This is a genomic window from Actinoplanes sp. TBRC 11911, from assembly GCF_012933445.1.
Lineage (GTDB): Bacteria > Actinomycetota > Actinomycetes > Mycobacteriales > Micromonosporaceae > Actinoplanes.
Window position 1 is genome coordinate 57,265 of the sequence record NZ_JABBNC010000004.1, and the last position, 115,343, is coordinate 172,607.

General features: G+C 69.9%; 99 protein-coding genes and 1 tRNA gene (2 of these 100 only partly in view). 53 read left to right on the forward strand and 47 right to left on the reverse strand.

The features are described from left to right. The 9 genes from HH310_RS08005 to HH310_RS08045 all read right to left on the reverse strand — a co-directional run. Positions 1 to 1,129: the 5' portion of a phosphatase PAP2 family protein gene (locus HH310_RS08005; RefSeq protein WP_169174794.1), read on the reverse strand. 902 nt of this gene lie to the left of the window's left edge; 1,129 of the gene's 2,031 nt are visible here — the first part of the coding sequence; it begins with the start codon at positions 1,127 to 1,129; its stop codon lies off the left edge, out of view. A 75-nt stretch (positions 1,130 to 1,204) separates the two neighbouring features. Then, positions 1,205 to 1,888, reverse strand: a complete 684-nt coding sequence (locus HH310_RS08010) for a hypothetical protein (RefSeq protein ID WP_211191905.1) — start codon at positions 1,886 to 1,888, stop codon at positions 1,205 to 1,207. Beyond that, entirely contained in the window at positions 1,885 to 2,877 is a 993-nt protein-coding gene (locus tag HH310_RS08015) for a DMT family transporter (protein WP_169174795.1), read from the reverse strand. The genes HH310_RS08010 and HH310_RS08015 overlap by 4 nt, the downstream gene beginning before the upstream one ends. A gap of 22 nt (positions 2,878 to 2,899) precedes the next feature. After that, positions 2,900 to 3,649, reverse strand: coding sequence for an SDR family oxidoreductase (locus HH310_RS08020; protein ID WP_169174796.1), 750 nt, complete (start codon positions 3,647 to 3,649; stop codon positions 2,900 to 2,902). Positions 3,650 to 3,658: 9 nt separating this feature from the next. Further along, a complete protein-coding gene (locus HH310_RS08025; RefSeq protein ID WP_169174797.1) occupies positions 3,659 to 4,447 on the reverse strand; it encodes an SDR family oxidoreductase in 789 nt (262 codons plus the stop codon). Further along, positions 4,444 to 5,562 carry an acyl-CoA dehydrogenase family protein gene (locus HH310_RS08030; protein WP_169174798.1) on the reverse strand — a complete coding sequence of 373 codons (1,119 nt, stop codon included), beginning with the start codon at positions 5,560 to 5,562 and terminating at the stop codon, positions 4,444 to 4,446. The genes HH310_RS08025 and HH310_RS08030 overlap by 4 nt, the downstream gene beginning before the upstream one ends. After that, positions 5,559 to 8,507, reverse strand: coding sequence for a 3-phosphoshikimate 1-carboxyvinyltransferase (gene aroA / locus HH310_RS08035; protein WP_169174799.1), 2,949 nt, complete (start codon positions 8,505 to 8,507; stop codon positions 5,559 to 5,561). Before aroA ends, HH310_RS08030 begins: the two co-directional genes overlap by 4 nt. Before the next feature lie 1,534 nt (positions 8,508 to 10,041). Continuing rightward, a tRNA-Val gene (locus HH310_RS08040) sits at positions 10,042 to 10,113 on the reverse strand. A 137-nt stretch (positions 10,114 to 10,250) separates the two neighbouring features. Next, on the reverse strand, positions 10,251 to 10,652 hold the full coding sequence (locus HH310_RS08045) for a TIGR02611 family protein (protein WP_169174800.1): 402 nt from the start codon (positions 10,650 to 10,652) through the stop codon (positions 10,251 to 10,253). A 282-nt stretch (positions 10,653 to 10,934) separates the two neighbouring features. On the opposite strand from HH310_RS08045, the gene HH310_RS08050 reads away from it, so the two are divergent. The 4 genes from HH310_RS08050 to HH310_RS08065 all read left to right on the forward strand — a co-directional run bounded on the left by HH310_RS08050 (position 10,935) and on the right by HH310_RS08065 (position 13,272). Continuing rightward, positions 10,935 to 11,366 (forward strand): SsgA family sporulation/cell division regulator, encoded by a 432-nt coding sequence (locus HH310_RS08050; protein ID WP_020514863.1) that lies wholly within the window; start codon positions 10,935 to 10,937, stop codon positions 11,364 to 11,366. Between the two features lie 206 nt (positions 11,367 to 11,572). Then, a complete protein-coding gene (locus tag HH310_RS08055) occupies positions 11,573 to 12,505 on the forward strand; it encodes an AraC family transcriptional regulator (RefSeq protein ID WP_169174801.1) in 933 nt (310 codons plus the stop codon). A gap of 65 nt (positions 12,506 to 12,570) precedes the next feature. Next, complete coding sequence (locus HH310_RS08060) at positions 12,571 to 13,026, forward strand: Rrf2 family transcriptional regulator (RefSeq protein ID WP_169174802.1); 456 nt, start codon at positions 12,571 to 12,573, stop codon at positions 13,024 to 13,026. A 66-nt stretch (positions 13,027 to 13,092) separates the two neighbouring features. Next, positions 13,093 to 13,272, forward strand: a complete 180-nt coding sequence (locus HH310_RS08065; RefSeq protein ID WP_169174803.1) for a DUF4236 domain-containing protein — start codon at positions 13,093 to 13,095, stop codon at positions 13,270 to 13,272. Here the strand turns inward: HH310_RS08065 and HH310_RS08070 are convergent. Further along, positions 13,262 to 14,146, reverse strand: coding sequence for a hypothetical protein (locus HH310_RS08070; protein WP_169174804.1), 885 nt, complete (start codon positions 14,144 to 14,146; stop codon positions 13,262 to 13,264). The genes HH310_RS08065 and HH310_RS08070 overlap by 11 nt on opposite strands. 87 nt (positions 14,147 to 14,233) lie before the next feature. Between HH310_RS08070 and HH310_RS08075 the strand changes: the two genes are divergently transcribed. Continuing rightward, positions 14,234 to 15,751, forward strand: a complete 1,518-nt coding sequence (locus HH310_RS08075; RefSeq protein ID WP_169174805.1) for a tetratricopeptide repeat protein — start codon at positions 14,234 to 14,236, stop codon at positions 15,749 to 15,751. Between the two features lie 3 nt (positions 15,752 to 15,754). Here HH310_RS08075 and HH310_RS08080 read toward each other — a convergent pair whose 3' ends face one another. Further along, a complete protein-coding gene (locus HH310_RS08080; RefSeq protein WP_169174806.1) occupies positions 15,755 to 16,783 on the reverse strand; it encodes an acyl-CoA desaturase in 1,029 nt (342 codons plus the stop codon). 112 nt (positions 16,784 to 16,895) lie between these two features. Here HH310_RS08080 and HH310_RS08085 point away from each other — a divergent pair, with 112 nt between their 5' ends. Both HH310_RS08085 and HH310_RS08090 read left to right on the forward strand, forming a co-directional pair. Beyond that, positions 16,896 to 18,161 (forward strand): sensor domain-containing protein, encoded by a 1,266-nt coding sequence (locus HH310_RS08085; protein WP_312033905.1) that lies wholly within the window; start codon positions 16,896 to 16,898, stop codon positions 18,159 to 18,161. After that, the gene (locus HH310_RS08090) at positions 18,134 to 18,769 is read left to right on the forward strand and encodes a response regulator transcription factor (RefSeq protein WP_169174807.1); all 636 of its coding nucleotides are present in this window, start codon (positions 18,134 to 18,136) and stop codon (positions 18,767 to 18,769) included. Before HH310_RS08085 ends, HH310_RS08090 begins: the two co-directional genes overlap by 28 nt. 8 nt (positions 18,770 to 18,777) lie before the next feature. Here HH310_RS08090 and HH310_RS08095 read toward each other — a convergent pair whose 3' ends face one another. Genes HH310_RS08095 through HH310_RS08110 form a run of 4 tightly spaced genes read right to left on the reverse strand, consistent with a single transcriptional unit; the run spans position 18,778 to position 21,337 of the window. Beyond that, positions 18,778 to 19,461 (reverse strand): DivIVA domain-containing protein, encoded by a 684-nt coding sequence (locus tag HH310_RS08095; RefSeq protein WP_169174808.1) that lies wholly within the window; start codon positions 19,459 to 19,461, stop codon positions 18,778 to 18,780. A gap of 9 nt (positions 19,462 to 19,470) precedes the next feature. Beyond that, positions 19,471 to 20,076: a VTT domain-containing protein gene (locus tag HH310_RS08100; protein WP_169174809.1), complete on the reverse strand. Its 606-nt coding sequence runs from the start codon at positions 20,074 to 20,076 to the stop codon at positions 19,471 to 19,473. Further along, positions 20,073 to 20,849 (reverse strand): MBL fold metallo-hydrolase, encoded by a 777-nt coding sequence (locus HH310_RS08105; RefSeq protein WP_169174810.1) that lies wholly within the window; start codon positions 20,847 to 20,849, stop codon positions 20,073 to 20,075. Before HH310_RS08105 ends, HH310_RS08100 begins: the two co-directional genes overlap by 4 nt. Then, positions 20,846 to 21,337: a DUF1990 family protein gene (locus HH310_RS08110; RefSeq protein WP_169174811.1), complete on the reverse strand. Its 492-nt coding sequence runs from the start codon at positions 21,335 to 21,337 to the stop codon at positions 20,846 to 20,848. Before HH310_RS08110 ends, HH310_RS08105 begins: the two co-directional genes overlap by 4 nt. A gap of 104 nt (positions 21,338 to 21,441) precedes the next feature. Here HH310_RS08110 and HH310_RS08115 point away from each other — a divergent pair, with 104 nt between their 5' ends. The 3 genes from HH310_RS08115 to HH310_RS08125 all read left to right on the forward strand — a co-directional run bounded on the left by HH310_RS08115 (position 21,442) and on the right by HH310_RS08125 (position 24,703). Then, a complete protein-coding gene (locus HH310_RS08115; RefSeq protein ID WP_248293802.1) occupies positions 21,442 to 22,362 on the forward strand; it encodes a diacylglycerol kinase family protein in 921 nt (306 codons plus the stop codon). Between the two features lie 102 nt (positions 22,363 to 22,464). Next, positions 22,465 to 24,042 carry a phosphatase PAP2 family protein gene (locus HH310_RS08120; protein ID WP_169175075.1) on the forward strand — a complete coding sequence of 526 codons (1,578 nt, stop codon included), beginning with the start codon at positions 22,465 to 22,467 and terminating at the stop codon, positions 24,040 to 24,042. Beyond that, entirely contained in the window at positions 23,927 to 24,703 is a 777-nt protein-coding gene (locus tag HH310_RS08125) for an endonuclease/exonuclease/phosphatase family protein (RefSeq protein ID WP_169174813.1), read from the forward strand. Before HH310_RS08120 ends, HH310_RS08125 begins: the two co-directional genes overlap by 116 nt. Before the next feature lie 50 nt (positions 24,704 to 24,753). Here HH310_RS08125 and tnpB read toward each other — a convergent pair whose 3' ends face one another. Beyond that, a complete protein-coding gene (gene tnpB / locus HH310_RS08130; RefSeq protein ID WP_312033906.1) occupies positions 24,754 to 26,355 on the reverse strand; it encodes an IS607 family element RNA-guided endonuclease TnpB in 1,602 nt (533 codons plus the stop codon). Between the two features lie 133 nt (positions 26,356 to 26,488). On the opposite strand from tnpB, the gene HH310_RS08135 reads away from it, so the two are divergent. Then, complete coding sequence (locus tag HH310_RS08135) at positions 26,489 to 27,121, forward strand: hypothetical protein (protein ID WP_169174814.1); 633 nt, start codon at positions 26,489 to 26,491, stop codon at positions 27,119 to 27,121. Between the two features lie 6 nt (positions 27,122 to 27,127). On the opposite strand, the gene HH310_RS08140 is transcribed toward HH310_RS08135, so the two are convergent. Both HH310_RS08140 and HH310_RS08145 read right to left on the reverse strand, forming a co-directional pair. Beyond that, entirely contained in the window at positions 27,128 to 28,414 is a 1,287-nt protein-coding gene (locus tag HH310_RS08140) for a DUF2207 family protein (protein WP_169174815.1), read from the reverse strand. Between the two features lie 95 nt (positions 28,415 to 28,509). Further along, positions 28,510 to 31,437: a M36 family metallopeptidase gene (locus HH310_RS08145; protein ID WP_169174816.1), complete on the reverse strand. Its 2,928-nt coding sequence runs from the start codon at positions 31,435 to 31,437 to the stop codon at positions 28,510 to 28,512. A gap of 150 nt (positions 31,438 to 31,587) precedes the next feature. Here HH310_RS08145 and HH310_RS08150 point away from each other — a divergent pair, with 150 nt between their 5' ends. Next, on the forward strand, positions 31,588 to 32,166 hold the full coding sequence (locus HH310_RS08150; protein ID WP_169174817.1) for a hypothetical protein: 579 nt from the start codon (positions 31,588 to 31,590) through the stop codon (positions 32,164 to 32,166). A gap of 740 nt (positions 32,167 to 32,906) precedes the next feature. On the opposite strand, the gene HH310_RS08160 is transcribed toward HH310_RS08150, so the two are convergent. From HH310_RS08160 to HH310_RS08190, 7 genes are all read right to left on the reverse strand, one after another. Then, positions 32,907 to 35,690, reverse strand: a complete 2,784-nt coding sequence (locus HH310_RS08160; RefSeq protein ID WP_169174818.1) for a DUF5682 family protein — start codon at positions 35,688 to 35,690, stop codon at positions 32,907 to 32,909. Then, a complete protein-coding gene (locus tag HH310_RS08165) occupies positions 35,687 to 36,799 on the reverse strand; it encodes an AAA family ATPase (RefSeq protein ID WP_169174819.1) in 1,113 nt (370 codons plus the stop codon). The genes HH310_RS08160 and HH310_RS08165 overlap by 4 nt, the downstream gene beginning before the upstream one ends. A 16-nt stretch (positions 36,800 to 36,815) precedes the next feature. Beyond that, positions 36,816 to 38,105: a VWA domain-containing protein gene (locus HH310_RS08170; protein ID WP_169174820.1), complete on the reverse strand. Its 1,290-nt coding sequence runs from the start codon at positions 38,103 to 38,105 to the stop codon at positions 36,816 to 36,818. Beyond that, entirely contained in the window at positions 38,102 to 39,469 is a 1,368-nt protein-coding gene (locus tag HH310_RS08175) for a hypothetical protein (protein WP_169174821.1), read from the reverse strand. The genes HH310_RS08170 and HH310_RS08175 overlap by 4 nt, the downstream gene beginning before the upstream one ends. Further along, positions 39,469 to 39,966, reverse strand: a complete 498-nt coding sequence (locus HH310_RS08180; RefSeq protein WP_169174822.1) for a hypothetical protein — start codon at positions 39,964 to 39,966, stop codon at positions 39,469 to 39,471. Before HH310_RS08180 ends, HH310_RS08175 begins: the two co-directional genes overlap by 1 nt. Positions 39,967 to 40,035: 69 nt before the next feature. Then, positions 40,036 to 40,212, reverse strand: coding sequence for a hypothetical protein (locus HH310_RS08185; protein WP_169174823.1), 177 nt, complete (start codon positions 40,210 to 40,212; stop codon positions 40,036 to 40,038). Further along, the gene (locus HH310_RS08190; RefSeq protein ID WP_169174824.1) at positions 40,209 to 40,652 is read right to left on the reverse strand and encodes an RNA polymerase sigma factor; all 444 of its coding nucleotides are present in this window, start codon (positions 40,650 to 40,652) and stop codon (positions 40,209 to 40,211) included. The genes HH310_RS08185 and HH310_RS08190 overlap by 4 nt, the downstream gene beginning before the upstream one ends. A gap of 116 nt (positions 40,653 to 40,768) precedes the next feature. Between HH310_RS08190 and HH310_RS08195 the strand changes: the two genes are divergently transcribed. Next, the gene (locus HH310_RS08195) at positions 40,769 to 41,521 is read left to right on the forward strand and encodes an SUMF1/EgtB/PvdO family nonheme iron enzyme (RefSeq protein ID WP_169174825.1); all 753 of its coding nucleotides are present in this window, start codon (positions 40,769 to 40,771) and stop codon (positions 41,519 to 41,521) included. On the opposite strand, the gene HH310_RS08200 is transcribed toward HH310_RS08195, so the two are convergent. The 3 genes from HH310_RS08200 to HH310_RS08210 all read right to left on the reverse strand — a co-directional run bounded on the left by HH310_RS08200 (position 41,518) and on the right by HH310_RS08210 (position 45,364). Beyond that, positions 41,518 to 42,960 (reverse strand): MFS transporter, encoded by a 1,443-nt coding sequence (locus HH310_RS08200; protein ID WP_169174826.1) that lies wholly within the window; start codon positions 42,958 to 42,960, stop codon positions 41,518 to 41,520. The genes HH310_RS08195 and HH310_RS08200 overlap by 4 nt on opposite strands. 78 nt (positions 42,961 to 43,038) lie before the next feature. Then, positions 43,039 to 44,472: an MFS transporter gene (locus HH310_RS08205; protein ID WP_211191908.1), complete on the reverse strand. Its 1,434-nt coding sequence runs from the start codon at positions 44,470 to 44,472 to the stop codon at positions 43,039 to 43,041. 61 nt (positions 44,473 to 44,533) lie between these two features. Further along, positions 44,534 to 45,364, reverse strand: coding sequence for a helix-turn-helix transcriptional regulator (locus HH310_RS08210; protein WP_169174827.1), 831 nt, complete (start codon positions 45,362 to 45,364; stop codon positions 44,534 to 44,536). A gap of 105 nt (positions 45,365 to 45,469) precedes the next feature. Between HH310_RS08210 and HH310_RS08215 the strand changes: the two genes are divergently transcribed. From HH310_RS08215 to HH310_RS08235, 5 genes are all read left to right on the forward strand, one after another. Further along, a complete protein-coding gene (locus HH310_RS08215; RefSeq protein ID WP_169174828.1) occupies positions 45,470 to 46,180 on the forward strand; it encodes an SDR family NAD(P)-dependent oxidoreductase in 711 nt (236 codons plus the stop codon). A gap of 1 nt (position 46,181) precedes the next feature. After that, on the forward strand, positions 46,182 to 46,550 hold the full coding sequence (locus HH310_RS08220) for a nuclear transport factor 2 family protein (protein WP_169174829.1): 369 nt from the start codon (positions 46,182 to 46,184) through the stop codon (positions 46,548 to 46,550). Positions 46,551 to 46,576: 26 nt separating this feature from the next. Then, positions 46,577 to 47,179, forward strand: a complete 603-nt coding sequence (locus HH310_RS08225; protein ID WP_169174830.1) for a TetR/AcrR family transcriptional regulator — start codon at positions 46,577 to 46,579, stop codon at positions 47,177 to 47,179. Between the two features lie 21 nt (positions 47,180 to 47,200). Next, complete coding sequence (locus HH310_RS08230) at positions 47,201 to 48,634, forward strand: gamma-glutamyltransferase (protein ID WP_169174831.1); 1,434 nt, start codon at positions 47,201 to 47,203, stop codon at positions 48,632 to 48,634. A 108-nt stretch (positions 48,635 to 48,742) separates the two neighbouring features. Continuing rightward, positions 48,743 to 49,489: a DUF554 family protein gene (locus tag HH310_RS08235; RefSeq protein WP_312033934.1), complete on the forward strand. Its 747-nt coding sequence runs from the start codon at positions 48,743 to 48,745 to the stop codon at positions 49,487 to 49,489. 4 nt (positions 49,490 to 49,493) lie between these two features. Here the strand turns inward: HH310_RS08235 and HH310_RS08240 are convergent, their stop codons facing one another. Continuing rightward, complete coding sequence (locus tag HH310_RS08240) at positions 49,494 to 50,909, reverse strand: EAL domain-containing protein (protein ID WP_169174833.1); 1,416 nt, start codon at positions 50,907 to 50,909, stop codon at positions 49,494 to 49,496. Between the two features lie 328 nt (positions 50,910 to 51,237). Between HH310_RS08240 and HH310_RS08245 the strand changes: the two genes are divergently transcribed. The 4 genes from HH310_RS08245 to HH310_RS08260 all read left to right on the forward strand — a co-directional run bounded on the left by HH310_RS08245 (position 51,238) and on the right by HH310_RS08260 (position 56,127). Continuing rightward, a complete protein-coding gene (locus HH310_RS08245; RefSeq protein ID WP_312033907.1) occupies positions 51,238 to 52,215 on the forward strand; it encodes a TerC/Alx family metal homeostasis membrane protein in 978 nt (325 codons plus the stop codon). Positions 52,216 to 52,283: 68 nt separating this feature from the next. Then, a complete protein-coding gene (locus HH310_RS08250; RefSeq protein ID WP_169174834.1) occupies positions 52,284 to 52,508 on the forward strand; it encodes a heavy-metal-associated domain-containing protein in 225 nt (74 codons plus the stop codon). Beyond that, a complete protein-coding gene (locus tag HH310_RS08255; RefSeq protein WP_169174835.1) occupies positions 52,505 to 53,350 on the forward strand; it encodes a DUF748 domain-containing protein in 846 nt (281 codons plus the stop codon). The genes HH310_RS08250 and HH310_RS08255 overlap by 4 nt, the downstream gene beginning before the upstream one ends. Before the next feature lie 38 nt (positions 53,351 to 53,388). Then, entirely contained in the window at positions 53,389 to 56,127 is a 2,739-nt protein-coding gene (locus HH310_RS08260) for a cation-translocating P-type ATPase (RefSeq protein ID WP_211191935.1), read from the forward strand. A gap of 811 nt (positions 56,128 to 56,938) precedes the next feature. On the opposite strand, the gene HH310_RS08265 is transcribed toward HH310_RS08260, so the two are convergent. Continuing rightward, positions 56,939 to 57,556: a TetR/AcrR family transcriptional regulator gene (locus HH310_RS08265; protein WP_169174837.1), complete on the reverse strand. Its 618-nt coding sequence runs from the start codon at positions 57,554 to 57,556 to the stop codon at positions 56,939 to 56,941. A 70-nt stretch (positions 57,557 to 57,626) separates the two neighbouring features. On the opposite strand from HH310_RS08265, the gene HH310_RS08270 reads away from it, so the two are divergent. Next, positions 57,627 to 58,907 (forward strand): FAD-binding oxidoreductase, encoded by a 1,281-nt coding sequence (locus HH310_RS08270; protein WP_169174838.1) that lies wholly within the window; start codon positions 57,627 to 57,629, stop codon positions 58,905 to 58,907. Positions 58,908 to 58,961: 54 nt separating this feature from the next. On the opposite strand, the gene thrS is transcribed toward HH310_RS08270, so the two are convergent. Next, positions 58,962 to 60,962 carry a threonine--tRNA ligase gene (gene thrS / locus HH310_RS08275; RefSeq protein WP_312033908.1) on the reverse strand — a complete coding sequence of 667 codons (2,001 nt, stop codon included), beginning with the start codon at positions 60,960 to 60,962 and terminating at the stop codon, positions 58,962 to 58,964. 192 nt (positions 60,963 to 61,154) lie between these two features. On the opposite strand from thrS, the gene HH310_RS08280 reads away from it, so the two are divergent. From HH310_RS08280 to HH310_RS08295, 4 genes are all read left to right on the forward strand, one after another. Further along, complete coding sequence (locus tag HH310_RS08280; RefSeq protein ID WP_312033910.1) at positions 61,155 to 62,153, forward strand: magnesium transporter CorA family protein; 999 nt, start codon at positions 61,155 to 61,157, stop codon at positions 62,151 to 62,153. Positions 62,154 to 62,240: 87 nt separating this feature from the next. Beyond that, on the forward strand, positions 62,241 to 65,240 hold the full coding sequence (locus HH310_RS08285; RefSeq protein WP_169174840.1) for an FtsX-like permease family protein: 3,000 nt from the start codon (positions 62,241 to 62,243) through the stop codon (positions 65,238 to 65,240). Next, complete coding sequence (locus HH310_RS08290) at positions 65,237 to 68,248, forward strand: FtsX-like permease family protein (RefSeq protein ID WP_169174841.1); 3,012 nt, start codon at positions 65,237 to 65,239, stop codon at positions 68,246 to 68,248. The genes HH310_RS08285 and HH310_RS08290 overlap by 4 nt, the downstream gene beginning before the upstream one ends. Positions 68,249 to 68,297: 49 nt before the next feature. Beyond that, the gene (locus tag HH310_RS08295) at positions 68,298 to 68,951 is read left to right on the forward strand and encodes an ABC transporter ATP-binding protein (protein WP_169174842.1); all 654 of its coding nucleotides are present in this window, start codon (positions 68,298 to 68,300) and stop codon (positions 68,949 to 68,951) included. Positions 68,952 to 68,957: 6 nt separating this feature from the next. Here HH310_RS08295 and HH310_RS08300 read toward each other — a convergent pair whose 3' ends face one another. Then, positions 68,958 to 69,803, reverse strand: coding sequence for an ABC transporter ATP-binding protein (locus HH310_RS08300; protein WP_169174843.1), 846 nt, complete (start codon positions 69,801 to 69,803; stop codon positions 68,958 to 68,960). Between the two features lie 80 nt (positions 69,804 to 69,883). Between HH310_RS08300 and HH310_RS08305 the strand changes: the two genes are divergently transcribed. Continuing rightward, on the forward strand, positions 69,884 to 70,822 hold the full coding sequence (locus tag HH310_RS08305) for a ribose-phosphate pyrophosphokinase (protein ID WP_169174844.1): 939 nt from the start codon (positions 69,884 to 69,886) through the stop codon (positions 70,820 to 70,822). A 6-nt stretch (positions 70,823 to 70,828) separates the two neighbouring features. Here HH310_RS08305 and HH310_RS08310 read toward each other — a convergent pair whose 3' ends face one another. After that, positions 70,829 to 71,413 carry a PadR family transcriptional regulator gene (locus tag HH310_RS08310; RefSeq protein WP_169174845.1) on the reverse strand — a complete coding sequence of 195 codons (585 nt, stop codon included), beginning with the start codon at positions 71,411 to 71,413 and terminating at the stop codon, positions 70,829 to 70,831. A 71-nt stretch (positions 71,414 to 71,484) separates the two neighbouring features. Here HH310_RS08310 and HH310_RS08315 point away from each other — a divergent pair, with 71 nt between their 5' ends. The 13 genes from HH310_RS08315 (at position 71,485) to HH310_RS08375 (ending at position 86,870) form a co-directional block, all read left to right on the forward strand. Then, positions 71,485 to 72,264, forward strand: a complete 780-nt coding sequence (locus HH310_RS08315; protein WP_169174846.1) for an ABC transporter ATP-binding protein — start codon at positions 71,485 to 71,487, stop codon at positions 72,262 to 72,264. Positions 72,265 to 72,479: 215 nt separating this feature from the next. Next, a complete protein-coding gene (locus HH310_RS08320; protein ID WP_169174847.1) occupies positions 72,480 to 73,208 on the forward strand; it encodes a hypothetical protein in 729 nt (242 codons plus the stop codon). 78 nt (positions 73,209 to 73,286) lie between these two features. Then, positions 73,287 to 73,757 (forward strand): hypothetical protein, encoded by a 471-nt coding sequence (locus tag HH310_RS08325; protein WP_169174848.1) that lies wholly within the window; start codon positions 73,287 to 73,289, stop codon positions 73,755 to 73,757. After that, positions 73,754 to 74,770: a phosphate ABC transporter permease subunit PstC gene (pstC, locus tag HH310_RS08330; protein ID WP_169174849.1), complete on the forward strand. Its 1,017-nt coding sequence runs from the start codon at positions 73,754 to 73,756 to the stop codon at positions 74,768 to 74,770. Before HH310_RS08325 ends, pstC begins: the two co-directional genes overlap by 4 nt. Positions 74,771 to 74,774: 4 nt before the next feature. Continuing rightward, positions 74,775 to 75,989: a phosphate ABC transporter permease PstA gene (pstA, locus tag HH310_RS08335; RefSeq protein WP_169174850.1), complete on the forward strand. Its 1,215-nt coding sequence runs from the start codon at positions 74,775 to 74,777 to the stop codon at positions 75,987 to 75,989. After that, complete coding sequence (locus HH310_RS08340) at positions 75,986 to 77,716, forward strand: phosphate ABC transporter substrate-binding protein PstS (protein WP_211191909.1); 1,731 nt, start codon at positions 75,986 to 75,988, stop codon at positions 77,714 to 77,716. Before pstA ends, HH310_RS08340 begins: the two co-directional genes overlap by 4 nt. Further along, positions 77,713 to 80,358: a hypothetical protein gene (locus tag HH310_RS08345; RefSeq protein ID WP_169174851.1), complete on the forward strand. Its 2,646-nt coding sequence runs from the start codon at positions 77,713 to 77,715 to the stop codon at positions 80,356 to 80,358. Before HH310_RS08340 ends, HH310_RS08345 begins: the two co-directional genes overlap by 4 nt. A 186-nt stretch (positions 80,359 to 80,544) precedes the next feature. Beyond that, positions 80,545 to 81,744 (forward strand): substrate-binding domain-containing protein, encoded by a 1,200-nt coding sequence (locus tag HH310_RS08350; RefSeq protein ID WP_169174852.1) that lies wholly within the window; start codon positions 80,545 to 80,547, stop codon positions 81,742 to 81,744. A gap of 107 nt (positions 81,745 to 81,851) precedes the next feature. Beyond that, the gene (locus tag HH310_RS08355; RefSeq protein ID WP_169174853.1) at positions 81,852 to 83,123 is read left to right on the forward strand and encodes an Ig-like domain-containing protein; all 1,272 of its coding nucleotides are present in this window, start codon (positions 81,852 to 81,854) and stop codon (positions 83,121 to 83,123) included. A gap of 89 nt (positions 83,124 to 83,212) precedes the next feature. Next, on the forward strand, positions 83,213 to 84,424 hold the full coding sequence (locus tag HH310_RS08360) for a WxL protein peptidoglycan domain-containing protein (protein WP_169174854.1): 1,212 nt from the start codon (positions 83,213 to 83,215) through the stop codon (positions 84,422 to 84,424). A gap of 6 nt (positions 84,425 to 84,430) precedes the next feature. Further along, positions 84,431 to 85,072, forward strand: a complete 642-nt coding sequence (locus tag HH310_RS08365) for a hypothetical protein (protein ID WP_169174855.1) — start codon at positions 84,431 to 84,433, stop codon at positions 85,070 to 85,072. Next, positions 85,069 to 86,028 (forward strand): sortase, encoded by a 960-nt coding sequence (locus HH310_RS08370; protein WP_169174856.1) that lies wholly within the window; start codon positions 85,069 to 85,071, stop codon positions 86,026 to 86,028. Before HH310_RS08365 ends, HH310_RS08370 begins: the two co-directional genes overlap by 4 nt. Before the next feature lie 68 nt (positions 86,029 to 86,096). Then, entirely contained in the window at positions 86,097 to 86,870 is a 774-nt protein-coding gene (locus HH310_RS08375; RefSeq protein WP_248293834.1) for a phosphate ABC transporter ATP-binding protein, read from the forward strand. On the opposite strand, the gene HH310_RS08380 is transcribed toward HH310_RS08375, so the two are convergent. Continuing rightward, complete coding sequence (locus tag HH310_RS08380; protein ID WP_169174857.1) at positions 86,851 to 87,237, reverse strand: hypothetical protein; 387 nt, start codon at positions 87,235 to 87,237, stop codon at positions 86,851 to 86,853. The two genes, HH310_RS08375 and HH310_RS08380, sit on opposite strands and share 20 nt — an antisense overlap. Positions 87,238 to 88,048: 811 nt before the next feature. Continuing rightward, on the reverse strand, positions 88,049 to 88,798 hold the full coding sequence (locus HH310_RS08385; protein ID WP_312033911.1) for a cellulose binding domain-containing protein: 750 nt from the start codon (positions 88,796 to 88,798) through the stop codon (positions 88,049 to 88,051). Between HH310_RS08385 and HH310_RS08390 the strand changes: the two genes are divergently transcribed. From HH310_RS08390 to HH310_RS43635, 7 genes are all read left to right on the forward strand, one after another. Next, on the forward strand, positions 88,764 to 89,525 hold the full coding sequence (locus tag HH310_RS08390) for a phosphodiesterase (RefSeq protein WP_169174858.1): 762 nt from the start codon (positions 88,764 to 88,766) through the stop codon (positions 89,523 to 89,525). The two genes, HH310_RS08385 and HH310_RS08390, sit on opposite strands and share 35 nt — an antisense overlap. Positions 89,526 to 89,596: 71 nt before the next feature. Then, positions 89,597 to 91,609, forward strand: a complete 2,013-nt coding sequence (locus HH310_RS08395) for a PAS domain-containing sensor histidine kinase (RefSeq protein ID WP_248293804.1) — start codon at positions 89,597 to 89,599, stop codon at positions 91,607 to 91,609. Positions 91,610 to 92,819: 1,210 nt separating this feature from the next. Beyond that, entirely contained in the window at positions 92,820 to 94,760 is a 1,941-nt protein-coding gene (locus HH310_RS08400; RefSeq protein WP_312033912.1) for a protein kinase domain-containing protein, read from the forward strand. A 233-nt stretch (positions 94,761 to 94,993) separates the two neighbouring features. Continuing rightward, on the forward strand, positions 94,994 to 96,187 hold the full coding sequence (gene tuf / locus HH310_RS08405; protein WP_169174860.1) for an elongation factor Tu: 1,194 nt from the start codon (positions 94,994 to 94,996) through the stop codon (positions 96,185 to 96,187). A 72-nt stretch (positions 96,188 to 96,259) separates the two neighbouring features. Then, a complete protein-coding gene (locus HH310_RS08410) occupies positions 96,260 to 96,445 on the forward strand; it encodes a DUF397 domain-containing protein (protein WP_169174861.1) in 186 nt (61 codons plus the stop codon). Between the two features lie 11 nt (positions 96,446 to 96,456). Further along, entirely contained in the window at positions 96,457 to 97,254 is a 798-nt protein-coding gene (locus tag HH310_RS08415; RefSeq protein WP_169174862.1) for an SAM-dependent methyltransferase, read from the forward strand. A 203-nt stretch (positions 97,255 to 97,457) separates the two neighbouring features. Continuing rightward, positions 97,458 to 98,009, forward strand: coding sequence for a DUF6232 family protein (locus tag HH310_RS43635; protein ID WP_248293805.1), 552 nt, complete (start codon positions 97,458 to 97,460; stop codon positions 98,007 to 98,009). A 50-nt stretch (positions 98,010 to 98,059) separates the two neighbouring features. On the opposite strand, the gene HH310_RS45750 is transcribed toward HH310_RS43635, so the two are convergent. From HH310_RS45750 to HH310_RS08435, 3 genes are all read right to left on the reverse strand, one after another. Next, positions 98,060 to 98,263: a DUF397 domain-containing protein gene (locus tag HH310_RS45750; protein WP_169174864.1), complete on the reverse strand. Its 204-nt coding sequence runs from the start codon at positions 98,261 to 98,263 to the stop codon at positions 98,060 to 98,062. Positions 98,264 to 98,305: 42 nt separating this feature from the next. Then, positions 98,306 to 99,247: a helix-turn-helix transcriptional regulator gene (locus HH310_RS08430; RefSeq protein WP_169174865.1), complete on the reverse strand. Its 942-nt coding sequence runs from the start codon at positions 99,245 to 99,247 to the stop codon at positions 98,306 to 98,308. A gap of 292 nt (positions 99,248 to 99,539) precedes the next feature. Continuing rightward, positions 99,540 to 100,178 carry a 4a-hydroxytetrahydrobiopterin dehydratase gene (locus HH310_RS08435; RefSeq protein ID WP_169174866.1) on the reverse strand — a complete coding sequence of 213 codons (639 nt, stop codon included), beginning with the start codon at positions 100,176 to 100,178 and terminating at the stop codon, positions 99,540 to 99,542. Positions 100,179 to 100,234: 56 nt separating this feature from the next. Here HH310_RS08435 and HH310_RS08440 point away from each other — a divergent pair, with 56 nt between their 5' ends. Continuing rightward, the gene (locus HH310_RS08440; protein ID WP_211191940.1) at positions 100,235 to 100,816 is read left to right on the forward strand and encodes an HAD family phosphatase; all 582 of its coding nucleotides are present in this window, start codon (positions 100,235 to 100,237) and stop codon (positions 100,814 to 100,816) included. A gap of 20 nt (positions 100,817 to 100,836) precedes the next feature. On the opposite strand, the gene HH310_RS08445 is transcribed toward HH310_RS08440, so the two are convergent. Next, entirely contained in the window at positions 100,837 to 101,775 is a 939-nt protein-coding gene (locus tag HH310_RS08445; RefSeq protein WP_169174868.1) for a glycoside hydrolase family 11 protein, read from the reverse strand. Between the two features lie 288 nt (positions 101,776 to 102,063). Between HH310_RS08445 and HH310_RS08450 the strand changes: the two genes are divergently transcribed. After that, a complete protein-coding gene (locus HH310_RS08450; protein WP_169174869.1) occupies positions 102,064 to 102,468 on the forward strand; it encodes a PLD nuclease N-terminal domain-containing protein in 405 nt (134 codons plus the stop codon). Positions 102,469 to 102,518: 50 nt separating this feature from the next. Beyond that, positions 102,519 to 103,433 (forward strand): 50S ribosomal protein L11 methyltransferase, encoded by a 915-nt coding sequence (locus HH310_RS08455; RefSeq protein WP_169174870.1) that lies wholly within the window; start codon positions 102,519 to 102,521, stop codon positions 103,431 to 103,433. Here HH310_RS08455 and HH310_RS08460 read toward each other — a convergent pair. After that, complete coding sequence (locus HH310_RS08460) at positions 103,430 to 104,059, reverse strand: HD domain-containing protein (RefSeq protein ID WP_169174871.1); 630 nt, start codon at positions 104,057 to 104,059, stop codon at positions 103,430 to 103,432. The two genes, HH310_RS08455 and HH310_RS08460, sit on opposite strands and share 4 nt — an antisense overlap. A gap of 224 nt (positions 104,060 to 104,283) precedes the next feature. On the opposite strand from HH310_RS08460, the gene HH310_RS08465 reads away from it, so the two are divergent. Then, the gene (locus HH310_RS08465; RefSeq protein ID WP_312033913.1) at positions 104,284 to 106,509 is read left to right on the forward strand and encodes a carbohydrate-binding protein; all 2,226 of its coding nucleotides are present in this window, start codon (positions 104,284 to 104,286) and stop codon (positions 106,507 to 106,509) included. Positions 106,510 to 106,689: 180 nt separating this feature from the next. Here the strand turns inward: HH310_RS08465 and HH310_RS08470 are convergent, their stop codons facing one another. After that, positions 106,690 to 107,496 carry an SGNH/GDSL hydrolase family protein gene (locus HH310_RS08470; protein ID WP_169174872.1) on the reverse strand — a complete coding sequence of 269 codons (807 nt, stop codon included), beginning with the start codon at positions 107,494 to 107,496 and terminating at the stop codon, positions 106,690 to 106,692. 240 nt (positions 107,497 to 107,736) lie between these two features. Here HH310_RS08470 and HH310_RS08475 point away from each other — a divergent pair, with 240 nt between their 5' ends. After that, the gene (locus tag HH310_RS08475; RefSeq protein ID WP_169174873.1) at positions 107,737 to 108,126 is read left to right on the forward strand and encodes a hypothetical protein; all 390 of its coding nucleotides are present in this window, start codon (positions 107,737 to 107,739) and stop codon (positions 108,124 to 108,126) included. 1,172 nt (positions 108,127 to 109,298) lie between these two features. Here HH310_RS08475 and HH310_RS08480 read toward each other — a convergent pair. The 6 genes in view from HH310_RS08480 to HH310_RS08505 are tightly spaced (at most 35 nt apart) and all read right to left on the reverse strand, a layout consistent with a single transcriptional unit that may run on beyond the window. Continuing rightward, the gene (locus HH310_RS08480; protein ID WP_169174874.1) at positions 109,299 to 112,613 is read right to left on the reverse strand and encodes an ATP-binding domain-containing protein; all 3,315 of its coding nucleotides are present in this window, start codon (positions 112,611 to 112,613) and stop codon (positions 109,299 to 109,301) included. Then, a complete protein-coding gene (locus tag HH310_RS08485) occupies positions 112,610 to 112,873 on the reverse strand; it encodes a DUF6510 family protein (RefSeq protein WP_169174875.1) in 264 nt (87 codons plus the stop codon). Before HH310_RS08485 ends, HH310_RS08480 begins: the two co-directional genes overlap by 4 nt. Continuing rightward, a complete protein-coding gene (locus HH310_RS08490) occupies positions 112,873 to 113,622 on the reverse strand; it encodes a ferredoxin reductase (RefSeq protein ID WP_169174876.1) in 750 nt (249 codons plus the stop codon). The genes HH310_RS08485 and HH310_RS08490 overlap by 1 nt, the downstream gene beginning before the upstream one ends. Continuing rightward, entirely contained in the window at positions 113,592 to 114,191 is a 600-nt protein-coding gene (locus HH310_RS08495; protein WP_169174877.1) for a sulfite oxidase-like oxidoreductase, read from the reverse strand. Before HH310_RS08495 ends, HH310_RS08490 begins: the two co-directional genes overlap by 31 nt. A gap of 22 nt (positions 114,192 to 114,213) precedes the next feature. Beyond that, positions 114,214 to 115,032, reverse strand: coding sequence for a patatin-like phospholipase family protein (locus HH310_RS08500; RefSeq protein ID WP_169174878.1), 819 nt, complete (start codon positions 115,030 to 115,032; stop codon positions 114,214 to 114,216). Positions 115,033 to 115,067: 35 nt separating this feature from the next. After that, positions 115,068 to 115,343, reverse strand: partial view of a S8 family peptidase gene (locus tag HH310_RS08505; RefSeq protein ID WP_169174879.1) — the 3' end only. Its footprint extends 1,227 nt past the window's final position; 276 of the gene's 1,503 nt are visible here — the last part of the coding sequence; its start codon lies beyond the right edge, outside the window — the gene reads right to left on this strand; it ends in the stop codon at positions 115,068 to 115,070.

The following is a 115,343-nucleotide window of genomic DNA, read 5'->3' on the forward strand; positions in this document are numbered from 1 at the left end:
CGGCCGCCCGGTTGCTCTCCACGCCGTGCGCGACCACGAAGCGCCACATCGGACGATCTCGCGGGAACGGCTCGCCGGCGATCTCGGCCACCAGCTCGTGCAGCGCGCGGAAGCCGCCGGGGGTGCCGTCCGGGCGGGTCAGGTCGTAGAGCGGAACGTGCCAGTCCCAGTCGATCTCGTCCCGGTTGACCTCGACCCAGCGCGGCCGGCGCCAGCGGCCGCGGAACTCGAGCCGCTGATGGAATCGGGGCAAATTGTCCAGTTGGTCCCGGATGGTGGTGACCACGTCCTCGTGCGCGTAGTCGCTCTTCGAGGTGTCCAGGATGATCAGGCCACCCACGTGCTGCGCGGCCACCGGCGACTCGACGTACAGGAAGAACGCGTCCGGGGCGGGCACCTCGTCCGGATCTCGGGTGATCAGCTTGGCGACCAGCGCGCCGACCAGCACCACGACCACGGCACCGACCGCGTCGAGCAGGTAGTGGTTCGCGGTCGCCATGATCACGAACAGGGTCACCGCCACGTGCACCAGAGAGATTCCCTGCACCGTACGCGTGTGCTTGATCTGGGCCAGCGCCACGCTCACCCAGAGCGCCCACGCGATGTGCAGCGACGGCATGGCGGCCAGCTGATTGGCGTGCGTGACCAGCGGCGAACCCCACGACCCCCAGGTGCGCCCGTCGGCGACCGTGTCGACGAAGCCCGCCTCGGCGAGGAAGCGGGGCGGCGCCATCGGGTAGAGCCAGAAGGTCGCGATGGCGAGCACGTTCATCACGACGAACGAGTTACGCATCTCGCGATATCGGTCGGGCCGCCGCAAATACAGCCACACCAGGGCAAGGGCGGCGGACAGGAGATACGTCGTGGCGTACTCGTAATTGGCCAGCGTGCGCAGGAGATCATGCGGCGCCAGCCATCGGTTGAGCGCCGGCTCGATGTCGATGTGCAGCCAGCGTTCGAGTTCGAAGATGTCCCTGCTGTGGCGGTCTGCGGCGCTCTCTCGGGCCGGGCTGTGCAGCGCTTCGACGAGGCTGTACAACGCGAAGATCGCGAGGCCGATCAGTAGCTCACGCCAGGGGGAGAGACGCGCCCAGTGGGCGGCACGAGTGTCGGACTTCCCCAAGGTCACTTACGACTTTTAACATTTATCGTCGTAAAGAGCGAGGGTTAGACCGGTCACTGCCCGTCGTCGCATGGGCACAATTCAGGCGGCGGTGGGCCGCAGGCGCAACGTGATGCCCTCCATGCGGCGCAGCGCGCGGATGCCCCACGCGGCGCAGACGAAGATCGTCAGGGCGGTCAGCAGCCCGCTGAACACGCCGCGCGACAGCAGCCCGAAGTCGAGGCTGAAATGCAGCAGGCCCAGGGTCATCGCGGCGTCGATCACGCGGGAGACGCCCCAGACGATGGCCACCTGCGTGAACAGCCGGCGCACGCCCTTGTGGTGGAACAACTGCTGCGGCAGCGTCACGAAATCGCGCGCCAGGCGGATGGTGACCGGCCGGCCGATCGCCGCGCTGCCCAGGAACAGCAACGCCATGAAGATCGAGCCGACGACGGGTTGCAGCACGTAGACCAGGGCGCTGGACATCACCAACGCGAGCACCGCCCGGCCGCACAGCATGCCGGCACAGAGCAGCAGGGTGCCGGGCATGTGCTGGCCGAGCAGCCGGCGGACACCGAGCGTGAGACCGCACCACCCGATCACCGACACCATGCCCCAGAACAGCCCGGCCGTGTGCAGCAGCACGAACAGCAGCAGGGTGGGCACGGCAACCGTCTCGACGAACATGCGAGCGCCGCGGATGAGCTGCGGACGTAGCTTACCGAGCTCGATCACGATCTCGTGTACGTGCGCGAGGTGCATGTCTTTCACGTCAGTAGTCATCCAGAGTCCGGTGTCGAAGTCGGGTTCGTACTTACCTGTTCCCCAGTACGTTGCGTAGGTAACTGCGGTTCAGATTCTCGTGCGAAAACTTCTTCGGCAACATCAGTCTTGCGTACCGTTGGCGACCGCGACAAAGCTGCGACGCCAACAATGAGCAGCGCGCCCGAGACGGCCAGTGCCGCCAAGGCTCCGGCGCTGGTCGGCGGCTTGACGCGGAAGGCTAGCACCCCCAGCAGGTAACTTGCCAAAGGGTTCGTGATCGTCATGGCGGCCACCGCGGCCGACAATGATCCAGTAGCGAATGCGCCCTGCTCCAATATCAACCCGGTCATCGTCGACAGTGCGAGACAGTAACCGGGCCAATCGATAGCGGTCGCCAGGACGCCGCGATGCAAAAGATCATCAGTAGTGAGCAAGATGAGTACGGCACTGATCGCGAAACAAATACCCGCGGCTATCGACACGAGCGTGGCGTGCCACAGCGACCGGCGACCGGCGGCCGCCGTCACCAGCAGGAAGACCAGGCCCGCGGCGATCACCATGGCCAGCAGGATCCGGTAGCGATGCGGCTCGCCACCGACCGGCGCCACCTCGCGAACCGCGACGAAGACCGCCACCCCGGCGCTGATCGTGATGACACCGAACCACTCGATGAAGACCGGCCAGCGCCGGGCCCACGCGGTGGACAACGGCATCGCGAACAGCAACTGGGTGACCAGCAGCGGCTGTACCAGCGCGACCGAGCCGAAGTGCAGTGCCACCGCCTGCACCAGGAAGCCGAGCAGGTTGGTGACCCAGCCGAGCAGCCACAACGGACGCCGGACGAGCCGGCGGACCAGGTCGTATAACGGGCGAACGAGGGATTTGCTGAACAACTCGTCCGCGATGTTGTCAGCCTTCGCCGTCCTCTGCGCGACGTGCTGCTGCAACGCCGCGGAGGCCGCGAACAGGAATCCGGCGAACAGGCCGAATGCCACGGCTAGGTACAAAGCGAGACACCCCGTCTATTGGTCAGCCCGGGCCGTTACCGAACCTTGCTCCGAGCCGACGGTACATACCCGGCAGCGTTCCGCGCACGGCGACGGGCAAGCGCAACCATCCCGGCAAATACGCCTCCGCGCCGCCTCGCCGGATCATCGCGACGATCCGGTCGGCCACTCGTTCTGGCTGGATGGGACGCGGGCTTTTTCGATCGTACGGCGCTCCCCGTCGATCGAAGTACGAGGTGTTGACCACACCGGGGATGACCACGCCGACCCGTAACGGGCTGCCGTGCAGTTCGAAACGCAGGCTCTCGGCGAACGCGTCCAGCCCCGACTTGGTGGCCGAGTAGACCGCTTCGCCGGCCACGCCCATCTTGCCGGCGATCGACGACACGTAGATCAGGTAGCCGGGGCGGTCCGTCATGGCCGGCACCAGCACACGGGTCAGCTCGATGGGCGCGGCCAGGTTGACCGCGAGGAGAGTTTCCGCAGCGTGCGGCGGCATTTCGGCGAACGGGCCGGCCCAGCCGAGGCCGGCGTTGGCGACCACGATGTCGACCCGGCCGGCGGCGGCCAGCGCGGCCTCGGCGAGGCGCGCGCCGGCCCCCGGCTCGGCCAGATCGGCGATCAGCGGCGTGGCGTCGAGCTCGGCCAGGGCCGCGGCGTCCCGTCCGTGGGCCAGCACTTTCGCGCCGCCCGCGGCGAGCCGCCGGGCCACTTCCCGGCCGATTCCGGAGGACGCTCCGGTGACCAGCGCCACGCTCCCATCGATCCGCACGCGATCACTCTAGGCGAGTGGGGGACGCAGATCCTCCGTGAACGGTGGCGAGACGATCGACAGGCCACCGTCGACGACGAGGGTCTGGCCGGTGATGTACTCCGCGCCCGGGGACAAAAGGAACGCGACCGTCGCGGCCACCTCGTCCACGGTTCCGGGCCGCCGCTTCGGGATCTTCGACAACACGGTCTCCATCGGCGCCATGCCCGGGATCTTGTTGTAGAAGTAGTCCAGCGAATCCGAGTCGATCAGGCCGCCGCTCACCCCGTTGACGTTGATGCCCAGCGGCGCGAACTCCACGGCCATATAGCGCACGTACGCCTCGAGGGCCGCCTTCGACGCGCCCAGCGCCGCGTAGGTCGGGTACGCCCGGTCGCTGCCGTAGCTGGACAGCGCCACCACCCGGCCGCCGTCGTCCATCAGCTTGACCGCGCGCTGCGTGCCCAGCACGAACGGGCGCACGTTCATCGCGTACGACCGGTCGAGGTGGTGCAGCTTGAGGTCGGCGACCGGCTTGAAGACGCTGGCCGCGGCGTTGGAGATGAAGAAATCCAATCTCCCGTACGCCTCCCCGGCCGCATCGAAGAGCCGGTCGATGTCCTCCGGGCTCTCCATGTCCGCTTGCACCGTGACGGCCTGCCCGCCGGCTGCCTCGACCAGCTTGCGGGTCTCCTCGGCGAGGTCGGCGTTCTTCTTGTAGTTGACCACGACGGAGTGGCCCAGGCCGCCCAGTAAGACCGCCAGTGTCCGGCCGATCCCTCGGGACGCGCCCGTGATCAACGCGACCTTCGCGCTCACGCGAGGACCTCCCGCGCAATCACGGTCTTCTGGATCTCGTTGGTGCCTTCCTCGAAGCGCTGCGCACGGGCGTCGCGGTAGACCCGCTCGATCGGGCTGGACTCCCAGTACCCGATGCCGCCGTGCACCTGCAGCGCCTTGTCGGTCACCCGGGTCAGCATGTCCACCGCGTTGAGCTTGGACATCGAGGAGAGCGTCGCGGCCCGCGGGTCGCCCGCCTCCCACTGCCGCGCCGCGTACAGCACGAGCTGGCGGGCGGCCTCGATGTCGGTGGCGTTCTCGGCGAGCTGGAACGCGATCGCCTGCCGGGCCGCCAGCGGCTTGCCGAACGTGACCCGCTTCTGGGCGTGCTCGACGGCGAGCTCCTGCGCCCGCCGCGCCAGCCCGACGCAGGTCATCGCCACCGAGATCCGGCTGGGGGTGAGGAAGCCGCCGAGCGCGACCTCCAGGCCCTGGCCGACCTCGCCGAGCCGGTTCGCCACCGGCACCGGGGCGCGGTCGAAGAACATGTGCGCGTGGTCGGTGCCGCGCACGCCCATGGTCTCGGCCATCTCCTCGACCCGGACGCCCGGCGTGTTCCGGTCGACCATCAGCGCGACCGTGCCGTCCTTGCCGGTGGTGCCGGCGAGGCGAGCGAACAGCAGCCAGTAGTCGCAGTTCACGCCGAAGGTGATCAGGTGCTTCTCGCCGGACAGGTAATAGGTGTCGCCCTCCTGCTCCACACTGCAGCGGAGGTCGGCGCCGGTGCCCGCGGTCGGCTCGGTGAGCGTGAACGCCACTGTCTTGTCCGCGGCGACCTGCGGCAGCACGAACTGCTTGCGCTGCTCGTCGGTCGCGAACTGGTCGATCGCCCGCCAGATGCCGTTGTGCACGTGCACGATCATGCGGATCGACGCGTGCGACATCGAGAACAGCTCCATCAGCTCGAGGTAGCGCGCGAACGGTATGCCCCGCCCGCCGTACTCCTCGGGGGCGGCGAGCCGAAGGTAGCCGCGGTCACGAAGCTCGGCCTTGAGACCGGACGGCACCTGATGGGTGCGCTCGATCTCCTCGGCATAAGCCTCGCCGGGTCCGCGGACCCACTCCTCGATCTCCGCCGAAAGCTGTTCCATCATCCGCGGTCCTCGCTCTCCATGGTCTGGACGATCTGCTGCCTCAGCACGAACTTCTGAATCTTGCCGACGGTGTTGCGGGGCAGGTCGTTCACGACTTCCAGCCGTTCCGGCCAGTACTGCTTGGCTACCTTTCGCTCATCGAGGAAGGCTTGCAAGCCAGCGAGATCAAGATCCCCGTTGAGGACGACAAAGGCGCAGGCGCGCTCGCCCAGACGCGGGTCCGGCATGGCCACGATGGCCACGTCGCGGACCGCCGGGTGGGTGTGCATGAGCTGCTCGATCTCGGCCACCGGGACCTTCTCGCCACCGCGGTTGACGACGTCCTTGACCCGGCCGTTGATGTGCACGTACCCGGCCTCGTCGATGACCGCGAGGTCGCCGGTGCGGAAGTAGCCGTCCGGGGTCAGCGCCTCGGCGGTCCACTCCGGGTGGTCCAGGTACCCGATGAACATGGTCGGGTTGTGGACCTCGTAGTTGCCCTCCTGGCCGGGCGCGAGCACGTTGCCGTCGTCGTCGGTGATGCGCAGCTTGATGCCGGCCAGCGCGCGGCCGTCGGTGCCCCACATCTTGGCCGGGTCGTCGCCCGGCGCGGATAGCGAACCCAGGCAGGACTCGGTGGAACCCCAGGCGCCGCAGACCGAGGCGCCGAGCGTGCGGGTGGCGCGCTCGGCCAGCCCGCGCGGGACGACGGTGCCGGTGGCTACGAAGATGCGCAGGGCGTCCGGCCGCTCGCCGGTCTCGTCCACCGCCTCCACCAGGTCGTTCAGGAACGGCGTGGCGGCCTGTACGAAGGTGCCACCGTGCCGGCGCAGGGCGGACAACGCTGTCCGGCCGTCCCAGACCGGCTGCACGATCGACGGCACGCCACGCACGATGGCGACCCACATCCCGTACAGGAATCCGGTCTGGTGGGCCAAGGGTGAGGGGATGAAGACCCGGTCGGACTCGGTGAGGCCGAGGTGGCGGATCTCCATGGCGGCGGCGCGGGTGAGCGCCTCCATCCGGTGCAGCACGCCCTTGGGCTCGCCCGAGGTGCCGGAGGTGAACAGCAGCTGGGCCGCGTCCTCGGTGCGGACGGCGGGCGTCTCGGTCAGCGGGTTACGCGCCTGCTCGGCGAAGTCGTGCCAGCGCACACCGCCGCCGGACGGCAGGCTGGACCCGCCGATGACGATGACGTGTTCGAGCGAGGTGCTCGTGTCGGAGAGCAGCGCCTGGATCTCGGCGGGGTAGTCGCGGCCCCGGAAACTCGTCGGTACCACCATGACGCGGGCCTTGGAGCGCTGCAGCATGAAGGCGACCTCGCGCTGCCGGAAGATCGGCATGAGCGGGGTGCTGACCGCGCCGATCCGGGCGATCGCCATCGCGAGGGCCACGAACTCGGCGCGGTTCGGGAGCTGGTAGGCAACCGGCTCCCCCGGTTGCACGCCCAGCTCCACCAGGTTGGCGGCGATGCGGTCGGCCTCGGCGTCGAGCTCACGCCAGTTCATGTGACGGTCCGTGCCGACCTCGATGACGGCCGGCTCGGTAGGCTTCTCGAGCGCCCACCGGCGTACGTAATCGGCGATGGGGGTCTGCGCGGCCTTGGCCGGCGTGATCGCCGGCGGGCCTTCGGCCTTGGCCTGCGGTTGGGTCCGCTTGCCGCCGGGTGCGGTGTGCATGAACAGGCCGACGCCGTTCATCTCGTCCAGGAAGCGGGGGTAGGAGATGCGGTACGCGTTCGGGTAGGTCAGGCGGGTTTCGCCCTCGGCCCGGGTGCCCGCCACGGCGAGGGCCATCAGGACCCGGTGGTCGTTGAAGCTGGACAGGTCGACCCCGGTCAGATCGCCGTCGATGCCGTGGATTTTGAGGTAGTCGTCGCGCTGCTCCAGGTTGGCGCCCATGCGGTTGAGTTGCAGCATGGCCGAGACCCGGTCGGATTCCTTGAGGCGTACGTGGGCGACGTTGCGCAAAGTTGTCGTGCCGTCGGCAAACGTGGACAGCACCGACAACACCGGCAGCATGTCGGGTACACGCCGGCAGTCGACGTCGGTGGGCTTGAGCCGGATGCCGTCGTGCTGGACCCGGACCAGGCCGGTGGCTTCGTCGCGGGTCATGGGCAGGCCCATGTCGCGGACGATGCCGACCAGGTCGGCTTCGGGGTGGTCGATCGAGTCGACGTCTTCGACGTAGGGCAGGCCGCCGAACAGTACGTTCGCGGGGTGTAGCGCGGAGACGGCGAGGCCGAACGCGGCGGCGCCGATGTCCGGCGGCAGGGTGACGTCGGCCGGGTGCGGGGTCTGGTTGCCTTCGATTTCGAAGCGGCGGTCCTTCTCGACTTCGGTGACGTGCAGGCCGAAGTCGGCCATCATCCGGATCGTCAGGTCGATGTAGGTGCGTTCGTTGAGGTCGCCGTCGATGATGACGGTGCTGTTGCCTTCGGCGAACGGGGCGATCAGCAGTAGTGCGGAGATCCACTGGGAGAGGGTGCCGGCGATGTGTACCTCGCCGCCGGTGGGCCGTTTCGGGGTGACCGAGATCGGTGGGCAGTCGTCGGGTGATTCCAACTTGACGCCCAGCCCCCGCAACGCGTTGAGCAGTGGCCCGATCGGGCGGCGCTGGAAGTATTTCTGCCCGACGACCGTCACCGGCTTCTCGGCCAGCGCCATCAGCCCGGTCATGAAGTACAGGGTGGTGCCGGAGCTGCCGACCGAGATTTCGTCGGCGTTCGGCTTATAGGTGCCGCCGTGCACGACGAAGTCGTCGCCGTCGACGTCGATGCGGACGCCGAGGTGGCGCAGCGTGGAGATGGTGTGCCGGACGTGGCCGGCGTCGGAGAGTCCGCGGATCCGGCTGGTGCCGGGTGCGAGGGATCCGAGTATGAGTGCGCGATGCGCGTGGTATTTCGAGTTAGGAATGATCAGCCGACCCTCGACCGGTCCAACCGCCTGCTTGATGAGCAGCCGCACAGCCGCATTCCTCCTTATGTAGCACCGCCTGAAGAGGCGGATACGGCCGCGACCGCCTTGGTGCGCGCGGTCCGGCCGTGCCCCGGGCGCCGTTCGTCCGACCGTCGTTGGTCATCGGGAGCGGCGCATGCCCCGTCTGCCTCCGGGACTACCGATGGCGAGACTGACTTGCCGCGGACGGAGGACCCGTTTTTCATGTACGGGTGGGAGGGCCCGCGGACGTGCCTCCGCGAAATCGGCTGAGCTGCCGTAATACCGGACGTTACCGATCATCGGCCGGGATGGAAGCGCCAGCACTCGTGACGTTGCTCTCCGACTCTGCCCAAAATCACACCGTGCCAGAGACCGCCATCACATCCACAAATGCGAACATTACCTGACGAACCCTCATCGCCGCCCACCTCCCCACTGCATTCCGTGCACGGTCCACTACACACCGTGTCCCCGGTTTGGCGCACCTCACACGCGCCGGGAGTTGCACCAGACGTGAGTAGTTGTTAAGTCGCACCCACGGTAAGCAGCCCCGTGGTTGCTTCGAGTAGCACCTCTCCACCCGCGCACACGGCCCCCACCGAGCCGCGCGCCCCCTCAGCCCCCGCCCCCACATGGACCACCGCCAATGCCCCCGTGGGGAGCGGGACGTCGTAGAGGTCGCCGCTCCCCACACCGTGGCTCGCCACTCGCGGGTGTGGGGAGTGCCGGCGGTGGGGCGGTCGCCGTTCCCCACACCGTGGCTCGGTGCTCGCGGGTGTGGGGAGTGCCGGCGGTGGGGCGGTCGCCGTTCCCCACACCGTGGCTCGGTGCTCGCGGGTGTGGGGAGTGCCGGCGGTGGGGCGGTCGCTGTTCCCCACGGCGTGGCTCGGCGCTTGGAGGTGTGGGGGGTGCGGGCGGTGGGGCGGTCATTGGTCCCCACGGCGTGGCTTGCGGCTTGCGGGTGTGGGGAGTGCGGGCGGTGGGGCGGTCGCTGTTCCCCACGGCTGAAGCGAGTGGCTCGGTGTGCGGGGCGCGCGGGCTGGTGCGGGTGGGTGGGTCGCGCAGTTGCCCACGGAATGTGGTTACCCGGGGGCGTCCACCACCCCGGCTTCACGCAGTGCAACTTGCAGACCCACGTGCAAGTTGCACCCAGTGAGCCCCAGCACCGCCGTCCCCCCACGCGAATCTTGATGAGTTTGGGTGGCGCAACTCGTCAAGATTCCGGGCGGGTGCCAGCCGCCGCGGTGCACGGCCGTCGCTCCGCGCGAATCTTGATGAGCTCGGGCAGTGACCGCAGCCGCAACTCGTCAAGATTCCGGGCGAGGGGGACACCGCCGCCCACGCCTGCCTGCGGCTGGCCGCGGTGTTCGGGCAGTTCCCCGACTGTTCGTGGGATGCACGCCCCGTTCACTGGACGCGCGCGCAGCGCCGCGTTCTCTCGCGCAACGAGTTGCATCGAGGGCGAGAGAGCCGCACCGTGGGTCCCCGGGGCTCGGCCCCGGGGCAGAAATGACGAGCGCCCCGGTCTGCGCATTCCGCAGACAGGGGCGCCCCAAGCTCGTGGGCGATACTGGGATCGAACCAGTGACCTCTCCGGTGTGAACGGAGCGCTCTCCCGCTGAGCTAATCGCCCGCCGCGGTGCGAAAATCCCGCGCCGCAACGGAGACTGACTGTACTAGACGGGCCATCGGGAGCGCGAACCTGGGGTCAGCGATTCGCCGCGGCGCAGTCAGGTCGCTCAGCGGCGGAGAGCCGGTCGCGGCGTGGGCTCAGCGGTTGCTGAGCCAGTCGCGGCCCTCGGCTATCAGGTCGACGCCGAAGCTCACGCGGACCGACGCCCACACGATCGCGCTGACGAAGGCGAGGCCGACCAGGCCCACCAGGAGGCGTACGGGAATGTTTTGCCGTGCGATCCAATGCGTCCAGCTCTGCACGTGCCGCTTGGTGAACTCGAGCAGGTTTTTCGCCCACGCGAACTCGAGCGCCCAGATCGCCAGGCCGAGAATGACGATCGCCCAGCCGGGGCCGGGGAACGGAATCAGCACGATGCCGATGGCCACGACCAGGCCACCGAGAGTGCCAATTCCGATCTTGAGGGCCAGCCGGCCTGTCGGAGTGGCGCGGATCTTGTCTAAAACACCCACGGCGGACCGATCTTCGTCCGGTTTCATCCCTATTTCATCCCCAAGTGTCCCGGCTCCCCGTCACTACCCGGGAGGAATGGACGTTACCGGAGTAAGTCAACTGCTGGACCACCCGACGCCGGGCGGAACCGAGTACATGGGCATAACAGGACAAGATATCGCTTTACGTCCTGTGCGAAGACGTTTTCGGAACCGTCTTCCCACTACTGGGTGAGATCAGCGTATGGCGGAGCGTAACGACAGGGATCACCTGAGTATGGGAAACGCGGGGTTCACCAGCCTCGCAGCGGTGCCGGGGGGAGTTCGTCCATGAGTACCATTCGTCCAACGACCGTCGAGGTCGAGACCTCGCTGCGGCTCGTAGCGCCTGACGCAACGGCCCTGCCCGTGCGCGCCAGTCTGCGGTACGACCCAGCGGACCCGTATGCGGTGCACGTGTTGTTTCACGCGGAATCAGCCGGTGGGGAAGCCGTGAGCTGGTCCTTCGCGCGGGAACTGCTCGTGACCGGGCTCGATGAGCCGGCGGGTATCGGCGACGTCAGGGTGTGGCCGTGGGCCACTCCCCGGGGGGATTTCGTCGCCCTCGCACTGTCGTCTCCGGACGGCAATGCGTTGTTCGAAGTGCCCCGCAGTGTCCTCGTCCGATTCCTCCGGCGCACCTATGTCGTGGTGCCGCGCGGCCGGGAATCCGAGCATTTGGACGTGGATGCGGCGGTAAACAGGTTGTTAGCCGGACGTTAGTCGAAACGGCCCGGAAAAGGGCGACCCGCGCGGACACTGCCGGTCCACGCGGGTCGCCCTTTTTTATCGCCCTAGAAAACGCAAATTAGGAACACTAGGGTAATAAACGGACATTCACGGTTATTTCTACGGTCTTCGGCATCGAATACTCCAGTCTGTGTTTTCCCAGGTGCGCGGGTGGGTCTTGGCCGGTTACGGTCGGCCAGATGCCTCTCGCACATACGTCACCGTTGCCACCGCCCGGCTGGGCGGGTGTGGGCACCTGCGCGCTCGACGTACTCGGTCGTCCGATTCCGTGGCGGCCGTCCTACCACGTGCTCATGCTGGCGACCGGCGGCCACGGCATGGTCGAGGTGGACTTCGTCCGGCACACGTGTCGTCCGGGCACGCTCCTCTGGGTCCGGCCCGGCCAGGAGCTGCGCGCGGGCGAGGACGGCCTGGCCGCTTCGGTGATCACCTTCGAGTCGAGGCTGGCGGAGGTCGTGGCGTACGAAAGCGTGGATCTGATGCCGCCGCCACTGCACCAGATCCCCGATCAATACCTTCCCGGTACGCCTGAGGACCGCGACCTGAAGGAGTTCGAGTCCACGAGCCGGGCCCGCTGGCAGCTCGAGGGCGAGGACGAGGACGCGGTGATCAGCGAGTTCGCGCAGCTCGCGGTCGACTGTGAGCGGCACGAAGCGGGCGCGCTCGCCGCCGAGCTGCTGCGCCACGAGCTGACCGTGCTGCTGCTGCGGATCGCCCTGCTGAGCCGGTCCGAGCCGGTCGGGGCGGAGAGCCGGACCTTCGCGCGCTTCATCCGCCTGCTGGAGACCGGGCATCCGAACAGCCGCCGGGTCGAGGACTACGCCGACGAGCTGACCTGCTCGGTCCGCACGCTGACCCGGGCCTGCCTGGCCGTCACCGGCCGTACCGCCAAACAGGTCGTCGACGACCGGGTCGCGCTGGAGGCACGCCGGCTGCTCGCCTGCACCTCGATGTCGGTCGCCGAGGTGGGCCGCAGTTTAGGGTTCCCGGAACCGACGAACTTCGGCCGGTTCTTCCATCGCGAGGTCGGCACCAGCCCCGGCCAGTTCCGGATGGACACGACGCCCGACGGCTCCGGACGCATCCCGGTTCAGCGACGTCCCCCTGACTGAGCGTAATTCCCATAATCCCCTGGGGTATGTGCGTCGCACATGCACGGAAGGGGCATTATTAGTGAGTGCAGATCTCCGCGCGCGGTGACTACGCGGTCCGGGCAGCCTTGAGCTTGGCGCAGGCCTACCCGTCCCTGATGTCCGCCCAGGCCATCGCCCAAGACCAGACAATGCCCCGGAAGTTCCTCGAGGCCGTGCTCGCCGACCTGCGCCGCGCCGGCGTGGTCCGGGCCCAGCGTGGCGCCGAGGGCGGCTACACACTGTCACAGTCCCCTCGCGACATCACCATCGGCCAGATCCTGCGCGCGGTCGACGGCCCGCTGGCCGGGGTGCGCGGTCTGCGTCCGGAGGAGACGAAGTACGAGGGCGCCGCGGAAAACCTGCCGAACCTCTGGGTCGCGGTGCGCGCCGCCGTCCGCGAGGTGGTCGACGAGGTCAACCTCGCCGACCTGATCAGCGGCCGGATGCCCGCTCACGTCCGCAAGCTGACCACCCGCCCGGATGCCTGGCAGCCGCGCTGAGGGTTTGTCAATTTCCGCGATCGGGAACGAACCCCCCAGACCGAACGAACCTGGGAGGGATTTCCGATGGGCCTCGTTTTCCGCAGCCGCAAGAAGTTCGGACCGCTGATCCTGAATTTCACGGAGAACGGCTTCTCGTCCTGGAGCCTCAAGATCGGCCGCTGGTCCTGGAACTCGCGGACCCGGGCACATCGCGTGGACCTGCCCGGCCCGCTGTCCTGGAAGCAGGACAAGGCTAGGAGATGACGACGTCGCCGCCGAGCCGGCCCTGGGTCGGGGTTCGGCTGACCGTGCCGGCGTCCACCAGCGAGTGCAGCACCCGGGTCGCGTCCGCGGCCCGATAGATGGTGTCGGTCAGGGCGAACGTCCGCAGCTCCGTCACGGTCGCCGAGCCGACCCGTTCGAGATGGGCCAGGAGCTCGCGTTTCAACGGGCCCGGGTGCGGCGTCAACGAGATGTCGATCAGGTGCCGGTCGGGATCGCCGGGGTCGCGGTAACGCACCCCGGCGAACTCGTCCACGGCCCACAACGCCTCCTTGAACGACTCCAGGCTCTTGCCCGACGTCGTCCCGAAGGCCAGCAACTGCCCCGGCTCGCCGTTGGTGGCCAGCTCCACCTCGGTGAACAGCGGCCAGGTGGCCCGATAGCCCGCGGCCGACGCGCCCGGGGCCAGCACCATCAGCACCTCGGCCGGCTTGCCCGCGGTCAGGGCCGCCACGGTGGCCGGCGCGGGCGGCGACGGCGCGCGGGACGCGTCGAGGAACCCGAGCAGCGGCACCCGGTTGGCCCCGGCCGCCTTCAGCGCGATGGCGAGCCGCTGGTCGGTGCCCCCGGAGATGGTGTGCACGGCCAGCCCGGGCGCGTCGCCGGCCTCGCTGCGCACGGCCGCGAGCAGCGGCACGACGGTGGACAGGTCGTCGCCCACCGCCACCATGGACAGCTCGCGGCCGCGTACGAGATCGGCCTGGTCGGTCAGCACCCGCAGGGCCGCCTCGGCCATGCCCGCCTCGTCGGCGTAGCCGTGGCAGTAGACCACCCGGCGGGCGCGGTGCAGCGCGGCCGGCACCCACGCCTCCAGGTGACGGACGAGCAGTTCGCGTTTGACGGCGTCGATGGACATATAGGTGTTCTACAGTGTCCGGCTTGCGCGGGGGGCACAGACTGTTCGCATGTCCGAACTTGTACCTAGGGTATTCATGCGAGCACTATGAGACACGTGGGCCCTCCCCAGCTTGCCGAACTCACCGCGCGTGCGCAGAGTCTCACCTCCGCGGGCGACCTCGCGGGCGCCCGGCAGATGCTGGAAAATGTGCTCGACCCGGTGGCCGCCGAGGATCCGCGACGGGCCGACCCCGACATGGCGCTGGCCGCCGCCCTGCACGCCCGCATCCTGATCGCGCTCGGTGATCCGCACGGCGCCCGGGTGTGGGCCGCCTTCGCGCACAGCGCCGAGGAGCGGCTGCACGGCCCGCACGACGAACGCACCGTCGCCGCGGCCGCGACCCACGCCGCCGTGCTGCAGCGGGTCGGGAACCACGGCCGGGCCGCGCAGGTCTACCGCCGGCTGGTGGGCGACCTGTCCGAGATCGACGGAGCCGACTCGGCCCGGGTGCTGGCCGCCGAGGCCGACCTGGCCACCGCCGAGCACTCGGCCGGTCACTGCACGGCCGCCCGCAGCCGGCTGGTCGACGCCTGGCGCCGCCATCACCGCACGTACGGCGACGCCGCCCCGGCCGGCATCAAGATGCTGGCCCGCCTCGGCGCGATGGAACGCGAGTGCGGCCGCGACGACGAGTCCCGGCACCACCTGCGGCAGGCCCAGGCGATGTGCGCGCGCTATCTGCCCGGCGATCACCCGCTGGTCCGGCAGGTGTCCGCCGTCGCCGCCGGCTCGGCCTCCGGCAAGCACCGGTGCGGCCGGGTCGAGCAGTCGGCCGGCCCGCGGGACGCGCCCGGTGTGCAGACCGCGCCGTTCCCGCGCCGGCCCACCGTGTCGCCGCCGCCGCTCGACGTCGCCGAACCAGCGTTCCGGCCGCCGCCCGAGATTCGCGGCACCGAAGCGAACGCCGCCGGCTATCAGCCGCCGGTCTATCTGTCCGACGTGCACCGGCCGCCGGGCGAGCTGACCGGCCGGCACGCCCGCGCCGGCACGCTGCCGCCGGCGCTGGACAGCCCGATGCCGCCGGCGCCCGCGGCTGCGCTCGCGCTGCCGCCCACTTCGGAGCGAGTGCGCCCGGCGATCGACGACGAGCCCGAGCCGCCCCGCCGGCGTCAGCCGTTCCTGCTGGCGGCCGTGGTGGTCGCCGCGGTGGCCGCGGCCGTCGCGGTGGTGGTGCTGACGCTGCCCGATCGGAACAACGGCTCGGTCAGTCCCACCCCGAGCGCCACCGCGGGCATCGCGACCAGCCAGCAGGCCACCGCGCCCAGCGCGACGGCCACCACGGCGCCGCCCGGCGATCCGGGGGCGCCGCGGGACGTGCGATTGCAGGACAACGGGGACAGCGTCTCGCTGCGGTGGGCCTATCCGGACGATGCCGAACGCCCGGTCCTGGTGTCCGGCGGGCGGACAGGGCAGAAGCCCCGGGTGTTCCAGCAACTGCCGGCCGGGGCTTCCGAGTATGTCGTCTACGGGCTCAGCGACACCCAGAACTACTGTTTCACGGTCGCGGTGGCGTACTCCAACAAGAACATCGCTACGTCCTCGCAGGTCTGCACCGATCGGTGACCGTCAGGCGGCCCGGGCCGCCCGCGCCGGTGCGCCGACCTCGTGCAGGTGCCGCAGCGCCTGCCGGTACGACTCGATCAACCCGGTCTGCTCGTACGGCACCCCGATCTCCGCGCAGTACTCCTGCACGATCGGCTGCACCTTGCGCAGGTTCGCGGTCGGCATGCCGGGGAACAGGTGGTGCTCGATCTGGTAGTTGAGGCCGCCGAGCGCGACGTCGACGAACCATCCACCGCGTACGTTGCGCGAGGTCAGCACCTGCTTGCGCAGGAAGTCCTCGGCGCCGGTCGGGTGCGGCATGCCCTTGTGGTTGGGCGCGAAGGTCATGCCCAGATACACACCGAACAGGGCCTGGTGCACCACGAAGAAGGCGACCGCCTGCAGCGGCGACAGCACCAGGAACAACGCGGACAGATAGGCGACCGCGTGGATCACCAGCAGCGCGGCCTCCAGACCGGGGCGCTTGACCGTACCGGCACGCAGCGCCTTGATGCTGGATATCTTCAGGTCGAGGCCGAGCAGGGTGAGCAGCGGGAAGAAGAGCCCGGCCTGATGCCTGGTGACGAAGGCCTTCAGACCCCGCCGGCCCAGCGCCGACTCGGTTGCCCAGATCAGCACCTCGGGCGCCACGTCCGGATCGAGGTCGTCGTGGTTGGGGTTGTTGTGGTGGCGGGTGTGCTTGTCCATCCACCAGCCGAAGCTCATCCCGACGCCGATGTTGCCGGCCATCCGGCCGAAGATGTCACTGGGCCGCTTCGTGCGGAAGACCTGCCGATGCCCGAGGTCGTGCCCGACGAGCCCGACCTGGGCGAAGGCCGCCGCGAGGAAGACCGCCACCAGCAGGTTCCACCAGGACGATCCGATGAGGAAGAAGGCCACCCAGCCGCCGGCCAGCATCGCGCTCACCAGGCTCAGCCGCAAGGCGTAGTAGGCCGGTCGGCGCTCCATCAGGCCCTGCGCGTTCACCCGCCGGTTCAGTTCGGCGAAATCACTTCCGGTGTTCGCGCGTGGTCTTACTGTCGTCGCGGTCATGAACCGAGTATTCGGGCCCGCAACGGCCGAGGCAGGAGTGTGAGACCCCAACCGTCTTGGGGTGCCAGCACCCTTGCGCCGTAGTGGGGGCGGGCGCGGGATGATGGTTCGCATGATGCTGCGGCACCGGCTGCTCACCGGTCTGAGCGCGACCGCGGACGGCTTGTTCGCGACCGTCCTCGCGGTGCTCAACGTGCCGGTGCTGGTGTTGTGGGTGGCCTCGCTGGTGCTCAGCCCGGTGCCGCTGCTCGGCGCGGAGCTGCTCGGCGTGAGCACGACAGTGGTCCGGTGGCGTACCGACCTCGAGCGTCACCTCGGCCGGCGGGCGGGCGTACGGCTGGGTCGTCCTTATCATCCGCAACCGGACGACGCGGAGATCGGCAGCCGCCGGTGGCTGCGCTGGATCATCACCGACCCGGCCACCTGGCGCGACGTGGCCTGGCTGCTCCCGGGCGCGCTGGTCGGGGTGATCCTCGGCCTGGTCACCGTGGCGATTCCCGCGTACGGCCTGGTGGGCACGGTGCTGCTGCCGTTGTGGCTGTTCCTGGGCGACGTCTGGTTCGGGTACGCGCTGTTCTGGCCCACCACCAATTTCGCCGAGGCGTGGCTGGCCCTTCCGGTCGGCCTGGCGATCCTGGCCGGGGGACTGGCCGTGGCGCCGCTGCTGCGAGCGACCGACGTGCGGTTCGCCCGGCTGTTGCTCGCGCCCACCCGGGCCGCCGAACTGCGGCTGCGGGTCGCGCACCTGACCACCACCCGGGCCGACGCCATGGACGCGCAGGCCGCCGAGCTGCGCCGCATCGAGCGCGACCTGCACGACGGCGCGCAGGCCCGGATGGTGTCGGTGGGCATGACCATCGGGCTCGCCGAGCGACTGGTCCACCGCGACCCCTCGGCCGCCCTGAAACTGCTCGCCGAGGCGCGCGCGGCCAGCACCGCCGCGCTGGTCGACCTGCGGCACCTGGTCCGCGGCATCCACCCGCCGGTGCTGGCCGAACGCGGGCTGGAGGGGGCCGTGCGCGCCCTCGCGCTGAGCCTGCCGGTCCGCACCGAGGTGACCTCCGACCTGCCCGGCCGGCTCGACACCCCGGTCGAGTCAGCGGTCTACTTCGCGGTCGCCGAGGCGCTCGCTAACATGGCGCGGCACAGCCGTGCCCGGTTCGCCTGGGTGACCATGCGTCACCTGGACGGGCTGCTCAGTCTCGAGGTCGGCGACGACGGCGGCGGCGGTGCCGACGCGACGCGGGGGACGGGGCTCAGCGGCATCGTGCGAAGGTTGGACGCATTCGATGGGACGATGACGGTGTCGTCCCCCAGCGGGGGCCCGACGGTCGTGACCATGGAGGTGCCTTGCGCGTTGTCATCGCGGAGGACCTGACGCTCCTCCGAGACGGACTCACCCGGCTCCTCGAGGCGTTCGACTTCGAGGTGGTCGAGGCGGTCGACAACGGTCCGGCGCTGCTGCCGGCGCTGCTCGGGCACTGTCCGGACGTGTCCATCGTCGATGTCCGGCTGCCACCGACCAACACCGACGAGGGTCTCAAGGCGGCCATCGCGGCGCGCGAGGCGATCCCCGGACTCCCGGTCCTGGTGCTTTCCCAGCACGTCGAGCCCCTGTACGCGCGGGAGCTGCTCACCGACAGCAACGGGGGAGTCGGCTACCTGTTGAAGGAGCGCGTCTCCGACGTCGATCAGTTCGTGCAGGCGGTCCATCAGGTGGCGGCCGGCGGCACCGCGTTCGACCCGGAGGTGGTCGCGCAACTGCTGGCCCGCCGTAAGCCGCTCGCCGGCCTGACCCCGCGGGAACTCGACGTGCTCCGGCACATCGCCGAGGGCCGCTCCAACGCGGCCATCGCCACCCGCCTCTATATCACCGAGAAAGTGGTCAGCAAGTACATCAACAACATCTTCGCCAAGCTCGGGATGCCGCCGTCCGAGGACGACAACCGGCGCGTGCTGGCGGTCCGGATGTTCCTCGACGCCTGATCCCCCGGTCAGGCCACCTCGGGGGCGCCGTCCAGGTCCTGCAGCTGGCGCGCCACGTGGCTGCCCAGCGCCGTCCGGTAACCGCGGGCCAGCTCCTCCAGCCCGTCGATCTCGTTCAGCAGGGCGGTGCGGCGCTGCGCCAGCCCGTCCATCGCCTCGGCGTGACCGCGGCGGGCACCGGACTCGATGGCCCCCGCCTCGGCCCGCGCGTCCACGGTGATCCGCTCGGCCTCGGTCTGCGCGTTGGCCATCACGTCGTCCGACTCCTCGCGCGCGTCGCGCATGTGGTCGTCGGCGGTGCGCTGCGCCATCATCAGCACCCGCACCGAACGGTCGCCGTCGGCGGCCGGAGCGGGGCCGGCGGCCTGCGCCTCGTCGCGGGCGCGCTCCAGCCGGGCCTGCATGTCGCGGGCGTCCTGCTCGGCCCGCCGGCGGCCCTCCTGCAGGTTTTTCAAGCGCTCGACCAGGTCGGCGAACTCGCGCTGCTGATCCTGTAACGGTGACGGGCCGGCCGGCCCGGCCGGGCCGTCACCGATGCGGCTGCGGAGGTCGTCGTTCTCCTCGATCAGCCGGATCAGTTCCTGGCCGGCCTCGTCGAGCAGCGCGTCGACCGACTCCTCGTCATAGCCACGCTTGCCCACCGGGGGCTTCTTGAACGCCATGTTGTGGATGTCTGCCGGAGTGAGCGGCATCCGGTACCTCTATTCTCGCGTGGAGCTCATGCCGTCGGACGGGGACTTCTCGGTGCGGGCACCACGTCGTTTGTTCCACCAGGACACCACCTGGTTGACGACCAGGATCAGCAGCACCGCGGCGACCACACCCTCCCACGGCTCGGGGAAGATCGAGCCGCCGGCCACCCCGATCCCGGCGTAGACGCCGGACCACAGGGCGCAGGCCGGGACGTTGGCGACCACAAAGGTACGCCAGGACAGGCCGACGAACGCCGCCGCCAGCAGCACCGGGACCCGGCCACCCGGGATCAGGCGGGACACCAGCAGCACCGGCACCTGGCTCTTGTTCAGACGGTCCTTCACCGTGGCCAGGTGCTCCTCGTCGCGCAGCCAGCGTAGCCGCCGGGCGAGCTGCTCGCCGCCGAGCCGGCACATCCCGTACATGACGAGATCGCCCACGTACGCCCCGGCGGCGCCGAACGCGATCACAAAGACGATCGTCACCGGGTGGTGCTCGTGGAACGCCAGCGCCGCCGCACCGCTGACCGCCGCACCGGTCGGCACGATGGGCACGATGGCGCCAAAAGCGACAACAAGGAACAACCAGGCCAGCGCACCGAGGGTGGCGGTCACGCGGGTTTCCCGATCGTCAGCGTCTCGCCGTGGGCGAGCACGCGCACCTGAGTGTCCGGTGCGGACCGCTCGGCCAGCTCGGCGAACCGGCGGCCGGGCTCGCTGAACATGTGGGTCCGGATCCGGTGCATGCCGATCGGCCAGAACGTGCCGTAATGCACCGGCACCGCCCAGGACGCCTTCGCCCGGCGGACCGCCTCGGCGGCGGCCGCCGCGTCCAGGTGACCGTGCGCGCCCAGCGTCGGCCCCCAGCCGCCGACCGGGATCAGCGCCAGGTCGATCGGGGCGAGGTCGGTCATCTCGTTGAACAGGCCGGTGTCGCCCGCATACCAGGTGCGGGCCGCGCCCTCCACGACGAAGCCGATGGCCAGAGCCCGCTCGCGCGACCAGGGGCCGCGGCCGCCGTCGTGCGCGGCCGGGACCGCACGCACCTTGACCGAACCGATCATCACGTCGTCGCCCGGGGCGAGCTCGACGCAGCGGTCGGCCACCTCCCGGCCCATCGACCGGGCCAGGAAGCTCGCGGCGCCGCGCGGCACCACCAGCCGCGGCGTGCCCGGCACCGTCCGCAGCGAGCCCACGTGGAAGTGGTCGGCGTGCAGATGGGACAGCAGGATCGCGTCCGGCTCACCGGGCAGCGCCGGGTCGGGGCCGGCCATCCGGCGCAGATGGGCGATCCGGCCCACCAGGATCGGGTCGGTGAGCAGCGTCGTGCCCGAATCGGCCAGCCACATCGTGCTGTGGCCCCACCAGGTTATCGACGTCGTGCTCACGACTTCACGGTACAGATCCTTTTCAGCGCGCGTCCGCACAGGCGGGCGTACGACTGCTGGAACATCACCGCGAGGGGTCCGGCGGCCCGCATCACCGGCCGGGCCGGGCGGCTGTAGGCGAGGACCGTGAACCACACCCGGCCGCCGGCGTCGCGGATCACCCGGAACGCCTCCTCACCGGCGGCGGGGTGACCGGGCAGCGTCCCGTACCCGAAGCCGTCGCCGTCCGCCCAGACGATCTCACAGGGCGCTTTCAGCGGTCCGAGGCCGATCGTGAGCCGCACACCCGACTCGGCCCGCGGCGCCGACGTTGTGATCTTGGCGGGTTTCAGCGCCCGGTGCATCGCGAAGGTGACGATCGCGTCGCCGGCCCGCCGGTACAGCTCGTCGCCGTTGCCCAGCAGCATTCGATACCGGACATAGCGGTACCCGGGCGGAAGCTCGCCTGTCCGGGTCGCGCCGATCGGGGCATAGGTCACATCGCTCACCCGGTCAGTGTTCCCGAGTCGCCCTCGCGGCATGCCTCCGGCAGACTATGCGCGTGGCCGGACCCCGCAGTGCCGTCGTGGTGAATCCCGTCAAAGTCCCCGATATGGAATTTCTCCGCAGCGTCATCGGTGAGGGACTCGCGATGGCCGGGTGGCCGGCGCCGGTCTGGCATGAGACCACCGTCGCCGACCCCGGGCGAGGCCAGGCCGAGCAGGCCGTACGCGACGGGGCCGAACTGATCTTCGTCTGCGGCGGCGACGGCACCGTGATGTCGGTGGTCACCGCCGTGGCCGGCTCGGACGTGGCGCTGGCGGTGCTCCCGGCCGGCACCGGCAACCTGCTCGCCGCGAACCTGGGCCTGGGCGACGACCCGGCCACCGGGGTGGTGGTGGCGCTCGAGGGCGGCCGTAAGCGCATCGACGTCGGGGTGACCGGCGACCGCTGCTTCGCGGTGATGGCCGGCATCGGCTTCGACGCCCGGATGCTGGAGGGCACCTCGGAGCGGGCGAAGAAGCATCTCGGCTGGCTGGCGTACGTCGGCGGCGGCCTCAAACACCTGCGGGACCGCCCGATGCGCGCGCGGATCGTGCTGGACGGCGGCGCGCCGAAGCCGCGTCGCGCGCGCACGGTCATCGTCGGCAACGTGGGCCGCCTGCAGGGTGGTCTGCGGCTGCTCAGCAGGGCCGACCCGGCCGACGGCAAGCTCGACGTGGCCATCCTGAGCCCGAACAACCTGGCGCACTGGGTCCGGCTGGCCTGGGCGGTGATGAGCCGCCGGGAACGGATCCCGCTGATGGAGACGTTCACCGCCGAGCGTGTGGAGATCTACACCCGCAGGACGCAGCCGCGCCAGCTCGACGGTGACCTCATCGAACCGGGCCGGGCTTTGCGGATCCACGTGAAGCCGCAGGCCTTGCTGCTCTGCGTGCCCCGCCCGGACGGCGACCCCGATCTGGCGTACGACGCGGGGGCGGCAGCCGAGGCGGCCAAGGGCTTACGTGTGCGAACGGACCCCGCGGGGTAAATCGGGGGATACCCGCCCCCGAAGGAGCCCGACGTGCCCAACGAGCCCGACGACGTGGTCGTGCCCGACCCCAAGGGCGTAGCCAGGCCAGACGACCGCAGCGTGGCCAAGCCCGACGACGGCAGCGTGGTCGAACGCGCGGGCTGGGGGCCCGTGCGGCACTTCGCCGAGCGCAGCGTGCTCGGGCTGCTCGCGATCGTCGTGGCCGGGCTGTGCTTCGGCACGCTGCTGCTGCTCGTGCGCGACCGCTGGGAGCCGCTGCAACACCTCGACCAGTCCATCGACGACCGGCTGAACGGGCTGATCGCGCCACACCCGGCCGTGGTCAAGGTGCTCAGCACGATCAGTTCGGCCGGCGGCCGCAGCGTGCTGATCCCGCTGGTCGTCATCGTGATCGTGATGCTGCTGATCCGCCGTCGGCCGCGGCTGGCTCTGTATCTCGCGGTCACCGGTGTCGGCGCGATGCTGCTCGACCCGTCGCTGAAGACCCTGGTCGGCCGGGTGCGGCCGGTGGTGGCCGACCCGATCGCGCGCGGCGCCGGCAACAGCTTTCCGAGCGGGCACACTCTCGGCACCACCATCGTCTACGGGATGCTCGCCCTGGTTTTCCTTTCGCTGGCACACGGACAGTGGCGTGGCTGGGTGATCGGGGCCGCGACGACGATCGTGGTCGCGGTCGGGCTCAGCCGGATCGGGCTGGGCGTGCACTTCCTCTCCGACGTGCTGGCCGGCTGGTTCCTCGGCCTGGCCTGGATCGGCGTCACCGCGTATGCCTTCCGGGTGTGGCGCCGCGAGGCCGGACACCCCACCCCGCCGCTGACCGAGGGTCTGGAACCGGAGGCCGCCCCCGACCTGGACCCGGCACCTGCCGAGCGGGCGATGCTGCCGCACCCGTGGGCGAAGGGCGCCGAGATCCTGGTGGGCTGGGTGCTCACCTTCGGCCTGCTGTACGTCCTCGGATACGTCGTGACCAACTGGCTGCCGGGCTCGTTCGACGACGCCGTACCGCGCTGGCTGCAGACGCTCCGCACGCCGGCGCTCGACCACGCGAGCCGGTGGTGGAGCAAGGCCGGCGACACCCACGCGGTCCTGGCCGTCTCGCTCGTGTTCTGCCCGATCGCGCTGGCCCTGTGGCGGCGGTGGCGGCCGGTGCTGTTCCTCGTGCTGGCCATGGTCGGCGAACTCACTCTCTTCCTGACCAGCGCCGCGGCCACCGACCGCCCGCGCCCGCCGGTCGAGCAGCTGGACGGGGTGTTGCCGACCTCGTCGTTCCCGAGTGGCCACGTCGCCGCCACCGCCTGCCTGTGGGCCGCGATCGCGATCGTGTCGATGGCCCGGATCCGGCAGTGGTGGCGCTGGCTGTTCCTGGTGGCGGCGATCGTGATGCCGGCCGGGGTGGCGGCGTCCCGGATGTATCGCGGCATGCACCATCCGACCGACGTGCTCGGCGGGCTTCTGCTCGCCGCGGCGTGGCTGGCCGTGCTTTGGTGGGTGGTGCGGCCGAACGAGTCGGCGGTGTCAGTCTCCGAGGCGGCCCGGGAGATTCAGCATGACGATGCGGATCATGACGTGGAACGTCAAGACCGGCGGGTACGACTGGCACGGCGATCGCCTCACGGCGATCGCGGCGGTGATCGCCCGAGAGCGCCCCGACCTGCTCGCACTCCAGGAGCTTCGTAACTTCGGCCGGCACGGTGGCCGCCGGATGACCGCGCTGGCCGACGCCGTCGGCATGACCCCGCGCCTGGCCCGCTCGCCGCTCGGGCAGCCGGTGGCGATGCTCGTCCGGCCGCCGCTGGAGATCGTGCGCAGCGCGTCGTTCGGCTGGCGGCTGCACCACGCGGCCGCGGCCGTCACCGTCCGCACCCGCGTCGGCCTGCTCACGATGGTGAGCGCCCACCTCAACCCGTTCTCGCCGCCGCGCCGCCGCCGCGAGGCGATCTGGCTGGCCCACCGATTCAACCCGGGCAAGGGCGCGGTGCTCATCGCCGGCGACCTCAACGGGCTGGACCCGGGCACCGATCACACGGCGATGCTGGCCGGCCTGCCCGGCACGCACCGGCGGCGGCACGCGGGCGCGGACGGCGTGGTCGACACCCGCGCGGTCGCCGCGTTCAGCGAGGCCGGCCTCGTCGACCTGTGGCGGGCGGCCGGCCGCGGCGAGCCACTCACCGTGCCGACCACACGCGGCGGTGGCAAGGAATTCTCCCGGATGCGGCTCGATTACGTCTTCGCCGCGCCACAGCTCGCGTCTCTGGCGACCGACGTCCATGTCGTGCGAGGCGACGAGACCGAATACGCCTCGGACCATTACCCCCTGCGCGCCGATCTGGCGATCTGAATCGTTCATGCGGTCAAGCTTGGTGCCTTCCCCGGGAGCAGATGCAACCGTTACCTCTCAGTGCGCCTTAGCGCGCACGTGTTGGTAGTCCTGCCTTGCGGCGGGACGGTCCCGGTCTGACCCGCCGACGCGGTGCCGGGTTCACGCTTCGCGGCCACCTGCCCGCCGAGGCGGGTCTTACAGTCGGCTCCACGTGCTGCTACCGGGCCACTCCCGGCCGTGTTGAACTCGGCCGCGAGCGCGGCCAGGTTGAGTGCGGCGTTGCGGTCGCGGTCGCAGACCAGCCCGCACGCCTCACATACGTAGGTCCGCTCGTGCAGGGCGAGTTTGGTTTTCACCGCGCCGCAGCCCGAGCAGGTTTTCGAGGACGGATACCAGCGATCAGCCACCAGCAGCCGGCCACCATTCCATCCGGTCTTGTAGGCGAGCTGGCGGCGAATCACCGCAAACGCCGCGTCAGCGATGTGCCGGGCCAGTCGGCGGTTGGCGAGCATCCCGGTGACGTTGAGGTCTTCGACCACGACTGTGCCGTACTCGCGGGCGAGTCGGGTGGTGAGCTTGTGCAGGCCGTCCCGGCGCAGGTTCGCCACCCGGGCGTGAGCGCGGCTGAGCCGGGCCGCCGCCCGTTGCCACCGTTTCGACGGACGTCGGCAAATGCGCCGGTCGGGGCCGCACTTACGCGACAGGGCGCGTCCGAGCGAGCGCATCCGCTGCTGTGCGGTCACCAGGTGGCGGGGGTTGGCGATCAGGTCGCCGGTGGACAGCACCGCGAGATACTTGATCCCGAGGTCCACACCCACCACGGCCTGGGGCCGGCCCGGGACGCGTTCGGCGCGCTCGATCTCGACGGTGAACGACACATGCCAGCGCCCGCCGTCACGACGCACCGTCGCGGACATGATCCGCGCGGTGCCGTTCTCGATACGCCGGGCGAGTTTGCGGGCGGACTCGTGCAGCTTCAACGAGCCCAGCCGGGGCAGCACGATATGCATCCGGTCGGGCTCGACGCGGATCGGTCCAGTGGTGAACCGTATCGATGGTGTGGTGCGGCGGCGGGACTTGAACCTGGGGAATCCGACACGGCGACCCGACCTTTTGCCGGTACGGGAGTCGGCCCAGTTCCTCAACCCGCGAGCGAGGGCGTCCAGACCGGTGTTGAACGCCTCCTTGGACATCTCGGCCCACCACGGCGCCACATCGGCCTTGACAGCGTTCCATGCCTTGCGCAGACCCGCGAGCGACCAGGGCATCGACGGCGTCAGCTGCTCGTCCGGCACTCCGTAGGAGCGTTCCGCCGCCCGTTGACCCATGACCGCCTCGACCCGGGCGAGTGCCCAGTTGTGCGCGAACCTGGCCGCCCCGGCGTGGGCGTACATGTCACGCTCTTGGCCTGGTGTGAGGTCTAGCGCGAACCGGTATGCCTGGATCGTCTTCAAACCGGATCCTTTGGTTGCCGCGTCCTCCGCACGGCGTAACCCCGAGTACATCACCGCCTGCCCGGCCGGCCCAGCCGTGGCCCCGGACACCGGTTCACCAGCCATAGTCAACCTACCCAGCCGCTCTCCGGGAACAGGCAGCATTCCGGACTCGTCGCGCCGCCGCTCGCTGGCGTACGAGACATCGGTGAATGTCGCCCATCCCTCCAGGTTCACGACGCCGACCCTAGACGACTAGTAGGCACTAGTCTAGTGGTCATCAATTTCGGCAGCTGTTACCCCGCGCGCACCATCCAATGACGACCGTGGATCATTGCGCGGTCGAAATCGATGAGCGGGGAGGCTCGAGGTGGCGAACGGGGTGCGGATCCCGGCGGCGTATGTGTCGACCGGATGGGGGACGCCTACGGTGTGTGTGCGGCACGGGTTACCGGCGGCCGGGCACAAGCCCGCGCGGTTCATCTCGCGGGTGCCCGGATGGGCGTACCCGCTGGTGCTGGCCGGGGGTGTGGTCTTTCTGATCGTGGTGCGCGCGGTGCAGAAGGAGGTCCGGGCCGCTCGGTGGCCGTTCTGCCCGCGCTGCTCGCGTGACCGGATGAGCCGCATGGTGATCGGGATCGTGCTGGCGGTCGCCGGAGTCGCCGGGATCCCGATCGCACTGTCCGCATCGGACGGCAGCGTCGCGGACGGCACCGCCGGTCCGGGTGTCTCGCTGCTGTTGCTGATCGTGCTGATCATGGTCGGCTACATCGTGGCGGTGCGGGCGACGTGGTCGTCGGTGGCCGGCGGCATCACGATCAGCAAGGGGCAGGAGGTCGATTTCCCGCGCGCCCACGAGGCGTTCGTGGCCGAGGCGGTGGCCGCGCGGGAGTCGGCCGCGCGGTATTACGCCGCCCAGCAGCAGGCCTACGCCGACGTGCCACCCCAGGCGTACGCCGGTGTGCCGCCGCAGGCCTACGCCGGCCTGCCGCCGCAGGCCTGACACCACCTACTGCTCGTGCGTGACCTCGATGATCCGGCGTGACCACGTACGGGCGCGAATCGTGATCGTCACGCCCTCGGTCACGCCGGCGAGCAGCTTGTCCGGCAGGCCCCACGCGGTCGTCCGGTCGGTCCGGCCGTCGTCGATCGCCACGTAGTAGAGCCACGGTGGGCCGGGCTCGGTGTCGTCCGGGTGCGTGTTGCGACGCCAGGCCTCGACCCACTGGACCTGGCCGCTGACCGTCTCCGGCGCGGAGATGTCCAGCAGCGCGCGAACAGCGATGCGCAACCCGAAGAGCGCGACCACGAAGCCGGCCAGGCACAGCGCGTCGAAGAAGTAAGTTACGCCGATGCTGAACGCGTCGGCGTCCGGCGCGAGGTCGAAGACCCGGGTCAGGAACACGCCGGCGCCGCCGCCGAGGCCGATCATCAGCGCGGCCATCCACAACAGACGCACACCGCTGATCCCGTACGGGAATTTGTCCGGTGGATAACTGACGTGGATCCGGTGCCAGTACCCGCCGTAGGACGACCACAGCGTCCGGCGGTCGGCCTGACTGAACGGGAGCGCGGCGCTCAGTTCCGGCGTCTTTCCCAGCGCCGTGGCGTACGCGGGACTGGGGTCAGTGACGGAAAGCCAGCGGGAGGCGGCGGCGAGACCGGCGGGGGTGTCCCGTTCGCCCTCGCGGCGCTCGCCCACGACCAGCGCGAAGCCGAAGGCCAGCACGAACCCGCCCGCCGCGGCGCCGAGCGAATACCCGAGCAGCGTCACGGCGAACAGCAGCGCGGCGATCGCGGCGGAGCCTCGCATCAACCGGCGTTCCCGCTTTCCGTAGCGCGGTTGCGAAAGGCCGGCCGCGCGCGCCTCGAAGGTGATCTCGTCGCGGAATCGCTTCCACCAGGCCGCCGAATCGTCGCTGCCGCGGAACCGCAGGGCTTCCAAGGGCGCGCTCCCGGCCGCGGGCTGCTGCACCGCCGCGAGCCGGTCGAGCACCATCTGCTCGTACGGCCGGAGGCCGAGGTCGACGCCGGTGCGCAGCGGGTGCGCGGTGCCGTCGTGAATGACCGCGTACTCCTTGGCGGTCAGGTCGACGAGTGTGGCCGCGGCCGCGTCGGAGGTGACGGTCCAGCCGTTCACCAGCAGGTTCACGACCGCCGGTGTCTCCGGGCCGGACAGTGTCGGTTCCGGGTACGGCTGCGGCTGGTTGGTGCGGGTGGCGCGGTTGATCGAGGTGGCCACCCAGGCGAAGCCGGCGGCCGCGAGCACGCCGGCGATCAGAACAATGATGATCAAGGCCTAAAGATAGATCCGGTCGATGTTGCGGCGAGTAACAACCAAGTGAACATCGAGTGGGCGGACCCGATCGGCCCGCCCACTCGTCAAATCCATTACTGCGTGTACGCCTCGAACTCCGCCACCCGCACGTTCAGTGCCTGCGGGCTGCCCGTCGCGCAGTCGCTGACGGCGCGCGGATCGGCGTCCTGCTCACCGGCGTAGTCGGGCGCGCCGGTGCACTGGTTCGTCAGCACCTCGAGCCGCAGGTGCGTGGCCGTCGTCGGCTTGATGTCGAACGACTTGACCAGCAGCTCGGGGGCCCGCGGCCGCGGCGCGACCGACGGGAACGTGTCCTTGGCACTGGTGAACACCGTGCGGAAGTCGGCCGCCGCGGTACACGTGACGGTGGCCGTCGCGGTACACGCCTGCACCCGGAACTGCCGCAGCGCGGAGAACCGGCTCTGCGTGCCGGCGTCCACGTCACCGGTGACCGGCGGGCGCAGCATCGCGCTCACCTGGACCCGCTTGACCTTCTGCGCACCGCCGGCCAGATCGACGGTCACCTGCTTGCCGGCCACCGGCGAGTTGAGCGAGGCCCAGTTCGTGGCCTCGTCGTCGTCGTTGACCCGGACCAGGTTGATGCCGTCGCCGGTAGCCACCGCGCCGGCCGCACCCGACGCCACGTTGTGCGGCATCTTGACGGTCAGCAAATGGTCTCTTGTGGACACGAATCGCGGCTTCACCCGGGCCAGACCGTAGCCGGGCGCCTGCGCGATGAACGAGTACGTGCCGGGGACCAGGCTGACCGTGTCGGGCAACGTGGTCGCCGGGTCGGTGTCCGCCACCGCCACCGCGCGGGCCTGGTAGTCACCCACGAACAACTTGGCATTCGGCACCGGACGGCCGTGCTCGTCGACCGGCCGGAACTTCAGGGACGCTTCCGAGGCGTACGGGGAAATGAAGCTCGGTGTGGGGTTGACGTCGCCGGCACCGACGCTGGCCGCACCATCGCCGAGGCCGCGCTTGGCGAAGGCGTTCCACAGCAGCGCCTGGTTCGCCCCGCCGAAGCGGATGACGTCGGCCGCGAGCATCGCGTTGCGCGCGTCGACCATGCTGTTGGCACTGTTGGCCATCAGCAGGAACGAGTCGAACATCAGCTGGATCCAGCGCCGGTTGCCCGGGCACTTGGTCACCGGCGTCCGCCCGTTGGCGCACGACTTCTGCAGCGACGGCGACCCGTTGCCATACTTCTTGATCATCGCGGCGCGGATGTCGTAGTTCGTCGCCGTCCACACCTCGCCGGACGCGTGCACCTGCAGCCCGACGAAGTCGTAGTCGATGCTGCTGTAGTTCAGCGGGCTGCGCGTCATGTTGTAGTTGCGGATGCCGGCGATCGGGTCGCTCGTGACGTACTGCCCGATCGTGAACCCGCGCACACCCTCCGGCGCGTAGCCGTTCTCTTGCAGATACTCCATGGCGACCTGGTCGGACCAGCTCTCGCTCATGCCCTGCGGGGTGTTGACGCCCATGTCCGGCCCGGCGATCATGCGGCCGGTGATGGCGTGCGTGTACTCGTGCCCGATCACGGACATGTCGTAGTCGCCGTCCACGCACGGCGCGTAGAAGCTGCCTGCGATGGGCTGCCACAGGTACATGTTGGTGATCGGCGCGACGCCGTCCTGCGGGGTGATCTGGTTGGCGTTGTCGCGCGCGGCGAAGTCCGGCGGACCGCCGGAGATGCCACCGGCCTGCGCGTTGCCCTGCTCCGGGTCGTTGCCGAGGCCACCGGGACGCAGGTTCTCGTCCTGCATGTTCCACGTGTTCTCGGTGAAGCCCAGGTAGTAGGCGAAGTCGTGCATGCGGTTGTGCATCCCGAACAGGTTGGCCCGGGCGGCGTCGATGTCGTTGCGCTGCGCCGAGGTGAAGACGTCCGGGTTGCACGACTCGCGGTACCACTGGTTGGTCCACTTGTAGTCGTACTCGCGATCCGGCCGCGGCGTGGCCTTCTCGGTGCCGACCGTGAACGGGTCGTTGGAGTTCCAGTTGTGCACCGCGAACGCGTTGTTGCCGGACGTCGTGGTCGTCGACGCCTCGGTGGCCGGGTCGACGTCCCAGGCGAGCGGCGAGGCCGGTCCGCCGACCACCTCGTCGCAGCCGCGGGTGGGCTGGAAGCACCAGGTGCGCCGGGTGTCCGCGGAGGAGTAGTCGACGCGCGGTGAGTTCGGGAAGACCTCCCACTCCGGGGTGTCACGGTCGCTGTCCGAGTCGACGATGTCCTCGCGGACGAGGACGCCACCGGTGCGGGCGTCGACATAGCTCGTGTACGCCGCCGGATCGCTCCCGGTGAGATCGGCACCGAGCGTGACCTGGTACGCGGCGCGGGCGCCCTGGTCCGCGGTGGGCACCGCGACCAGCCGGGTCGACATGATCGTCGCGTTCGTGATGCCGGCGTCGGCGGCCGCGAGGCGCTGCGCGTCGGCCGGTGTGAGAGTGGCCGGCTCGGGTGCGGCGGCGTCGCGGGCGAGCGACGAGCTCACATACCAGACCTTGCCGTCGCGGACACCCACCGACAGCAGGCCGTCCTGGCCGGCCGGCAGGTCACCGAAGCGCTGCCGGAAGATGACGGCGGCGCCCTCGCCGATCGGCGCGGTGGTGAGCAGTTCGAGGGCGTCGGCGCCACGCTGGGTGAGGCCGAGGACGTCGCGGTTGGTGTCCACGTACGCACGGGCGGCGGCGACCGGGTCGGCGGGCAACCCGGTGGCGAGAGGCTGGCTCTCGGCGGTCAGCGAAGCGGGGGTGCCGAAGTCGTTCCAGCGGGCGTCGGCGCCGGCCGCGGCGGCTCGCTGAGCCGGGGTCGGGGCGAGGCGGCCTCGTCGGTTGTCTCTGGTCTTGTCGTGGTGGTCGTCGCCTTGCGCGGTCGCGGCTGGAGCCTTCGCCGGGGTGGCCGGTGCGGCGTTGCCCCCGGTTGCGGCGGTCAGCACGAGCGCGGCGGCGAGGACTCCGGTGGTGGTACCCGCCAACGCACGGGATGGGGTGCGCACGGTCCCTCCTTTATGGAGCGGTGGTTTACCGGTCCCTGGCATCCGACCGCACCCGGAGGCGCCCGCGACATAGGCTGAACATCTAGAAAGATTTAAAATTATCGATTCTGTACGGCGTGATATGCCCATGGAGAGGGATAAATCCGCCGCGTGGTGCTGGTGGTTACCCGGGTGCCCGACGTTGCGGATGGCGTGGACGATGGCTTCGTGGGGTCGATCAAGACGAGGGTCAGCCAGGTCATTTTCGTTGGATTTGTCGTCGGGGGAGCGTTGGCCGTCACGGAGATGTGGCAGGAGGTAGCCGACCTGCGGGCCAACGGTGTGCACGCGACGGCCCGGGTCGCGGCGTTGACGACCGAATCTCGCCACCGCCACGAGGCGCTGCTGGTCCTGCCCGGCGGCGAGGAGCTGACGACCGACGTCGGGTTTCCCGGCGGGCTCCCGAGGGTCGGCGACCACATGGATGTCATCTATGACCCGGCGGATCCGACGATCATGGACAAGGGTGACAGTGTCCGCTACGCCGGACCGGTGTTCTTCACGCTGCTGGAGGCGGCGGGAATCCTGTTCGTCATCCGGTGGGCGTACAGCAGGATCACCCGTCGCCCGCTCGTCCCGGACGGCCTGGCGCACCGCGGCTTCTGGCCCCGCCGGCCCCTGCCGCCGGTGCCGCCCCGATTCGTGCCGGGCGCGGCCCGGAAGCGCAAACCCTCGCGTCGTCGCCGCTAGAGATCTTTCGCGTTAGAGATGGCGTGGGCACGAACAGCGCGATCGATGTGAAGCCGTCTCTTCACTGATCGGCTTCTGCTGGCGCCGCCCTGCGAGGCCATAATGTGGGATCCGTGTCCGTTGTGCGGGACCGGCGACCACATCGTGGCAGCGCGTCCACAAGGTGAGATCCTCGTCCACAATGGAGCGTCGTTTCTCCGCTTTCGCGCCTTTTGTTCGACCGCTTTTCGGGGCATTTCGTGGATGGAGACTTATGGCTCGCATGTGGGCGTAGGTCTCCAAGGTCTCGAGAAAGTCCAGAATGTGGCCGGGGTCGCCACATAGTGGGATGGATGGATGAGGTCGCGTCGGCCTGGAGACATGGTGCGGCTCATCGATCACCTCGGCGGCCGATACCGGTGGTGGGCTGCCCGTGGTGGGCTGCCGCGGGTCGCCGATTGCGGGTTGCCCGTCTCCGGTTACCCGGTTACCCATTGCCGGTTGTGGGCCGCGCCGTGCCGGTTGCGGTTGTGGGCTGCGCCGTGCCGGTTGCGGATGGGGGCTGCGCCGTGCCGGTTGCGGATGGGGGCTGCGCCGTGCCGGTTGTGGGTGGTGGTTGCGCCGCGCCGGTTGCGGGTTGCGCGGGGTCTGTTGCCCGACAGCGGAGCATCGACGCGCACGGAATCGAGCTCCACCACGACCGGCCCGGCAACGACGCGGATTCGGACCCCGACCCGGAAAGGATGTCTCTGGCGCCCGGTTCACCTGCCGATCAGCGTCATCACCGCCGTCGCCGTCTCGGGATAGGCGCTGAGCAGGGTGGCAGCCGCCTCGCGGTCCCCGCCGGCCAAGGCCGCCGCGTCGGCTGCCGGCCGCGCTGGTGCCGTGGTCCACTCGCCGGTGTGGCCCAGCAAGGCCGCGACCGCGTTCGTGGCCGCCGGGTGCGCGGCCAGGAACGCCGTCACCGCGGGGCGCGGCGCCGCGGCCGCCACCGCCTCGGAAGCCGCGGGCGGTTTGGCCTCCCACGGCGGGGTCCAGCCGTCCAGGCCGGCCAGGGTCGCCGGGAACGTGCGGCCCGCCTCGCGGGTCAGCAGCGGCACCAGCTCGCCGGCCTGGTCGCGCAACGTGGTGATCAGGGTGGGGAGCCACGGGAGCAAGACGCGGTCGGGGAGGCGGGCGAACGCCTTGGACAGCGTCTCGACCACGAACGGGGCCAACCGGGGCACCGGTTCCAGGGCCTGGACGAAGCCGCTCACGTACTGCGGGAACGCCGGCACCACCAGCGGGTTGCCGAGCAGGTCGTCGAGGCGTACGCGCAAGTCGGACAGTGGCAGGGCGCCGAGCTGGTGCCGTGCCGCCCAGAGCAGGGCGATCTTCGCCGGCGCCTCCGGATGGGACTGGCGGATCGCCAGGTCGAGCTGGGTGCGGTCGCAGCCCAGCGACAGTGCCAAACTCTCCATGCCGAACAGGAAGCCCAGCATCGCGCCCACCTGGCGGACCCCGGTCTCCTCCTCGACGAACGCGGTCGGCAGCAGCGTGCAGTAATGCGCGTAGCCCGCCACGACGAACCGCTCGCACCACGCCGGCAGCACCGGCGCCGACGAGCGGTAATACGACAGAAGACGGCGGATGCGGCGCAGCACCAGCGGCGCGTCGTCCACGGTGCGCTCCGCGGCGAGCAGCTCGACCGCGCGGGCGCCCAGCTCCTCGGTCAGGCGCGGACTCTGCAGGAAGAGCAGCGAATGCTCCACCGCGGTGAGCGCCTTGGCCGCGCTCGCGTCGGGGGCCCAGGCGTCGCGGCGCAACCGTTGCTCCAGCACCTGTTCGACGGTGACGCCCTCGTAGCCCAGCTCGATCAGCGCACGCTGGTTGCGCCCGAGGTCGAGGTCCCAGCTTTCCTGGATGTGCTTCTCGCCCAGCCGGCGCGACCCCATGATCGGGCGGACCGTCTGGTCGGGCAGCAGGTAACGCAGCATCCACAGCAGCTGGGAGCAGGCGGCCAGCTCGGGCTGGGCGGCGAGGTCGAGCAGCGCGCGCTTCATCGTGCGCTGTTCGAGGTTGAGGCCGAGCGGGGCGAGCCGGTCGTACACGTCGCGGGCCAGCGGCGGCAGCGCGTCGTATCCCACCTGGCCGATCCGGTCGCCGCCGAGCAGGATCTCGCAGAGCCGCCGCACGTCGCGCCGGCCGGGCACGGCGTCCTTCTCGATGCAGGTCACCGCGGCGTCCTGGAAGTCGTACGGCGTGGGCCGTGCCCGCCCCCGCATCCCCGCCAGCAGCACCGACGTCTCGAAGACCGCGATCGCGTCGGCGGTGCTGGCCAGGTATCCGTTGCGGCGGGCCAGCCGGACGATGTCGACGCACCAGCCGCGCAGCTCCTCCTCGTCCAGCCCGTGCAGCGTGACCGGCCCGGACAGGTAGCCGGAGAGACGGTCGTCCACCGTGGCCGTCGAGCCGGGCGCCGGCACCGGGAGTTTCGCCGGCTTGCCGCCCAGCCGGAACGGGACGAGCCGCATGCTGGTGAGCGACTTCTGCCAGGTGGCCGTCGCGATCGACACCGAGCCCTGGGCCAGCCCGAACTGGGCCTCGATCGCCGAGTTGCTGGACGGGATCAGCCCGTACAACCACTTCGTAGCCGTCCGGGGCGTGATGGCGAAGTCCGGCGCGGACGGATCGGAACCGGCCTCGGCCACCCGGCTCGCGGCGTGGAAGGCCCCGCAGATGTAGAGGCAGTCGGCCCGGTCGGTGCCGGTGGCCGCGAGGTGGGCCCGGATGCGGGTCCACATGTATCGCTCGCGGTCCTCGTCCGTCGCGTACCGTTCGCTGTCGTGCGGGGCGAGCCGCCGGAACAGGCTCCCGACCAGCACCATGACCTGCCGGTAGGTGTCGTAGTCGGCCCCGGCGAGCGGCTGCTCGACGTACTGGTCCCACCACTCGGACCAGTGCCGCACCCGGCCGTGGTGCAGCAGGTGCTCCTCCAGCTCGGCGAAGCGGGGGCGCAGGTCGCCGATCTCCACCCCGACCGCGTCGCCGTGCAGGTCGTCGTCCTCCTCGGGGGCATGTGCCGGGGGAGGGGACAACGGCTGCCACTGGAACACGTGGTCGGTGGACCGGTCGACCAGCACCAGCTCGACCCCGGGAGTCCGCAGGGCGTACGCGATGGCCTGGTATTCCGCCGATGCCTCGGTGATCGGCGCGATGACACTCAGTGGCGCCGACTCCGGTGGGAAGCCGTCCAGCTCGGACGCGAACGCCTGCAACGCCACCGGCAACCGGCAGTTGTGCAGTTCGGCCAGCAGCGGCGCCATGTCCTCGCAGAGTTCCAGGTAGATCACCTTTGGCTGCTTCTCGCGCAGCCGCCGGGCCATCGCCAGCGCGGACGCCGGCGAGTGGTGGCAGACCGGGAAGATCTCCAGAGGCTCGCGCAGCGCGTGACCGACGTCGTCGACGATCCCGGCCAGGATCTCGGGCAGCACCGCCGGACCGGAGGCCAGCGACGAGGCCGCGGAGAGCAGTTGCGCGCGCAGCGCGTCGAACGGTCCGCTCATGAGAGGGTCGCGATCGCTTCACGGCCGCCGGTCAGGAAGCCGTCCCACTCGCCGCCCTGGTCCTTGCTGCGCGGCTCGACCACGCCGTGCCAATACTTGTTGAGGATCGCGAGGTCTTCCGGGCTGCGCCGGGCCAGCGACCCCACCAGCGAGCCGGCCAGCGTCTCGGCCGTCAAGGCCGAGGCACCGAAGAAGTTGCTGTGCAGGATGGCGTCCTCCAGCACCCCGATCTGCTCGGCCGTGGACAGCGCCGACTCCAGCTTCTCGTCGTCGCTGGTCGCGGACGCGGCGGCGGCCCGGAGGTCGGCGAAGCTCTGCAACAGCACGTCGAGCAGCGTCGGCGGCACATCGAGCTCGATGTTGTGCCGGCGCAGCAGCTCCTCGGTGCGGAACCGGACGATCTCCGCCTCGCTCTTCTTGTTGGTCACCACCGGGATGCGGACGAAGTTGAAGCGGCGCTTGAGCGCCGACGACAGGTCGTTGACGCCCCGGTCGCGGCTGTTCGCCGTCGCGATGATGGAGAAGCCGGGCTTCGCGAACACGATGTTGTCGTCGTCGAGCTCGGGGATGGACACGTACTTCTCGGAGAGGATCGAGATCAGCGCGTCCTGCACGTCGCTGGTGGAGCGGGTCAGCTCCTCGAAGCGGCCGATCACGCCGCCCTCCATCGCGGTCATGATCGGCGACGGGATCATCGACTGCCGGGACTGGCCCTTGGCGATGACCATCGAGACGTTCCACGAGTATTTGATGTGGTCCTCGGTGGTGCCGGCGGTGCCCTGCACGACCAGCGTCGAGTTGCGGCTGATCGCGGCCGCGAGCAGCTCGGCCAGCCAGCTCTTGCCGGTGCCCGGGTCGCCGATCAGCAGCAGGCCGCGGTCCGAGGCGAGCGTGACGATGGCCCGCTCGACGAAGCCGCGGTCGCCGAACCACTTCTGCGGGATCTCGCGGTCGAGGCCGTCGGTGCGCTCGGAGCCGAGCACGAACAGGCGGACCATGCGTGGGCTGAGCCGCCAGGAGAAGGGTTTCGGGCCGTCGTCGATGGACTCCAGCCAGTCCAGCTCGTCGGCGTACTTGACCTCGGCGGGGGCACGCAGCATGTCAGTCATGGGAAAAGTTCTCCGATCAGGCGAGGAAGTTCTTGAGCTCGACGACGAGCTTCTGGATGCGGCCGGAGAGCACCGGGGTGCCCAGGTCCTTGAATTTCTGGCGGAACCACGGCTCGACGCTCTGCGTGCCCGAGCTGTTGACCGAGCCGACCGGGATGAAGCGCACACCGGACCGGTGCACCGCCTCGATCCCCTCGAACAGCGGTTTCGACGCGCCGAACTCGTAGAAGTCGGAGATCCACACCAGCACCGTGTTCTTCGGATCGGTGATCTTGGGGCGGGCCATGGCCATCGCGACCGGACCGTTGTTGCCGCCGCCGAGATTCGTGCGCAGCAGCACCTCGAACGGGTCGTGGACCCACGGCGTCAGATCAACGGCCCTGGTGTCGTACGCGATGAGGTGCACATCAACCTTCGGCAGCCCGGCGAAGATGGACGCCAGAATCGTGCAGTTCACCATCGAGTCGACCATCGAACCGGACTGGTCGACCACGACGATCAGCCGCGCGGGCGTGGTCCGCTTCGCGGTCTGCCGGTAATAGAGCCGGTCGACGTAGAGGCGTTCGTCGTCCGGGTTCCAGTTCGGCAGGTTCTTCCAGATCGTCCGGTCGAGGTCGAGATTGCGGTAGACGCGTTTCGGCGGGATGGACCGGTCGACGGTGCCGGCGCTCGCCTGCACGACCTGGGTGCGCAGCACCTCGGCCACCTCGTCGACGAACCGGCGGATCAGCGACTTGGCGTTGGCCAGCGCCACCCCGTCCAGGTTGTTCTTGTCGCGCAGCAACTGCTCGATCAGCGACATGCTGGGTGTGAGCCGGCTGGCAAGCTTGGGATCGGCGAGGACCTCGCGCAGGTGCATCCGCTTGACGAGGTCGCCCTCGATGCCGGACAGCACCGGGCCGAGCCCGGACCGCTCGCGCCGCACCTCGCCGGGCGCCCGGCCGAGCGCGCGCTCGAACCACCCGGCGTCGGCCTGCCAGCGCGCGAGCTGCCCCGCGGTGACGCTGCCCGAGCCGGTGCCGAAGACGTTCAGCATCAGCTTCGACACCAGCGCCGCGCGGCGCACCTCGCCCTCCCGGTCGTCGCCGGCGTGCTCGATGAGCCCGTCGAACTCGGACTCGAGATGCGGGAAGCGCTGCACCACGTTGTCGACCGAGACGCCGGGATCGAGCAGCGCGGCGGGCAGGCCGAGATCGTCCACGATCGCCACGCTCGCGGACTCCAGCGCGGCCTGCTCCTCCGGGTCGAACAGCCGGGCCAGCAACCGCCAGTAGAGGACCTGCCGCCGGTTTTCCTCGTCGCTCATTTGCGCAGCAACCTTCCGGCCCGTTCGCGCAGGATGTCGACGGCCGCGCCCGCGGCCGCCTCGGCCTTCGCCTCTTTCGCGTCGGTGGGCCCGAGCGCCCAGTCGGCGGTGTGCGCGGTGACCGGTTTCTTGCGCACCACGGCCTGGACGGCGAGCGGCTGCACCGCCCACCGGCCGGCGTCCCAGCGCAGCAGCCCGAGACACGCGGTGGACGCGGCGACCAGCGCGGGCGTGAGCGGCCCGGCCGCGGGCAGCCGGTCGAGATCGACCGCCAGCGAGACGCCGCCCAGGTCGAACGACGCGTCGCCGGCCGTGTAGCCCTCGAGGAGCACCGGCTCGGCGATGGCGGCGGGGTGCCGGTCGAGCGCGGCCGCCGCCGGTGCGGTCACGCGGCCGAGCGACACGCGCGCGGTCGTGAACGGATCGGCCGGCTCGCCCGCCGCCGCGTGCGACTCGTCCCAGAGCAGGTCACCGGCCGGGGTAAGCAGCATGCCGGACAACTCGACGGCCCGCCGCTGCGCGAGCACCGTGCGCAGGACCGGGAACGACGCGAGCATCCGCCACGCGGACGGGCCGCTGATCGTGTCGACCTTCGGCGCGGCCACCGCGGCCCGCACCAGGCCGGTCCACCCGTCCGGGGTCTCCAGCAGGCCGTGCACCTGCACCTGGAAGACCGTGGGGTGTTCGTGCAGGTCGGCGCCGAGGATCAGCAGCCGGCCGTGGACCGGCTCGGTCGGCACCGTGGCGAACCCGTCCTGGGCGAGCAGCACGCCACGGGTCCAGAGGTCGGCCCAGCGACGCACCGGAACGCGTTCCAGCGTGGCGCCCGGCGCGCTGGCCCGCAGCTCGGCCGCGAACCCGTCGAGCAGGACCGCGAGCCGGCGCGACGACGGGTCGGCCCACAGCGCCTGGATGGCCTGCGAACCGGCGGCGGCCAGCTCGTGATCGACGCCGCGCCACCCGGCGATCGCCAGCTCGCGCAGCCAGGACCGCGCCCCGGCGAGCAAGCGGCCCGCCTGCGGTGGCGCGGCCGGGGCGGACCATCCCTCGCGGTCGCGGCCGGTCGCGGCGTCCACACCGGACAGCAGGGCGTCGTGGGCCGCGCCGAGCAGCGCGGTGCGCACGCCGGCCAGCACCGCGACGTGCTCGTCGGTCACCGTGCCCGCGATGATCTTGCCGATGGCGTCGGCGGCGGGACCGGCCAGCGGCGTTCCGCCGGCCGCCGTCGCCAGCGCGGACAGCGCGGCGGCGCCGGCCTCACCGATCCGGGCGAGCCCGTCGACGAGCACGTCGTCCAGGCCGTCCACCAGGGCCAGCGCGGCGTCCAGGCCGGCCGGGCGGGCGCGCAGGGCGTCGGCGAGCATCAGCGCACCAGCCCGGCGGCGGGGAACCACTGCAGCTCGGGCATCGCCTCGGTGCTCGGCGGGAGCTCCAGATAGGTCAGGTGGCGCAGGAAGCCGGCGAACACATCGGCGGCCCGTGGCTCGGCGGAGGACGGCCGGATGCCGGCCCAGAGATCGTCGGCGCCGGGCGCGACGTCGGCCTTCAGATAGCGGGCGACGCGGTCGATGCCGTACTGCGTGACGGCGGCGTCGGCCAGCGCCCGCAGGTGATTGCAGGGATGGCTGCCGCCGAAACCGCCGCACGGGCGGTTGTTGTTGGTGCGGCAGCTCAGGCCGTGGTCGCCCGCGTTGATCGACGAGACGTAGACCCGGGCGGGATCGGACCCGCTCGACACCACGCCCGCCAAGCGGCCCTCGGTGAGCTCCACGAACGGCACCTTGGCCAGCTTGCGCGGCCGCACCGGCGCGATCACCGGTGCGGCACTGCGCCGTTCATACGTGACGCCCTCAACAGTCACAACCAGACCCTCTTCTCCGAACCGGACCGACGAGTGGCCAAAGTTTTATCGGAGGGGTCTGACAAAAAACTAACTGTCGAGGTCAGCGACCGGATAGACCGCGGAATCGTGGGCCGTGCGCGCGCCGATCCGCACGGTGTTCGCCTCGCCGCCCTCGGGACCGGGCCACCACGCCGTCCACCAGCCGCCGGCCGCGCTGGTGTGCACCGTCCGGCCACCAGGCAGCAGGACGTCGATCGCGGTCACCTGAGGGCCGGCGAAGCCGACGATGTGCGAGTACTGGCTCGCGCCGTCCCCCACCGAGCTCCGGGTCTCGACCGACACGATCCCGTTGGCCGGGGCGATCGGCGCCGCCGGCAGCAGCCGAAGGCCCGTTCAAGATCGACTCGTGCGGCGGCACCCGCGGCGCCGTCCGGCACCACCGCCGGGTCCTGACCGGCCAGCCGCACGTCCAGGGCGCGACGTCGCAGCCAGGAACGGGACTGGTTGGCCATGGTCCGGCGGGCCACCGCGAACAGCCATGGCCGCGCGTCGTCGGGCACGTCGTCGAGCCGGCGCCACGCGGTCAGGAACACGGTCGAGACCACGTCCTCGGCCTCGCTCGGCGGAACCCGCCGCTCGACGAACCGAAGAAGATCGGCGTAGTTGTCGGCATGCAGCGACCGCAGCCTCTGCTCTCTTGTCATGCCCCGTACCTGTCCGGCACCCGGGCGGCTGTCACACCCGATTCACATCAGTCATGACCGGCAAACGCAGCGGTGCCCGCGACATTCACAAACGGGCGCCCGGTAGGGTCCGGCACATGTGGATCATGGAGACCGTCGCCGGACGCCCGGCGTGGCGGCACACGCCGTCGGGAGTCGAGTTCCGGGCGGTCCCGGCCGGCACGTTCCGGATGGGCTTCTCGGACGACGAGCTGGACGCGGTACGCGCGATCGAGAAGAGTGGCGAGGCCGAGGACGATCTCACCCCGTTCTTCGAGGGGGCCGAGGAGGCGCGGCCGGTACGCGACGTCCGGGTCGACGCGTTCCTGATCGCCCGCTACCCGTTGACCGTCGCCCAGGTGCGTCACTGGCTGCCCGGCTATCGCGACGAGTTCGCCCGCTCGGACACGAACGTGGCCCGCGTCACCGACGAGGGCCGGTTGCTCGACCTGCTGCCGTTCCGGCTGCCCACCGAGGCCGAATGGGAGTACGCGGCGCGCGGCGGCACCACCACGCTGACCTTCCGCGGCGACGCCAAGCCGGGCGCGGACCAGCTCATCGACGACTTCGGCGACGAGGCCCGGACCGCCTACGCGGAGAACCCGTTCGGCCTGGCCGGCATGGGCTCGGCCGGCGAGTTGTGCGCCGACACCTGGATCCCCGGGTACGCGGACGCTCCGGCGGACGCGCGTCCCCGCCTCGGCGCCGGACCACGGGTGACCCGGGGCGGTGCCGCCGATGTCTGGCCCTGGCAGCAGGCCGACGAGTGGCTGCTGCTGCTCGCGGCCTGCCGCTACGAGCAGGTCGAGCACTCCGCGATCCGCCCGGTGGCGCCGATCCCGCGGCTCTAGCGCGACGTGGCGACCGGCTGCTGCGGTGCCGCCGGGGTCACGGCCGGCTGCCGGCGATTGATCCGCAGGGCCAGCGCGGCGGCGGCCAGCACGCAGATCAGGGCCAGGTAGGCGAAGTCCCGGGTGCTGCTCGCGTACGCCGCGAGGCTCGTGCGCGACCCGAGGAAGGTGAAGAAGAGGGACCCGAAAATCGCCACCCCGGCCGCGTTGGCGAACTGCTGTGTGGTGGTCAGCACCCCGGACGCCGCCCCCGCCTGGGTGGGCGACACGTTCGCCAGCACCGAGCCGATCAGGGCGAGGAACGCGAACCCGTTGCCGATCCCGACCAGCCCGGTCGCGGGCAGCAGCCAGGCGACCGTGATGTCGCCGCCCTTCACCTGCAACTCGACGATCATGAGGATCAGACCGGCCGCGACCACCAGACCGCCGGCCGTGATGGCCTTCGGTCCCATCCGGGCCACCAGGTTGCGGCCGAGGACCGACACCACCGCGAAGAGGACGCCGAGCGGGAGGAACGCGAGTCCGGCCTGCAACGCGGACAGGTGCAGGCCGCTCTGCCAGAGCAGCGTCAGCACCAGCGAGAAGCTGCCGAAGTAGCCCAGCCACAGCGCGTTGGCGGGCAGGCCGACCGCGAACGCCCGGCTGCGGAACAGATTCAGGTCCAGCACCGGCTCCGGGAAGCGGCGCTCCCACCACAGCGTGAAGACGAACAGCGGGATCGCGGCCGCCATGATGAGGAAGAACCAGAACGGCCAACCCTCGTCGCGACCGAGGATCAGCGGCGCCAGCACGAGCCCGAGCGAGCCCGCGATGCCGATGGCGCCGACCGCGTCGAAGCGGTGCCGGGCGGAGCGCTCGTGCTGCGGCAGCAGACGGGTCGCGGCGATGAACGCGATGATGCTGACCGGCACGTTGACCAGGAAGATCGGACGCCAGTTCCACCCGAACAGGTTGGCCTGGATGAGGATGCCGCCGAGGATCTGACCGGCGACGCCGCCCAGCGCCAGGGTCATGCCGAACCAGGACATCGCCTTGGGCCGCTCGTGCGCCGGGAACGACCGCGTGATCAGCGCCAGCACCTGCGGCACCATCACCGCGCCGGTCAGGCCCTGCAGCAGCCGGGCGGCGATCAGCTGACCGGGCGACTGGGCGATGCCGCACAGCAGCGAGGCGAGGCCGAAGGAGAGGAGGCCGATGAGGAACATCCGCCGGTGGCCGATCTGGTCGCCGAGGCGCCCGCCGATCACCATGCCGCTGGCGTAGGTGAACGCGTATCCGCCGACCACGAGTTCGAGGGCGGCGGATCCCGCGTTCAGATCGTGTTGTAAGGACGGCGCGGCCACGTTGACCACGTTGAAGTCGAACAAAGTCATGAACGACGCGGTCAGTACGGCGGGCAGCATGGCCCAGCGACGTGGAAACGTCTGATCATTCGTCACCCGACCGACGCTATGTCGCGCCCGGCCTTACCTGCGCTGCTCAGCGGCCGTTAGGAGGCCGATCACAGGCGACTCCGATCACACTCGCTGCGCCTCCGGCTCGCGGATCGGCGCCACCGGCTGCCGCCGGCGGATCAGGGCCGCCAGCACCGCCGTCGCCAGCACACAGATCAGGGCGAGGTAGAAGTAGCGTTCGGTGCTTTGCGCGTACGCGGTGAGGTCGCTCCGATCGCCGAGGAAGGCGAAGAAGATCGACCCGAGGATCGCGACGCCGGCCGCGCTGGCGAACTGCTGTGTCGTGGTCAGCACCCCGGCCGCCGCACCGGCCTGGGTGGGCGCCACGTTGGCCAGCACCGAGCCGATCAGCGAGAGGAAGGCCATCCCGGAGCCGGCCCCCATGACGGCGGTGGGCACCAGCAGCCAGACCACCGAGATGTCACCGCCCTTCACGTGCAGCTCGACGATGATCGCGACCAGGCAGAGCGCGATCAGCAGCGCGCCGACGCTCACCGCCCAGGCACCCAGCCGGGTCACCACCGGGCGGCCGAAGACCGAGGTCAGGCCGAACACCACGCCCAGCGGCAGGAACGCCAGGCCGCCCTGCAGCGCGGACAGGTGCAGTCCGGCCTGGTACAGCAGCGTGAGGACGAAGAAGACGCTGCCGAAGTACGCCATGAACGCCGCGTTGGCGGGCAGCCCGACCGCGAACGCCCGGCTGCGGAACAGGCCGACGTCCAGCACCGGCTCCGGGAAGCGGCGCTCCCACCAGAGCGTGGCCACGAAGACCGGGATCGCGGCCACCATCATGACGAAGAGCCACGCGGGCCAGCCCTGCTCGCGGCCGAGGATCAGCGGGAACAGCACGAGCCCGAGCGATCCGGCGAGGCCGATCGCGCCGAGTACGTCGAAGCGGTGCCGGGCGGGCGCCTCGTGGTGCGGCAGCAGTCGCACGGCGGCGATGAACGCGACGATGCTGACCGGCACGTTGACCAGGAAGATGGTCCGCCAGTCGAGCCCGAACAGGTCGGCCTGGATCAGCACGCCGCCGAGGACCTGGCCGGCGATCGAGCCCAGCGCGAGGGTCACCCCGAACCACGACATCGCCTTGGGCCGCTCGTGCGCCGGGAACGTCCTGGTGATCAGTGCCAGCACCTGCGGCGCCATCACCGCGCCGGTCAGGCCCTGCAGCAGCCGCGCGGCGACCAGCTGGCCGGGCGACTGGGCGATGCCGCACAGCAGCGAGGCGATCGCGAAGGTGGTGATGCCGATGAGGAACATGCGCCGGTGGCCCAGCTGGTCGCCGAGGCGTCCGCCGGTCACCATGCCGGCGGCGTAGGTGAACGCGTAACCCCCGACGACCAGCTCGAGGGAGGCGGGACCGGCGTGCAGGTCGTGCTGTAGCGAGGGGGCTGCCACATTGACGACGTTGAAGTCGAACAGCGTCATGAAAGATGCGGTCAGCACCGCCGGCAGCATGGCCCAGCGGCGCGGATAGCTCTGGTCGATCGTCACCCGGGCGACGCTACGAGTCTCGCGGGACAGTTACCTGGCTCAGCGATGGCCAGGATCCCGGTCACACCGGCCGGGACATCTCCTCGTGCCAGGCGCGCTCGTCGGCGGAACCCGGCTCCGGCGTGAACACCACCAGCAGCTGGCCATCGGCGTGCTGGACCTCCAGGCTCTCCACGCCGAACTCCAGCAGCCCGGCCCGCGGGTGCCGGAGCCGCTTACGGCGCCGGTCGGCCAGCGAGACCGTCTGATCCTGCCAGACCCGGCTGAAGAGCTCGCTCGAGGCGCTCAGCTCGTCGATCAGGGTGCCGACACTGCCACCCGGCTGCTGCCTCCCGCTGCGCAGCCGCGTCTTGCCGATCATCTCGGACGCGACCGCTGTCCAGTCGTCGCCGTGCAGCTCACGTGCCCGCGGATCGGTCATCATCCACCGCAGACCATTTCCCCCGTACGCGTTGAGCCCGTCATACAACCGCAGGGCGGCGTCGTTGATGGCGAGCACGTCCATGCCGGTGCGCATCAGAACGGCCGGCATGTCGCCCAGTGCCCGCATCAGGTGACGGGTCTCCGGGCGTACGACCGCCGGGGTCTCGATCTTGGGTTTGACCGGCGCGGCAAGACGGTGCAGGTACGCCCGGTCGGCCTCGGGCAGGCACAGCGCGCGGGCGAGCGCGTCCAGCACGCCGGGTGAGGCGCTGGCGTGCCGGCCCTGTTCCAGGCGCGTGTAGTAGTCGACGCTCACGCCGGCCAGCTCGGCCAGCTCCTCGCGGCGCAGGCCCTGGACGCGGCGGCGGCGCGCGCTGACGACACCGGCCTTGTGCGGGTCGAGCCGCGCGCGACGGGATCGGAGGAAATCGCCCAGCTCGACGTTCGGCCGGACCGCGGTGGCTTGCATGCCCGCAAGCCTACGTTTGTGCGCCGTGCCACTAACCGTTGGCGAATAGTAGACCGTTCGTCTAGTTTCGTCGGCAGGCACAAACTTCCAGGTAGGGGACTTGGCATGAGCAACGAATACGGACCCAAGGTGGCCCTCATCACCGGCGCTTCGCAGGGCATCGGGGCGGGACTCGTCGAGGCGTACCGCAAGCTGGGTTTTGCCGTGGTGGCGAACTCGCGGAACATCGCGCCGTCGCCGGACCCGCTGGTGCTGGCGGTGCCCGGTGACGTGGCCGACCCGGCCGTCGGGCGCCGGATCGTCGAGCTGGCGTTAGAGCGGTTCGGGCGCATAGACACGGTCGTCAACAACGCGGGCATCTTCATCGCGAAGCCGTTCACCGAGTACACGGCCGAGGACTACGCGCGGACCATCGCGACCAACGTCAACGGGTTCTTCAACGTGACGCAGCCGGCGATCGCGGCGATGACCGAGGGCGGCCACGTGGTGAGCATCACGACGACCCTCGCGGAGAACGTCGACCAGAACGTCCCGTCGGTGCTCGCCGCGCTGACCAAGGGCGGGCTGAACGCGGCGACCAAGTCGCTCGCGGTCGAGTACGCGAAGAAGGGCATCCGGGTCAACGCGGTCTCGCCCGGCTTCATCAAGACGCCGCTGAACCCGCCGGAGATCCGCGACTTCCTGTCCGGACTCGTCCCGACCGGTGCGATGGGTGAGATCGCGGACATCGCCGAGGCGGTGACCTACCTGGAGAACGCCGGCTACGTGACCGGCGAGATCCTGCACGTCGACGGCGGCCAGGTGGCGGGTCACTGACATGAACGACGAGGAGAAGGTGCTGACCGACGTCCTCGACCGGTGGGCGGCCGAGGTCGACGCCCACCAGCCGGAACGGGTCGCGATGCTGTTCACCGAGGACGCGATCTTCCAGGGACTGCATCCGTATTCGGTGGGCCGGGCCGGGGTCGCGGCGTACTACGACAGCCAGCCGCTCGGCATGGTCGCCCGGTATCGGCTGCTGGAGACGCGGCGGCCGGCCGACGGCGTCATCCTCGGGTACGCCTACGTGGAGTTCTTCTTCACCGACCGGGAGCCGGTCCGGGTCAACCTGACCGTGCTGCTGCGCCACGACGGTGACGACTGGAAGGTGGCGCACTACCAGGTGAGCCGCGCCACGGGGCAATAGACGACCGACTAGCTAGAGTGGATGCCATGGGACGCACGAGTGACGCGCGGCAGAAGATCATCGAAGCCGCGTCCCGCCTGATCGAGCAGAAGGGCTACACCTCGCTGGGGGTGGCCGAGATCTGCACGGCGGCGGGCGTCCCGAAGGGCAGCTTCTACTACTTCTTCGAGTCGAAGGAGGCCCTGGCCCATGCCGTCATCGACGAGCAGTGGGCCGCCCAGCGCCGCGAGTGGGAGGGGATCCTCACCAGCGGCGACGACCCGTTGATGCGGTTGCGGCGGCTGTTCGAGTCGACCGTGCACTTCCAGCAGACCGGCCAGGCGAACTGCGGGACGGTGACCGGCTGCATGTTCGGCAACCTCACGCTGGAGCTCAGCAACCAGACCGAATCCATTCGGCTTCGCCTGCAGGACATCTTCGACCAGCAGGTCCAGATGGTCCGCAAGGTGGTCGGCGAGGCCCAGGAACGCGGCGAGGCGACGGTGGCCGACAGCGAGGAAGCCGCTCGCGCCCTGGTCGCCCAGCTCGAGGGCCAGGTCATGTTCGCCAAGCTGTACAACAACACGGGGCGGCTGGGCGCGATGTTCGCGAACTGGCTGGCCCTGATCGGAGCCTCCGTCCCCGCATAAGGCGTGCTGTAATCGACTCCCATGAGATCCCCCGTACGAGTCGCGCTCGCCGCCCCCGAGGCGACGGCGGTCGAGGTGGGCCGTTCCCTGGTGTCCCGTGGCGGAAACGCCCTGGACGCGGCGCTCGCCACGGCCGCCGCGCTTTCGGTGGTCTACCCGCATCAGTGCACGATCGGCGGCGACCTCGTCGCGATGGTGCGTACGCCGGACGGTGAGGTCCGCGCGATCCTGTCGATCGGCGCGGCCGCCGCGGGCTTCGACGCCACCGGGCTCGACCGCATGCCGGCCGCCGGACCACTGTCCGTGACGGTTCCGGGAGTGGTCGCCGGGTGGGCGGCGATCGCGGGCCTCGGCGCTCGGCTGGGCTGGGACGCCTGGCTGGCACCCGCTATCGCGCTCGCCCGCGAGGGCATCGAGTACCCGGCCGGTCTGGCCCGCACGATCCGCGACGAGGCCGCCCTGGTGACCGCCGATCCGGGGCTGGCCGAGGTGTTCGGCCGCGACCGGCTGGTGCAGCCCGCACTGGCCGGCACGCTCGACGAGATCGCCGGTGACTGGCCGAGCTTCTACCGCGGCGGGCTGGGCGAACGGCTGGCTCAGGGACTGGCGAAGCTCGGCAGCCCGCTCACCGCCGACGACCTCGCGGACCATCACGCCGAGCTTGCCGAACCGCTGACGACCAGCGCGTACGGGGCGTCGTGGTTCGCGGCTCCGCCGCCCAGCCAGGGCGCGACGTTCATGGCGGTGCTCGGCTCGGCGGATCTGCTGCGGGACGCCTTGGACGCCCGGCTGGCCCGCGAGGCGCTGCTGGGGGATCCGCGGACGGCACCGGTCGACATGGACGGACTGCTGTTGCGCGGGCCGGCTTTGCCGGGCCGGTCGGCTTTGCCGGGGCCGCCGGCTACCGGTGACACCGTGGCGGTGACCGCCGTCGACTCGGACGGCATGGCGGTCACCTTGATCCAGAGCATCTTCGGCGAGTTCGGTGCCGGGCTGCTCGACCCCGGCACCGGCATCGTGCTGCACAATCGCGGCTCGCTGTTCCACCTCGACCCGGCCCATCCGGCCCGGCTCAAACCGGGCTCCCGGCCGCCGCACACGCTCTGCCCGGCTATCGCCGTACGCGACGACACCGTGCTCGCCCTCGGCAGCCAGGGCGGTCGCTCCCAGCCGTGGATCCTCGCCCAGGTGGCGCACGACGCACTCGACGCCGCCGACCCGCACGCCACCGTCGCGCGGCCGCGCTGGATCCTCGGCGAGACCGACCTGATCCTGGAGCCCGGCGTGCCGGACGCGGACCGCCTCGCCGCCGAAGCGGCCACCCTGGGTCTGGGCACCACCACCGTGCCGGCACCGCACGACCGCGCCGGTCACGTCCAGATGGCCCGGCTGCGCGGCACCACCCTGGACGCGGCGAGCGACCCTCGCGCGGACGGCGCGGTAGCCGTCGGCTGACAAATTGCAATGCGGATCACCGTACGGGTGATGGTTCAACCACAGCGCTGAACGTGGAACACACGTTTCACTCTCTCCTGCTGCTATCGCGGGCTGGGAGGGGTGGGTGTGTTTCCGGGGGTCGGGACGCTGATCGACGCGGCGGCTATCGCCGGCGGGGCGAGCGTGGGGAGTCTGGCGGGTCATCGGATGCCACAGCGCGTCCGGGACGCGCTGACCGACGCGCTCGCCATCGTGATCGCGGTCCTGGGCGGCCTCAACGTCGTATCCCTCACCAACCCCGACCTCAAGCGCGCGGTCGGCGCCGGCGGAGCCACCCTGGTCCTGACCGGCGCGCTCGTCGTCGGCACGGTGATCGGCGCCGGGCTGCACATCGAGGGCCGCCTCGAGGTGCTCGGCGCGTGGATGCAGAAAAAGCTGACCCGCGACGAGGCCCCGGGTGCCCGGGCGTCGTTCATCGAAGGCTTCGTCAGCACGTCGCTGGTCGTCGGCATCGGCCCGCTGGCGATTCTCGGCCCGCTGTCCGAGGGTTTGGGCCAGGGCATGGAACAGCTGGTGGTCAAGGGTGCCATCGACGGCTGCCTGTGCGTGGCGTTCGCGGCGTCGCTCGGCTGGGGCGTGGCCGCCGCGGCCCTGACGGTCCTCGTCGTGCAGGAGTCGATCACGGCGATCGGCGCGACCGTGGGGTCGTTCCTGTCCGGCGCCGAGATCGCGGCCATCACCGCGGTCGGCGGCATCCTGCTGCTGGGCATCGCCCTGCGCCTGCTGTCCATCAAACACGTCGCGGTCGGGAACATGCTGCCCGCCGTGGTCTTCGGCCCGCTGATCGTCTGGATCGTGACCCTGTTCCGGTGACGGCTCACGCACTCCGGCGCAGGGCCGGCAATCCGGTCGCGCGCTGCTCCGCGTCGCCCCGCACCCGGGCGGCGATGTCCTCGCGCACGTCGGCCTTCAACTCGTGCAGCGACGGCGCTCCCTGCTGGGCGAGGTAACCCTGCACGTGCCGGATCGGCACGGCGTAGATCTGCTTCAGCGTGATCGGGGACAGGTCGTCGACGCCCTCGACCACCACGGTCCGGGCCGCGCGGTCCCGGCGGTGGCGCGCGATCTCCTCGACGAACCGCAGCTCGGCCAGCGCCGTCGGATGATGCAGCACCCGGCGGTCGACCTTGATCTGGGTCAGCGGCAGCTCGGCCATCCGGCTCACCGACGCGTAGTCCGAGCCGAAGTCGTCGACCGCGAAGGCCACGCCGGTCTCGCGAGCGAGGTGCTGGAGGCGCTCGTGGAAGTAGGCGTGCGGTTCCGCGTCCCAGATCTCGTCGCGGCGCGGCCGGATCGGATCCTGCTCGGAGATCTCCAGGGTGACCTGCCGCAGACCCGTGCTGGCCAAGGCCTCCCGCAACGAGCCCAGGTACGCGTCGCTGAGCAGCGACCGGACCGATACGTTGACCGAGACCGGCTTCGGGATGTCCCACGGCCCGGACCGGTGTGCCGAGGCGTACGCGGAAAGGGCTTTGGCCACGATGATCTCGTCGCGTTCCACCACGAGGTCGTCGCCCCACACGTGCGCCGCGTTCAGCAGGCCGACCGGGGCGCCGGCGTCGAGCGGGGCCCGGCGGGCGAGCGCCTCGAAGCTGTGGACGCCGACGTGGCCCGCGATCTTGCCGAGGCTGACGATGGGCTGGAAGACGATGCTGAGCGACTCGATGGCCGCGCGCTGCAGCCGGCGGTAGCGCTCGTACAGGCGTACCGGCAATCGGAAATCGCGCCGCAGGTCGGTCAGGACCTGGATCTCGATGTCGTCGTGCGGCTCACCGCGGGTCCGCCAGAGGGTCTGCAGGATCCGCGCGAGCGGCTCGCCCATGCCGGATGCCGGATTTCGCACGGCCAGCAGGACGACCTTGCCGGGCTCGCGGTGCAGGGGCACGGACAACAGCGATCGACGGGCGTCCCAGGCGTGGTGGCCGGTCCAGAGCCGGTCGAGACAGTCGCGGGCGCCGAGCAGATCCCGGGAGGGCTCGCTGTCGAAACCCGGTGTCGCGTCGATCGTGGTAAATCCCGACGGGGTGCGCTCGAGAATGGCCACCGCCTCGGCGCTCAGCGCGGCGCGGAGGTGGGCGGCGTCCGGCCGGGTGACGCGGGCGAGGCGTTCGATCAGCGGCCCGAAACGTTCGAGTGGATTCTCCAGCGCCGCGAAGCTGACCCCGGCGTGCCGGAGCGCGGGCGGACCAGTGTCCTCCGCCCTCGCGATCAATGCATGACGCTCCTCTGTCACCCAACGTCTCCGCACATCTGCGCTCTAGGAATGCGGTGTGCGGAGATAGTAGGCACACGCCCCGGGTGACCATGAGGGTTCGAGTCCAATGTCGATTATGCGTCTTGTTCAACCTGCAAGTTGCACAAAACCGACAGGGTAGGCTGCGCGCAGAGGGGAGTACCTCCGCAACGGAGCGTGGCGGTCATCACGGACATGTCGATCATGTCCCCGTGCGCTCGCCGGCCGGGGCCCGCAGGCATGCATCGGGCAGGCATGCATCGGGCAGGCTCGCTCGGCTCGGTGAGGGAGACCTCGGACGGTCAGGCGCGTCCGAGGAGGCCCGTTCGTGTTACACAGCATCGCCTCACCCCAGCTCTGGGTGATCACCGTGGCCGCGTTGGTCGCGCTTCTCGCCGCCGACTTCGTGGTCACGCATCGGCCGCACGACGTGCCGATGCGCGAGGCGATCGGCTGGTCGGTCTTCTATCTCACGCTGCCGGCGCTGTTCGGGCTGGTGGTCTGGCACGCGTACGGGAGTGAGCCGGCCGTCGAGTTCTACACGGGATTCGTCGTCGAGAAGTCGCTGTCGGTCGACAACCTGTTCGTCTTCATGCTGCTGCTGGCCGCCTTCGCGGTGCCGCCCGCGCTGGCGCAACGCGTTTTGCTGTACGGGATCGCGGGCGCCCTCGTGCTCCGCGGCATCTTCATCGCGGCCGGTGCCGCCGTGCTGGAAACCGGGACGTGGGCGTTCCTGCTGTTCGGAGCGGTGCTCCTGGCGACCGCTTGCAAAGTCGTCCGAGACGCCGTACGCCACCAGGAGTACCACGTCGACATCGACAAGATGCGCAGCGTACGACTCATCCGGCGGGTGTTCCCGGTGACCGCCCAGTATCACGGCGGACGCCTCACGGTCCGCCAGGGGATGCGGCGCGCGCTCACCCCGCTGGCCGTCGTGGTGATCGCGGTGTTCATGACCGACATCGTCTTCGCGTTCGACTCGGTGCCCGCCGTGTACGGGGTGACCGAGGACCCGTACCTGGTGTTCGCCACCAACGCGTTCGCCCTGCTCGGCCTGCGTGCCCTCTACTTCGTGCTGCGCAACGTGCTGGACCGGGTGCGGCACCTCGACTACGGGCTCGGCGTGATCCTCGCGTTCATCGGCGTCAAGCTCGTGCTGCACTGGGCGCACGGGCTCTGGCCGTCGCTGCCCGAGCTGCCGACCACGTTGTCGCTGGCGGTCATCGCCGTGACGCTGGCGGCGGTGACCGCGACGAGCATGGTGGCGAACCGGCGGGAGGCGGCGTCTTATACCCCCCAGGGGTAGCTGTGGCATGGGTCACGTTCGTGCCACCGGGGTAGGTACCCCTACGGGGTACCCGTAGAGTGTCGGTCATGCAGACCATTACGTATGCCGTCGAGGGCATGACCTGTGCACATTGCGCGAGCGCGGTGACCGGTGAGGTCGGTCAGATCTCCGGGATCTCCGACGTACGCGTCGACGTCGGCCGCGGCACCGTGACCGTGATCAGCGAGAACGTTCCGGCGGACGGGGTGATCCGGGCCGCGGTCGAGGAGGCCGGGTACGAGCTGACGGGGACGGTCGCGGGGACCGTATGAACGCCGGTGTGAAGCTCGGGGCGTACGGGATCGGGCTGGTTCTGATCTTCGGGGTCGCCGCGGGAGCCGGAAAGGTGGTGGGGCCGGACAACAAGCCGGCCCCGGCCGCCGTCGGTCACGACACGATGGCTGCGGAGGGTGAGCACATGCCGGGCGGGTTGCAGATCGCCGAGGACGGTTACCGGTTGCAGCCGGTGACCTCGTCGCTGGCCGTCGGGGCGCCCCGGCCGTTCGCATTCCGCGTGCTCGGGCCCACGGGAACCCCGCTGACCTCGTACGCCACGACGCACGACCGGGACCTGCACCTGATCGTGGTGCGGCGTGACCTCAGCGGCTTCCAGCACGTGCACCCCACGCTCGGTGGTGACGGCACCTGGAACGTTCCGTTGTCGGTCGCCGCGCCCGGGCAGTACCGCGTGTTCGCCGACTTCCAGCCGGCCGGCCGGTCGGCGGGCCTGACGCTCGGCGCCGACGTCGCGGCCCCGGGTGACTATCGGCCACTGCCGCTTCCGGCGCCGTCGCCGACCGCGACGGTGGACGATTACCAGGTGACGCTCGACGGGCAACTCCATCCGGGCGCCGCGTCGACGCTCACGCTCACCGTGCGCAAGGACGGCGTACCGGTCACCGATCTTCAGCCGTACCTCGGCGCGTACGGGCATCTGGTCGCGCTGCGCGACGGCGACCTGGCCTTCCTGCACGTCCACCCGCTTTCGACCGCCGGAGCGGCCGTCACGTTCTCGGCCGAGGTGCCGTCGCCCGGCGCGTACCGGCTGTTCCTCGACTTCCGGCACGGCGGCGTGGTGCGTACCGCCGCCTTCACCGCGGAGGCCTTGCAGTGAACACGTCCCTGGGCCGCATCGAGCTGGAGATCGGCGGCATGACCTGCGCGTCCTGCGCCGCCCGGGTCGAGAAGAAGCTGAACCGGATGGACGGGGTCAGCGCGACCGTCAACTACGCCACCGAGAAGGCGACGGTCACCGTGGACCCGTCGGTGACCGCGGCGGACCTGATCGCCACGGTGGAGAAGACCGGTTACACGGCGCAGCTGCCGCAGCCCGCCGTCGCCGTCGCCGCGCCGTCGCCGGCCGACACGCTCCGCACCCGGCTGTGGGTGTCGATCGTGCTCAGCGTGCCCGTCGTGGTTCTCGCGATGGTGCCCGCCTGGCAGTTCAACTACTGGCAGTGGCTGTCGTTGACGCTGGCCGCGCCGGTCGTCGTCTACGGCGGGTTCCCGTTCCACCGGGCCGCGTGGATCAACCTGCGGCACGGCGCCGCCACCATGGACACCCTGGTGTCGCTGGGCACGCTGGCCGCGTTCGGCTGGTCGGTGTGGGCGCTCTTCTTCGGCACGGCCGGGATGCCCGGCATGGTGCATCCATTCAGCTTTGCCGTCGTACGCGGTGACGGCGCGGACAACATCTACCTGGAGGCCGCCGCCGGGGTGACGACGTTCCTCCTCGCCGGACGCTACTTCGAGGCCCGTGCCAAGCGCCGCGCCGGGGATGCGCTGCGCGCGTTGCTCGAACTGGGCGCCAAGGAGGTGGCGGTGCTGCGCGGCGCCGCCGAGGTGCGGGTCCCGGTGGCCGAGCTGACCGTGGGGGACCGCTTCGTCGTCCGCCCCGGCGAGAAGATCGCCACCGACGGCGTGATCGACGACGGCTCGTCCGCGGTGGACCGCAGCATGCTGACCGGCGAGAGCATCCCGGTCGAGGTCGGCCCCGGCGACGCCGTGGTCGGCGCGACGGTCAACGCCGGCGGCCGGCTGATCGTGCGTGCCACCCGCGTCGGTTCGGACACGCAGCTGGCCCAGATGGCCCGGCTCGTCGAGGACGCGCAGACCGGTAAGGCCGCCGTGCAGCGCCTGGCCGACCGCATCTCCGGCGTTTTCGTCCCCGTCGTGATCGCGCTGGCCGTCGGGACGCTCGGCTGGTGGTTCGGCACCGGCGCGGGTTGGACGGAGGCTTTCACGGCGGCGGTGGCCGTGCTGATCATCGCGTGCCCGTGCGCGCTGGGCTTGGCGACCCCGACGGCGTTGCTGGTCGGGACGGGCCGGGGAGCGCAGCTGGGCATCCTCATCAAGGGCCCCGAGGTTTTGGAGTCCACCCGCCGCGTCGACACGGTCCTGCTGGACAAAACGGGCACGGTGACGAGCGGCAAGATGACCCTGGTGTCGGTGGTCGCGGCGCCGGCTGAGACCGCGGTCTTCCCGGCTCCGGGTGAGGGCTCTGCGCTTCCGGCGCCGGACCAGGTTACCGACGACCTGCTGCGCCTGGCCGCGGCGGTCGAGGCGGCGTCGGAGCACCCGATTGCCCGCGCGATCACGGAAGGCTGGCAGAGGGCCCAGGCTTCGGGCGCGCTAGAGGCAGGCGTCGCCACCGACATCCACCGCACCGACATCCACCGCACCTCCACCGCGGCCTCCACTCACCGCACCTCCGCCTCCACCAACCGCACCTCCGCCTCCGCCAACCGCACCTCCGCCTCCGCCTCCACCTCCGCCAACCGCACCTCCACCTCAGCCTCCGCCTCCGCCAACCGCACCTCCACCTCCACCTCCGCCTCCACCTCCACCTCCGCCTCCACCTCCACCTCCACCTCCGCCTCCGCCTCCACCTCCGCCAACCGCACATCCACCCATAGCCCCTCCATGCTGCCGGACATTTCCGATTTTTCGAATATCGAGGGCTTTGGGGTGCAGGCGAAGGTCGACGGGCGCACGGTCGTCATCGGGCGACTGTCGCTGCTGCGGGAGCAGGGTTTCGAGGTGCCCGAGTCGATCGAAGCCGCCGTGGCGAGCGCCCAGGCGGCCGGCCAAACCGCGGTCGTCGTCGGGTGGGCCGGCACGGATGGCCTGGTCGCGGGCGGGGCGACTGGCGGCTCGGCCGTGGGTGGGGTGACTGGCGGCTCGGCCGTGGGTGGGGTGACTGGCGGCTCGGCCGTGGGTGGGGTGACTGGCGGCTCGGCCGTGGGTGGGGTGACTGGCGGCTCGGCCGTGGGTGGCGCGACTGTCGGGCCGGCCGTGGCCGGCGCTGCTGTCGGGCAAGCCCGTGCGGTATTGGCCGTGTCTGATGTGGTCAAGCCGACCAGCGCGGAAGCCGTCGCCGCACTGCGGGGGCTTGGGCTTACGCCGGTCCTGCTCACCGGGGACAACGCCGCCGTGGCGAGGGCGGTCGCGGACGAGGTCGGGATCGATGCGGTGATCGCGGACGTGCTGCCCGCGGACAAGGTTGACGCGGTCAAGCGCCTCCAACGCGACGGCAAGGTCGTGGCCATGGTCGGCGACGGCGTGAACGACGCGGCCGCGCTGGCTCAGGCCGACCTCGGGCTCGCGATGGGCACCGGGACCGACGTCGCGATTGAGGCATCGGACCTGACGCTCGTGCGCGGTGACCTGATGGCCGCGGTCGACGCGATCCGGCTGTCGCGGCGCACGCTGCGGATCATCAAGAGCAACCTGTTCTGGGCCTTCGCATACAACGTGGCCGCGCTGCCGCTGGCCGTCGCGGGGCTGCTCAACCCGATGATCGCGGGGGCGGCGATGGCGTTCTCCAGTGTGTTCGTGGTGGCGAACAGCCTGCGCCTGCGCCGGTTCACCTCGGTGGTCGCGCATCGCTAGAGATTTTCGCGTTTGAGGTCTCGGTGCTGTCGACTTGCTACCCGCGCTGTCGGCCTTGCTGCTCGGCTCATCTGGTCGGGTCGGGCTCTGCCAATGGCAGCCTGGTTCGTTTCGTAGCCCGGCGGCCGCGACCCGTGACGCGGCGGCTCGGGACGGGCATTCCGCGCGCCCGTCGACCGGGCGGCTCCAAGCAGCGTCAGGCAGCGCCGTCCGTGCCCATGATGTGGGATCCGTGTCCGTTGTACGGGACCGACGCCCACATCGTGGCAGCGCGTCCACAATGCGAGATATATGTCCACCATGGACACATCTTTTATCCGCGTTCATACCCTTTGCTCCGGTGCTTTCCGCCGTGTTTGGTAGACCTTGGAGAGTCCGGGCTCACATATGGGCGCAACTCTCCAAGGTCTCAAGAAGGTCCAGGATGTGGTCGGGATCGCCACATAGTGGGATAGGCGGACGAGGCGCGCGTCGACCTGGACACCTGTGCGGCTCGTGGTCACCTCGGCTGCCGATGCCGATGCCGATGCCGATGCCGATGCCGATGCCGATGCCGATGCCGATGGCGATGGCACGCCGATGGCGATAGCGGGCTGAGAGCCCCGGACTGCTGCGGGCCGCTGATTACGGGTCGCCGGTTGCTCGACACGCACGGCGTCGAGATCCGCCGCCGCCTCGCGTAAGCGGCAGGTCGACCGGAGCGAAGCCGGCGCGCCGACGCTTGAGAACGGCAACGATGACCCCAACGCGGATCTGGGCGAGTGGCCGGGCCCGGCGCCGCCACGGCGAGCGGCTGGCCGGGCCGGCCGGGTCACTTACGGAGCAGCGCGTCGCTTGCCGCTCGGGCGAGCCAGCGCTCGGCCCGGTCGTACGTCCAGTGGTTGTCGTCGACCAGCGTGAACAGTGACGCGTAGCCGAAGTAATACCAGAGCACGTCGGCCGCCTCGTCCGCGTCCACATCGGTGGCCAGCGCGCCCAGATCGGCCAGACGCCGCGCGACCAGCCCCACCCCGTCGCGATACCGCTTCGTCCCGAGGGCGAAATCGGCGGCCACGGCCTGGTCGTGCGGGGCGGTGGCCAGCGCGAGGCGCATCACGTCGCCCCAGTCCTGGCGCATCGTGCGCGTCATGAACGACAGCGTCCGGAGTATCTCGGCCGGGTCCTCGAGCCGGGCGAACCTCTCCTCGTACTCGGCGATGATCGGCGCCCGCGTCCATTCGTCGATCAGCGTGCCCATCAGCCCCTGTTTGCCGCCGGACACTGCGTAGACGGTCGCGGGAGACACCCGTGCCTCGGCCGCGATCTCGTCCACCCGGGTGGCGAAGAAGCCGCGCTCTGCGAACAACCGGCGGGCCGCGTCCACGATCGCCCGCCGGGTGAGCTCCGCATACTCCGCGCGTCGGCTCGGCGGCTTCGAGGCCTGGTTCATCAGACGACCGTAACAGACGTACGACACACTTCCTTGTCGCTGGAGTGTCACTCTGATTAGCGTAGCCGCTATGCAGACAGCAGAGAGTGACCACATCAAGCTCTGGAACCGCGAGGTCGACGTCAAGCCGGCGCGCGTCGTCGCACCGACCGGGCCCGACGAGGTGAGCGCCGCACTCCGGCAACGCGACGGCCTGCCGGTCTCGGTGCTCGGCGGCGGCCACGACTGGGCGGGCCGGTCGGTCCGCCGCGACGGCCTGGTCATCGATCTGAGCCGGATGCGGCGCGTCGTGGTCGACCCGGTCGCCCGGATCGCGGTGCTCGGCGGAGGGGCCACCGCGGCCGACGTCATCGCGGAGGCCGGCAAGTACGGCCTGGTGGCCGCCACCGGCACCGTGGGCGATGTCGGGTTGACCGGCCTCACCCTGGGCGGCGGGTACGGGCTGCTGGCCGGCAAGCACGGCATGGCGGTGGACAACGTGGTCGCCGCCGACGTGGTGCTGGCCGACGGAAGCTACCTGCACACCGACGCGACCAACGACCCCGACCTGTTCTGGGCGCTGCGCGGCGGGGGCGGCAACTTCGGCGTGGTCACCGCTCTGGAGGTTCGCCTGCACGAGCTCGATCAGGTGCTGGCCGGCTTCATCATGTTCGGGTTCGAGCAGGCCGCGCGGGTCTGGGCCGGCCTTCGGGAGGTGCTCGCCGAGGCGCCCGGCGAACTCACCGTGCAGTCCGGGATCTTCTCCGGCCCGGACGGATCCACCGCACTGCTGCTGATCCCCTGCTGGTCCGGGGCGAGCACCGAGGGCGAGGCGTGGATCAACCGCCTCCAGCGCCTGGGCACTCCCGTGTTTTCCCAGGTAACCCCTATGCCGTACGGGACCCTGCTGCGTCTTTACGGCGAACAGATAGCCGACGGGAACCATTACGCGATCCGCACCCGAACCGTGCGAGCATACGCCCCCGAGGTCATCGAAGCGCTGGTGGAGGCCGGTCGGACCCGCACGTCGCGATGGTCCGGCATCCCGATCCACCACGCCCACGGCGCCACCACCCGGATCCCGGCCGACGCGACCGCCTTCCCGCATCGCGACCCGCACCACGTCGTCGAGATCGTCGCCGGCTGGCGCCCCGGGGATCCGGAACCCGCGCGCCACATCGCCTGGGCCGAATCGGTGTCCCGCTCGCTGGCCCCAATCGCCGAGCCGGGCGGGTACGTCAACCTGCTCGGCCCCGAGGCGACGGATCAGATCGACGAGGCGTACGGGCAAAACACCGCCCGCCTGCTGAGCATCAAACGCCGGTACGACCCGGACAACGTCTTCGCCGCGACGGGACTGCCGCGGCGATAGGAGCCGTGGCGGCGGCCATGGGGGGATGGCCGCCGTCGCGCACTCCGATGTCCGTCAGGCCGCGGACGGCCCCGTGTTCACCCGGGAACGCACGACCTCCACCACGTGCGCCACGGCCTCCTCGATCGGGACGCCGTTGCGCTGCGAGCCGTCGCGGTACCGGAAGGAGACCGTCCCGCCGGCCACGTCGTCGTCGCCGGCGATCGCCATGAACGGGATCTTCTGCTGCTGCGCCGTGCGGATCTTCTTCTGCATCCGGTCGTCCGAATAGTCCACCTCGGCGCGGATGCCCTGCTTGCGCAGCAGCGAGACAAATTCCGAAAGGTACGCGGCGTGCTCGTCGCGGATCGGGATGCCGACCACCTGCACCGGCGCGAGCCAGGCCGGGAACGCGCCCGCGTAGTGCTCGACCAGCAGGCCGAAGAACCGCTCGATCGAGCCGAACTTCGCCGAGTGGATCATCACCGGTTCCTGCCGGGTGCCGTCCGCCGCCTGGTATTCCAGTCCGAACCGGGCCGGCTGGTTGAAGTCGTACTGAATGGTGGACATCTGCCACGTGCGGCCGATCGCGTCCCGCGCCTGCACCGAGATCTTCGGGCCGTAGAAGGCCGCGCCGCCCGGGTCCGGTACCAGCTCGAGCCCGGACTCCACGGCCACGTCCTCGAGCACCTTCGTCGCCACGGCCCACTGCTCGTCCGTACCGATGAATTTGTCGCTCTTGGGGTCCCGGGTGGAGATCTCCAGGTAGAAGTCGTCCAAGCCGAAGTCGCGTAGCAGCGACAGCACGAAGTTCAGCAGGTGCTTGATCTCGCCGGGGGCCTGCTCGGGCGACACGTACGAGTGCGAGTCGTCCTGGGTCAGCCCGCGCACCCGGGTGAGGCCGTGCACCACGCCCGACTTCTCGTAGCGGTACACCGAGCCGAACTCGAAGAACCGCAGCGGCAGCTCACGGTAGGAACGCCCGCGCGCCTTGAAGATCAAGTTGTGCATCGGGCAGTTCATGGCCTTGAGGTAGTAGTCCGCCCCCTCCAGCTCCATCGGGGGGAACATCGTGTCCTTGTAGTACGGCAGGTGCCCGGAGGTGTGGAACAGCCCCTCCTTGGTGATGTGCGGCGTGCCGACGTACTGGAAGCCCTCCTCGATGTGCCGCAGCCGGACGTAGTCCTCCATCTCCCGCTTGATCACCCCACCCTTCGGGTGGAAGACCGCGAGACCCGAGCCGATCTCGTCGGGGAAGGAGAAGAGGTCCAGCTCGGCGCCCAGCTTGCGGTGGTCGCGACGCTCGGCCTCGGCAAGACGATTGAGGTACGCCTTGAGTTCGTCCCGGGACGGCCACGCCGTGCCGTAGATGCGCTGCAGCTGCGGGTTCTTCTCACTGCCGCGCCAGTACGCGGCGGCGGACCGCATCAGCTTGAACGCCGGGATCAAGCGGGTGGTGGGCAGGTGCGGGCCGCGGCACAGGTCACCCCAGACGCGCTTGCCGTCCTTGTCGATGTTGTCGTAGTGGGTCAGCTCGCCGTGGCCGACCTCCATCACCTCGTTGGCGTCCACGTCACCCTTGAGGTCGACCAGCTCGAGCTTGTACGGCTCGTCGATCAGCTCCAGCTTCGCCTCGTCGAGCGACCTGTACTCCCGGCGGCGGAACGTCTGCCCGGCCTTGATGATCTCCTGCATGCGCTTTTCCAGCTTGGAAAGGTCCTCCGGCTGGAACGGCTTGGGCACGTCGAAGTCGTAGTAGAAGCCGTTCTCGATCGGCGGGCCGATGCCCAGCTTCGCCTCCGGGAACGTGTCCTGCACGGCCTGCGCCAGCACGTGCGCGGTCGAGTGGCGCAGCACGTTGAGGCCGTCCGGCGAGTCGATCGCGACCGGGGTCACGTCGGTGTCGAGCTCGGGCGCCCAGTCCAGGTCGCGGAGCCGGCCGGCGGCGTCGCGGACCACCACGACCGCCTTCGGCCCGGTCGTCGGCAGGCCGGCCGCGGCCACCGCGTCGGCGGCCGTAGTCCCGGCCGGGACGACAAGTGGGTCGGCCACAGCGGGGGTACGGGGTGCGGACACGGTGTTCTCCTTCGTCACGGTTCGCCATCCGGGGATTTCCGGACCGTTGACGATGCTATCCGGGCCGCCCGGGCAGGCCCGCCCCGGAGCCGCCCGCCGCCCATACCCGACATTTCGGTTTTGTGTCGCCGAGGTGGTGCGTCCCGCCACCGCTCATCGTCGGCGCTCATTTTCTTGATGCATAGTGTGCTCGTGACTGCACCATTCTGTGCGACCGAGACGCGGCTCTACGAGCACGGCACCGTCATCGCCGAGGGCTTCGCGTCCGACCAGTCGCAGGCCCTGCTGCACGAGCACCCCGAAGCGGTGCTCTGGCTCGACCTCTACCGGCCGGACGCGGCCGACCTCGAGGCGATCGGCAGCGAGTTCCGGCTGCACCCGCTCGCGATCGAGGACGCGGCCCAGCCGCACGAGCGGCCCAAGCTCGACCGTTACGCCGGGCACGCCTTCCTCAACGTCTACGCGGTCGATATCACCCTCGACAACGGCACCTCGACCGTGACCAAGACCGAGATCAGCGCCTTCATCACCGAGCGGGCGCTGATCACCGTACGGAAATCGCCGAGCAACACCGCCCGGCTGACCGAGCGCTGGGACGCGGACGCGAAGCTCACCGACGCCGCGGGTGTCGGTTTCCTGGTGTACGGCCTGCTGGACGAGGTCGTCGACGGTCACTACGCGGCCGGCATGCGGCTCGACCAGGCGATGGACTCGGTCGAGGACACGCTGCTGGAGGAGGGTGGCGCTCCCCGCGCGGTGCGGATGCGCGGCATCGAGATCCGCAAGATCGTGGCGCAGCTGCGCCGGGTGGTCGCGCCGATGCCGGAGCTCGTCGGCGCCGCGATGCGCAGCGACCTCGACCTGGTCGACGACCGGCTGCGGCCGTACTACCGCGACGTCGAGGACCACGCCGAGCACACCGTCGACACGGTCGAGCACCTGCGCGACCGGATCGAGGGCCTGTTGCAGGCCGACCTGGCCGAGCAGGGCAACGTGCTCAACGACGTCACCCGCAAGCTCGCCGCCTGGGCCGCCATCATCGCGGTGCCGACCGCGATCACCGGCTACTTCGGCCAGAACCTGCCGTTCCCGGGGTTCGAGAAATGGTGGGGTGTCCTGCTCAGCTTCGGCCTGATCGTCATCTCGGCCGGGAGCCTCTACCTCTTCGCCAAGAAGCGCGGCTGGCTGTAGGCAATATTTCGCAAATAGTAAATATTCACCGGCCCCCCTGAATGCGTTACATGGCGTAACCTGCCGTGTGATCTTCGGGAGGGATGAATGTTCGCGCTGATCTGGGGTGCGGTGCGGACCCGTCGGGCGCAGGTGCTGACGGTGCTGATCCTGACCGCCCTGGCCGCCGCGGTGGCTGCCGCCGGGCCCTGGTACGCGGTCGCCAGCAGCAACCGGGCCGCCGCCGCGGACGTCGCGGCCGCTCCCGCCGAGCAGCGCACCATCTCGGTCCGCCAGATCGCCGACACCCAGGGCCAGCCCCGCACGGTGCTGCAACAGTTCGCGGCGAAGGCACAGGGCCTGCTGCCGCTGCCCGCCACGGCGCCGGTCGGCGGCATGGTGATGCCGATGACGGTGGCGAACGGCAACAGCACATCGCAGATCGGTGTCGCCTACCGCGACGATTTCTGTGCCCACGTACGCCTCGACGGCGACTGCCCGTCACGCTCCAACGAGATCGCCATCAGTGCGAAGGCCGCCCAGCAACTCGGCGTCGGCATCGGCGGCACGACCAGTCTGCGCGCCTCGCCGACCACCGAACCGATCCGGCTGAAGGTCGTCGGGTTCTACCTGCCGGCCGACCCGACCGGCCTGTACTGGAGCAACTCGCTCTACCGTGCCGAGGGCACCGCGCTCGACCCGGTATTCACTCCGCTGCAGACATTCGAGCTCAGAGAGCTCTGGGAACCGACGGTCAGCTTCGACGTGCAGGTGCCGGACGCGCTGATCCGCGGCGGCGGCGACCTGGCGACCGCGCTGCGGGCGGCCGACGTCCGGATGGGAGCGGCCGAGCTGCGCCTGGTCAACCCCATCGGCGTGCTGCTCGCCGTGATCGCCCGGGACCGCGCGGAGATCCGCACCGGCGTGCTGGTCGCGATGATTCAGATCCTGGTGCTGGCCTGGTTCGCGATCGGGCTCGCGGGCCGCTACACCGGACGCGATCGGCGCGGCGACGCCGCCCTGCTCAAGCTGCGCGGCAGCGCCCGCGGCGGGATGCTGCGGCTGGCCTGGGGACAGCACGTGGTTCCGCTGCTGGCCGGCGCGGTCGTCGGCCTGCCGCTGGGCTGGCTGGTGGCCCGGCTGCTGGCCGGCCCGCTCACCGACGGCCGCGGCACCGCTCTGCTGCTCTCCGTCGTCGCGGTGGCCGCCGTCCTGGTGGGCGGCCTGCTCGTGCTCGCCGTGGTCGAGGGTCTGGTGCTGCGCCAGCCGGTGGCCGTGCTGCTGCGTCAGGTCGGCACCGCCCGCGGCGACTGGCGTTCCGGCGTCGTCGACCTGCTGCTGCTCGCCGTCGCCGTGGCCGCCGTCTACCAGGCCCGGTCCAGCGCGGCCGGCAGCGGCCTCGCGCTGGCCGCACCCGCCCTCGTCGGGCTCGCCGTGGCGCTGCTGCTCGCCCGGCTGCTGGGCCGCCTCGCCGACCGGGGCGGCGGCGCGGCCGTCCGCACCGGGCACCTGCGGGCCGGCCTCACCGCCGTGCAGGTGTCCCGGCAGCCCGGCAGCGACCGTGTGTTCGCGCTGGTCGTGGTCGCGGTCGCGATGTTCGCCACGGCGGTCGGCGGCTGGTACGGCGAGGACACCGCGCGCACCGACCGCAGCACCGCCGAACTGGGCGCGGACCGCGTCCTGACCGTGCAGGTGGCCAACCGCACCGGTCTGGTGGACGCCGTCCGCACCGCCGACCCGGGCGGCACGCAGGCGATGGCCGTCGTGGTGGACCGCGCCGCGAACCCGCCGGTTCTCGCCGTGGACAGCGCCCGCCTCGCCGCCGTGGCCCGCTGGCGTCCCGAGTACGGACCGCTCGGCGCGCTCCCGTCCGGCGACCTCGGACCGGCCCCGCTCCCGGCGGTCACCGGCGACCGGCTCGGCGTGCGACTCACCCACGACGGGAAGAAGGCCGCGGTGCTCAACGTGGTGCTGCTGAACGAGAAGAGCGGCGCACCGGTCAAGGTCCGCTTCGGCCGGCTCGGCCCGGGCGACCAGACGCTGACCGCGCCGGTGCCCGGCTGCGCCGACGGCTGCCGGATCCTGCGCTGGGAGGTGACGTCGCCGCCCACCGCCGAGGGTCTGGCCTTCCCGGCACCGGACGGCACCGCGGTGACGATCCGCGCGCTCACCCAGCAGAACCCGTCCGCCGAGATCCTGGGCGGCGCGGCGCTGGGCGACATCACCCGCTGGCGCTCCGGCACCGAGGGCGCGGCGATGGACGTGGACGCCCGCGACGGCGTCCTGCGCATGAACGTGGACGCGAACCTCACCGCGCAGCCGATGGTCGGCAGTGCGGTGTGGGCGGTCGACACCGCGCTGCCGCTGCCCGTGGTCCTGTCCGGCCCGAAGGCGTCGGCCTGGCAGTTCGGCGAGTCGAACGTGAGCTCGTTCGGCGGCTCGCCGATCCCGGTCCGGGTCGCCGGGACCGCCGCCGCGCTGCCGGTGCTCGGCCGCGCCGGTGTGCTGGTCGACCTGGAGGCCACCCGGCGGATCATCGGCGACGCCAACCCGCCCGCGGAATACCAGGTGTGGCTCGCACCCGGAGCCGGGCGTGCGGTGGTGGACCGGCTCGTCGCGGCCGGACTGCGGGTCAGCGGCGACGAGAGCGTCTCCTCCCGGTCGGCTCAGCTGGCCGAGCAGGCGCCCGCCACGGTCATCCGGTTCTCGCTGGTCTGCGGCGTGGTGGGACTGCTGCTCGCGGCGGCGGCCATCGGGGTCGCCGGGGCGGTCGACCGGCGCACCCGGCTGGGCCAGCTGACGGCGCTGCGGGTCCAGGGTCTGCCCGTCCGGACGACGGTGGCCACGGCGTACGCGGGACCGGCGGCCCTGATCGGTACCGGGCTGATCGGCGGCCTGCTGGCCGCGGCGGTCGCCGGTCCGCTGGCCCGCGTCTCGATCCCGGACTTCACCGACGGCTGGAACGTGCTGGCCGCGCCGGGCGCCCTCGGCCGCAACCCGTTCCTGTTCGCCGGACTGGCCGCCCTCGTCGTGCTCGGACTGGTCGGCTGGCTCTCGGTGCTGCCGCTGGTACGCCGGCTGCGTCGCGCGGGGAAGGCCGGCCGATGATCCAGCTCGTTCTCGCGATGGTCTGGACCAGGCGCGGCCAGGCCGTCACGCTGGCGCTGCTCGCCCTGTTCGCGGTGGCGTCCGCAGTGGCCTCGCCGGCCTACCTGATCGCGGCCGACCGGGCCGTCGCGGCCGGTCAGATCAGCACCGCGGTGCCCGGCGAACTGGGCCTGGTCATCAGCTCGACGCGCGACGACCGGGTCGGTGTCGGCGGTCCGGACTTCACCAACATCAGCGACGCGCTGATCAACCTGCCCGGCTTCTCCTTCGTGTACGCCTCGCAATTCCCCACGATGGGCATCGAGCCCGGCGTCAAGACCGCTTCCCAGCTGGTCTTCCGTCAGGACAGCTGCGCCCACGTCCGGATCGTCACCGGGCGCTGCCTGATCGGCACCGGCGACGTCATCATCGGGGCCGCGACCGCGGCGCGGCTGCACCTGGCCGCCGGCGACCCGATCACGATGCGGTCGGCGAAGTTCTCCGACGACCCGGTGCGTCCGGCGTGGCTGCCGGACGGGCTGCCGCAGCGGCTGACCGTCGTCGGGACCTACCAGGTACGCGACCGTGCCGAGGCGTACTGGGGAACGCATGGGTATTTCGACTCCGGCCGTGAGCCCGTGTTCACCGGGCAGTCCACCTTCACCACGATGGACCACGGCGCCACCGAGCTGACGATCGACGGCACCGCCGGACCGCGGGCGCTGAACATCGACCGGCTGCCCGCGCTGCGCAACGGTCTCGCCGGGCTCAGCGTGGTCAACGAGAAGCTGGGCTCGTCCCTGCAGATCAACACCGACATGCCCGCGTTGCTCGACCGGATCGACGCCGGACGCTCGGCCAGCCGTCTCATCGTCCCGGTGCTGGCGGTCCCGCTGGTGCTGCTGGCCTGCTTCAGCATCTTCCTCGCGGTCAGCTACGGCAGCCAGGGCCGCCAACCCGAGCTCGCGGTGGTCGCCCTGCGCGGCAGCCGCTGGTGGATGCGGTGGTGGCTGGCGATCGGCGAGAGCCTGGTCGCGGTGCTGCTCGGTGCGCTGGCCGGGTGCCTCGCCGGACAGCTGCTGGTCAACGCGGTGGCGGCGGCCCGGTTCCCCGGCGTCGGCGCCGCCCCGGACTGGTCGTCGCTGCGCTACGCGCCGTTCGCCGCGCTCGCCGCGCTGGCCGCCGTGGTTCTCGCGCAGCGGCGGCAACTGCTCAGCCCGGTCGCGGTGCTGTTGCGGCGCAACCCGGTGGTGGCGAACGGCCCGCGCGCCCTCGCCGTGGAACTGTTGATCGTGCTGCTCGCCGTGGTCAGCGCGGTCCAGCTCGCCATCTCCGGGGGCACGCTCAAGGGCATCGGCACGCTCGCACCGGCGTTCCTCATGCTGGCGCTGTCGTTGATCGCCGCCCGCGCCCTGCTGCCCGTGGTGACCCGTTTCGCCTCGCGCGCGCTGGCCGGCGGTCGTCTCGGCCTCGCGCTGGCCGGGTTCCAGCTCTCCCGGCGGCCCGGCGCGCAGCGGCTGTTCGCACTGCTCATCGCCACCGTGGCGGTGGCCGGGTACGCCAGCGCGGCGGTCGACGTCGCGGCCCAGGGCCGGGGCGTCGAGTCCCAATTGGGCATCGGCGCCGACCGGGTGCTCGACATCCGCCCGGTGCATCGGACCACGCTGCTGCGAGCGGTCCGCGCGGTGGACCCGGACGGGCGGTACGCGATGGCGGTGTCCCGGCTGCCCAACAGCACCGCGAACGAACCGCTCGGCCTGGCCGTCGACTCGTCCCGGCTGGCCGCGGTGGCGACCTGGCCGTCCGGCGGGCCCACCGCGGCGACGGTGGCCCGGCGGCTGCATCCCGGGCAACCGCCGGCCCCGATTCAGCTCGACGGGCAGGACATCACGATCGACGCCGCGGTGAGCGGGATCGCCTTCGGCAAGGAGCTCAGCCTGGCCGTCGCGGTGTCCTCGCTGACCGGACTGGGGGACACCGTGGCCGGCCTCGGCGTGCTGCGCGACGGCACCGACCGGTACAGCATCCGGGTACCGATCTGCCGGGAAGGCTGCCGCCTCAACGGGATCCAGCTGTCCGGCGCCATCACCGCGGTCGGCTTCACCGGCCGCGTCGTGATCAACGACATCGGCACGACGAGCCCGACCCGGATGGTGCCGGCGGCGCGGCTCAGCGACCTGTCCGGCTGGCGGATGCCGCGCTACGGCCGGCTCTCCGCGGCCGGCGGCGGGCTGCGCATCGACGTGGACGGGCCGGGCGGCCTGGCCGGCGGCGCGTGGGTGCAGCCGGTCGACACACCGTTCCCGATGCCCGTCGCGTACGCCGGTACCCCGCCCGTGGACGGCACGGTGACCGGCATCGACGGCAACCGGCTCCCGGTGCGCGATGTGGCCGAGGTCTCCGCCGTGCCCCGGCTCGGCGTGCACGCCACCCTGGTCGACCTGGACTACGCGGACCGGCTCGGCGTCGACGGCATGCCCGCGCTGCAGCCGCAGGTGTGGCTGAACGACCGGGCTCCCGCCGACGTGCTGGAGCGGCTGGCCGCCCAGGGCCTCACCGTCACCGCGGACACCCGGTCGGCGCAGCTGCGACGCCAGCTCGACGAACAAGGACCGGCCCTGGCGCTCTGGTTCTACGTGCTGGCCGGCGGCCTGTCCGTGCTGCTGGGCGCCGGCGCGCTGGTGCTGGCGGCCGCCGTCGACCGGTCCCGCCGGGTGGAAGACCTGTCGGCGTTGCGCGCGCAGGGCATGAGCCGTCCCGCCGTGGGCCGGGCGACCTTGTGGACCTACCCGGTGCTGGTCGCGATCGCCGCGGTCGTGGGTGCGGTGACCGCCGCGGCGACCTGGGCGCTGACCGGCTGGGCACTGCCGCTCGCGGGTCTGCATCCGCCGAGCCTGCCGCTGCCGTCGTGGCCGCACCTGGTGGTGGTCCCGCTGGCCACGCTCACCGTGCTGGCGCTGCTGGCGGTGGTGGCGGCGCTGACCGGACGCGACCTGCGCGGCCGCATCGACCGCCGGGACGCCGCGTAGTTGCACCGGTCCGGCAGGATCATCGTTATCGATCGAAGGAGACAACGGGGTGAAGACACTTACCGTCGAGGCGGCCGACATCGCGTGGGGAAACGACGCGCCCGTGCTGCGAGGCGTCACCGTGGACGCGCGTCCCGGCGAGATCCTCGCGATCACCGGCACGTCCGGCGCCGGCAAGACCACGCTGCTGAGCGCGATGGCCGGCCTGCTCGCGCCGGTCGCGGGCAAGGTGCTCGTGGACGGTGAGCCACTCGCCGACCGCGACCACGCGGTGTCGCTGAACGTCGTGCTGATCCCGCAGGACAACGGCCTGGCCGCGATCCTGACGGCGGCCGAGAACATCTCGGTGGCGGTCATCGCCACCGGCGGCACGCCCGCCGAGGCCCGCCGCCGCACCGCCGAGGCGCTCGACCCGCTGGGCCTGTCCGGGCAGGCCAATCAGCTGATCGAGGAGCTCTCCGGCGGTCAGCAGCAGCGCACCGCGATCGCGCGCGGGCTGGCCCTGCGCGGCGACGTCCTGCTGGCCGACGAGATCACCAGCGAGCTGGACGCCGCCAACCGGCAGAAGGTGCTGGAGCTGCTGCGCTCCGAGGCCACCCGCGGCGCCGCCGTCGTGTTCGCGACCCACGACCCGGAGGCCGCGGCGGCGTGCGACCGGGAGCTGCACCTGGCCGAGGGCGAAGCGGTCTGGGCCCGCCGGTAGCGGCCGTCAGGCGGCCGTCGTCTCGGTGCCGCCCGGCACCAGGGTGACCTCGCCGTCGATGTGCTGCACCGTGAAGAGCGTGCCGGGCGGGTAGCTGCCCAGCACCTCCGGCGGCAACTGGACGGTGCCGTCGCCGGCCACCACCGCGAAGTCCTGGCCGTCGCGGCCCTCGGCGCCCACCCGGCCGTCGCGGATGGTCACCGCCCGGCCCAGCCGGGCGCCGACCTCGTTGTCGTGCGTGACGACGACGATGGTGGTCTGGCGCTCGGCGTTGACCGTCTCCATCGCGGCGAGAACCTCGTCGCGGCCCGCGGTGTCCAGCCGCGACGTCGGCTCGTCGACCAGCAGCAGGCCGGGGCCGGTGGCGATGCCGACCGCGAGGGCCGCGCGCTGCCGGCCGCCCGGGGTCAGGTCGGCCAGCCGCTGCCGGCCCTGACCGGGGAGCCCGACCAGGTCGAGGATGCGGTCGGGGTCGTCCAGCTTGATGCCGCGCGTGTGCGACGCGCGGCGCTGCGCCAGCCAGATGTTGCGGTGCAGCGACGCGTACGGGAGAAGGTTTCGCGCCGCGCCCTGCAGCACCACACCGATCTCGGTGCCCCGCAGCCGGGAGATCTCCGAGTCGGAGAGCTTGCCCATGTCGTACGTGCCGATGTTGATCCGCCCGGCGGACGGCCGCATCAGACCGGCCAGCAGAGCGATCAGCGTGGACTTGCCGGACCCGGACGGGCCGACCAGCGCGATCGTCTCGCCCGGCGCGATGGAGAGATCGACGCCGGCCAGCGCGACCACGTCGCCGGCCTCGGCGCGATAGATGTGCACCACTCGGCGGCAAGCCACGGCAAGTCCGTTCATGGCCTTACGCTAGCGAAGATCCGCACCCGCTACGACCCCGCTTCGATAACGTCCCGAGCTAGCCTTTTACAGTGGCTGCCGTGCGCGATATCGCCGTTTTCTCCGGTTCTGCCCATCCTGAGCTGGCCGCCGAGATCTGCCTGCATCTCGGCGTTCCGTTGCTGCCCACCAAGACGTCCCGATTCGCGAACGACTGCATCGAGGTGCAGCTCCAAGGCAACTGCCGGGAACGCGATGTTTTCCTGATCCAGCCGCTGGTCCCGCCCGTACAGGAGAATTTGGTCGAGCTTTTGTTCATGCTCGACGCGGCGCGTGGCGCGTCCGCCGGGCGAATCACCGTGGTGCTGCCGCATTACGCGTACGCGAGAAGCGACAAGAAAGACGCCCCGCGCATTTCCATCGGCGGGCGGCTGGTGGCCGATCTGCTGTCCACCGCCGGGGCGAACCGGGTGCTCGCGATGACGCTGCATTCGCCGCAGGTGCACGGATTCTTCAGTGTCCCGGTCGACCATCTGCACGCGCTGCGCGAGCTGGCCCACCACTTCCGCGGCTACGACCTGAGCAACACCGTCGTGGTGTCCCCCGACCTGGGTAATGCGAAAGAGGCGGCGGCGTTCGCGCGGATGCTCGACATCGACGTGGCGGCCGGCGCGAAGCAGCGTTTCGCCGACGACAAGGTCGTGATCAGCTCGGTGATCGGCGACGTGACCGACCGCGACGTCATCATCCTGGACGACGAGATCGCCAAGGGCAGTACGGTCTTCGAATTGCTGGCCCGCCTGCGCGAGCGAAATGTGCGCAGCGTCCGGGTGGCGTGCACGCACGGCCTTTTCGCGGCGGACGCGTTGCAACGGCTGTCCGCCGAGAAGGAGATCGAGGAAATCGTCTGCACGAATACGGTGCCGATCCCGCCGCGGAATCGCACCGACAAGCTGACGGTTCTGTCGGTGGGGCCGGCGCTGGCCGAGGCGATGCGCCGGATCCACAACGGCGAGTCAGTGAGCGCGCTGTTCACCTGAGCTCGCTCACGCGGTTTTCCGTTCGTCATCCGCATCCTGGCCGTACAGGAACGGGGTGACCAGCCGGCGTACTTCCCGGGCGATCTGCTCCGCCCGGGATTCGGCCGCCTCGATTGCCGCGAGGTCGGCGTTGAGGTAGCCGATCGCCACCTCGGCGTTCCAGGCGACGAGACCGCCGTCGACCGATTCCTCGTCCCGGACGGCGTGCAGCACCTGCAACTCGTGCATTCGTGCCTGCCGCTGGATCCCGCAGATCCGGTGGATCTCGGCCGGTCCGCGCAGCGCCGTGGCCATGACTTTGAGCTGGAAGTCGTCGCGGTATCCCGCGGCGCGGACCGTCGGCTCGTCGAGCCAGCGGGACAGCTCCGCGCGGCCCGCCTCGGTGATGGCGTGGGTGGTGACGTCCGGATGACCTTCCGGCACGGCGGTGATCAGGCCGTTCTTCATCAGCGGCTTGAGGATCGCGTACACGTGACTGCGGGAGGCGCCGCTCCAGTCGCGGCCCAGCGCGGCCTCGACCGCTCCGCGCAGGCTCCACGCGTAGCAGTCACCCTCGGCGAGAAGCGCGAGCAGTCCGTGCGCGTATGGCATTCGACCATCCTACGAACAGGTGAAAAACGCTGGGTCGGATGGTCCCGCCGGTGTGCGGCATCATGGTGGGCATGCTTCGGCTACGGGGGAAGCCGGGCCCGGGCGACGACGGCTCCCTGTCGCCGGCCTCGGGCTCGGAAGCAGTCATCAGGTTCGTCCACGTCAGCCACCGACCGCTCCACGACATCACTTTGGCCGTTCACCCGGGTGAGGCGGTCGCCATCACCGGGCCCGCCGATTCCGGCAAGACCGCCCTGCTTCGTCTGGCCTCCGCGCAGGACCGCCCGGATGCGGGCAGCGTGGTCATCGACGGTGTGCGCACCGAGTCGGTGCCCGGTCACCGGGCCACCCGGCTACGGCGTCGCATCGGGGTCGTCTCCGCCGGCTCTGTCCTGATGAGCGCGCTCACCGTGGTCGACAACGTCGTGTTCCCGCTGCTGCACCAGCGAGTGAGCTTCGACCCCTACGAGCGGGCGCTCCGCCTTCTCGACGCGGTCGGCATGGCCGATGCGGTCCGGGTGCGGGCGTCGCGGCTGTCCGGCTCGCAGCGGATGCGGGTGGTGCTGGCGCGGGCACTGGCGAACCAGCCGCGCCTGGTGGTCGCCGACGAACCCGTCGCCGGCTTGGATCGGCGGGCCGCGACCGAGATTCTCGACCTCCTGAAGCGCCTGACCACGGCGAACGGCACGGCGTTACTGCTGGCTACCGCCGACGAGGCGACGGCTGCGCGGGCGCCGCGGGTGGTGCGCCTGCGGGCCGGTGTCGTCGTCGCCGACGTCCGTGCCGACGTGGGGCCGGCGGCCCGGGCGGCCGCCAGGCAATGGATCGAACGGCCGGCGCCCGTGATCTGAGGCGTTGCAAACGCATGAGCGGCACATGGCGAGGACGGGAAGACCTCGCCCGATGGTTGCCCCGGCGATCCGGGGAGTGCGAGCCTTCGGCATAGCCATTTCTGCCGGGCGCATGGGGGCGACGACCGATGGCCTTTCCCGCGGCGTTGATGTGGCTGACCTGGCAACGGTTGCGTGCGCATCCATGGCGGTCCGTGACGCTCGTGCTGGTGATAATGACGTCCACTACCGCCTCGCGCGGCCATCCCGTCCTGCTGCTCCTCTGCGGACTGGCTATCGCCCACGCGACGCTCGCCTCTACCGCGACGCTGGCCCCGGAGCTGCGACAGCAGGCTTCGCTGGGACTGCTGCCCGGTGAGATCCTGAGCTATCTGCTGACCGAGGTGAGCCTGCTGACGCTCAGCGCCGGTGTGCTCGGCACGGTTCTCGCCGGTCTGACCACCGGTGTCTCGTCAGACCTGGTGCCGGAGGCGCCGACGGCCCTGGCGGTCGGCCTGGCGGCGGCTCTGGTCCCGGCGTGGCGGGCCAGTGCGCGAGCACACTCGGACCGGTCGCCACGTGGCTCCACGATGTCGTTTCCGCATGCTCGTGGCCGGCTGCGCGCGGCGATCGTGCAGCTGTCCGGGATCCCGGGCCGCACCCTGCTCTGCCTGGCGGCGGTGGCGATCGGCGGCTGGGAACTGGTCCTTCTTCTTGGCACGCACCAGTCGCCGGGCGACACCGCGGCGACCGGGCTGGCCGTGCTGCTGGCCGCGTTCGTGGTGGCCGACGCCGGCTGGTCATCCGTGCGCGACCGCGGCCCCGAGCTGGCCGACCTGCGGATCCAGGGCCTGCTGGGCATCCAGGTGGCCGGCCTGGTGATGCGCGAACTGGCCGTCGTGGTGTGCCTCGGAACGGCTCTGGGTGGAACCGCCGGTCTAACGGTGGTGGCGTTCGCCTCCTAGGCATCCCACTGGATGTTCACTTGCGGTTCCAATCAAGTTGCGGACTCGGTTGTTAAGGCCCCACTAAGGTTCCTGGACGTGAGTCAGCATAGGGACTCCGTCCTTTCCAGACAGTCGACCGGAGTCAGATTCCTGGTCCACCTGCTGCCTTCCTCGTCGGCGCCGAGCTGGCTGGGGTGGCCGGTCGCGGCCACGGTGCCGGAAACCTCCACGGACTGGTTCGGCTGGCGGCTGATGACCGGGAACAACCGTGAGCTGGCGCGCAGCGCGTTCCGGTTCCCGGCCGCCGACCTGTGCCGCCAAGCCGTCCGGGACGTGCGCAGCGGCAGCACCAGGATCGCGACCGACGTGGTCAACGACCGGTTGACCGGGCGGTTCAGCTGGCGCGGGGCGCTGGACGGGGTGGTCGTCGCGGCGGGCCGGCGTTACCAGCAGGAGCAGGGCGCCCGGCACGCGGCCAGGAGGTTCGTCGGAGCGGTGGCCGGAGCCGAGGTTGTCGATGCGGTCCGCGGCCTGCCCGACTGGCACGTGCCGGTGAGTGCGCGATGAGCGACGTCTTAGTGGAGGCCCCGGAGCGGCAGGGCCCGCAGCCGCGGGTGCGCCTGAAGGCGAACCTCGAGTGGCCGGACCGCGTCTTCCGAGGTGTCGCCCGCGGTGGGGGTCTGCTTGTCCTGCTCATCATGGCGCTGGTCGGTACGTTCCTGACCTATCGTGCGCTGCAAGCGTTGCGACAGGCCGGCTTCAGCTTCGTCACCACCCAGGACTGGAACCCGGACGGCGGTGGCTTCGGCATCGCGGCGGTCATGGTCGGCACGGTCCTGATCGCGATCGTGGCGATCGTGGTGGCCACCGCTTTGGCCGTCGGTGTCGCGCTTTACATCTCGGAGATGGCACCACCCGGCGTACGACGTCTGATGGTTGCCCTGGTGGACCTGATGGCCGCGGTTCCCAGCGTGGTTTACGGGCTGTGGGGGGCGTATTTCCTGCAGTGGCGGGTGCTCGGCCTCTCCCGGTGGATCTCCGACTGGTTCGGATGGATTCCGCTTTTCAAGGTGAGCGGAGTCCAACGGCACGACCCGCTGACACCGGAAACCCTTTACACGTCGAGCACGTTCATCGCGGGGCTCGTCGTGGCGCTCATGGTGGCGCCGATCGCCTGCTCGGTGATGCGCGAGGCCTTCAGCCAGGCGCCGCCCGGCGAGCGCGAGGGCGCCTACGCGCTGGGTGCGACGCGCTGGGGCATGATCCGGAGTGTCGTGCTGCCGTTCGGCCGCGGCGCGCTCATCGGCGGCATCATGCTCGGCCTGGGCCGGGCGCTGGGCGAGACGATCGCGGTCGTCCTGATCATTTCGCCGGTCTTCAAGATCCAGCCGCACATCTTCGAGAACGGGACCTCCAGCGTCTCCAGCCTCATCGCGCTGCACTACGGCGAGTCGAGCCCGTTCGCGCTCAGTGCGCTGATGGCCGCGGGACTGGCCTTGTTCGCGCTGACGCTGCTGGTGAACTTCGCCGCGGCGTCCATCGTGGCCAGGTCGCGTTCCGGCGCGGTAAGCGAGGCGTGAACCGATGACCGTGCTCGACCAGAAAACTGAACCGCGGACCTCGATTCCCGAGCGGGGTAGATCGAGCGCCACGCAGACCCGCCGGAAGCTGGGCGGATTTCGCAAGAGCGATGTCTTCGCGCTGGTCGGCGGCCTGGCTGCCGCGTCCGCCACCACCGGTCTGCTCTGGCTTCAGATAGGTCCGTTCACCGGGGCGCTGGGCTACGTGATAGTGAGCTGGTTCATCTTCGTCGGCACTTATGCGTTGCTGGTGTCCTTCGACGAGAACCGGCCGACCATGTGGGACCGGATCGCCACGGTGATTGTGCACTCGCTGGCGCTGGTGCTGTTCGCCGTCCTGGTCTTCGTGATCGTCTACACGTTCGTCCGAGGTGCGACCGCCCTGCGGCATCTCAACTTTTTCACGCAGGACATGCACGATGCGGGGCCACTCGACCCGCTCACCGTGGGCGGTATCAAACACGCCATCATCGGCACGCTGATCGAGCTGGGCATCGCACTGGCCGTGTCGGTGCCGCTGGGCCTGCTCGGCGGGGTGTTCCTGCATGAGATCCCGGGGCGCTTCCCCCGATTCGTGCGGACCGTGGTGGAGGCGATGACAGCGCTGCCCGACCTGCTGGCCGGCCTGTTCATTTTCGCGACCCTCATCTTGATCTTCGGGATGGAGAAGTCTGGTCTCGCAGCGGCGCTTGCCCTGTCGGTCACCATCTTGCCGATCATCATCCGCGCGTCGGACGTCGTGCTGAGGCTCGTTCCGGGCAACTTGACCGAGGCGTCGTACGCGCTCGGTGCCGGACATTGGCGCACGGTCCGCTATGTGGTGCTGCCGACGGCCCGGTCCGGGCTCGCCACGGCGGTGATCCTCGGTGCCGCCCGGGCGATCGGCGAGACCAGTCCGGTGCTGATCACCGCTGGAGCGACCGCGCAGGTGAACGCCGATCCGGTGCACGGTCCGATGATGAGCCTGCCGCTGCTGTCCTACACGCTCGTGCAGAACTCTCAGGACAACATGGTGGCCCGCGGTTTCGGCACCGCCACCACCTTGTTGGTCCTGGTCCTGGTGTTGTTCGCGATCGCCCGCGTCATCGGTGGGCGCGGGCCGGGCCAGCTCAGCAGACGCCAGCAGCGTCGTCGTGCCGCGGCGTCCCGGCGCGACTTGAACCGGTTCGCCGGCCAAACGACTGCCCCGACAGGCGAGGCACAGGGAGAATTCTCATGATCAACCCGTCTCGACGTGGCTTGTTGCGTCGCTGGCTCACGATGGCTTGCGCCGTGCTGCTGGCCGCCGGGGTGGGCCTCGCCATCCGGCCGCCGGGAGCGGCGGCGGCCGGTTACGTGACGATCAACGGCGCCGGGTCGACCTGGTCGCAGAACGCGATCGACACCTGGCGGCGTAACGTCGCGCAGTTTGGCATGAACGTCAATTACACCGGCCTGGGTTCGTCCGACGGCCGGAACCAGTTCCGGGTCGGCACGGTCGACTGGGCCGCCTCCGACATCGCGTACGGGGTCAAGGACGGCAACAACGAAGATCCGCCGCCGACCGCCCAGCATCCATTTGTCTACGTGCCGGTCACCGCCGGTGGCACGACGTTCATGTACAACCTGAAGATCGGTACCCGGCAGGTGACGAATCTGCGATTGTCGGGTGCCACCATCACGAAGATCTTCACCGGTGTGATCAAGATGTGGAACGACCCGGCCATCGCCGCCGACAATCCACAATTGCGTCTCCCCGGGATCAAAATCGTTCCGGTCGTACGGTCCGACGGCTCCGGCGCCACCGCCCAGTTAACTCAGTGGATGGTCGCTACCCAGGGTTCCCTGTGGAATGACTACTGCGCGGCTGCCCACCGCACGCCGTGCACCCAGACCTCGGTGTACCCGATCGTGCCCGGCCGCGGCATGGTGGCCCAGTTGGGCGACGCCAACGTCGCGGGCTACGTGAAGCAGAAGGATGCCGTCGGCACTATCGGCTATGTCCAGTACTCGTATGCCAAGAACGCCGGGTTCCCGGTCGCGAAGATGCTCAACAAGGCCGGTTACTACACCGAGCCGACCGCGGGTCACGTCGCCGTGTCGCTGCTCAAGGCGCGGATCAACAACAACGCAAACGATCCGAACGTGTACCTGACGCAGGACCTGTCCCAGGTGTACGTCAACCCGGACAAGCGTACCTACCCGCTCTCCGGCTACTCGTACATGATCATGCCGACCTCGACCAATGCGCCGATCACCAAGGCCAAGGGGCTGACGCTGGCGGACTTCGGCAAGTACGCCCTTTGCCAGGGACAGGCGCAGGTCAACTCGCTCGGCTACTCGGCGTTACCCATCAACCTCGTGGAGGCCGGGTTCGCCCAGCTCAAGAAGATTCCTGGCGCGAACATCGGCAACATCAGCGTCCAGTCCTGTCACAACCCCACGTTCACCACGAACGGCACCAACCTGTTGGTCACCCAGGACCCCAATCCGCCCGCTTGCGACAAGCAAGGGCCGACCCAGTGCACGACCGGCACCGGGGGGTCAAAAGACCAGGACACCCCCGCCACCAACGGGTCGAACGGGACCAAAGCGCCCGGCAACGGGTCCGGCACACCGGGAGGCGGGAAGACGCCCGGTAGCAACGACCCGAACAACCCCGATTCGACGAAAGCCGCTACCCAGGACGGTGGCAACGGTGCGACCGGGCAGCAGACCGCATGTGATGCGGATAGCGGCGACTGTGCCGCGGCCGGCAGCGGTGGTGGTGGCGCCGGCCAGTCCGACGTGTTCGCCGACCCGGTGTCCGCGGAGGCCGGTCTTGGCGACGGATTCCGCGTCGCTCTCATGGTGCTGGCCGGCGCATTGCTGGTCGCGCTGACGCTAGGGCCGCCCTTGATCGCGCTGGGCGGCATGCGACGCCGGCGGCGGTCGGATCGATTCACGAACCCCGGAGGGCACGCATGACCCCGTTGCGACGGGCCGTCGCGGCCGTTGCCGCGCTCGTGGTCGCGGGCACGCTGACGGTGGTGGACCCGTTCGCCGCGACCCGGCCCGCAAGCGCCGCGATCGACCCGATCAGCGGGTTCGGAACCACCGACTCCGCGGTGACCGTTCACTGGGCGGACGGCCTCACCGGCACCGACAACAAGACGATTGTGACTCCGCGCCAGCCGAAGGGCTCGTCCGGGGCTTTCCTCGACGACTTGTGGGACGGCTTCGGGAATCTGAGCCTGACCGTCGGTCAGACCTCCGGCCTGACTCACCAATCTGTGCAGGTCAGCTGGTCCGGCGCGACGCCGACACCACCGGGCAACATCAGTGGTGACTACCTGCAGATGATGCAGTGTTACGGAGACTCGGAGAAGGGACCCGACCCAGAGAACTGTCAATGGGGCAGCTTCAACGCGGTGAGTCTTCCCGATGCAGCCAGTAGCGGTGTCAAGGTTGACGACAGTCGTACCGGAGTGCTCTGTGGTGACAACCCGGCATCGCCCAGCGGCTGCGACCCGGCTGAAAAAGATCACCCGGAACATGTGCCGCCGGCGGTGCTGAACCAGAGCGGCATCTATTCGGTGCCTTTCATCCCGGTCGATACGACGGATAAGATCTACCTTCGCGACGCCGACTCTCTGCACCCTGACCTTCCGTCGCTGAGTGAATATTTCAACGCCCAATCCACCAACGAGATCCCGGCCGGGATCACCTCCGCGGACGGTACCGGAGAAGAACATTTCGAGGTTCAGACGAATCGCGAAGCCGGCGGATTGGGCTGTGGCGCTCCCAACGCCGCGGCCGGCAATTCCCCGCGAAGCTGCTGGCTGGTGGTCGTCCCGCGCGGCAACGTGCACCCGAACAACCAACCGCAGCGTCTGGGTAACCAATCGGCCCTCGGCTCCACCGCTTGGGCGCAGCGTCTGCAGGTCCGACTGAACTTCGTGCCCACCAACGACACCTGCTCGCAGGAAAGTGCCGTGCGGCCCATGGTCGGGACCGAGTTGGTCGCCGGTCTGATCCAGTCGTGGCAACCAGCGCTCTGCCAGAACGGAGGCTCGGTCTACAGCTTCGCCGCCACCGCGGACGACACGAATGCGACGGAGCTCGGCAGCGATGCTGCGGGCGCGGCCGGGATGGCGTTCACCACCGGCGCCATCACGTTTCCCGATGGGGGGCCGGCGGTGTTGTACACGCCGGTAGCGATAACGGGATTGACGTTCGCCTTCCGTATCGACACCCAATCCGAGAACGCCGTTCAGCAGATACGGCAGGTCAAAGTCAATCCAGAGTTGGTAGCGAAGTCGTTGACGCAATCCTACAAGGGCGATCTTCCCGGCGGCGCGATTTCGGCGAACTCGACGTATTTCGAACAGCCGGACTGGATGAAGACGGTGTATGTCAACATCACCGCGGACCCGAAATGGCACGACCTCAACCCCGACATCGCGCGCCCCGGCCTCAGCTACACGACGGCTCCGATGACCACGGCGGACGAGTCGGCAGTCAACCAATCGGTATGGGCCTGGGTGCAGTCCGACCAGGGCACGCGGGACTGGCTCGGCGGTAAACCCGACGCGACCGGAATGGTGGTCAACTCGGATCTGCAGGACCTCGACCTGGATCAGCCCCCACCGGCCACCGGTTACCCGCGCGACAGCAAGATCTGCACGCGCAGCAAAGACCCCTCGGCGCCGCACAGCGAAAATCCTGCGGCCGACCCGTGCATCAACTCGGTCGACTACATTCCGTTTGCGAGCAACCTCGATGACGTTGGGCTTCACATCCAGCGCGCCCTCACCGCCGGCACGCCCGGTACCTGGGATCCGGCGGCTCTGTCGCCGAGCGGCGACGCCGGTTATTGGGCGAAGGCACAGGCGGCCCCGGTCGGCCAGCGCTTCGCCTGGGGGATCACCGACGCAGCGGTGAGCGCCAAGTACGGCTTGCCGACCGCGGATCTGTGCACTGCGGACGGCAACTGCGTGGCCCCTTCGGCGGCCAGCCTCGGAGCAGCCGTGGCGCAGGCGCGGCCCGACAGTCACAAGCTCATGCAGGTCGATCCCGCCAACCTCGGGCCAGACGCGTACCCGCTCACCCGGGTCGTCTACGCCGCGGTTCGTCTCAATCAGGATCCGGCCGCTCTGCGTGACTCCGCCGCGCTGTTGGACTACGCGGCGGACAAAGGGCAGGTTTCGGGCGTCGAGGTAGGCCAGCTTCCGCCCGGTTATCTACCCTTGCCGGCCGGACTTCGCGCCGCGACGAAGGCCGGGGCAACCGTCTTGCGCATGCTTGCCGACGGCAAGCCCGTCCCGTCCGAGCCGGGCGTGATTCAGCCGTCGACGCCGTCGCACCCGTCTTCCACCGTGACGTCGCCGAGTCACGCTGCCACCGGCGTTCCTGATCCGGGGAAACCGCCGACTACCGGCCCGGTCCCGACGGGGGCCACGATCAGCCAGCCACCGGCCGGGCTCGCCGCCTCCACCGGCTCCACCGCGAACGACACCCTCGGCCTCATCCGCTGGGTCCTGGTCGGAGCGTTGATCGCCAGCGGGGCCGGCAGTCTCGGCGGCCTTTTGCTGCGATTCATGCGCCGACGACGGACAGTCGACGGGTAATGAACCGATTGCCGCATTTGGATACCAATTCCAATTCTCCATTCGTCACCTCCCATTAATGTTGGCGTGCATTCGGAATCCCCTGATGGACCACAAAAGCAGGTTCCGTTCGTCGCTGACCGTGAGCAAGTATTTTCTCAGCCCGATTAAACAGATCGGGCAAGGGACCCTGAAAGGGGTTAAGAAATGAAGCTGAAAGGCTTCCTTGTCGCTGCGGCCGGCAGCGCCGTGATCGCGAGCGCCGTCCTCGGCGCCACCGGTCCCGCGTTCGCCGACCCGGCGGCTCCCACGACGATCGCCGGCGCCGGTTCGGACACCACTCAGGACGTGATGGACGCGATGGCGAAGGCCCTCGCGCCGGCGACGATCGGATCGTGGAACGCGATCACGGGCGGCACCACGGTCCATGACCCGATCACCCCGAAGAGCACGACCGCTTGTACGGGCGTGTCCCGGCCGAACGGCTCGGGCGAGGGCGTGACCGCGCTGCGCCGGTCGCTGAGCAACACCGCGGGCTACCCGGCCAGCACCACCGCCACCTACGCGGCCGGCGCCGGGGCCACGGTTCCCGCGCTGGGCTCGCTGTGCTTCGACTTCGCGCGTTCGTCCAGCGGCCCGGGCGCCAACGCCAGCTCGTCCGGTCTGCTGCAGTACGTGCCGTTCGGTCTGGACGGCGTTACCACGGCGACGGGCCCGGCCACGGGCAGCAACGCCACCCTGATCAAGGGCGCTTTCACCCTGGCCCAGCTCAAGGGGATGTACGCCAACGGCACGGCTGCCAAGGCGACCGACGGCGTCACGTACGACCCGAACCCGGCCGACGGCAACCAGGGCACCACGATCCACCTGCTGATCCCGCAGGCCGGCTCGGGTACCCGTAGCTTCTTCTCGACCGCCCTGGGCTTCAACGGCACCACCCCGCCGGCGTGGGTGTCCGACACCTACACGCCGACCGCCGGTGGCGCCACGGCGTCCGTGCAGGAGCACGACGGCACCGCCGTCAGCCTGGACCACAGCGCGATCATGCCGTTCTCGACCGCGCAGTGGATTGCTCAGGCGACCGGCCACGGCGACCGTCGCCACGGCGCGATCCTGCAGAAGATCGACGGCGTGGCGCCGACCGCCGCGGGTGTGCTCAACCAGAGCTTCCCGAGCGACCTGCTCCGCGAGGTCTACAACGTGATCCCGTTCTCGGCCACCACGGCGACGGGCACGCCGCTCTACAACACCTTCGTCAACCAGACGCCCTCGAACCCGCTGCGTATGTGCGCCCGCACGGCCGTCATCCAGACGTACGGGTTCGGCCTGCTGAACAACGCGCCGAAGGGCCACACCTGCGGCCAGATCGCCCCTGAGCTGCGCGCCTTCAGCTCGGCTCAGTGGTAATGCACCACCGCCTGACCGGTAACTGAACGACCCCGGGCGCCCGACCGGAAACACACCGCCGGCCGGGCACCCGGTGCCACCACCCGAATCAAGACAGAAGGCAGACGATGAACGCACATGACACTGTCCGTCGGGCCGCAATGCTGGCCGTGGGGGTGCTGGCCGGGACGACCTTGTTCGCCACGGCAGCGCAGGCCGCGCCAGTCAGTGGCCCCGGCGGGCTGACCATCACCCCGGCCGCCGGATCGACGACCGCCAACCCGATCGGCAGCAGCTTCGCGAGCGCGAACGCATGCCCGGAGGACTTCCGCGCGTTGGCTCAGGTCTCGCTCCTCAGCGACAGCGGGGCGTTCGTCCCGCTGACCAACAGCGTCTTCGACGTGGCCGACACCAAGCTGAGCGGTCCGCTCGGCGTGGGGGACAGCCTCGCCACTGCCATGGCGAACTACGTTGACGGCGCGCTGCCGTCCGGCGACTACGAGTTCGCGCTGCTGTGCTACAACGGCGACTTCGACTTCCGCGTCGGCGCCAGTGCCCCCGTGCACGTCAACCTCGAGGACAAGACCTGGAACGTCGTCGAGGGTGGCGGTGAGACCGGAGCGGTCGCCACCACCACGACGCTGACCGCCGACCCGACCAACGCCAAGGCCGGCGACGACGTGACGCTGACCGCGACGGTGGGCGGCGAGGGCGCCGCCGGTTCGGTCGAGTACTTCGACGGCGGCAACTCGCTGGGCACCGTGGCCGTGTCCGGCGGGACCGCCACCAAGACGGTGGACACGCTGTCGGCGGGCGACCACTCGCTGACCGCGAAGTTCGAGCCGACCGACCCCGACGCGTTCAAGGAGTCCACCTCGGACGCCGTGACCGTCAAGGTCACCGCCGAGGACGGCAGCTCGACCGGTGGTCAGCAGATCAACGTGACGGTTCCGAGTATCGGCGGCGGCAACGGATCCCTCACCATGGAGGTCGGCAGCGACCCGGTGACGCTGGACCAGGTGGCCGAGGGTCAGCTGTCCTTCAAGGGCGACCTGAGCGAGATCACGGTGACCGACGAGCGCGACCAGCTCGCCGGCTGGCACGTGGACGGCACGACGAGCGACTTCACCGGCGACAACGGCACCATCGCGGCCAAGCAGCTGGGCTGGGCGCCGAAGGTGGTCGAGCAGAACGAGAAGGCGGACGTGGTCAAGGGCGCCGACGTGACGCCCGCCGCTCCGGGCCTGGCGAATGCCGCCACGCTGGCCTCGGCGGCCGCCGGAAAGGGTGCCGGATCGGCCACCCTGGGCGGAACGCTGGACCTGGAGGTTCCCGCGGAAGCGGCGGCGGGTTCCTACTCCGCCGACCTGACCGTGACCCTCATGGGTAGCCCCAGCTAGTAGCCGAAGGCGGGGCAGGTGCGTCTCGCGCCTGCCCCGCCTCGGCCGTTTCATGAGACCCGATCCGGTATGAGGGGAAAGAACCTTCGATGACCAGTCGTGCGCGGGCCCACCGTGTCTGGCACCTGATGGCGGCCGTCGCCGTCGTCGTGACCAGCGCGGCTGCCGCCACACCCGCGATCGGGGCGCCCTCCGTGGCTCCGACCCCGACGCCATCCCCGTCGGCCGGTAAGAGCCCGGCTTCGAAATCCTCGCCGGTGCGATGGTCGGTGGCGCCGGCAAATGCCACCACAGTGGACGGCCGCAACCAATACTCGTACGAGAACGTGCGTCCCGGCGCGACGGTGCACGACTATGTCAGCATCACCAACCTCGGCGCCGCGCCGGTCACCTTCCGGGTGTACGCCGCGGACGGGGTCACCACGGCGGACGGCAAGATTTCCGTGGCCACCGCTGCCGTCAAACCGACCGACCTCGGCGTCTGGACCAAGCTCGCGCACGGCAGTGTGAAGGTGCCGGCCCGGAGCCAGGTGATCGAGCCCTTCACCATCAACGTGCCGGCTAATGCCACGCCCGGGGACCACGCCGGCGGGCTGATCGCCTCGGTCACCGAAAAGGCCGCCGAAGGCCAGGTCAGCCGAGAAAGCCGGTTCGCGGTCGCCGCCTACGTCCGCATCGTCGGCGCGCTGACCCCGGCGCTCGGCATCGAGTCGGTCTCGGCCAGCTATAAGGGGACCGCCAATCCGTTCGGTGCCGGCGGTGCCACCGTCGCCTACACGGTGCATAACACCGGCAACGTGCGACTGTCGGCCGCCCAGGCCGTGTCCGTCACCGGTCCGTTCGGCACCGAGGAAACGGTCCGGCCGGACGCGCTGGCGGTGGTGCTGCCCGGCGACTCGGTGCGCGTCACCGCTCACCTGTCCGGGATCCAGCCCGTCGGCCCGCTGAAGGCACACGTGACGGTCACTCCGGGACCCGCGTCGCACGCGCCCAAGATGTCCGCGGCGCTCACCCCGGTCGCGCAGACCGTCGGCCTGTGGGCGACACCGTGGCCGCAGATCGTGCTGTTGCTGATCCTCATCGTGATCGCGCTCGGCGTGTGGTGGTGGATTCGGATCAGCCGTCGTCGCATGCGCGCCAAGCTGGCCGCCGCCGAGGACCGCGGGCGCCAGGCGGGTGCCCTAGCGGAACTCCTCGAGCCGGCACCGGTCCGCGACGGCGATCCCTCGGACGGCCCCGAACTCGTCGACTCCCACCATGCCGGCGATGCGACGTCGCTCGCCGCACCCGACCCCGATTGAGGAGCCATGCCCTACCGACGTATGACCAGTGCCGGCGCGTGGCTGGCCCTCACCGTCGCCGGCTTGTTCGGCCCGGCGTCGAGCGCATGGGCGGACGACGGCCCATCGGTCTCGGTCACGGTGCCGGAGCACACCACGCCGCCGGCTCAGCCGGTCACCCTCACGTGCGCCGGCGCCGACGGCAAGGCCCTGGGTGCCAACCCCACCCTGCACCCGCGTGACCAGCTTTCGTGTACGGGTACCGGGTTCGCCGCCGGTGAACCGGTGAACGCCACTCTCGCTCCCGCGCGCTCGTTGGGTACGGTCACCGCCGGCCAGGACGGCGAGTCGCAACTGGACGTCTCGCTGCCGGCCGATCTCGGAGCGGGCAGCCAGACTCTGCGGTTCACCGGTAACACGTCGCGGCGTACGGCGAGCTTCGCGTTCACCGTCACCATCGTCGTCTCGGTGCCGGTGGGCGGTGGCACCGCGGCGCCCGGCGACGGCTCGGACAATTCCGGTGGTCACGGGCTCGGCTCGCTCCCGCGTACCGGTCTGAACATCATGGGGATCGGCCTGGCCGGGGCGGTCCTGATCGGGGGCGGTGTGGTGCTGCGCCGGCTGGGCCGCCGGCGAAAGATCGCCGGACCCGGCGGTGATCGCGGATGACCGCCGTCGTCGAAGGCCGCCGTCCGGCGGCGCCCCCGCCCGTGCGCCCGACGGCGCCCGCGCCGCCGTCCGGCCGTCCCAGCGGCGGCTCCCGGCAATCGTTGCCGTCACCGTGGCAGGTGGCGTCGACCGCCATGCTTCTGTTGTCGGCGACGTTTTTCGTGTTCGTCGCGTACACCGGAGCCATCTCCTCGCTGCACCATTCGCGGGCTCAGCTGACCGCGTACGCCAACTTCCGCAAGACCCTGGCGGAGGCCACCGCGCCGGTCGCGGCCACCCGCCCGGACGACCCGAAGCGGCTGCTCGACCCCGGGACCGCGGTGACGTTGTTGTCCATCCCGCGGATCGGACTCCGCGAGGTCGTCTTCGAGGGCACCACCGGGTCGATCCTGCGGGACGGACCGGGCCACCTCCGCACGACGCCGCTACCGGGCCAGTCCGGCACCTCGGTGGTGATGGGCCGGGCCAGCACGTACGGTGGGCCGTTCGGCAAACTCTCCAGGCTGAACCCGGGTGACACGGTCACGGTCACCACCGGCCAGGGCGTCTCGACGTACCGGGTGCGAGGCGTGCGGCGCGGCGGCGATCCGCTCCCGCCGCCGCTCGCCGCGGGCGGCGGACGGTTGACCCTGACCACCGCCGACGGCTCGCCCTTCCTGCCCGCCGGCGTGCTTCGCGTCGACGCGGACCTGGTCTCCGCGGCGATGCCGACGCCGGCGAACCCCCTTACCCGGCACGACCTGTCGTCGGCCGAGCTGGCGATGGGCACCGACCAGTTCGCGTGGATGCAGCTCGTCCTGTGGGGCCAGGCGCTGGTGCTCGCCGCCGTCCTGATCGCCTGGACCCGGCTGCACTGGGGCCGCTGGCAGGTGTGGACGGTGTCGGTTCCGGTGCTGAGTTTCCTCAGCGTGGCGACTGCCGACCAGATCGCCCGCCTGTTGCCGAACCTGATGTGAGGAATGTCGAAGTGAACGATTACAAGGACACGCTCGAGTGGGCTCCGGCCGTCGACCCCTCCGGGCATCTGGCCGGGCTGGACGCGCGCGAGATCAGCGCCTGGTTCGGTGACCACCAGGTGCTCGACCGTGTGTCATTGCACATGCGTGCCGGTCAGGTCACCGCGCTCATCGGGCCTTCCGGCTGCGGGAAGTCCACCTTCCTGCGGATCCTGAACCGGATGCACGAGCTCGTCCCGGGGGCCAGCCTGGCTGGGGAAGTCCTGCTGGACGCCGAGGACATCTACGATTCCTCGCGGCGGCTCACCGAGGCACGCAGGCAGATCGGCATGGTTTTCCAGAAGCCGAACCCGTTCCCCGCCATGTCGATCTACGACAACGTCGTCGCGGGCCTCAAGCTCACCGGCCTCAAGGTGCGCCGTGGCGCCAAGGACATGCTGGTGGAGGAGTGCCTGACCAAGGCCGGGTTGTGGCGTGAGGTCCGCGACCGGCTTCGCCAACCGGGCGGCGCCCTCTCCGGCGGCCAGCAGCAGCGGCTCTGCATCGCCCGTTCGCTCGCCATTCGCCCGCGAGTGCTGCTCATGGACGAGCCGTGCTCGGCACTCGACCCGACATCGACCCGTGTCATCGAGGAGACCATCGCCGAGCTCGTCTCGGAGGTGACGATCGTCATCGTCACACACAACATGCAGCAGGCGGCGCGAGTCTCGAACGAGTGTGCTTTCTTTCTGGCCGAGCGCGGTCAGCCCGGTTCCATCGTGGAGCACGGCCCGACCGATGCCATGTTCGACGACCCGCAGGATCCACGCACCGCCGATTACGTCAACGGTCGCTTCGGCTGAGCGGGCGGCCGGCGTCGCCGACACGACGAACGCCCTCGACGATTTCGGCTTCCTCCAACGCCAGGAGGAAACGCGAAAGGTTGTACTCGCACTCGCGTACTCGCAAATAAGTCCGGCACGCGGTGGCCAAGGGTACGTCGTCGAGGGCGACACGCCAGGCCCAGCGGCCGTCCCGGTCGCTGGCGAAAAGGTGCGGCTTGAGCTCGGCCCGGTTTTGCTTGACCCGTAACGCGGCCGTCCGGCAATCCGAGTAGTTGTCACTGAGCGCGACGTCCTGGCCGAGCCGGCGATTGTTCGACGAGACCAGGAACCAGCGCATCCGGCCGCCCTGTAGGTTGTCGACGACGAGAAACCGGGAGCGCAACACCGGTGTGAGTCCTCCGTGATTGGCGTGGGTAGGGGTGGTGCACGCCGCCGCGGGAGGCGTGCCGTCACGTCCCGTCCCGGTAGCATCGGTAAGACTCTGCGTGCGCAGTGGACTGAATGACAGCTGAACGCGGACGATGCGTGAACAACTTCCTTACGCTCGGTCGATGTCTGACATATGGGTCGCCATTGTGGCCGGCTGCGGTTCCGTGGCCTGTGTGGGCGGCGTTTCCGCACCGGCACCATGCGCCCCGGGGCCCGGCTGCCGCCGTCTTCCTCGCCGGCCGGGCGCCAGATCATGCCGGGCGGATGTCTCGGCGGCCCCTGCGGTCGAGATCGCCCAGCACACGATCGGCTGCGCCCGTTGCTCTCGACGGCTGGGCCGCGCCGTGCTGCACGTCCTCGCGCATCGGCCGCTCACCGCCGAACTCTTGGCCTCCGCACGTGGCGGTGCGGCGTGGTGGTGGTCAACGCCTGCTCAGCGTGCGGTGGTGTGAGGGTCTCGGGGAGTTGGGACTTGGTGTGCGGTGGTGTGAGGGCCGGCGCCTCGGAAGTTGGGGCTCCAACATGCGGCGGTGTTGGGGGCCGGGGCCCGGCCGCCGCCGTCCTCGGTGGCCGGGCTCCGGAGTGTGCTGGACGGGAAGTTTCGGCGCCCCCGCGGCCGAAACCGTTTCCCGCCCTGCGCGAGTGTGCCGGGAACGAGGTGGGCGCCTCGTCCCCGGCCGAACGTGCATTACCGCCGGAATCACACTGCTTGGCGAGGGGTGCCTCCTTTCGCCGCTGGGTCAAGTCTGAGTGGGAGCGCTCCCATTTCAGACTCTAACTCTCCAGAGAGGATTGCGGAATGGGTCAGGTGGTTGCGGCGCAGTCAATCGTGGGGGGTGACCGGGCTGCCGGACGCCAGGAAGCCGAAGTTTGTGCTCGTGCCGGCCGCCCAAAGTGCCGTTATATGCGGCATTTGTCGCCGTAATCTGACTGCCGCTCGCGTTCACCGTCGCGATCCAGGCCTGCTGCACGGTCACGGCGCCCGGATAGGTCAGCGTGACCGTCCAGCCGCGGATCGGCGCGGAGCAAGCGGTGACGGTCACTCCACCTTGGTAGCCGCCTCGCCAAGAACTGCTTACCGTGTACGCCGCGGAGCACGTCCCAGAAGCAGGCGGCGTCGTCGTCGTGGGAGGTGGCGTCGACTCCCCGGCCCCGCCCCCACTGACGGGATGTCGTGAGTTTTGATGTTCCGGTTGTTGAATGCGGCCGGACGGACACGGCCGGTGGATAACCACGAGAAGTTGTCGTACCCGGATGCTTAACTCGACCCCACCCAGTGACACGGGTGGGCGCCGGCGGCGGACCTGCCATACGTGGAGGTGCGGCGCCGCGCGCAGACGTTCGGCGGCACGCGTACACCTTGGCGGCACGCGCAGACGTTCGGCGGCACGCGTACACCTTGGCGGCACGCGTAGACCTTTGGCGCCACGCGTAGACCTTTGGCCGTCGCGGCCCTGGCGGCGCCCCGCATAACGTCGTCGCATGCTTCTCCTCGCCCATGCCAGTGACATCCACATCGATTCCGACGAGCGCAGTGCCGAGCGCGCGGGCCGCGTGGTGCGTTATCTCGCGCGGCTGCCGACCCCGCCGGACGCGCTGCTGGTCACCGGCGACCTCGCCGACCATGGCGAGCCCGCCGAATATGAGGTGGTCCGCGCCCTGTTCGACGAGCTGCCGTTCCCGGTGCTGTTCTGTCCGGGCAACCATGACGTGCGCGAGCCGTACCGCAAGGCGCTGCTGCGCGACGATTCCGGTGCGGTGGGGCCGGTCGATCGGGCGTACGAAATCGGCGGGGTCTTGATCTTGATGGTCGATTCCAGCATCCCCGGGCGCCACGACGGGTTGCTCTCCGACGACACATTGGCCTGGCTTGACGTACGCCTCGCCGCCCGCCCCGGGATGCCCGCGCTGATCGCCTTTCACCATCCGCCGGTCGTGCTCGGCATGCCGTTCGTCGACGGGATCCGCCAGTTCGAGGAGCAGCGGCTCGCCGCCCTGGTCGAGCGACATCCGCAGATCGTGGCGCTGCTGTGCGGCCACGCCCACACGCCGGCCGCGACCACCTTCGCCGGGCGGCCGCTGATCGTCGCGCCAGGGGTGGTGTCGACGTCGATGCTGCCGTTCGAGACCGACGCGATCGTCGACCCGAGCCTGCCGCCGATGATCGCGTTCCATCTGATCGAAACGCCCGCGGCCGGAGCGGAGGGGGCCCGTCTCACCAGCCACTTTCGTGTCATGGCATGAACCTTGGTTGCAAACCTGGCGAACTGGCCTCCCGCACCCCACGAGACGCGGATCATGTGCGCATGGGTGTCATGGCTTACCCCCTCCGGTACGCGCTAGCCGACCTTGCCCTGGCGCTCAGCCGGGTCTCCAACGATCCGGCCGAGGTCCGCTCCACCGCGGCCCGTGCGGCGGCCGACATGATCGGGGACGGGGCCGGCGTCCAGCTGCTGAACGACGACGGACGGTACGACGCGATCACCTACCACCACATCGACGACGAGCGGTCGGCGTCGCTCGGCCGGGTGCTGGACCACGCCGGCCAGCTGCCCGACGACGACTTCTCGACCACCCTCGCGGCGAGCCGGCGGCCCATCGTGCTCGCCGGGGACGGCGTCGAGCCACTGGCCGGCGACGAGCACCAGATCCACGCGGCGGTGCTGTGCCCGGTGATCGTCGACAACACGTACGCGGGCTATCTGGTCCTGACCCGCGAGACGCCCGGCTCGCTCTACTCGACCGCCGAGGTGGAACTGGCCCGCGACATCGCGGGGGAGCTGGCGCTGGCGTCCTCGAGTGCCCGCGCGCTGGAGCGGCTGCGGGCCAGCGAGGAGCGCTACCGCCGGGTGCTGGAGACCATCCCCGAGGGGGTGCTGCAGATCGACTCGGACGGCGTCATCACGTACGCGAACGAGCCGATCGGTGTCGTGCTGGGCATGCCGCGGTCGCAGCTCGTCGGGGTGTCGCTGCGCGGCTTCCTGGACAACATGGGGCAGAAGGAACTGGCCCGCCGCATCACCGAGTGCGAGGCCGGCAGGTCGACGGTCGGTGCCACCCGGCTGATGCGCGCCGACGGTTCGCAGCGCAGCGTCCGGATGAGCATGATGCCGCTGAGCGACGATCATGGCTCGTTCAACGGCGTGGTCTGCATGGTCACCGACACCACCGACCACATCGACGCGCGCGGGCTCAAGCGCCAGCTCGACCACCTGCGCCGGCTGGACAGCCTGGGCCAGCTCATCGGCGGCATCTCGCACGACTTCAACAACCTGCTCACCGTCATCGGCGGCTCGGCCGACATGATCGCGTCGAACGCCGACGAAAGCTCGCCGGAGCACCGGCTGGCCGCCGACATCCTGGAGGCGGTCGGCACCGGACGCACGCTCACCCACCAGCTGCTGGCGTTCGGCCGCAGCGACGGCAACCGCCCCGAGATCATCCCCATCCCCGACCTGCTCACCGACGTGCAGTCGCTGTTCAGCCGTACGCTCGGCGAGCACATCGGCCTCGACCTGGCGTTCGGGCCGGACGTGTGGCCGATCCGCGCCGAGCGCGGCCCGCTGGAACAGGCCCTGGTCAACCTCGCCGCCAACGCCCGCGACGCGATGCTGCACGGCGGCATGCTCCGGGTCGCCGCGATGAACGAGGTGGTCGAGCAGAACAAGGCGGCCGCGGGAGCCCCGGCCGGCCGCCTGGTGCACATGGTCATCACCGACACCGGCATCGGCATGACCGAGGAGGTCCGGCAGCGGGCGCTCGAGCCGTTCTTCACCACCCGGCCGACCGCCGCGGGCCTGGGCCTGGCGACCACGGCCGGCATCGTGCAGGGCATCGGCGGCTACATCGAGCTGGAGTCCCAGCCACGGATGGGCACGACCGTCCACCTGTACCTGCCGGCCGCCGAGCAGCGCACCAGCCCCGCCGAGGCCCGCCAGCACACCACCGCCGTCATCGGCCGCGTGCTGATCGTCGAGGACCAGCCCGAGGTCGCCCAGCTGGTGCAGCGCCTGATCGAGCCGGCCGGCTACGCGATCACGGTCGCCACCGACGCCTTGACCGCGGTCACCCAGGTCGCGGCCGGCGCCCACCCCGACCTCCTGATCACCGACGTGGTGATGCCCGCGATGACCGGCCCCGAGCTGGCGAACGCCCTCCGCACCCACCACCCGGACCTACCGGTCCTCTACATGTCGGGCTATACGGCGGCGTCGCTGGGCCCGCAGCTGCACCTGGACGACAACAGCATGCTGATCGAAAAGCCGTTCACCCGCTCAACCTTGCTGGGCGCGATCCGCACGCTGTGCGGCCCCCAGCCCACCGACTGACCTGGCTCGCCACGGCGGCTACGCGGCGTTCCTGCCCAACCGGTGCGGTGTTCCCCGCCCAACCGGTGCGTTGTTCCCGCCGAACCCGTGCGGTGTTCCCGCCTAACCTGCGCGGCGGCCACCGCTGAGCCATGGCCGAAATTTCCGACATGCCTCAGGCGAATTCGCATTCAGCGCCAGACGTCCTTAGCGATCGCCGTTTGCCCCTCGATTCGCATATCGGAAATATCCGGCGGACAAGGCTAGAACCCGGGAGCGGCTCAGCGCCTTCCCGGCCGGCAGCTCGGTGTCGAGCGTGTGCCACACCCGCGCCCGGACTAAGTCATAACCGCGAGTGGTGAGGCGATAACCGATGGCGGCCGCCGAGGTCGTCATGGTCGCGCGGCGACCCGCCTGCGACCCGGGCGGTCCAATATGTGGACACCGCAGCCACATCATGGATTTTTGCGAATCTTGGAAACTTGCGCCCACATATGAGCCATAACTTACCAAGGTTCACATTCAGCCGTGAAAGCGTGCCGGGCGAAAGCCGCACCAAGTGACAAAACCACCCTCCATAATGGATGAAGGTCCCATATCGCGGACACTGGGTCCACGACGTGGTCACCTGTCTCAGCAGGTGGTCGTCCGTCCCGCGGAATGGAAGCACCGCCCTCGCGTGCCGCCCGCCACGATTCACGAGTCGCGCGGCGACCCGCGCGCCGCGCCACGACGCTGAGTGGATCTTGCCAATACCGGAAATATCGGATATGTGAGGGTGGCGGCAGAGCTGCGTTCCCCGTCGACCGCGCGCCTTAGGACTTGCTCGTCTCGGGCGGCCCGCCTGGGTACCCGCAATCGATATCGGTCACCTTGCGCCATGGCAACCCGCGGTACCGGGGCCTCGCGTGCCGGGGTGCCGGGGTGCCGGGGTGCCGGGGTGCCGGGGTGCCGGGTGCCGGGGTGCCGGGTGCCGGGTGCCGGGTGCCGGGTGCCGGGTGCCGGGTGCCGGGTGCCGGGTGCCGGGTGCCGGGTGCCGGGTGCCGGGTGCCGCGTGCCGCGTGCCGCGTGCCGCGTGCCGCGTGCTGATCAGCGAACGAAGCGCGGTGCGATCCGGTAACGGGACGGCCGCGACTCCTACCAAAGGTGCGAACTCGGGCGCCAGGGCTTGCCAGTCGATCCGGACAAACAGCAAGATTCCGGGGCACTGCCGACACCGGAGGGAGCACCTGTGACTCAGGATCGCACGAGGGATCGTTCGAGCAGCGGAGCACGCGCCGAGTCGCACGGAGCACGCGACGGCGCAGGCGCCGAGTCGCACAGAGCGGGCGCCGAGTCGCACGGAGCAGGCACCAAGTCGCACGGGGCGCACTCCGAGCCGCGCGGGGCGCACTCCGAGCCGCGCGGGGCGCACTCCGAGGCGTACGGGGCGCACTCCGGGTCGCACGCGGCGCACTCCGAGTCGCACGCGGCGCACTCCGGGTCGCACGGCGCGTCGACCATGGACCTGAGCGGGCGCTGCGTCGGCAACTCCTACATTCTCGTGCAACCCATCGGACAAGGCGCCACCGGGACCGTATGGCGCGGCGTGGACCGCTCCAGCGGTGACCCGGTCGCCGTGAAGCTGCTGCACGAGAGCCTGCTGCGCCAGCCCCGCCTGGTCACCCGCTTCGTGCAGGAACGAACCATCCTGCTGATGCTCCGCCACCGCAACGTCGTCCGGGTGCGCGACCTGTTCAGCGTCGGCGAAACGCTCGGCCTCGTCATGGACCTGGTGTCCGGCGGCAGCCTGCGCGATCACCTGCGCGAGCACCACACGGTCGCGGCCGGCGAGGCGGCCCGGCTGGCCGCGCAGGTCGCCGCCGCGCTCGCCGAGGCGCACGAGCTCGGCATCGTGCACCGCGACCTCAAGCCGGACAACATCCTGCTCAAGACCGACAAGCAGGGCCGCCTGGACACCCGGCTCACCGACTTCGGCATCGCCCGCATCCTCAACACGCCGAGCATGACCACGCCCAACGCGGTCGTCGGCACCCCGCACTACATGGCCCCGGAGGCGTTCCACGGGGTCACCGCCAGCCCGGCCACCGACGTGTACGCGCTCGGCGTCCTGCTTTACGAACTCGTGTGCGGCCACCCGCCGTACCGCAGCGACTCGATCCCCGACCTGATGCGCCAGCACATGGACGGCGGCCCGGAACGGCGAGCAGGCATTCCCGACGGCCTCTGGGACGTGATCATGTCGTGCATGGCGCAGAAGCCGCGCCTGCGTCCGACCGCCGCCGAGCTGGTAGCCGATCTCTCCGACCTGTCGCGCCGCTTCGAGCGGGTGGTGGCGCTGCCCAGGCCAGAGGCGCCGGCGTCCGCGGAGCCGGCCGACGACGCCGTCGACAAACCGCCGATGTCCGTCATCCCCGCCCCGCGCCGCCCAGGAAAGCGCAACCAGGCACCGAGCTGGCGCTGGGCTCGTCCGGGTGCGAGCGTCGCCTTGATCGCCGGCGCCATGGTCGCCTCCGCCGTAGCCACGATCGCCTGGAACTTCGGCCGCGCGAACGGCGAGCCGCCCGCCGAACCGCATGTGCTCGCCGCCCCGACGGCCAAGCAGCCGCACCCGGCAAGCGGCGTCTCGCAAGCCGCTGCACAGGCCGCGCGGCGCGACAAGAATCAACCCCAGGCAACCCGGCCGTCCCAGCAGCAACTGCCGCCTCGTCCGGCCGTTGTGGTCACGGTTCCTGCTCCCCCCGTACGCGGGAACGCCGCACCCGGCAAACAAAGCGCGACCAGATCGCCGCAGCCGGAGGCGAAGCCGTACGGCCCGTGGCAATGCCAGCAGCGATACGCGTTCGATTTCGCCAGCAAGACGCCGTTCGCGGTGTCGCCGTGCTCGATGGTCGGCCGCGACATCCAGTACAAGGGCTCGCTCGCCGGACCGGGCGGCGGCACCGGCTCGATCACGATGAGCCTCCAGGACGCCGGCAGCGGACGCACCGTAGCCGGCCCGAGAACGTGCGGTGGCCTGACCTTCGGCGGCGACGTCGCCACCCGCACCTGCGGCTCCTTCGCGGCCACGCCGGCCCACGGCCACGACTACCTCGTCGTGCTTTCGTACCGGTATGAGCGCAACGGGCGTACGGTCGCCAGCACCGCGAAGGGATCGACGTTCCGCTGGTGAAATTAGTTCGAGGGTTTGAGCGTTTGCCGCTATCGTGACGCGCATGTTCGCACCCGGTCTGAAGCTGCCCCTCGCGGCGGCTCCCGTGTGCGCAGAGTCGCGAGTCTGACCCTTCCCCTGAAGCAGCAGAACCCGGGGAAGGGTGTCTGCCAGGTTCTGGCGCGCGTCTCGCCGGCGACGAGCCGTGCGCAATCCCCGCTACCGCCTTACATCCAGTAAGGATTTGATCAACCATGGCGAAGAGCCAGTTCGTGCGGACCAAGCCGCACGTCAACATCGGCACGATGGGTCACGTCGACCACGGCAAGACGACCCTGACCGCCGCCATCACGAAGGTCCTCGCCGACCGCGACCCGGCCTCCAACCGGTACGTCGCGTTCGAGGGCATCGACAAGGCCCCGGAGGAGGCCGCCCGCGGCATCACCATCACCATCGCGCACGTCGAGTACGAGACGCCGAGCCGGCACTACGCGCACGTCGACATGCCCGGCCACGCCGACTACGTGAAGAACATGATCACGGGGGCGGCGCAGGTGGACGGGGCGATCCTGGTCGTCTCCGCGCAGGACGGCGCGATGCCGCAGACCCGCGAGCACGTGCTGCTCGCCCAGCGGGTCGGCGTCCCGTACCTGGTGGTGGCCTTGAACAAGAGCGACGCGGTGGACGACCCGGAGCTGCTCGACCTGGTCGAGCTCGAGGTGCGTGAGCTGCTCAGCGAGTACGGCTTCCCGGGCGACGAGGTGCCGGTCGTACGCGTGAGCGCGCTCAAGGCGCTGGAGGGCGACCCGCGTTGGGTGTCGTCCGTCGTGGAGCTGCTCGACGCGGTCGACTCGTACGTGCCGATCCCGCCGCGCGACGTCGACCTGCCGTTCCTCATGCCGATCGAGAACACGCTCACGATCAGCGGCCGGGGCACGGTGGTGACCGGCAAGGTCACGCGCGGCACGCTGCGCGTCGGCGAGCCGGTCGAGGTCGTCGGCCTCGGCGACACGGTGACGACGGTGGCCACCGGCTTGGAGATGTTCGGCAAGTCGCTGGACTCGGCCGAGGCCGGCGACCAGGCGGCGATCCTGCTCCGCGGCATCAAGCGCGAGCAGGTCCAGCGCGGCCAGGTGGTCGCGGTCCCGGGTTCGGTGACGGCCCACCGCGTCTTCGAGGCCCGCATGTACGCCTTGACGAAGGAGGAGGGTGGCCGGCACACGCCGTTCGAGCGGAACTACCGTCCGCAGTTCTACTTCCACACCACGGACGTGGACGGCGGCCTCGACCTGGGCGACCGTGACCTGGTCATGCCGGGCGACTCGCTGGACCGCGTGGTGGTGACGCTGGGCAAGCCGGTGGCGCTCGAGGTCGGCTTGGGCTTCGCGGTCCGCGAGGGCAACCGCACGGTCGCGGCCGGCACCGTCACCGCGCTGCTGGACGAGTAGCGAACCGCGCCGGCGTCCGCAAGGGCGCCAGCGCGGGTGACAGAGCGTCGTCGAGTCTGTACTGTCGGTCACATGCCCGAGACTCGCAGTGTCGACAGTGATTGGCGGAGCAGCGAATATTGCTCCGTCGCGGTCAAGCGCAACGGCCCGGACGAGGTCCTGCTCCGCGACAACCAGCGGCCCGCGACCGTGCTGCGCCTGACGACCGCCGAGTGGTCAGCTTTCCGCGACCGCGTCACGAGCGGCGAGTTCGACTAGTTTCTTCGAGTGTGACGGCCGGCAGTGCTCAGTGGATAGCGGCGGTCCGGGCCCGCGAGTCGGACTGCCCCGACCGCCTCTTTTCCGACCCGTTCGCCCACGACTTGGCGGGCCCGCTCGGCTTCGAGCGGATGGCCGCGTCCGAGCGAGCGACCGGCGGCGAAAACCAGTTCCTTCCCGTACGCGTCCGCTGGTTCGACGACGTGACCATGGCGGCGGTGTCCGATGGGGTACGGCAGGTCGTGCTGCTCGGCGCCGGAATGGACACCCGGGCATACCGGCTGGAGCTGCCGTCCGACCTGGACTGGTACGAGCTCGACCGCCCCGAGGTGCTGGCCGGCAAAACGATCGCCGCGCCACCACTATGCCGCCGCCACGCGGTCGGTGCCGACCTGTCCGCGAACTGGGCGGGTTCGCTGCTCGCCGCCGGCTTCCGTCGGGACACCCCGACGCTGTGGCTGGCCGAGGGCCTCTTCTTCTACCTCACCGAAGCCATGATCGTGGCCATGCTGCGCGAGGCGGCCGTGCTGTCGGGCCCGGGCAGCCGGGTGGCCGCCGACGTGATGTCCGCGACCGGCCTGGACACACCGGCGATGCGGCCGTACCGGGCGTGGTGCGAGCGCAACGGCATGCCACCACCGTTCGGGTCGGACGATCCGGTGGGGCTGTTGTCGGACGGTGGATGGCGGGCCGACCGGGTCACCGCTCCGGGCGCGCCGGACGCCAACTACGGTCGCCTCCCCGAGAGCCCCGACGGGGTGGTGCCTGGCCGGGTCCATCTGGTGATCGGCATGGCTCAGCCTGACTGAGCCTCTCGAGGCTCTGGCGCGAGGGTTGGTTGGGCTTCGCGGTCCGCGCGGGCAGTCGCGCGTAGCCGACAACGCGGTTATGGCATCTGCATCGCTGCTGTCTGCGCTACGTCAGGCAGCTACCCGGCTGTCACCACGTCAGCGCAGGTCACCGCTGCGGCCAGCGAAGTTCTGCAGACGTTCAGCATGCCTTCGCGCCCATTATGCGAAATAAGGTGTGCCCGGCTATCAGCTACACCGCAGATAGACACTACCGATCAAGTTTGAGCCGGACACATACTGGAATCAACGGAGAGGTATACCAGCAGCCCTTCTCCCGCAATCCCCTGAAGGCGGTGGGAACTGTGCCAGTTTTCTATCGTGGCCGGCGAGCTTTGATCACACACCGCGTCTTCGAGACGGTGCGGCTCGATCGGGTGCAATTCCCCATCAAGGACTTGGCCGACGTCCACATTGTCCGATTTGATCCTGCACAAGAGCCGGCACGTCGGATCCTAGGGTTATCCGCTCTATGCGCAGCCTTTGTCGTTGTGCCGATCGTCGGCCCCACTTCGAAAACCGTGGCCGCCCTGGCGATCGTCGCCCTTCTGGCCGGATCGGCGACGAACCTGCGCCGACGATCGCGAGCGCGATGGGAACTGGTCGCCAACTGTCAGGGCCAGCCGGTCTCACTGTTCGAGTCCGACGACCAAACCGAGTTCGATCAGGTTTCCCGCGGTCTGCGACGAGCGCTCGATCAGCACCGGGAGCGCTAGTCGGCGTGGGACCACGTCCCAGGTGGGACAGGTCCCACGCCATGGTGTTGCTACCAGCCTTTCCAATTGCCCCGTTCAATATCATCCATAAATTCCGACCACGTGGCGCGCGTGAAGCTGAGGAACCGCCGGCTCGTATCCCTGGAGCCTCGCATCAGGACACGATCACCGTCTTCAGCGACCTCGACGCAGTACCCGTCGGCGCAGAACGTGCTTCGCCGCCAAATCCTGGTGTCGTCGGTTGCTTCCGTCATTGGTCTTCAACCTCCCCATAGTTTCGGATCCGCAGCAGCTTGCTATGGCCGCAGCGGCGGATTGTTTTCGACAATCGCCGATGGGCGATCCAGTCGCGCCCGGAGATCTGCTGCCTTCGCTCTGATTAGCCGCAGCGAAGCGTCTTCGGGAAGCGAGAGCTTCCAGAGCTCCTCGAACGCGTTCCGGTAGGAACGGATTTTTTCCGGGTCATGATCGATGTGATCAGCGGTGAACAGCTCGCGATAAAGCACGGCACCGTCGGCATCGTCGTCACCGAGGTTCATGACGACGAAGGTGCCCGACATGCGGATGGCTGCGCCTTGGCTCTGCTCGAGAGGGATGATTCGAATGAACACCTTCGGGCGGGTAGCCACCTCGGCGAGGTGTTCCAGCTGCTCGGCGGCGAGGCGAGTCCCGCCGAAGATCCTGAGGATGACACTCTCATCGAGTACCAGGTAGTACTCGGGTGCATCCGGGCGCTCGATGAGATCGGCGCGGCGACGCATCCGAACCTCGAAACGGACCCTGCGCTCGTCCTCGTTGAGGATGGTGCCGCGCTCGCCGAGGATGTGGTCGGCCATGGCGGGCGTCTGCAGCACACCGGGGATCAGGATGGGCTGGTAGACGCGGATTTTCGTCGCCACGGCCTCGAACTGTAGGAGGCGTCGAAGCCCGACGGTGAGATACCTGCGGTACTCCGCGCTGGTGGTCCAGCGTTCACGTCGCGCGAGCCGCGCGTCCTTCACCAGCGTGGCAACAAGATCGAGATCCGTGACGCCGTACAGCTCGACGGTGGCTCGCAGGTCCGTTTCGGACACGGCCACTTCGCCGGTTTCCATCCGCTGCACCTTGGACAACGACCAGCCGAGCCGCTGGGCGAGATCGGTCTGGGTGAGGTCGGCCTCGCCGCGAGCTTGCCGCAGCCAGCGGCGCACTCGCTGTCGCGCCACGGCCGGTGTGTCGCCGCCGAGCGAACTCGTCATGGCCCCACTTCCGTCGATCTAATCGCCGGCAAGTCAATGAGGGAGAATCCATAACAGCTACACTGCTGGCTGCAACATAGCAGCCAGTTCGGGATATGTCATCGTTGATCTGCGCCGCGAACCAGTCGCGCGTGCGCTTTGTGCAGACACGCACATCCTCTTGCCCCTCGACCGCCGCGATCAGGTCAAGCGCGCTCGTGACGCCCGGTGGTCGAATGTGTACTCCCGGTCATGATTTCGGCCGGGGAGCGAGGGAGTCCCGCGGGGAGACTTCGACGATCCGCGCGGCTGATCAGCCTCGCTCCTGCCACGTGCAGATGCACATTCGGTTGCCCTCGGCGTCGGCCAGGACCCAGAACGCCGGGGCGTTGGCGTCGCTCACGACGGTGCCGCCGGCCGCCACCGCCGCGTCGATGCGGGGCTGCACCTGGGCGGGGTCCAGCCACAGGTCGAAGTGCCAGCGCTGGCGGGGCTCCTCGTCGCCGGAGTGCTGGAACCAGACCGTGGGGAGCACGCCGCGCGGGTCCCTCACCTCGTCGCCGGCCAGCGACGTGCCGAGCACCGCGGCCCAGAAGCCGTCGATGCCGGGCTGGTGGGGAGTGTCCAGGCCGATCTCGAGCTGGGCGGTCTCCTCGCGCGCGGTGCTCAGGCCCGCGGCGGCGGCCAGCGCGTCGATCCACCGTGCCAGCCGTACGTCGCGGGCGGTGACCCCGCCGGTGTCGTGGCTGGTCAGCCTGATCGCGACGGTGGTGTAGCGCAGGTCCACGTCCGGGTGGTGGTCCATCTCCTCGGCGGCCGCGCCGATCGCGTTGACCAGGGCCAAGCCGGTCGCGAAGTCCGGTGTGGTGATGCGGGTGCGGAGGCTGTCGATGAGGTACGCCCAGCCGTCCAGCTTCTCCGCGGCGATCTGTTGCCCGGTGAGCTTCGTCATCTCGCCATGCTGTCGCAACCGGGGCGATTTCTGCAGCCCTAGACTTGTTTTACGTGATGTTGCCAGTACCGGACGGACCATTCGACGCGTACCTGTTCGACTGCGACGGGACGATCACCGACTCGATGCCGCTTCACTACCTCGCGTGGCAGGGGGCGTTCGCCGAGTACGGCGCGGTCTTCACCGAGGACCGCTTCTACGAGTGGGGTGGCCGCCCGGCCGCGGACATCATCGTGGACCTGAACGCCGAGCAGGGGCTCGCGATGCCGGTCGACGCGGTGACCGAGCGCCACGGACGGCTGTTCCTCGAGACGCTACCCAGGGTGACGGCGATCCCGAGTGTGCTGGAGCACGTGCACGAGGCGTACGGGAAAATGCCGTTGGCCGTGGTCTCGGGGAGCACGCGCGAGATCGTCGCGGGGTCGCTGGACGCGCTGGGGATCCTCGATCGGTTCGACGTGCTGGTGTGCGCGGGCGACTACGTGAACCCGAAGCCCGACCCGGAATGTTTCCTGGTGGCGGCCGCGAAGCTGGGTGTGGAGCCGGCGCGGTGCCTCGTGTTCGAAGACAGTGACCTGGGCATCCGGGGAGCGCTGGACGCCGGGATGGCGGCCGTTAAGGTGCCGTCCCCCAGGTAACCGGGGGACGGCCCCGAAAGTCAGCCGGCGCAGGAAACGGTCGGCCAGGTCGTGCTGCCGTTCTTCTGGATCGTCACACCCCAGTTGTTGCCGCTGCCGTTCGGCTTGGCGGTCAGCACCTGGGCGCTCGGATAGCTGGCGTTGATGTTCCAGGTGGACATGATCTTCTCGGGCGCCGGGACGTTCATCGTCACGGTCCACGCGCTGGAGCCGGTCACCGCCACGTTCAGGTTGTAGCGATCGCTCCAGCTCAGCCCGGCCGACAAGGTCGCCGAACACGAGGAGGAGCCACCACCGCCGCCGGATGTCGAACCCAGCGTGATGTTCGAGTTGCCACTGCTCTGGTAACCCTCGGTCGCCATGATCTGGTAGTCGTGACTGCCCAGGCTCATCCCGGCCCGAGCCCACGCGTCAAAATGGTTACCGACCGTAATAGTGCCGCCGGTCTTCTTCTGCTGCCGGACACTCCAGTATTGGTTGAACGTCCGCACCCCGTCGATCGAGGGCGCGTTCACCCGGGTGGTCTGGTAGATGTCGTAGGTGCCGCCGTCGCTGGTCACCGTGCCCTTGAACGTGCCGGTCGGGCGGTAAGTGCCCCAGTTGTCGACGATGTAGTACTCGACCAGCGGGTTACGCGTCCACCCGTACAGGGCCAGATAGGCATTGCCGGACGGGTTGAAGCTGCCGGAATAGGTGACCGTGCGCCGGCCGCCGGGCATCCAGCCCTTGCCGGCCACGAAGTTGCCGGTGTTGCTCCACGACGTGCTGTAGTTGCCGCCGGCGCCGAGTTCCATCGACACCGTGCCCTGGCTGTCGGTCCAGAACGAGTAGAAGTAGCCGTTGTTCGTGCCGGTCTGATTGGTGGTCACCGCGGCCTGTGCGGCGGCCGCAGGGAGTAGGGCCGCGACGATCGCCAGGACGACGGCGGCGCCGAGGCGCTTGACGGGGACATGGTTCATCAGCGCTTTCCTCCTTGTGTGAAGGACTGCGGGGGACGAATGAACGCATCGATGGGGATCGACCCGTTGGTGGCGTCAGTATTGGACGGGTCAGTTCGCCATGTCAACAACTTTCGGACATCTATCGGTAATTTCAAGGCATATGTAAAGGCCGGAAGGTGAGAACGGTGGCGACATGACAAGATCCAGAGTGCCGAAACTTTCGGAGATCTTCCGGATATTAATCGCTACCGATTTGCACCTTTTTCGGGACCACGCGAGCAAGCCGCTTTTGGCAGGATCTCCGCCATGCTTCGCGTCTACTCGCTGTTCGTGCTCATCGACCTCGCGCTGCTGGTCATCGCCCTGATCGACTGCCTGTCCGCCGAGGAGCACACGATCCGGGCCCTGCCACGGGTGGCCTGGGTCTTCCTCATCCTGTTGTTCTCGCCGATCGGCGCGATCGCGTGGTTCGTCGCCGGCCGTCCGGCCCCGCCGGTACGCCTGAGCAACGGCACGGTGTGGCGCCCGGGCAGCGGCTTCCCGGAGAACGAGCGCCCCCGCCCGCGGGCCGCCCCCGACGACGACCCCGAGTTCCTCAAGAGCCTGGCCGCGTCCCTCGCCGAGGACGAGTCGATGATGAAGAAGTGGGAAACCGATCTGCGTCGCCGCGAGGAGGAGCTCCGCCGCAAGCAGGGCGAGCCGGAGGCCTGAGGGTCCGGCACGCTCCGGCGGCGTCCGCGCGCTTCGCGTTCTTCCCGTCGATGGGCGAGTACGCCGCCTACGACGACGCGGTCTACGACGCCTTCGACACGCCGGACGCCCGCCATCGCGCCTACCGCGACGCCATCGCGCAAGCCGCTCCCGGCCGGATCGTGCTCGACATCGGCACCGGCCGGGACGCGTTGTGGGCGATCGAGGCGGCGAAGGCGGGCGCCCGGCACGTGTACGCGATCGAGGCGCACCCGGATTTCGCCCGGGCGGCCGTCGCGGCGGTGCAGAAAGCCGGGCTGCGCGATCAGGTCACGGTCCTGCCGGGTCTTTCCACCGAGCAGACCCTTCCCGTACGCGTCGAGGTCTGTGTCTCGGAGATCATCGGCAACGTGGCATCGGCCGAAGGGATGATCCCGGTCCTGAACGACGCTCGCGCCCGTCTGTGCACACCGGACTGCACGTGGATCCCGTTCCGTGCGCAGACCTGGGCGGCGGCGGTCGACCTTGCCCGGCCGGTGCTCGCGACCGAGGCGCTGCCGTATCTCGACGCGGTCTTCGCCGCGGCCGGCGGGCCGTTCGATCTGCGTCTGTGCCTCGCCGGCCCGGTTCACGAGCTGCTGGTCTCCGAGCCGGCGCTGGTGGAGTCGCTGGTCTTCGACTCCCGTCGACCGCCACCGCCGCCGTCCGAGAAAGTCACGGTCGACCTCGGCAATCGCGGAACCGGACTCTTGCTCTGGACCCGGGTGGCCGTCACCTCGGCCGGCCGCGAGATCGACACGTTGAGCGGCGACAGCCGCGGCTGGGCGCCGATCTACGTACCGGCGTCAGCGTCGACCGTGGAGTTCGCCCGGCGGACCAGCGACGACCTGATCCACCCGGACTACGAGATCAACACGCTGATGAGCCCGCACCACGGCGGAGCGTTTCGCGGAACCGAGCTGCATCGGTGGCTGTTCCCGGCCTAGCGCTGCCAGGGTGCGGCGAGCATGCCGGCGACCAGGTCGGACCGTTCGTAGCCGGGCAGGAAGTGCTCGAGAACGTCGGACCACACCGTTCCCCGTACGGTCGCCGGGCGGTTCCGGAGTCCGTCGATCATCAGGCGGAAGAACTCGTTCGGGAAGTCGCCGCGCGGGTGGGCCTCGACGATCTCCCGGATCCGCTCGCCGTCCAGCCGGTCCAGGCCCAGGCCGTACATCTCGGTGAGCACGCCCAGGTGCAGCGCGGCCGCTTCCGGGCCCATCCGGACCGCGATGCCCGGCGTCGTGTGCATCGCGACCGCCGTCCACACGGTTTCACTCTCCGCGGCGGAGAAGCCGCGCGCCTGCAGGAAGTCGCGCGCGTGGTCGGCGCCGTCGAGCTCGAAGCGCTGCTCGGCGTCGGAGAAGGGGGTCAGCAGGCCGGCGTCGTGGAACATGGCCGCCAGGTAGAGCAGTTCGGGATCCGGTTTGAGGTCGAGCCGCTGCGCCTGTAACTCGCTGAACAGGAAGATCCGGCGGGAGTGGTGGTAGATGAGCGGGTCGGTCACCAGGGCGCTCGCCTCGGTGGCCGCCGCCGTGTCCGGAACCTCGATACCCGCGATGAACTGTGCCATGATCCGTGCCCCTCGATGCGACGAAAGTGTTCACCTTCGATGCTGACGAGACCGGGCGCGCGCGTCCGCCTCGATACAGCCAGGAACCACTCGGATCCGGACGGTGACTTCCACCTCTTTCCGGGCACTGACCTGCATCGATGACCCGTCGCCACGGCCGACCCGTTGCAGGTTAGTTAAAGGCCTTAATAAACTCCCGTTGATCTATCTCTTCGGGAGGTCTGGTGAAGCGATCGATAACCGCGGCGCTCGCTGTCGCATCGACGGCGATGACGCTGCTCGCAGCCGCGCAACCCGCGTCCGCCGGTGGACACGGCGGCCACAGCACACCGAACGGGCACGGCGCACTCGTGACCGGCACCTACTCGACGGGCGCCTCGGCCGCGTGGAAACCCCTGCCCTCCACCCGCGTCGGCGACGGCCGGAACGCGACCACGGACGCCACCGTCGTCGTCGACCCGTCGCAGCAACGTCAGCCGTACAGCGGCATCGGGTTTTCGATCGACGAGACCAGCGTCGCCAACCTGTGGAAGCTGACCCCGGCCGAACGCGAGAAGGCCATCCGCCTGCTGGCCGACCCGAACAGCGGCGCCGGCTTCGACCGGTTCCGGCTCACCATCGGCAGCCCGGACCTCATCGAACACCTACCCTTCTGGTCCTACGACGACCTCCCGGCCGGGGTGAGCGACGACTTCGCCCTGACTCACTTCTCCATCCAGCGCGACATCGACCTGCACATGGTCGACACGGTCAAGCTGATCCAGAAGTACAACCCGAAGGCGACCTTCTTCGCCTCCGCCTGGAGCGCGCCGGCCTGGATGAAGACGAACAACCAGTTCACCGGCGAGGTCGCGCTCAAGCCGGGTAGTAGTACCGACTACTACCAGGTGGGCAAGCTTCGCGACGACTGCATCGACGTGTTCGCCAGGTACTACGTCAAGTACCTCCAGGCGTACGGGAAACAAGGCATCAAAGTCGACGCGCTGACGCTGCTCAACGAGCCCGGGATGGATGTGGTCTATCCGGCCATGGACATCAGCATCGACCAGCAGCAGAAACTCGCGGTCGCGATCAAGCGGGAGGTGCGCAAGGCGCATCTGGACACGCAGCTCTACGTGCACGACTTCAACTTCTGGGACTGGCGCGACCCGAACAGCACGGCGACCAAGAACTACTACCGGATCATGAACGACCCGGCCACTCGCCAGGCGGCCGACTCGATCGCGTTCCATCCGTACTGGGGCGACCCGAGCGTGATGCGCGACGCGTACGAGGAGTTCGGCAAGCCGGTGCAGATGACCGAGACCAGCGACCTCGGCGCCTCCACCGTGCTGAACTACTTCCGGCTGGACGCGAGCTCGTACATCCTGTGGGCGCAGACGACCGACCAGAACGGCGGGACGCTGCACTGGACGGACAAACGCGACAACAATGTGGACTGGGACGAGATCGGCCGCACCACGCACTGGACCGATCGCCTGGTCACGGTCGACACCAACACCAAGACCTTTGCCGTACGCGATGAGCTGTACCCGCTCGGGCAGTTCGCTCGCTACCTTTCACCGTCGGACGTGCGGGTCGAGTCGAGCGGCACCACGAACGGGATCAGCAACGTGGTCTACCACGACGGCGACCGGTTCACCGCGATCCTGGCCAACGACAACGCGGTGGCGTCCTCGGTTCGGGTGGTGCTGGGCGGCTCGTCGTTCGTGGTGTCCGTGCCCGCGGGTGCGTACGCCACGTACCGGTGGCAGGCCTCGGCGCCCTCGGCGCACGGCAACCACGCGCCCGTCCTGCGCGACGTACCGGCCGTGACCGCGGATCAATACGGGACCACCCGGGTACGCCTCGCCGCCGTCGACCGGGATCGCGACCGGCTCGCCTTCTACGCCGACGACCTGCCCGGCGGGGTGTCGCTCGACTCGTCGACCGGCGTGGTGACCTTGTCGCCGACCGCCGCGGGTTCGCAGGATCTGACCTTCTACGTGACCGACGGGGCCGCGCGTGACTCGGTGACGGTGCACGTGACGGTGGTCCCGCACGGCGCGCCGATCGGCACTCGGGTCGAGGCCGAGGCGTACGCGGCGCAGCATGGCTGGACCGACGGCGGCGCCAACTTCGTCGAGAGCAACGGAGCGGCCAGCGGCGGCAGGGACGTCGGCTGGACCGCGTCCGGGAACTGGCTCGCCTACCGGGTGGACGTGGCCCAGGCCGGCACGTACGACCTGGAGCTGCGTGTGGCGAACGGGACCGGCGCGCCGGCTCCGGGCGCGATCTCGTTCCGGGACGCGGCGGGCGCGACGCTGGCCACCGTGTCGGTGCCGGACACCGGCGGGTGGGGCTCGTACCAGTCGGTGCACGTCCCGGTGTCGCTGGCCGCCGGCGACCAGCAGGTGACGGTGTTCTGCGAGACCGGCGGGTTCAACATCGACTACGTGCGGCTGAGCTGAGGCGGTGGGGGCCGTGCCGCCGTTCGCGACGTGGCCCCCACGCTGCTATGCCGGGTTGGTCGCCTCCACCAGCTATGCCGGGTTGGTCGCCTCCACCAGCTATGCCGGGTTCGTTGCCTCCACCAGCTATGCCGGGTTCGTTGCCTCCACCAGCTATGCCGGGTTCGTTGCCTCCACCAGCTATGCCGGGTTCGTTGCCTCCACCAGTGCGGGGAGGTAGCCGAACGTGTAGCCGGACTGGTTGGGGTGGAAGGAGTTCTGCGGCGGGAGCACCGTCAGACCGTTCAGGTACGGGGTGGCGGCGCAGATGCCGTGGCCGGCGAACTCGTCCCGGACGTCCGAGAAGAGGAAGCCCGCCGCGGCCGCGTGCTCGCGGATCAGATTGTCCAGCACGTCCGCGCCGCCGTTCAGCGCGCGCCGCTTGGTCAGGCTCATGCCGGCCAGACCGCAGGACGCCGACGACGTGTCGAACAACAGCGGATAGCCGAGCACGACCACCGTCGCGTTGCGGGCCTTCGCGCGGATCGCCTGATATGTGGCGTCCAATTTGGCCGGTAACGTGGCTTCGATGTCGGCGCGGGCCTGAGCAACCTTGGCGGCGCACGCTTCATTGCTCGAAACCTGGCAGCTCAGCACGGTCGGCGCGAACCCCGCGTCGTTGCCGCCGATCGTCAACGAGATCAGATCGGCCCCGCTGCTGAGGAATGGGACCTGCAGATTGCGGACGTCGCCGGTGACCGCGCCGCCGCACGTCAGGTTGGTGAACGATCTGGGTCTGGTCGCATTCGCGAACTGGCCGGGGTAGCCGTTCGGGCTCTGGAAACACAGGCCGCGCTGGCCGGGCGCGCCCACACCGGACGAGTACGAATCGCCGAGCGCGACATAGTCGACGTCGGCCGACGCCGCGGTGGCGGGACCCGCCGCGACGCCCAGGCAGAGCACTGTGGTGGTGACGAGACAGCCGAGGAGCGTGAGACGCCTGCTCATCGAAGTGGCCTCCGGTCCGTGGGGGAGAGGAAGCCGAAGCGCTTCGGATTACCGGCAACGTAAGCCAACCGGGCGAAAAAGTAACGACCTGACTTTCCGGTTACGCCGTAGTAACATCCGTCGATGTGACCTGCATCTATGACAGGCGGTCATCGTTCTGTGTACGCTGCATCACTTCTCTCATCGGTGGCTCAGCCGCTCTTCAGCATGCCCACAGAACACGGGGCTAACGTCGTGCAGATGGAAGAAGAACGGGCACGACGGGTCGTCGAGACGCTGCGCGGGCGCAACGTCTTCGCCCACGTGAAATTGCCGCACGCCGGCATCACCCAGTACGGGATCCGGGTGGTCCTGCCCGACGGCCGCGAAGCCATCTGGGACAACGACGGCACCGCGGGCCTCGAGGCACAAATCATGCGTAACGGGATCCTGGTCGGCTTCGTCGCCTCGATCCCGGGCTCGGAGAATTTCGGCGACGGCCAGATCGTCGAGGCGATCGCCACGGCCGACTACGACCGCCCGGTCGGCGGCAGCACGCGCCCGGCGGCCCCGCGTTCTGCGCCGGCCCCGGCACCGGCCCGGCCGTCGATCAGCTTGGCGCAGCGGTTGCGCGGGGGGTTCCGCAGCTAGGTTGTGCTTGGGTTGATGCTGATGGTGCGGGGCCGCCGCTGGTGGTGCAGGGGCGTCGCTGGTGGTGCAGGGGCGTCGCTGGTGGTGCAGGGGCGTCGCTGGTGATGCCGTGTCGCGGCTGGTTGGTGCCGGGGCGCCGCGAATAGCGAACAGGGCCGCGGCTGGCTCGGCGCACCATGCCGGCGCGCCGCCGGGTGGTGTCCGGTCAGCGCTAGAGACGTTTCCGGGTCGGGGTCCGAATACGCGTTGTTCCCAAGACGGGCCGCGGCAGAAGACGGGCTGCGGCGGATCTCGATGCCGTACGGGTCGAGCAACCGGCAACCGGCAACCGGCAACCGGTTGCTGGCAACCCGCAACCGGCTGCCGGCAACCGCAATAGTTCTGCAAGCTCGCAGCCAGCAGCCAGCAGCCAGCAGCCAGCAGCCAGCAGCCGACGATCGACATCGTTCTGCAACTCGCAGCCAGCGACCGGCATCCGCCAGCGAGATGCCCGACGCGCCGGATATGTCTGCAGGGCACTGCGGGTCGGTATCGATCAGGCCGGCGGCGAGCAGGCAGCGGACGCGCGTGCCCCGTCCATCCATCCCACTATGTGGCGATCTCGACCACATCCTGGATCTGGTCGAGACCTTGGATACTTGCGCCCACATGCGAGCCCTAACTCTCCAAGGTCTACAAAACGGCAGAGAACGCGGCCGATCAAACGGGGACGAAAGCGGAGAAAAGATACTCCACTGTGGACGTCATTCTCGGGATGTGGACGCGCTGCCACCATGTGGTCGCGAATCCCGTACAACGGACGCGGATCCCACATAGTGGCATTGCAGTGCGGCGGTGGGAGCCAACAGGGCCTCCATGGCGCTTCCCGTCGGGTCGACCGTGTGACACGACCCGCCCGGCGAAGCGCGGCAACGCTCACCGCGCCTTGCGATCCCGGTCGCCGCTACGGAACGACCTCGCCTGCCAGCGCCAGAGCCATCCCGCCCAGACGACGCGAGCAGCAAGCTCGACACGACCAGCGGGCGTGGCAGCACCTCGATCGGCGCCGAGACCTCTGACGCGAAAGGTCTCTGAGCACGTGGTCAAAGGTTCCGCCCGTAAGTGCACCGCTAACCGCAGTTCAGTCCGCGGGGTGGCCGTCGAGTTACGGGAAAGACCTCTGAGCAGGGCGCTTAGTTGGAGTCCGGCGTGATCAGCTCGATGACGCGCTCGAGGGCGATCGGCCAGAGCTCCGGCGTGAGGTTCGCCAGCAGCGTCTCGGCGACCGTGTGTGCGACGAGATTGATCGCCTCTCGCGTGGCCGGATCGAGCGGGATTTCGGGCTCCGGCTCGGGCTCCGCGACTGCCGGAGTCGGCTCGGCCGCGATTGCGGAGGCCAGCTCTCCTGCGAGTGCCGCGGCCGAATCTCCTGCGGGTGCCGCGGCCGAATCTCCTGCGAGTGTCGCGGCCGAATCTCCTGCGGCAGCGGCGGGGGCAAGCTCTATCGCGGTTGCCGCAGTCGGTTGTACGGCGGAAGGCTCGGGCAGCTTTGCTGCGGGTGCCGGAGCGGGCACCATCGCGACAGCCTGAGTTAGCTCTGCCGCGGCTGCCGGAGCCGGTGGCTCGGCGGCAGCTGGGGCCGGTTCTACCACGTCCATATCGCGGACCGCCGCGAGCACCGCCCCGTCCCGCGCGTCAGCCGCCTGCGGCTCGGCTGCAACCCCGTCCACGCTGGGCGCGCCTGGGCCGGGGCGTCCCGCGGGGGTGGCGGGCTGATCTTCGGCGGGAGCGTTCGAGGCGGCGGAGTCTTCGGCGAGGATGTGCGAAACAGACGAATCGACTGTGCGGGCGCCCGCGACAAGCTGATCGGCGGTGCGGGCGCTTGCAGTGGACGGGTCAGGGGTGCGGGCGCTCGTAGCGGACAGATCAGCCCCGAAGGCTTCTGCAGCGGACGGATCAGCCGCGAAGGCTTCTGCAGCGGACGGATCAGCCGCGAAGGCTCTGGTGGACAAATCCGCTTTTAGTGCGCCAGGGGGGAGCGAACTGCCGTCAGCTCCGATAAATCCGTCCAAAGTGGGCTTTGTCGGAGCGGGTAGGGAAGAGTCCGGTCTTGATCTGCGCACGATGGGCATCACCGACGTAGGTGCGGCCCAAGCGGGCGCCGTGCGGGCCTCGGAGTCGACCATCGGGCCGCCCGAATCCGGTGCCGCATAGACAATCGGCGCATCCGGTGCTTGATCAGGTGTCGGAGCCGGCGTGGACACGGGCGCGGTGGCGGGCGCGGAAGGTTGAGCTATGTCGGTGGAGGCCACGAACGCCTCCGGCAGCGGAAAAGCCGTTGGGGCTGCGGCTGGGGCGACCTCGCGCGCTCCCGGCGGCGCAGACGCCGGAATGATCTCGGACGGCGGCGGCGCGGACACAGGGGCGTCTTCGGGCGCCGAAACCGGAGCGACAGGCGCCTCCGAATCCGGGACGACGGGCGCCGCCGAGACCGGCGCGGCAGCACCCGCAGACACAGGTGCTGCGGCAGGTGCGGAAACCGGTGCTGCGGCGGGTGCAGAAACAGGCGCGGCGGCGGGTGCGGAAACCGGTGCTGCGGCGGGTGCGGAAACGGGTGCTGCGGCGGGTGCGGAAACGGGTGCTGCGGCGGGTGCGGAAACGGGTGCTGCGGCGGGTGCGGAAACCGGTGCTGCGGCGGGTGCAGAAACAGGCGCGGCGGCGGGCGCGGAAACCGGTGCTGCGGCGGGCACGGAAACGGGCGCGGCGGCGGGTGCAGACACCGGTGCCGCGGCGGCCGAGGATACGGGTGCTGCGACCGGGCCCGAAACGGGCGCCACCGCATGCGCGGACACCGGCTCCACCCCCGGCGCCGACACCGGCTCCACCGACAGCGGCGTCACGAAATCTGCCGGCAGATCCTCGGCCGCGCCGATCAAGTGCATATATCCGGTTGCCCGCGTCAGCGCCATATACAGCAGCCGATGCCCCCGCGGATCCTCGTCCACGATGAAGCCGGGCTCCACCACGATCGCCGCCTCGAACTCCAAGCCCTTCGCCTGGTGCGGGGTCAGCAGCACGATTCCCGGGCCGGACGACTCCCCGGACGGCGGGCGCCACGGCAGGTCCTCGTCCTCCAGCCACTCGATGATCTCGTCCTGGCAGCGCGGCGAGCAGATGATGCCGACCGTGCGAGCAGCCCCCACGTGGTCCATCGCGGCGGCGACCACGGCGCCTGCCCGGTCCGCGGGCTCGACCGCGACGATCGCGGGGTCGGCGGGGCCGAAGCGTACGGTCGTCGGGGCCTGGACGCTCGGCGCCGCGGTCGGCAGCAGCTCCGCGGCCAGGTCGAAGATCTGCTGCGGCACCCGGTATCCGTAGCGCAGCTCGCGGTGCACGTGCGGCATCAGCGACGGCATCTGGGCGAGCAGGTCGTGCCAGTCGTCGCGCGCCCACAGGCCGGTCGACTGCGCCATGTCCCCGACGACGGTCATCGACCCGTTCGCGGAGCGCCGCGCCACCACCCGCGCCTGCATCGGCGACAGGTCCTGGCATTGAAAGACGACCACATGCGCGTACGCCGGTGGGCCGCCGTTCAGCAAATGCTCCGCCTCGTCGAGCAGGGGCAGGTCGGCGTCGCTCCACACCTCGTCGGCCAGGTCCTCGGGCGGGAGGCGGTGCAGGGCCGACACCTCACGCTCGGTGAACTCGTCCCCGGCGGCGGCGGTCAGCCACTCCGGGGAGGCGTACAGGTCGCGGAGGAAGTTTGGTGGTTCGAAGGAGGGCCAGAGCAGGTCGGCCAGCTTGTCCGCGGCCTCCAGGACCAGCCGGGGGTCCTCGCTGGCGGCGGCCAGGACCGCGCGCAGGATGCGGCGGCGGTCGCCGAGTGTCGCCTCGCTTGCCTGGGCCGTCGCGATCATGGTGCGCAACATGACCGGGTCGATCCGGACCGCGCGGCCACGCACGCTGATCTCGGACGGCAGGCCGCCGGGCAGCCCGGACTTGCGGACCTCCAGCGCGCGGCTCAGCAGCCGGGCCATCCGGGCCTCGCCCTTGAGACGGGTCGCGTACGGGGCTTCGTCGCGTCCCGCGGGCACCGCCGGCATCAGCTCGTCGACGGCTCGGTGCTCGACGCCTTCGTGACCCCAGGCGTCCAGCACGTCGCGGGTGTAGCGGGCGAACGCGGCCGACGGCCCGGCGACCAGCACCTTCCCCGAGTCGAGCCCGACCTCGTCGATCAGCCACGAGACGCGCTGCAACCCGGTCATGGTCTTGCCGGTGCCCGGGCCACCTTCGATGACCAGGAGCGCCTCGAAGGGCGTACGGACTAGTTCGTCCTGATCCGCCTGGATCTCGGCGGCCAGGTCGGGATCGTCGTTCTCGACGGCGACGAGAAGCTCGTCGGAGACGATGAACTCGTCGTCGGCGGCGGATGGACGCACGGAAGCATCCGGTGCCCCGGCCCGCGGCTCGATGGTCACCGGATCCTCCGGATCGTCGGGCTCGGTCAAGAGCCCGACATGGGCAGTTCCAGGCGGACGGTGCCGCGCATGTCGAGGAACACGCGGTCGTCGGCCCGGACCAGGCGGATGACCACGTCGGTGCACTCCGGACAGCGGCCCACCGAGGCGGGCGCGTGGCCGAACAGTTGCAGGGTGGCGACCGCGTCGGCGTGGCCGCAGCCGGCGCAGACGAAGCGGGCCGCTGTCACGTCCACCGCGAAGATCTCGGCGAGGTCGCCGGCAAGCGCGTTGCCGTCCAGTACGTTCACTACTTGCCTCCGAATCGTTCCGTACGGATGCGGCGTGGATCGTGACCGAGCGCGACGAGGATGTCGGCCGCGGTCTCGACGAACGACGTCGGACCGCAGACGAAGGTGTCCGCCGCGAAATCCGGCGGCCAACCATAAGTGTTCAGCGTCGCCACGTCGATGCGCTTCGGCGGGTCGGGCCAGCCTTGCGGGGTTTTGCGCGTGTAGACGTAGCGCACGTCGAGGCCGCCGTCGTCGCGTACCCGGCGGCGGAGCTCGTCGGCGTAACAAATGTCCTCGGGTGTGCGGACCGAGTAGATCAGCCGGAACGGCTGCATGGTTTTGGCCAGCGACCGTTGCCGGATCATCGCCATCAGCGGCACCACGCCGGAGCCGCCGCCGATCAGCAGTACCGGGTCGGTCTGTGCCGGCCGCCACACGAACCAGCCGCCGACCGGGCCGCGCAGCTCGATCTGGTCGCCGGGCTCGACGACGTCGACCAGGTACGGCGAGACCTCACCGTCGTCGAGTTTCTGGACGGTGAGCTCGACCGTGCCGCCGTCGGTCCAGGCCGACCCGATCGAGTAGCTGCGTTGTGCCTGGTAGCCGTCCGGCGCGGTTAACCGGACGTCGATGTGCTGACCGGCGGCGTGACCGGGCCAGTCCGGGATGTCGAAGACCAGCGTCCGGATGGTCGGGGTCTCCTGACGGACCTCGCGGACCGTACCGATCCGCCAGTTCAGTCGCCTTGATACCGCTGTTCGCGCCATGGGTCTCCGTACATGTGGTAGCCGGCCGCCTCCCAGAAGCCGGGCTCATCGTCGTGCATCATCTGCAGGCCGTTGACCCATTTCGCGGACTTCCAGAAGTACAGGTGGGGGATAAGCATGCGCGCCGGGCCGCCGTGCTCGGGATCCAGGTCCTCGCCGTCGAACTTGAACGCGATCCACGCTTTGCCGTCGAGCAGGTCCTCGAGGGGGACGTTGGTGGTGTAGCCGCCGAAGCTGTGCACCATGGTGTAGTCGGCGGCGGTCTCGACGTCTTCGAAGAGGGTGTCGAGGGAGACGCCGCGCCAGGACGTGCCAAGTTTCGACCACTTGGTGACACAGTGAATGTCGGTGCTGATGTCCTCGGTCTTCAACGAGGTGAATTCTTGCCAGTTCCAGCTCTTCTGCGCACCGGTCTCGGTGGTCAGGGTGAACCGCCAGCGGTCGAGCGGGATCCGCGGTGTGGGCCCGGCGGAGAGCACCGGGAAGTCGTAGGTCAGGTATTGGCCCGGTGGTAGGCCTGGCACGGACTCGCGGCGCCGGCCCCCGAAGCCTCGGGAAATTATGCCCATGGTTGTCGAGTAAACCCCACGGCTATTTCCGCGACCACACCCCACCGATCTTTTCCGCTTCGCGTTCTGCCTGCTGACGGCCCGCTTCGGCGGCTGATGCCCGGAACGCCGGATCCAGTGGGTTACGACCCATCCGGGTGAGAGCAAGATCATTAGGGGCCACCACCGCGTACGGGACATGGAGGCTCTCGGCCTGCATACCGGGCCGGCGATTGATGCCGGTCACCGGGGCCAGCACGACCAGCAGCTCGCATCCGCGCGCCAGATCGGCGTTGGCGACCGAGCGGGTGCCGCCGTCCACGTACGCCACGCCGTCGATCGTGTGCGGCGGCCAGACCAGCGGGACCGCGCAACTGGCGGCGACCGCGTCGATCAGCGAGACGCCGCTGGTGCTGTCGAAGACTTTCAGGCGGCCCGTCTCGGCCTCGACAGCGGTGATGAGTAATGGTGTTTCCGGCCACTCGTCGCGACCGATGCGCTCGGCGATCACCCGGCGGCGTTCCTCGGGCGGCACGGTTTTCGCCCGCAACGCTTGCCGGCCCAGCCAGGCGGTCCCGTTCGGCAGGAACGCCGACAGGGCGTACCGGAGCACGAAGCTCGTGCCCATCGCGGCCTGTGCCGGTCCGGCGGGCCTGGTCAGCTGTGCCTCATAAAGATCTTTCAGCGGTACGCCACCAAGCAGTTGAGCACCCACGACGGAACCGGCCGAGGTGCCCACCAGCAGGTCGGTGTCCGCCAGGTGGACGCCGTGCTCGGCCAGCCCGAGCAGCATGCCGATCTCCCAGGCCACGCCGGTTATGCCACCTGCGCCCAGAACGATTGCCTTGCCACGATCGGTCATAGAGCGATCTGAACACGCCGTTGTTCGCGCGACAACTACCCGGCGCGCACGGTGAAGGTGACCACCGGCGAGGTGGCCTGCGCGGACGTGCCGGTCGCCAGGACGACCAGCTTGACCTGGGTACGGCCGGTGATCTTGCGGGCGAAGCTGACCTTGCCGGACGCGTCGGTGGTCTCGGCGGTCGTGGTGGTGCCGGCCGCGGTCGTGACGGACAGCCGCACCGCCCGGCGCGCCCACGCCTTGCCGGACAGGCTGACGGTGTAGCCGACGGTGCTCTTCGTGCCGGAGACGACGGTCGTCGCGGACGCCGC

Excerpts from the sequence above, each read along its gene's own strand:
- HH310_RS08360 (WP_169174854.1), top strand. The coding sequence starts at position 83,213 with ATGACCAGTCGTGCGCGGGCCCACCGTGTCTGGCACCTGATGGCGGCC.
- HH310_RS08080 (WP_169174806.1), bottom strand. The coding sequence starts at position 16,783 with ATGACCGCGACGACAGTAAGACCACGCGCGAACACCGGAAGTGATTTC.
- HH310_RS08070 (WP_169174804.1), bottom strand. The coding sequence starts at position 14,146 with ATGTCCATCGACGCCGTCAAACGCGAACTGCTCGTCCGTCACCTGGAG.
- HH310_RS08260 (WP_211191935.1), top strand. The coding sequence starts at position 53,389 with ATGACCTGCGCGTCCTGCGCCGCCCGGGTCGAGAAGAAGCTGAACCGG.
- HH310_RS08450 (WP_169174869.1), top strand. The coding sequence starts at position 102,064 with ATGCTTCGCGTCTACTCGCTGTTCGTGCTCATCGACCTCGCGCTGCTG.
- HH310_RS08270 (WP_169174838.1), top strand. The coding sequence starts at position 57,627 with ATGCAGACAGCAGAGAGTGACCACATCAAGCTCTGGAACCGCGAGGTC.
- HH310_RS08410 (WP_169174861.1), top strand. The coding sequence starts at position 96,260 with ATGCCCGAGACTCGCAGTGTCGACAGTGATTGGCGGAGCAGCGAATAT.
- HH310_RS08390 (WP_169174858.1), top strand. The coding sequence starts at position 88,764 with ATGCTTCTCCTCGCCCATGCCAGTGACATCCACATCGATTCCGACGAG.
- HH310_RS08370 (WP_169174856.1), top strand. The coding sequence starts at position 85,069 with ATGACCGCCGTCGTCGAAGGCCGCCGTCCGGCGGCGCCCCCGCCCGTG.
- HH310_RS08215 (WP_169174828.1), top strand. The coding sequence starts at position 45,470 with ATGAGCAACGAATACGGACCCAAGGTGGCCCTCATCACCGGCGCTTCG.
- HH310_RS08050 (WP_020514863.1), top strand. The coding sequence starts at position 10,935 with ATGAGTACCATTCGTCCAACGACCGTCGAGGTCGAGACCTCGCTGCGG.
- HH310_RS08460 (WP_169174871.1), bottom strand. The coding sequence starts at position 104,059 with ATGGCACAGTTCATCGCGGGTATCGAGGTTCCGGACACGGCGGCGGCC.
- HH310_RS08250 (WP_169174834.1), top strand. The coding sequence starts at position 52,284 with ATGCAGACCATTACGTATGCCGTCGAGGGCATGACCTGTGCACATTGC.
- HH310_RS08435 (WP_169174866.1), bottom strand. The coding sequence starts at position 100,178 with ATGACGAAGCTCACCGGGCAACAGATCGCCGCGGAGAAGCTGGACGGC.
- HH310_RS08230 (WP_169174831.1), top strand. The coding sequence starts at position 47,201 with ATGAGATCCCCCGTACGAGTCGCGCTCGCCGCCCCCGAGGCGACGGCG.
- HH310_RS08430 (WP_169174865.1), bottom strand. The coding sequence starts at position 99,247 with ATGACGAGTTCGCTCGGCGGCGACACACCGGCCGTGGCGCGACAGCGA.
- HH310_RS08345 (WP_169174851.1), top strand. The coding sequence starts at position 77,713 with ATGACCCCGTTGCGACGGGCCGTCGCGGCCGTTGCCGCGCTCGTGGTC.
- tuf (WP_169174860.1), top strand. The coding sequence starts at position 94,994 with ATGGCGAAGAGCCAGTTCGTGCGGACCAAGCCGCACGTCAACATCGGC.
- HH310_RS08160 (WP_169174818.1), bottom strand. The coding sequence starts at position 35,690 with ATGAGCGGACCGTTCGACGCGCTGCGCGCGCAACTGCTCTCCGCGGCC.
- pstC (WP_169174849.1), top strand. The coding sequence starts at position 73,754 with ATGAGCGACGTCTTAGTGGAGGCCCCGGAGCGGCAGGGCCCGCAGCCG.
- HH310_RS08285 (WP_169174840.1), top strand. The coding sequence starts at position 62,241 with ATGTTCGCGCTGATCTGGGGTGCGGTGCGGACCCGTCGGGCGCAGGTG.
- HH310_RS08490 (WP_169174876.1), bottom strand. The coding sequence starts at position 113,622 with ATGGCGCGAACAGCGGTATCAAGGCGACTGAACTGGCGGATCGGTACG.
- HH310_RS08225 (WP_169174830.1), top strand. The coding sequence starts at position 46,577 with ATGGGACGCACGAGTGACGCGCGGCAGAAGATCATCGAAGCCGCGTCC.
- HH310_RS08495 (WP_169174877.1), bottom strand. The coding sequence starts at position 114,191 with ATGGGCATAATTTCCCGAGGCTTCGGGGGCCGGCGCCGCGAGTCCGTG.
- HH310_RS45750 (WP_169174864.1), bottom strand. The coding sequence starts at position 98,263 with ATGACGGAAGCAACCGACGACACCAGGATTTGGCGGCGAAGCACGTTC.
- HH310_RS08010 (WP_211191905.1), bottom strand. The coding sequence starts at position 1,888 with ATGACTACTGACGTGAAAGACATGCACCTCGCGCACGTACACGAGATC.
- HH310_RS43635 (WP_248293805.1), top strand. The coding sequence starts at position 97,458 with ATGCGAAATAAGGTGTGCCCGGCTATCAGCTACACCGCAGATAGACAC.
- HH310_RS08055 (WP_169174801.1), top strand. The coding sequence starts at position 11,573 with ATGCCTCTCGCACATACGTCACCGTTGCCACCGCCCGGCTGGGCGGGT.
- HH310_RS08340 (WP_211191909.1), top strand. The coding sequence starts at position 75,986 with ATGATCAACCCGTCTCGACGTGGCTTGTTGCGTCGCTGGCTCACGATG.
- HH310_RS08445 (WP_169174868.1), bottom strand. The coding sequence starts at position 101,775 with ATGAACCATGTCCCCGTCAAGCGCCTCGGCGCCGCCGTCGTCCTGGCG.
- HH310_RS08095 (WP_169174808.1), bottom strand. The coding sequence starts at position 19,461 with ATGCCGCTCACTCCGGCAGACATCCACAACATGGCGTTCAAGAAGCCC.
- HH310_RS08195 (WP_169174825.1), top strand. The coding sequence starts at position 40,769 with ATGTGGATCATGGAGACCGTCGCCGGACGCCCGGCGTGGCGGCACACG.
- HH310_RS08045 (WP_169174800.1), bottom strand. The coding sequence starts at position 10,652 with ATGAAACCGGACGAAGATCGGTCCGCCGTGGGTGTTTTAGACAAGATC.
- HH310_RS08300 (WP_169174843.1), bottom strand. The coding sequence starts at position 69,803 with ATGAACGGACTTGCCGTGGCTTGCCGCCGAGTGGTGCACATCTATCGC.
- HH310_RS08315 (WP_169174846.1), top strand. The coding sequence starts at position 71,485 with ATGCTTCGGCTACGGGGGAAGCCGGGCCCGGGCGACGACGGCTCCCTG.
- HH310_RS08355 (WP_169174853.1), top strand. The coding sequence starts at position 81,852 with ATGAACGCACATGACACTGTCCGTCGGGCCGCAATGCTGGCCGTGGGG.
- HH310_RS08165 (WP_169174819.1), bottom strand. The coding sequence starts at position 36,799 with ATGACTGACATGCTGCGTGCCCCCGCCGAGGTCAAGTACGCCGACGAG.
- pstA (WP_169174850.1), top strand. The coding sequence starts at position 74,775 with ATGACCGTGCTCGACCAGAAAACTGAACCGCGGACCTCGATTCCCGAG.
- HH310_RS08290 (WP_169174841.1), top strand. The coding sequence starts at position 65,237 with ATGATCCAGCTCGTTCTCGCGATGGTCTGGACCAGGCGCGGCCAGGCC.
- HH310_RS08075 (WP_169174805.1), top strand. The coding sequence starts at position 14,234 with ATGAGACACGTGGGCCCTCCCCAGCTTGCCGAACTCACCGCGCGTGCG.
- HH310_RS08500 (WP_169174878.1), bottom strand. The coding sequence starts at position 115,032 with ATGACCGATCGTGGCAAGGCAATCGTTCTGGGCGCAGGTGGCATAACC.
- HH310_RS08125 (WP_169174813.1), top strand. The coding sequence starts at position 23,927 with ATGACGTGGAACGTCAAGACCGGCGGGTACGACTGGCACGGCGATCGC.
- HH310_RS08255 (WP_169174835.1), top strand. The coding sequence starts at position 52,505 with ATGAACGCCGGTGTGAAGCTCGGGGCGTACGGGATCGGGCTGGTTCTG.
- HH310_RS08470 (WP_169174872.1), bottom strand. The coding sequence starts at position 107,496 with ATGAGCAGGCGTCTCACGCTCCTCGGCTGTCTCGTCACCACCACAGTG.
- HH310_RS08395 (WP_248293804.1), top strand. The coding sequence starts at position 89,597 with ATGGCTTACCCCCTCCGGTACGCGCTAGCCGACCTTGCCCTGGCGCTC.
- HH310_RS08350 (WP_169174852.1), top strand. The coding sequence starts at position 80,545 with ATGAAGCTGAAAGGCTTCCTTGTCGCTGCGGCCGGCAGCGCCGTGATC.
- HH310_RS08385 (WP_312033911.1), bottom strand. The coding sequence starts at position 88,798 with ATGTGGATGTCACTGGCATGGGCGAGGAGAAGCATGCGACGACGTTAT.
- HH310_RS08190 (WP_169174824.1), bottom strand. The coding sequence starts at position 40,652 with ATGACAAGAGAGCAGAGGCTGCGGTCGCTGCATGCCGACAACTACGCC.
- HH310_RS08365 (WP_169174855.1), top strand. The coding sequence starts at position 84,431 with ATGCCCTACCGACGTATGACCAGTGCCGGCGCGTGGCTGGCCCTCACC.
- HH310_RS08310 (WP_169174845.1), bottom strand. The coding sequence starts at position 71,413 with ATGCCATACGCGCACGGACTGCTCGCGCTTCTCGCCGAGGGTGACTGC.
- HH310_RS08115 (WP_248293802.1), top strand. The coding sequence starts at position 21,442 with ATGGAATTTCTCCGCAGCGTCATCGGTGAGGGACTCGCGATGGCCGGG.
- HH310_RS08170 (WP_169174820.1), bottom strand. The coding sequence starts at position 38,105 with ATGAGCGACGAGGAAAACCGGCGGCAGGTCCTCTACTGGCGGTTGCTG.
- HH310_RS08320 (WP_169174847.1), top strand. The coding sequence starts at position 72,480 with ATGACGTCCACTACCGCCTCGCGCGGCCATCCCGTCCTGCTGCTCCTC.
- HH310_RS08440 (WP_211191940.1), top strand. The coding sequence starts at position 100,235 with ATGTTGCCAGTACCGGACGGACCATTCGACGCGTACCTGTTCGACTGC.
- HH310_RS08210 (WP_169174827.1), bottom strand. The coding sequence starts at position 45,364 with ATGCAAGCCACCGCGGTCCGGCCGAACGTCGAGCTGGGCGATTTCCTC.
- HH310_RS08175 (WP_169174821.1), bottom strand. The coding sequence starts at position 39,469 with ATGCTCGCCGACGCCCTGCGCGCCCGCCCGGCCGGCCTGGACGCCGCG.
- HH310_RS08220 (WP_169174829.1), top strand. The coding sequence starts at position 46,182 with ATGAACGACGAGGAGAAGGTGCTGACCGACGTCCTCGACCGGTGGGCG.
- HH310_RS08455 (WP_169174870.1), top strand. The coding sequence starts at position 102,519 with ATGGGCGAGTACGCCGCCTACGACGACGCGGTCTACGACGCCTTCGAC.
- HH310_RS08475 (WP_169174873.1), top strand. The coding sequence starts at position 107,737 with ATGGAAGAAGAACGGGCACGACGGGTCGTCGAGACGCTGCGCGGGCGC.
- HH310_RS08085 (WP_312033905.1), top strand. The coding sequence starts at position 16,896 with ATGATGCTGCGGCACCGGCTGCTCACCGGTCTGAGCGCGACCGCGGAC.
- HH310_RS08030 (WP_169174798.1), bottom strand. The coding sequence starts at position 5,562 with ATGATGGAACAGCTTTCGGCGGAGATCGAGGAGTGGGTCCGCGGACCC.
- HH310_RS08265 (WP_169174837.1), bottom strand. The coding sequence starts at position 57,556 with ATGAACCAGGCCTCGAAGCCGCCGAGCCGACGCGCGGAGTATGCGGAG.
- HH310_RS08065 (WP_169174803.1), top strand. The coding sequence starts at position 13,093 with ATGGGCCTCGTTTTCCGCAGCCGCAAGAAGTTCGGACCGCTGATCCTG.